Here is a 115,343-nt window from a genome sequence, read left to right on the forward strand (position 1 = left end):
ATGCTTACAACGGAGACGTCAATTCCTTTTTCTTTTAGCGCTTTTTGTGCTTCTACAGCAAGCTGTACTTCAGAACCTGTTGCTAGAAGTAACGCATCTGCTGTTTCTTTCTCAGCTGCACTTACAACGTATGCACCCTTCTTCACGCCTTCATAAGCGTTCTTGTCTGTGCCCGGAAGAGTCGGTAAATTTTGTCTTGTAAGGACAAGCGCTGTCGGCTCATCTTTAGACTCTAAAGCAAGTCTCCATGCTGCAGCAGTTTCATTTGCATCTGCCGGACGGATTAAGGAAAGGCCTGGCATTGCACGTAATGCTGCAAGATGTTCAACCGGCTCGTGAGTTGGTCCATCTTCTCCTACTGCAATCGAGTCATGGGTAAACACATATGTTACTGGTGTCTTCATGATTGATGCAAGACGGATGGATGGGCGCAGGTAATCACTGAACACAAAGAACGTTCCACCGTAGACTTTCAGACCGCCGTGAAGTGCCATACCGTTTAAGGCAGCACCCATTGCGTGTTCACGAACACCAAACCAGATGTTGCGTCCAGCATAATTTGCTTTCGTAAAGTCACCTTCATCGTCCATCATTGTTTTGTTTGAACCTGCTAAGTCTGCACTACCTCCGAAGAATGTAGGAACTGCTTTAGCAATAGCATTTAACACTTCACCAGAGGAAGCACGAGTTGCAAGGGAGCTTCCTTCTTCAAATACAGGAATAGCTTCTTCCCAATTAACTGGAAGTTCGCCGTTCATAGCTTGTTCCAACTGTGCTGCTTCTTCCGGATATTTTTCCTTATACGCAGCGAATTGGTCATTCCAAGCATCTTCAGCTTTCTTACCATCATCTTGGATCTTCTCTTTGAAATCAGCGTACACTTCTTCCGGTACGTTGAATTCTTCGTGAGCCCATTTGTAATACTCTTTCGTAAGTGTTACCTCATCTTTACCTAGTGGCGCTCCGTGGGATGCGGCAGAGTTTGATTTGTTCGGAGAGCCGTATCCGATAATCGTTTTCACTTCAATTAAAGTAGGCTGATCCGTGTTTGCTTGCGCTTCCTTAATTGCTGCTCGGAGCGCATCCACATCATTACCATCTTCAACACGGATTACTTGCCAGCCATATGCTTTGAAACGGCTTTCTGTATCCTCTGAGAAGGATCTGTCAAGTTCACCATCTAAAGAAATATCGTTTGAGTCATATAAAACAATTAATTTATCTAAGCCAAGGTGGCCAGCTAGAGAAGCCGCCTCATGCGAGATACCTTCCATCAAGTCACCGTCGCTTACAAGTGCGTACGTATAATGATCGACGATGGATGCATCTTCTTTATTAAATCTAGCAGCAAGATGTTCTTCTGCCATCGCCATACCAACGGACATCGCAATACCTTGTCCAAGTGGGCCAGTTGTTGCTTCTACACCATCTGTGTCGAGAACTTCCGGGTGACCTGGTGTACGGGAATTCCACTGACGAAAGTTTTTCAAGTCATCAATTGTAACATCATAGCCTGAAAGATGTAAAAGACTGTATAAAAGCATCGATCCGTGTCCAGCAGATAAAACGAAACGGTCACGGTTAAACCATTTTGAGTTTTTCGGATTATGATTCATAAAATCAGTCCATAGCGTGTAAGCCATAGGCGCAGCACCCATCGGCAAGCCGGGGTGACCGGAATTAGCTTTTTCAATCGCATCGATGGAAAGCGTGCGGATCGTGTTAATTGATAGTTGTTCAATATTAGACATAATTATCTCCTTTCAAAATTCCACTATAGTATGTATCTATTTACTATTCTATAATGAATGTGCAAACTTCACAAGCAAATTAAGTCGATTGCCTAAACAAATTAATGTTTTTCATTCCTTTTTTGCATATCTTTCACTTTGAGCGGGGTAACGTCATTACCTGCCGGATCAATAATTTTAACGGTTTTCAACTGATTTGTGAATGAACCGCGGATGTTTTGCAAATATTCTTCCCGGAGCTGTTTTTGCTCCGATTTCTCTTTTTCAGTTAGACCGGATGTTTTGGATTTCTTTGCAAGCTCGTTAATTCGTGCAAGTTTTTCTTTCGTTAACATCAATAAACCTCCTTTATCGTTTCCTTTAAGAGGGTATTTAAAGTATTATCTAGATTATAATACTACCCTACTGCGCAACATAATAACAGAATTTATATTGTATTTTTGTGATTTTCCCCTTCCTTTATAATGCATACAACAAAAAAAGACAAGTATTACAACTTGTCATTTGTGAGGTTATTTATTTTGAGGGTCGCTCTCTTGTTCGTACTCCTGATAACGACGATGAACCGTTGCTTTTGAGATAGTATAACCCAAGCCATTTAATGTACTTGTAATTTCCCCGAAAGTGAGTTTTTTCTCGCGAAGACGTACAATTTCCTCAAGTGGTACTTCCAATCTTTCTCTCCCTGGCGCTTTGCTGATGTTTTTTAAATTATTTCTTGGATTATATCCTTCTTTTACCGCTCGCTGCATGCCTCTTTTGATTTTTAAATTATGAATTTTCCTTTGGTATTCTTCGACGATACCGACAATCTGTAAAACCATAGAATCTGATTCTGATAGTTCCAGCTCCCCGTCATGAATTGCGGTGTAGATTAATATATGCAACTTTTGCAATTGATGAAACAAAGCAATTTTCGTATTCCCTCTTCCTAGTCTCGTTTCATCTTGAATTAATAGACATTCCGCTTTCTTATTTGAAAAATATTCAAGCATCTCGAAAATCCCATCTCTATTAATTTCATAACCGCTCACCTGCTCTTCAATACAAGTAACAACTTCTAATCCTTGCCGGACAGCTAGTTCATACAATTCTTCCTTCTGTCTAGCTAATGATGATTCCTGTTCTTTTTTCTCTGTGCTCACTCTGCAATAGATGACTGCTTTCACGATTCAATTTCCCCTTCTTAGTCGATTAGGCATTGGCAATGAGAGAGAAATACAAGAATACCAAAGTTAAGATGAAACCGATAGTAAAAAATATATCTTCTTTGGAAAACTTAGCAAATAGTCTATTTAGCATTACAGAATCCTCCTGTTTTTTCGAACCTTTGTTCTTAGAACATATTATCGCACGAACAAATGGTCCTGTCAATGTTTTTTTCGAACGAATGTTTGCATAAACTTTCCTCAAGTGATAAACTAGTAATAATAAATCCTATGTAAGAGGTGATAAATAGATGACAAAAGTTTCTAAAAGACAACAGATGATTTTAGATTTTATAAAAGACGAAGTTCATGCAAAAGGTTATCCACCATCCGTTCGGGAGATTGCTGTTGCAGTCGGTCTTGCATCCAGTTCGACCGTACATGGACATTTGGAAAGGTTAGAAGCGAAAGGGTTTATCCGTCGTGACCCGACTAAACCAAGAGCCATTGAAATATTAGATCAAGACGGTGAAGGTAATATCCCGAAAAATCAAGCCCGTTATGCTCCAGTAATCGGAAAAGTTACTGCTGGAATCCCGATTACCGCTGTTGAAAATATTGAAGAATATGTTCCAGTTCCTAGCTCCCATGCGAGTTCGGACGATAATTTATTTGTTCTAGTCATTGAAGGCGAAAGTATGATTGAAGCAGGGATTCTTGAAGGTGATATGGTGATTGTAAAACAGCAAAACATGGCTGATAATGGAGATATCGTTGTAGCAATGACAGATGATGACGAGGCAACCGTCAAACGTTTCTTTAAAGAAGAAAAAATGATTCGCTTGCAGCCGGAAAATGCTACGATGGAACCATTATTTTATGAAAAGGTTAGTATTTTAGGTAAAGTCATTGGATTGTACAGAGATATACATTAAAAAACATCTGATCTTCGCATTCAGTGCAAAGATCAGATGTTTTGTTTACTAGATTAGGAAACGATGTGCTAGTGCAAACGCTCTTCGGTGGAACGAGTAATCGCAGTCCCAAATATTGCGAAAAGAATCGCGTTTTAACCTGCAAGGGCGCTTGCGCCCTTGTTCATTGATTAATAGGATGTTAGGTACTGTTCGCGTTCCCATGGATGCACCGTATTATTAAACATGCGCCATTCAAATTCTTTTGCTTCTACATAATTTTCATAGAGATGTTCTCCCAACGCCTGAATGATGACAGAGTCCTTCTCCATCTCATCTAATGCTTCTTTCAATGTAGCTGGTAAATCTTTCACGCCACTTTCTATTCTTTCTTTTTTCGTCATTGCATAAATGTTTTGGTCAACTGCTTGAGGCGGTTGCTTTTTATGTTCAATTCCATCCAGTCCTGAAGCAAGTAGGACAGAGAGTGCCAAATATGGATTGGATGCCGGGTCAACACTGCGCACCTCAACTCTCGTACCCATCCCTCTTGAACTTGGTATTCGTAGTAATGGACTCCGATTCGAACTGGACCAAGCTACATAACAAGGTGCTTGGTAACCTGGCACGAGCCGTTTATATGAGTTTACAATTGGGTTTGTTACTGCGGTGAAGTTCGTCGCATGTTCCAAAAGTCCTGCGATAAATTGATATGCCACATCTGTTAATTGGCGTTCGCTCGCTTCATCAAAAAATTTATTTTCACCATCTTTAAACAGAGACATATTGACGTGCATTCCTGAGCCATCTACACCAAATAATGGTTTTGGCATAAATGTCGCATGGAGATTATGTCTTCTTGCGACCGTTTTAACGACGAGTTTAAATGTTTGGATATCGTCTGCATGGCGTACGGCTTCTGAATATTCAAAGTCGATTTCATGCTGCCCTGGTGCCCCTTCATGGTGCGATGCTTCAATTTTAAAACCCATTTCTTCCAGCTCCAGTACGATATCTCTTCTGCAGCTTTCCCCGAGATCCGTCGGTGCAAGGTCAAAATAACCTCCATGGTCATTCAATTCAAGAATTGGTTCACCTTTTTCATTTAGCTTGAATAAGAAAAATTCCGGTTCTGTACCAATATTAAATGTATCATAGCCTAGCTCTTCCATACGTTTCAAGTTTCTTTTTAAAATATAACGGGGACATCCAGAAAACGGTGTTCCATCAGCATTGTAAATATCACAAATGAAACGGGCGACTTTTCCTTTATCAGATGTCCACGGAAAAACAACAAAGGAATCTAAGTCCGGATATAAATACATGTCTGATTCTTCAATTCGCACAAAACCTTCAATTGAAGAACCATCAAACATCATCTTATTGTTTAACGCTTTATCCAATTGACTAAGTGGTATTTCCACATTTTTAATCGTTCCAAGAATATCGGTAAATTGCAGTCTTATAAAGCGGACATTTTCTTCCTTTATCTTTTCTTTGATCGCTTCCTTTGTAATTACGGTTCCCAACTAAATCTCCTCCAGCTATTAGTTTGGATGTTAAAGCCATCCAAATATTACTATACCCTATTCGACAAGGAGAAAACCTTTTTTCTCAAGTGCAGTGACGGCACGCGTTAAGGCAAGTTTAACATGGGAATAAGTAAGCCCTCCTTGAACGTAAGCCGTGTAAGGTGCACGGATTGGTCCATCTGCAGAAAGTTCGATACTCGAACCTTGAATAAATGTTCCGCCTGCCATAATGACTTTATCTTCATAGCCTGGCATTTCGCTAGGATAAGGTGTCACGTAAGCATTTACCGGAGAGTTCTCCTGGATTGCCTGACAAAATGCAATCATCTGATCTGCGGTATCAAATGTGACGGATTGAATTAGATCAGTACGTTTGCTTTGATACGCCGGGGTCGTCGTAAATCCAGCCAATTCCAAAAATCGCGACGTGAATATCGCTCCTTTTAAAGCTTCACCGACAACATGAGGTGCAAGGAAAAAACCTTGAAAGAGCTCTTGCAGCATGTTTAATGTTGCTCCACTTTCTTTTCCTAATCCGGGTGCTGTTAAACGGTTGGCACATTGTTCGACCAAATGTTCATCTCCTACGATATATCCCCCGGAACGAACAATGCCTCCTCCTGGATTTTTAATAAGGGATCCAGCCATCAAGTTTACCCCTACATGTGTCGGTTCCAGTTCTTCCACAAATTCACCGTAACAATTATCAACAAATACGATGACGTCTTCTTTTATTTCTTTTACAAAATCGACCATTTCTTTAATCTCTGCTACAGTAAAAGAAGGACGATCATCATAACCTTTGGAACGCTGGATACCAATTACTTTTGTATTTGTCTGGATTTTTTGACTGACAGCAGCAAAGTCAACAGACCCGTCTTCCCGTAAAGCGACTTCTCCATAATCGATTGCGTACTCTTTTAATGACCCAGGTGTATTCCCTCTTTTACCGACTACTTCCTCAAGCGTATCATACGGTTTTCCCGTAATATATAAAAGTTCATCTCCTGGCCGGAGCACGCCAAATAAGGCGGTCGAAATCGCATGTGTACCGGAAACAAGCTGAGGACGGACGAGCGCATCTTCTGTCCCGAACACATCACGATATACTGCCTCAAGTGCTTCTCTTCCCATATCATCATACCCATAGCCCGTTGTTGAATTAAAATGACTGTCACTCACCCGATTTTCAATAAAAGCATCAAGCACACGTTGCTGATTGTTTTCCACTATTGTATTTACTTGTTCTTTTAAAACTTTAATGTCTTGTTCTGTCTGATTGATTAAGTCCATAAGCATGTTCCTTCATTACTCCTTTAATCTGTTTATTAATGCATGATTCTCCCGGATGTACCCTTTAATATGGTAACGATTATCTGTTTCATCAAAGGATTTATCAGTAAGGATTGCTTCCTGCTCCAACTGAACCATCAACCTGCCTTCATTTGGCTCAAGCGCGATATGAAAAGGCAGCCACACTTTTTCAAGCATCTCTTCCATTTTTCTTAAAGTGGATTGCATATCCTCTTCCTCATAAGCTGAAACGATAGCGTATGGGCGTTCATGGGCAATAAAATCGTCCTCAAGCAAATCTTTCTTATTATAAATATATAGCATCGGCAGCTGGTCTGCATCCAACTCGCGTAGCAATTCCCCCACTGTTTCAATATGTTGCTCATAATCCACGTGCGATGCATCGATTACATGCAAAAGAAAGTCTGCTTCTGCAACTTCCTCCAACGTGGAACGGAATGCAGCAATGAGCGACGTAGGGAGATCCTGAAGGAAACCGACTGTGTCCGTTATTAATGCCTGGAAGCCGGATGGCAATACAATTTTACGTGTTAATGGATCAAGTGTTGCAAATAACTTATCTTCCTGAAGCGTATGACTATCCGTTAATTTATTGAATAAAGTTGATTTTCCGGCATTCGTATATCCAACAATTGCAATTTGAAAGATAGCATTATCCCTTCTGCGCTTCCGGTATTGTTCACGTTGCTTCACAACGAGCTTTAGGCGATTTTTAATATCACCGATTCTGCGCCGTATGTGCCGGCGATCTGTTTCTAATTGTGTTTCTCCAGGGCCTCTTGTCCCAATTCCACCACCAAGACGGGACAATTCAATGCCCTGTCCCCGTAATCTTGGTAATAAATATTCCAATTGAGCAAGCTCAACTTGCAGCTTCCCTTCCTTTGTCTGAGCTCGTTGTGCAAAGATGTCTAAAATCAGCTGGCTCCTATCAATGATCCGTACTCCTAAATAATTATTTAAATTTCTTAATTGGCCGCTTGACAATTCATCATTGGAGATGACAAGATCGATTTCCTTCGCTTCAACCTCAGCTTTAATCTCTCGCAATTTGCCTTCTCCAAGGTAGGTTGCCGGGTGGATATGGTTACGATTTTGCGTGAATATCCCCTCCACTTCCCCGCCCGCTGTATTACTTAATGAGATTAATTCATCCAACGAAGACTGGAAACGTTCCTGTAATTGTTCCGGTTTTCTTACTGCAATAACAATAATTTTTTCTGCCATACGTTACCTCTCTTTTACTCCTGCTCAAATTTAATATCTGAAGCGGTAATCTCCATTAGCCGTTCTGGCTGATAATTTTCCGTTTGAACGAGGCGGTATGCCTGTAACCGGATTGCCTGCTCCATCAAGTTCCGTACCGAACGGGCATTGGCAAAATGTCTGCCTTTTGCTGCTAATTGATGATATAAATAATCCCTTAGCTTCCGGTCCGCTTCTATTGTTAATTGATATTCCCTTATTCTAACCATTTGATGTGCTATTTCCATTAATTCATCCAATTTATAATCTGGAAAATCCAGGATAAATGGAAACCGCGATTCAAGTCCTGGATTCGTTGAGAGAAACCGTCCCATTTCATAAGGATATCCTGCAAGTATAAGAACAAAATCCTTATGACCATCTTCCATATGTTTTACAAGCGTGTCAATCGCTTCTTTACCAAAGTCCTTTTCCCCGCCACGTGCAAGGGAATAGGCTTCATCGATAAAAAGTATGCCACCCATCGCCTTTTCAATTAGCGCTCTTGTTTTTTGCGCTGTCTGTCCGATGTATTCTCCAACAAGGTCAGCTCGTTCCGCTTCGATAAAATGCCCTTTCGAAAGTATCCCGAGTTCAACATATAATTTAGCAAGTCTGCGGGCAAGTGTCGTCTTTCCCGTTCCTGGATTACCTTTGAATAACATATGCAGTACTTGCTCATTGGAAGAAAGCCCTGCTTCCTTTCTCTTTTCATTAATAAGTACCGTTGCATAAACTTGCTTAATGGTTTTTTTAATTTGTTTAATCCCGACAAACGAAGCAAAAGCTTCCTCTATTTCTTGGAACTGTTTATTAAAACCGACTGAGCGCTTTCTTTCAATCTGAGGTAGAGTATCCTGCAAAACAATATTGATCCGGCCATTCCGGCTCGCTCTCATTTCCGTTTCCATATACTCACTCCTTCGTCATCCCAGTATACGTAATGATACATAAAAGGTGACAAACGCCCAAAATTCAAAGGCGGAAGCGCCCTTACGGGGTAAGTACACAATCGTCTTCGCAACACCTGTACTAGCACATCCAGTAGTCGCAGCAACGTACAAACTGTGCCTCCCAGGAAGGGGCCTACTTAATCGAACCTCCTTTTTACCGGAAGGGAGATAAAGGAAACTCAGGCGACGATAGTGAGTTGATGTCGACTTTCACCACAAGGGTATAAGTGCGACTAAGCCTCTGGCTGAAGCCAATCGGCAAGTCTTCTTTATAGATCGGAGGATGGTGAAGTTTGATAGTTGCTGGGCGCAGAGCGGACGTGGCTAGTGCTAGGAACTATAGTTAGCCACAGCATTTTTTAAATTTTCCAAGCTATAAAGGAAGTCTCATTAGAAAACGGATGCCGGTAGCAGCATCCGTTGTGATTACTCATTTTCTAAATTAACATTTTTTACAGGCGCAAAAGTTGATATTGCGTGTTTAAAAATTAACTGCTGCTTTCCGTCGGTTTCCAGTAAAACCGTAAAATTATCAAATGCTTTGATAATCCCCCTTAATTGAAACCCATTTGTTAGAAAGACAGTAACCGAAGTGTGGTTCTTTCTCAATTGATTTAAATAATGTTCTTGAATGTTGACATTTTGTGCCATGGTACTTCCTCCCTTTTTCTATCTATATACTCTTAATTCTACTTCATTTTCAATATTCCTGCTATCTTTTGCAAAATCATTGTAAATTTTTCACTTTTTTGTTCTGGGGTGATGGGAAACCACTTCACCGGCAATTGATTTCTAAACCAGGTAAATTGCCTTTTCGCATAACGTCTTGAGTTTTGCTTCAGCTTCTCGATTGCTTTATGGAGATCTTCTTTCCCCTCTAAATAGGGGATGAATTCTTTATAGCCAATTGCCTTCATTGCTTGTGTGTCTTGATAACCTGCCCGGTAAAGCGTTGTAACTTCTTCCAGCAGGCCTTCTTCCATCATCATATCCACACGCTTATTAATTTGTTCATATAGTGCTGTTCTTTCCATTTCAAGACCGATAAACAACGTATTGTATTTCGGTTCTTTTTTCTGTTCTCTCTCCCAAGCTGTTTTCGTTTTCCCGGTAGTTTCATATATTTCGAGTGCACGAATTACACGGCGATGATTATTCGGATGAATCTTTTTTGCCTGCTCCGGGTCGACCTCTTCAAGACGGCGGTAAATTCTGCTGATTCCTTCTTCTTTTGCTTCTTGTTCCAACTCCTGGGTTCTATACTCATCCCGAGGGATGTCAGGGAAGTTATAATCGAATAACGCAGCTTGTATGTATAAACCGCTGCCGCCTACGAGGATTGGCAGGCGGTTCCTTGCGGTGATTTCTTCGATTGTTTTTTCCACATCTGCTTTATAGGAAGCTGCCGAATATTCTTCAGCTGGATTTTTCATATCAAGCAGATGGTGCGGAATGCCTTCCATTTCTTCTTTACGAATTTTAGCCGTACCGATATCCATCCCTTTATACACCTGCATCGAGTCACCACTTATAATCTCACCTTGCAAATGTTTAGCAAGGAAAATACTGAGTGATGTCTTCCCGACAGCAGTTGGACCAACAACCGCTATGACTGTTTTCTTCATCGTATTACCCCTAGATTGTTATTTTTCTTCTTGGTAGCTCCGGAGCATCCACAGCTCTTCCTCGAATATCGCCAATTGTTCAATCAGCAAATCATTCGTCGGCTCATCAGCAAATTCGGCTGTTAGTGCAAGGCCGATTTCTCTTATTTCATTTGCGACTTTTTCAAAATCATGAATGAGCTGGGCTATTATTTCCTCTTCTGTATCATCCGCATTCGCTTCTTCAAGCGTACCTTGCTTTAAGTACATACTCATTGTTGCCAGCGGCTGGCCACCGATCATCATGATTCGTTCTGCAACTTCATCAAACTGATTTGCTGAACGATTATAGAGCTCTTCAAAATGTTCATGGAGACGGAAGAAGTTCTTTCCTCTAATGTACCAATGGTAGCGATGGAGCTTCACATACAAAATAAAATGATTGGATAGCATTTGGTTCAAAAAATTAATTAACGATTGATTATCCAATGCTGTTCACCTCATGCATTTTTTCTTACTAGTTTACTCCAATCACGTGCTTGTTATACCTTTACATGCTTCTTTTGAACATTTTCTCAAGTTCATAGCTCGAAAAGTGAATAATAATTGGTCTTCCATGAGGACAAGTAAATGGATCTGTTGTCGTCCTTAAGTCTTCAATTAAACGGAACATATCATCTTTTGTTAAGTGATGATTTGCTTTTATGGATCGTTTACAAGCCATCATAATCGCAGCTTCTTCACGGATACGACCAATATTGATTTTTTCATCTTTCATAATTTGCTCAATGATATCACGTATGACATCTTCTTCAAACCCTTTCGGAAACCAGTTCGGGCAGGAACGAATAATATATGTTTTCTCGCCAAATGGTTCAAAATAAAGTCCAACCTTTTCCAAATCCTCTTTATAAGCTTCGATAAACAATGCTTCTTGATTCGAAAACTCAAAGGTTAACGGGATGAGCAGTTGCTGTGAATCATTAGCTGGTTGACCTAGTTTATCCCTGAAGAATTCATATTTGATTCGTTCCTGGGCAGCATGCTGGTCAATCATATAAAAACCTTCCTCATTCTGCCCGAGAATGTATGTACCGTGTAATTGGCCAATTGGGTAAATCAATGGAATCCGCATTTTTCTTGGCGCTTCCATTTCCTCTTTCTGTATCGGCTCGAAATAGTCTGATTCAGAAGGTTGTCGCCGCGGTAATGCTTCTTCCTGTTGCTCGACCGATTCCATAGGAAATGGTTCTATTTCTCTTGTTGTTTCCTTAATAATTGTTTCTTTCTGCACCGGCTGCTTATTATCTTCCTTAGGTGTTGAAAATATAAACTGCTCTTGAGTCAAATGCTGTTTTTCTTGTGGTTGTTTATATTCGATTTCCGGTATTAATGTCTCTTGTCTTAATGCAGTTCGTATCGTTTGTTTCACAGATTCATAAAGTTCTTTATCCTTGCTGAATCTGACTTCCAGTTTCGTCGGGTGAACGTTCACGTCAACTAAAATGGGATCCATATTTATTTTCAAGACAACAAGTGGGAACTTTCCAATTGTAAGCATCGTATGGTAGCCGTCGATAACCGCTTTTGCCAGTGGATAATTTTTAATATAGCGGCCATTAATGATGGTCGATATGAAATTACGGGATGCCCTTGTCACTTCCGGTCGGGCGATATACCCTGTGATTTCATAATCAAGAGACTCATGATGGACTGGAAGCATTTTCCGTGCTACTGACATGCCGTATACTTGAGCGATAACCTGTAATAAATCCCCGCTGCCGGAAGTTTTAAATAATGTTCTTCCATTATGGATCGCCTCGAAGCGAATTTCCGGATAAGATAATGCAAGCCGGTTTAGTAAATCCGTAATATGACCTAATTCCGTATGGAGACTTTTCATATATTTCAGCCGGGCCGGTGTATTATAAAATAATTGTTCGACTGTTATTTCAGTTCCTTTTCTTGCATCACTCTTATTCCGTTCGACGACCTCGCCGCCTTCAAGAGCTAAGATTGTTCCTGCTTCTTCTCCAGTTGATGTTTTTAAGGTTAGTTTGCTGACAGCGGCAATACTCGCAAGTGCTTCTCCTCGGAATCCAAGGGTCCGCACATGAAATAAGTCCATTTCATTATTGATTTTGCTTGTCGCGTGGGCAAGAAAAGCCCGTTCGCTATCAGCATCCGTCATTCCATCCCCATTATCCGTCACTTTAATACGGGTAATTCCAGCTTCATCCAGATCAATTTTTATAAACGTACTACCCGCGTCAATACTATTTTCCACCAACTCCTTTACAACAGATGCAGGACGTTCGACTACTTCACCTGCTGCAATTTTATTCGCCAGTTCGGTTGGCATCTGTTTTATTTTCATAGAAACATCCTTTCCAACATTAAGCCTTCCGTTATTTTATCACGTATTAACGGTTCGTAATCGCGGATTCCGTTCCACTAACAGTCAATGGGGGGAGGCAAGGAACCACCCACTGACTGAAGTTTCACTTTATCTTTTTTTGGAGGTGATACAATGCATTCATCGCTTCCATCGGTGTCATTTCAAATAAGTTTAGTTCTTCTAATTCATCAATTACTTGCTTATCTTTTTTGGAAAACTTACTTTCCTTTTCAGGTTCAGGCGATTTTTCTTCTATAAAAAAGGAAAGTTGGCCAGCTTCCATCTTCTCTGTTACCGGTTCGTAATGAGCACCCTTTTCCAATTCCGTAAGAATCGTTGTCGCCCGCTCAATCAATGCTTCTGGAAGTCCAGCAAGCTTGGCAACTTGAATTCCGTAACTCTGGTCTGCTGAACCTTCTCTAATCTGATGGAGAAATACAACATTTCCTTCATATTCTTCAGCTCGCACATGAATATTCTTTAACTGGGGAAGTGTCTCTTCCATCGCGGTCAGCTCATGATAATGCGTAGAAAATAATGTCTTCGCTTCAATATTATGATGAATGTACTCTACAATCGCTTGAGCAAGCGCCATTCCATCATATGTACTCGTCCCCCGCCCAATCTCATCGAGCAGGATTAAACTGCGATCGGTCGCTTTGGCGAGCGCATGATTTGCTTCAAGCATCTCCACCATAAATGTACTTTGCCCGGAAACAAGGTCATCAGCTGCGCCAATTCTTGTAAATATCTGATCAAAAATAATTAGATCGGCTTCATCGCACGGAACAAAACAACCGATTTGCGCCATGATAACCGTCAGTGCCAGCTGCCGCATATACGTACTCTTCCCGGACATGTTCGGACCGGTAATTAATAGAATACTATTTTCCTTATCCAAATGAACGTCATTCGGAACAAAGGTCCCTTCTGTCATCACTTGCTCTACTACTGGGTGACGGCCATTTTTAATCGATAACTCTTCTTTAACAAAGCGCGGTCTTGTATAGTTGTTTGCTTCACTAACCGCTGCAAAGGATTGTAGCACATCGATCTGACTAATATGCTCCGCAAGTTCCTGGAAAAGTGGGATATGACTTTTCATCTTATCCCGAATTTCAACAAATAAATTATGTTCCAGCTCAATACTTTTATCTTCTGCTTCAAGGATAATTGTTTCTTTTTCCTTTAATTCTGGTGTGATAAACCGTTCTGCATTCGCTAAAGTTTGCTTTCGCTCATACCGTCCTTTTGGTAAAAGATGCAGATTCGCTTTCGTAACTTCAATATAATAGCCAAATACTCGGTTATAGCCGATTTTTAGCGATCGGATATTAGTTTTTTCCTTTTCTTTTTGCTCTAATTCAGCAATCCATTGTTTGCCATTTCGTGATGCATCCCGGTACTCATCTAGTTGGGCATTATACCCATCTTTAATAATATCCCCTTCTGTAATCGATGCAGGCGGGTCATTTATAATACTTTGCTCAAGCAGAGCAACTATCTTCTCTGGATAGAAGAGTTCATCCGCTAATTCTTTCATCTCTTCATTTGGGAATTGATAGAGAATTTTTTTGATTTCAGGGATATTTTGTAAAGATCGTTTCAACTGAATAAAGTCGCGTGCATTCACATTTCCATAAGCAATTCTTGCGGCCAATCTTTCCATATCATAAACGGATTTTAAGGCTTCTCTTAGCATATCCCTTTCCATAAACCCATCGTAAAATGCTTCAACAATATTCAAGCGTCTTTCGATGAGTGTTTGTGTTAACAATGGCCGCTCCAACCACTTTTTCAATGTACGGGATCCCATCGCCGTGATCGTTTGGTCAAGCACCCATAACAAGCTGCCGTGTTTTCCTTTTTTGATAATCGTTTCTGTTAATTCAAGATTACGTTTGGAAAACATATCGAGAGATAAATAATTCTTTAACTCGATAACAGTAGCCTGTTGTAAATGGTCGAGCGAACGTTTCTGAGTCTGCTGAATATAGTTAAGCAACCGGCTAAAGGCAGTCATCAGACGTTCATCATTTAAGTTTTCTGCTAAATCACGATACTCTCCGTTGAATGTAATCTCATCCTGAAAAGATAAGGTAATCTGTAACTTTTCCTTTAACTGAGCTTGTAAATCCTCTTCCAAGGAAGATGATATAACAATTTCCTTAATTGGCTGATTATATAATTCATGTAGAACTGCTTCCCAGCCTGCTTCAATAAGCGTTACGCGGTTTTCACCAGTAGATAAGTCATTATAAACGACGACATAAGATCCATCATTGAAATGCGAAAGGCTACAGAGATAATTATTCTCTCCTTCTTCAAGCATTGATTGGGACATAACCGTTCCTGGAGTAATAATCTGAACGACTTCTCTTTTCACTACGCCTTTTGCTGTTTTCGGGTCTTCTACTTGTTCACAGATTGCTACTTTATAGCCTTTATCAATTAAATTTTTTATATAATTTTCTGCAGAATGATAAGGAACGCCGCACATCGGTATTCCTTCACTTTCACTTTGCGATCCTCTTTTGGTTAATGTTATTTCGAGTTCTCTTGCCGCTTTTATTGCATCATCATAAAATAATTCATAGAAATCACCTAAGCGGTAAAATAAAAATGAATCTTGGTGAGCGGCTTTTATTCTTAAATATTGTTCCATCATTGGTGTGTTCTTCGCCATCATTAATCCTCCAACATATCCGAAATCTTCTCCAGCCATTATAGCATAGATTAATAACTTCACTCTAACCCGCTGACTTTTATTTCTTATGAACGACTGATAGAAAACCATCGTACTTCTCCAGCTCCGCAGCCCCCCCATACACCTTCGCTTTACCCGGGCACCTGATGATCATCCAGCAGAACGGTTTTGATTTAATTCATTTTTAATGCTAGGTTATTATTTAATGATTTTGGAAGTATGCACTTTAGGTGTTTGCCATGCATAAAATGACTATGAAAAAAGAGGAGGTAAATACAGCTATGTCTTTTCTAAAAAAAGATTATAGAGAAATCATCACGAAGGCAGTTATCGGGAAAGGACGTAAGTTTACAAAGGAATCCCATACGGTTACTCCCCCTAATCGTCCCTCGAGTATTCTTGGGTGCTGGGTGATTAATCATTTATACCATGCAAAAATGAAATCTACGGACAGTGTAGAAATAAATGGCAGCTATGAGATAAATATCTGGTATTCCTTTAATGATAATACGAAGACACAGGTCGTTACAGAAAAGGTAACATATCGGGATATTGTGCCCTTATCCATTAAAGATGAAAATTGCCTAAATGATGATTTCGATGTCATTGCTAAAGTGTTGCAGCAGCCAAATTGCCTGGAATGTAAAATTGAGAAGAAAGGGAATAAAATTGTTGTTGAGGTGGAAAGAGAATTCATTGTGCAAGTAATCGGCGAAACGAAGCTACTTGTAAAAGTGGATCCGACTTGGGATGCGGAGAAGTTAGAAGATGAAGACGACGATGAAGTATGGGGTCATGATGTGACGGATGATGAATTAGAAGATGTCCAAACAGATTTCATGCATACTAAAGATTAAGCAATTTCCCAAGCGGAGAGATAAAAAAACCAAGCAATCTATTTATGCTTGGTTTTTTTAGCTATTCCGTTAATGTTGATCCCGTTTTCCCCTCTAGTACATTGCCGCCTGTTCCTTCAATAATGCGGTTTGTTACTTCCCGGGAAATCGTTGTAGATACAAGTTGTAAGACATCGTTTACTGTCACTTGAAGTTCCTTGAATTCTGATACGACCGGGATACCGTCCAACTCACTTTGTAAACGATCCAGTTGTTCCTCCACACGAGCTAATGCTTCTTTTTTATCGTAAGCCTGTAGATTCACAGCCTGTTTTTGTAAAGCTTTAATTTTTGTAATGAGTGTTTGGATTTTTGTACTTGCATTTATTTTAGCTTCCAGTTCTTTAAAACGGTCGATTTCTTCCGTATTTGCCAGCATTTCTGCTAGGTTTTTTGCCGCATCAAGTACTTCTTTCCTTGAATATTGTGCCATGTTACTTCACCTCAATTTTACTTTCTGCCATGATACCATCTAAAGACCAGGTTTTTGCTTCGGTAATTTCCACTTCCACAATCTGACCGATTGTTGACCTCGGTCCTTTGAAGTTCACAAGCTTATTTTTCTCTGTATATCCTGCGAGAATATCAGGATTTTTCTTACTTTCACCCTCAACGAGTACTTTTACTGTTTTTCCTTCATATTTCCTCATTGATTCTGCAGATTGTTTATTCACAAGTTCATTTAAACGATATAGACGTTGTTTTTTCACATCTTCTGGTACATCATCTTTTTTCCTTGCAGCTGGAGTTCCTTCGCGTGGAGAGTAGATAAACGTGTATGCAGCTTCAAAACCGACTTCTTCCATCAATGTCATTGTCTCTTCAAACTGTTCATCTGTTTCGTTCGGGAATCCAACAATGATGTCAGTCGTCAAGGTTACATTTGGAATCGCTTTTTTAATTTTGCGTACAAGCTCCAAATACGCTTCTCGTGTATATTTACGGTTCATTTTCTTCAGTATTTCTGAACTGCCGGATTGGACCGGTAAATGAATGTGATCGAGCAAGTTGCCGCCCTGGGCTAATACGTCGATTAGATGATCATCAAAATCTCTTGGATGAGATGTTGTGAACCGGACCCTCGGGATATCGATTTTATGAATGTCATTCATTAAATCGCCAAACGTATAATCCAAGTCATCGAAATCTTTACCGTAGGCGTTCACATTTTGACCGAGCAAGGTAACTTCTTTATACCCTTGGGCTACAAGATGCCTCACTTCCTGAATAATATCTTCAGGTCTTCTGCTGCGCTCTTTTCCTCTTGTCATCGGGACGATACAATACGTACAGAACTTATCACAGCCATACATGATGTTAACCCAGGCCTTGATTTTCCCTTTACGGGCTTTCGGAAGGTTTTCAATGATATCGCCTTCGGTAGACCAAACTTCGACGACCATTTCTTTTCCGAACATCGCTTCTTTAATCAAGTGGGGTAATCGGTGAATATTATGTGTTCCAAAGATGAGATCAATATGCTGATGTTTCTTTAAAATACGATCAACAACCGATTCTTCTTGAGACATACATCCACACACACCGATAATAAGGTCCGGATTTTCAAGTTTTAATGGTTTTAAGTGACCAATTTCCCCGAACACTTTATTTTCCGCATTTTCCCGGATGGCACATGTATTTAATAAGATGATATCTGCTTCATTTACATCTTCTGTTGCAGTATAACCCATTTCCATAAATATTCCAGCCATTACTTCTGTATCATGTTCATTCATTTGACAGCCATAGGTGCGAATTAAAAATTTACGACCCTCACCCGCCGTTTGCATATCCTCAGGAATGGAAAAATCATATTTAAATTGAACTTCTTCTTTCCTTCTCTTTCTAGCCTTTTTAATGTCAGGGGTCTGCGGGGTGTAATTGGTATGGAAATACTTTGTGATCATCTCTTCACTGGACGTTTGTTTAATCCGTTCGAAATTGTCTTCTGCATTAATTTGTGCCTGCTGCTTTCGCTCTTGTTCGTTCATCTCGACTCTCCTTTCAATGAGTACTTCTATGTATAAGTTTACAACATAATAAGTATAAGGGTTCTCCATAAATTTAACAATATATACTGCGAAACTGCAAATAAAAACCTTCCTTGATTAGAAGGAAGGCGTATGAGTTCTGTTTAATTACCTTGGTTCTACGATTAATTTAATTGCAGTTCTTTCTTCTTCATCAATTTTGATATCGGTGAATGCCGGTATACAGATGAGATCTACTCCGCTCGGCGCGACGAATCCTCTTGCAATGGCTACAGCTTTTATTGATTGATTCAATGCTCCTGCACCAATCGCCTGAATTTCTGCAGTTCCTCTTTCACGGAGCACATTTGCGAGGGCCCCTGCTACTGAATTTGGATTAGATTTTGATGAAACCTTCAATACTTCCATTAGTAGTACCTCCCTTACCTCAGTTTTATAGTTCTATTTCTACTATATTCCTTGAGTTGTAAGCTTATTCCCTAAACCTGCTATAAGAAGCCGGGAACAACAAACTCGTATTACCTCAGCACAAGGGATGTGATAATTGACAATCATTCAAAGAAGGGATGGTCATCATTTATTAAAATTCTTTCGATGTCTTCTGCTTTCCCTGTTTTTGGATTGATGGAAACCAATACTCCATTTAACTGTTTTCTACCCTTTTTTGTAATTTCAAAACGTACTGGCAAGGATGTTAGAAAACGTTTTAATACAGCTTCCCGTTCTACTCCAAGTATTCCATCATAAGGACCTGTCATGCCAACATCGGTAATATAAGCGGTACCTTCCGGAAAAATTCTTTCATCTGCTGTTTGTGTGTGTGTATGTGTTCCGACGACGGCACTAACCCTTCCGTCAACATACCAGGCAAACGCCTGCTTTTCACTCGTCGCCTCCCCGTGGAAGTCAACGAAAATAATGTTCGTCTGCTTTTTCGCTTCTTGAATCAGATTATCTATCGTTGTAAACGGGTCCTCAATTGCTGGTAAGAAGGTTCTGCCTTGCATGTTGATAATAGCTACCTTTACATCATTTACATTTAAATAAACGATCCCTTTACCTGGGTTATTTTCCGGAAAGTTTGCTGGGCGGATAAGGTATTTTGCATCATCAATAAAGTCAAAGATTTCTTTTTTATCCCATGTGTGGTTTCCCATTGTAATTGCTTGAGCGCCCCATTCGAGAAAATCTCGATAAATTGATTCTGTAATTCCTTTACCGGCTGCAGCATTTTCGCCGTTAAGAATCGTAATCGTTGGGCGGTATCTCTCTTTTAATCTTGGCAGATATTCCTTAACCATGTCCCGTCCTGGTGAACCAACAACGTCACCAATAAATAAAATTTTCATCTTCACATCATCCTTCTAATCTAATTCCTAATTTTTAAAAGTTTGTTCAGCGTTTCCATTTACTGTTCCAAAAGTAGCCAAGAGAAACTATCGATTGCTTTCATTCAGCATAAGTGTTCTGCACGTTCCTAATTTTAGAGCTCTAATCACCGTTCAGTTGCCCGGAAGACGGATGCTTTCCGTGGGCACGGCCTCAGCCTCCTCGGAAGAAGGGCACTTCCTGCGGGGTCTTCGAACTCGTGCTTTTCCCGCAGGAGTCACCGTCCTCCGGGCAACTGAACTGGTAAGCATTATTATTATGAATGGAAATCATCCCATCTTTCCAAAAAAAATAAGGTTCCAAATAAGGTTTTAACTCGGAGCAGTTCGATACCTCGAGACTCCTGTGGGAGGACAGGCCTAGGTGAGACCCCACAGGGCTTTAGCCCGAGGAGGCTCACCAGCCGCCCACGGAAAGCGAGAGGTATCGGGACTGCGGACTGCCAGAAGAAAGTTGTACTTACGCTGAATGAAAAGAATTATCAGCTCAATTTTCTAGGTAGATACTTTTCTTATTTTCAGGGCTGTGAAAGTTGAGTTATTATTTTACCCTGTTGGGATTTTTTAAAACGGCGGCAAAAAATAAAAGCAGTCGGATGACTGCTTTTATTTGGCATATTCAACTGCTCTTGTTTCCCTGATTACTGTTACTTTAATATGACCTGGGTAATTGAGCTCACTTTCAATACGATTACGAATTTCTCTCGCTACTCTTAATGATTCAAGATCATCAATTTCATCTGGTTTTACCATTATGCGAATCTCTCGACCAGCCTGAATGGCATAAGATTTCTCTACTCCCTCAAAGGATTCAGAAATTTCCTCCAGTTTTTCCAGACGTTTAATGTAGTTCTCAAGTGTCTCGCTTCTTGCACCTGGTCGTGCAGCGGATAAGGCATCGGCTGCTGCGACTAATACGGATATAATTGAAGTTGGTTCTTCATCACCGTGGTGAGAAGCAATCGCATTAATGACGACTTCGTGCTCTTTATATTTCATCGCAAGTTCTTTTCCAATTTCTACGTGACTACCTTCTACTTCATGGTCAATCGCTTTTCCGATATCATGAAGTAAACCAGCTCTTCTTGCTAATATTACATCTTCACCTAGTTCTGCAGCAAGCAAACCAGATAAGTAAGCAACTTCTGCCGAATGTTTTAATACATTTTGACCATAGCTTGTACGATATTTTAGACGACCAAGTATTTTTACAAGATCCGGGTGCAGTCCATGCACACCAACCTCAAATGTCGTTTCTTCACCGACTTCACGAATATATTCATCAACTTCACGTCTTGCTTTATCTACCATTTCTTCAATACGCGCCGGATGGATTCTTCCATCTTGGACAAGTTTTTCCAATGCGATACGAGCAATTTCCCGGCGTATTGGATCAAATCCAGATAGGATAACGGCTTCTGGCGTGTCATCGATAATAAGATCAATACCAGTCAACGTTTCTAATGTTCGTATATTTCGTCCTTCTCGACCAATGATGCGACCTTTCATCTCATCATTAGGAAGGGTGACGACAGATACAGTTGTCTCTGCAACATGGTCTGCAGCACAGCGTTGTAGTGCTAACGAGAGAATGCTTTTCGCTTTTTTATCAGCTTCTTCTTTCGCTTGATTCTCCGTTTCTTTAATCATGATAGCCGCTTCATGCTTCACTTCTTTTTCAATTCGTTCTAAAATAATTTGTTTTGCCTGGTCCGTTGTATAGCCTGAAATGCGTTCAAGCTCAGCTTGCTGCTCCTCTTTCATAGCTTGCACTTTGTTTTCCATTTCTTCAGTTTGCTGTTGTCTCTCTGTTAAAGCTTCTTCCCGCTTCTCCAGTGATAATTCACGGTTATCTAGAGAGACACTTTTTTGATCAAGAATATCTTCTTTTTGCGTCAAACGATTTTCTTGTTTCTGGAGTTCAGCACGGCGTTCACGCAGCTCATCCTCTGCTTGCTGACGAATTTTATGGTTCTCATCTCTTGCTTCAAGGAGTGCTTCCTTTTTAGCTGCCTCTGCGTTCCGGTGGGCCTCTTCGACTATTTGTTTTGCCAAGTCTTCCGCACTGGAAATCTTTGCTTCAGCAATCGACTTACGAATCAGATAACCAACAAACAGACCTATGATAAGGATGAATACTAGCAAAAGGGAGATGATCAAAGGGTGGTCCATATTTTTCACCTCCTATTGCTATAAAGTTGTTGTACAATTCATTATCTTCGTCATGTACTCATTATCAATACAAGGATTAATAATTACCGTATAATTGAATAAAATTATACAATGTTAATTTTAATTGTCAATTTACTTATTGTCAAGGAAACTTCAGAACTATTTCAGAAGTATTTCAAGTAAAAGTCATATTGTAAGAAAGCAAGTACAAGTTTCGCTTCCCATCGTCTCATATCTAGGATCAAAAGTTCAAATAAAAAAGCTGCCCTTCGATAAAAACCGAATAGACAGCTTCGTATTATAGATCGAGACTTTTTTGTTCATCGGATGACGAAGTATTCTCTGCATCTTCTTCCGATCCTTCAACTTCCTCAAGTTCATAATGACTGCGAATCTCATTATTCACTTCTTCAAAAATTGCAGGGTTCTCTTTCATAAATTGCTTTGCATTCTCTCTACCTTGTCCTAAGCGCTCTCCTTTATAAGAATACCAAGCACCGCTTTTTTGAACAATATCAAGATCTGCACCAACATCAATGATCTCGCCTTCTTTAGAGATTCCCTCACCATACATAATATCTACTTCGGCTTGTTTGAACGGAGGCGCTACTTTGTTTTTCACGACTTTTACCCTTGTCCGGTTACCGATCATTTCATTTCCCTGCTTCAATGTTTCTGCCCGGCGGACTTCTAAGCGCACGGAAGAATAGAACTTAAGTGCCCGTCCACCTGGAGTTGTTTCCGGGTTACCGAACATAACGCCAATTTTTTCGCGGACCTGGTTAATGAAGATGGCGGTAGCATTTGATTTATTGATTGCACCTGATAGTTTACGCAAAGCTTGGGACATTAACCTTGCCTGCAGTCCCATATGGGAGTCACCCATTTCCCCTTCAATTTCCGCTTTCGGAACAAGGGCGGCAACGGAGTCAACAACAATAATATCAACAGCGCCACTGCGTACAAGTGCTTCTGTAATTTCAAGTGCTTGTTCTCCGGTATCAGGCTGGGAGAGTAACAGTTCGTCTGTGTTTACTCCAAGTGCACGTGCGTATGTCGGGTCGAGCGCGTGCTCCGCATCGATAAACGCTGCTTGTCCACCTTGCTTCTGAGCTTCAGCGATTGCGTGGAGGGCAAATGTTGTTTTACCCGAAGATTCAGGGCCATAAATTTCTATTACCCTTCCTCTAGGATACCCGCCAATCCCAAGTGCCACATCCAAAGCTAATGAACCGCTTGGGATCGTTGCAATCTTTTGATTCTGTTCTTCTCCAAGTTTCATAATAGAACCTTTACCAAATTGTTTCTCTATCTGTCTTAAAGCCATATCTAATGCTTGTTTTCTCTCACTCAATGAAAATACCTCCTCAAATTATCTATCTCTATCATACGCTTTTTTTTCCTGTTTGACAAGCAAAAAACGAATAGATGTTCGATAATTATCACACCCGTTCGACCTGTCTTTTCTTAATTTTCAAGTAAATATGGAGGCTGGTTTTTCAAAACGTAGCATGATTTTAGTGCAATTTACACTTTTACATATTTAAAAATTAATTCAAGGCCTTTCATAACGGCACGATTTCGGATCCTGTTCCTGTCTCCTTGCAACTGGAATCCGAACGCTGTATCCTCTTCTCCAGCAACGGATATACCGATATATACTGTTCCAACTTGCTTTCCTTCCACTTCATTTGGACCAGCAATTCCCGTAAAGCTAATACCGACTGTAGATTGTAGTTTCTCTCTAACATTTCTTGCTAAGGATAATGCGCAAGCTTCACTTACAGTACCTTTTTCCGCTATTACTTGCTCCGAAACGCCCAACACTTCCATTTTTACTGCTGGACTATAGCAAACGACACCTCCCTGGACGACTTCACTTGCTCCTGGTACAGAAATGAGCCGATCCGTGAATTTGCCACCTGTGAGGCTTTCTGCGGCTGCAATCGTTAGCTGCTGCTTTTTAAATTGTTCAATAATAACTTGTTCGATCGTTTCGTCATTCTCAGCGACAAAGTAATCCCCTACTTTCAGAAGTACAGCTGATTTTGCTTCAGCAAGTAAAGTGTCCAGCCCTTCTTCTGAATCAGCTTTTGCTGTTAAACGGATAATAATCCCATCGTCAGTTGCAAGCGGGGCGATTGTTGGATTCGTTTGCTCGCGAATAACATCTTGTAATTCATGTTCCAGTGCCGACTCACCGATTCCGAGAAACTTTAAAATGGTCGAACGGATCATTTGTTCTTTACCCGTTAACTTATATAGATACGGTAAAATATCTTCCTTAAACATTGCTTTCATTTCGCGCGGGACTCCTGGGAGGAAAATCCATGTCCGCTCTTCATATTGGACAATCATTCCCGGTGCCATCCCTTGTTTGTTCAATAAAACGGTAGCTGTTTCAAACACCCGTGCTTGTCTCCGGTTATTCGGTGTCATTTGCCAACCTGACTGCTTAAACCAATCTTCAATTTTTTTCATGGATGGCTCATGTTCGACGATTGGAATATTACAGATTGCTTGGAAAGCCTCACGGGTCAAATCATCTTCTGTTGGTCCTAATCCGCCTGTAACAATAATAATATCTGAACGTTCATGAGCCTGTTTAAACGTATCCGCAACTCTGTTCAAATTGTCACCTACAACGACATGGTTATAAACATTAATACCGTATAAAGCTAACTGCTCGGATATCCATTGTGCGTTTGTATTCGCTATTTGCCCTAATAGCAACTCTGTTCCTACTGCAAGAATCTCTGCCTTATATTGTTTTTTCATTTCGAATCCCTCATTACATGCCAATTTTTGTAAAAGTAATCAACACCTGAAATCACAGTAAAGATTAAAGCTAAGTAAAGCAAGATTGTTCCCAATGGGAAATTCAAGTAAGAAAAAGGAAAATTATGAAGGAGCAGAATAATTATCGCAATCATTTGTGTTGCTGTCTTCAACTTACCCATACTCCCAGCAGCAAGGACAGTGCCTTCTCCTGCAGCTACTAAGCGCAGCCCGGTTACAGCGAACTCCCTGCTAATAATGATAATTACGATCCATCCGGCTGCAAGTTCCATCTCCACGAGCATAATAAGTGCAGCGGAAACGAGCAGTTTATCAGCTAATGGATCAAGAAACTTCCCAAGGTTTGTAATCAGATTATGTTTCCGGGCGTAATATCCATCGACCCAGTCGGTTACTGAGCCAATAATGAATATAAGTGCCGCAATGAAATGGTGGACTGGTAATGTCGTATTACCGATATTCCACTCTCCAAAGTCAAGCGGTAATGATAATAACAAAATGAAAATCGGGATGAGAAAAATACGAGATAGGGTGAGTTTATTTGGTAAATTCATCAGCTTTCCTCCTTTGCGCTAATACTTTCGTTTTATATTATTTCACTTTCACACCTAAAAAATCAACATAATCCAACCTTATCAAATATAAAAGAACCATAAATTGCTTTCATACAGCGTAAGTGATTTGCACGTTCTCATGGTTCGCTCTCTAATCGCCGTTCAGTTGCCCGGTGGACGGATGCGCATCCTTAGGCACTGCTAGAGCTCCTCGGGCTAAGCACTAAGGGGTCTCCAGGCTCGTGCTGTTCCCGCAGGAGTCACCGTCCACCGGGCAACTGAACTGGTGAAGATGATTATGATAAATAGAAATTATCCCATCATTACAGCAGTGTGAAGATTGCATTTATAGAATAATAAATAGTGTTCTAAATTAGGCTTTTCCTGGTAGCAATCCAGACACCTCGAGACTCCTGCGGGAGGTTAGGCCTGGCGAGACCCCTTAGTGCTCAGCGCGAGGAGGCTTGCCGGCCGCTCAGCAGGTGCGAGAGGTGTCTGGACTGCGGACCTCCAGTAGAAAGTTTCTAAGTTTGGCACACTTACGCTGTATGAAAGCATTAGTTGTTTTTTTATCACGCATTAGCGGTCTTAATCCTCCACTGATTGAGGCTGCACTTTATGAGCTGGAAAATGATAAAACCCTTCCGCATTCGGTAGGAAGGGTTAATGCTTACGATTACTTAATTAATATTGAACAATAAGCGTTGGTGGTCTCTTTCACTTGGATCGATCGGATATTCAAATGGCACGTCATTAACCGTTATATCCAAATTAGGCGTACTGCCGATGTTTAAATGAACTGTTTCTTCACCAGTGACATCTACTTCTATCGGTGAATTTTCAGGAGTAACAAAGCTTCCGTACAATGATTCTCCGTTCCCGGTCTCCACATCGAGCCAAACGTTTGTCTCGGATTCAAACTGGAGAATGAGCGCTTCTTCTGGATTTGTTATCGAAATTGTTGATTCAGGAGGAGAGCCGCTACCAACCTCTTCCACTTCGAAAGTTAGTTCTCCTGTTTCATCTTCAGGGGTCTCATCTTCCTCAGCAGTGTCGTTTGTTTTCTCTTCTTCATCTTTATTTTCCTCCTCAGATCCAGACGTGTCCTGATTATTATCATTAGAATTTTGGATAATCACTTCGCCCGAATCTTCAATCTCCTCCGGGTCATTAGGTGAATACGATTGATTGTAAAACCATATCCCTGCCCCGATAATACCTATAATGAGCAGAGCGACAATAATTTTAGGCAACACGGAAAAGAATGTGCCGGATCGTTCAGCTGCATTTTCTTTTGAGCGTTCAACCCGTGTATATTGGATTTCGCTCTCTGATTCAGATTTTGGAATTTCTTCCTTATGTTCCTTTAATAATTCATCGGAATCAAGACCGACTGCTGTTGCGTATTCTTTAATAAATGCTCGAGCATAAAATTTACCGGGAAGCAGATGGAAATTTCCTTCTTCAATTGCAACTAAATATCTTTTCTGTATCTTCGTCGTTTCCTGTAAACTTTCTAATGAAAAGCCTTTTGCGATTCTCGCTTCTTTCAGCCTAGCACCTACGTCCATAATTTACACCTTCCATCTTAGAAATCAAACATGTTAAAGCCGCCACCTGAACCAAATGTTGGATTTTCAATTGATTCATATGTGATTTCTTCTCCTTCGTGGCTTCTTAATTCAATTATATAATCAAAATCATCTAACGTATATTCCGTAGCCTGAACAAATATGTCAGGATGTTCCACAACTTTTACAGCCGGTAGCTGCATCACTTCCCGAATGAGCCGCCAATGCTCTTCATTTGCCCTCTTTTTCGAAACAACACCATCTATGATAAATATATTATCTTCATCATATTCTCCGGCAATCAGTTTATTCCGTACCGTCTGTTTTATCATCGTGCTCGAGACAAATAACCAGCGTTTATTCGAACTAACGCTTGCTGCAACAATCGATTCTGTTTTCCCGACCCGCGGCATTCCCCTGACGCCAATCAGCTTATGGTCATCCTGTTTAAATAGCTCCGCCATGAAGTCAACAAGAATACCGAGCTCTGTTCTTACAAAGCGCACTGTTTTCCGGTCATTATCCGTATGAATATATTTACCGTGGCGCACAGCCATCCGGTCTTTCAGTTTTGGTTTTCGGATTTTAAGAACTTTTATAATATCAACTGTTTCTAGAATCGATGCTAACCTTTTAATATTCTCATCCCGTTCAGAAAGCAATAATAAGCATCTTCTCGAATTCTCAAGACCATTAATCGTAATAATATTAATTGAAAGCATCCCTAATAAAGATGAAATGTCCCCTAATAAACCAGGACGATTGATTTGATTCTCGTATTCAAGATACCATTCTGTCCTTTCCATCTTCCGGTCTCCTTTACCAAACGAATAATGGCGTTCGAATAAATTGGTGAATAATCTATTTATACTATAAATGATTTTTTAACGAGTGAAAAGGGAAATAGCGAACAAATTGAAAAAGAAGCTATATAGATTAACTATACAGCTTCTTCAACGAATTATCCATTATTATTTCCCTGTTCTTCAACCAACCTTACCATGGAACTTGCGATTGCCTGCTGCTCCTCTTCAGAAGCAGCATTCCACAGCTCCTTTAAGATAGCTTCTTCCTTATTTTTTGCATCAACATTCGATGCGAGATAATCTCCTACTTCATGAGCGACGTTCGTAATGGTTTCATGATTCATACCACTAGATTTTGCCTGCTGTAGGCGATTAGCAAGAAATCCTTTCCATGAATCAAAATTATCGAGAATGGACATTGATTTAGCCTCCTTTTTATTGCCCCCTATACGCACCTATAGTATTCAACATCTCCTCATGATTTATGCATCGAAATAAAAAGTTGGCTAAATCATCCATCCTCCGGTTACAGGAAGAATGTGACTGTTTAAGAATGATGTCTGCCGGTCTAAAAGAAAGCTTACAGCCTCTGCGACTTCATGCGGAAAGCCTGCTCGTTTTAAAGGAATTGTTTCGTAAATCTCAGATCTTTCTGCTGTTAATAAAGAACCATTCATTTTCGTATCAATGAATCCCGGACTAACTGCATTTACCGTTACGTTACTTGCTCCTACCTCCTTGGCCAATGCTTTCACGAAACTGTTCTGCGCCCCTTTTACTGTAGAATAAAGCACTTCATTACTCGCTCCTACCTCCCCCCAGATAGAAGTGATAAAAATTAATCTGCCAAATTGGTTTCTAATCATGCTTGGAAGCAGCTGTTTCGTTATTTTAAGCGGTGCATGTACATGAAGTGTAAGCAATTCGGTAAAACTCTTTTCTTCCACATCCTGGAATAAGCCGAATTCTGTTTTCCCGCTTGCAAAAATAACACTATCGACCTGAAAAACAAGACTCGAAAGCAGCTTATTTATCCCTTCTTCCATTGACAGATCAGCTTGGATAATTTGTAAAACCTGCTCACTTGCAATTTCCTCCGCTAACTCGGTAATAACAGAATGATTAGAATGGAAGTGGAGGATTAGTTGGTCCCCCTTTTTCACGCGCTGTCTAGCAATCGCTATTCCAATATCACCACTTGCACCAATAATCAATACATTTTGTGCCATGTTAGGCTTGTTTGACCGTGCATACTGCAAGCTGGTCTTCGTTAATCCATTTTTTTAGAAATTCGTTAACATCAGCCGTAGTCAACGCTTCAATTTGCGGGATGACATCAAAGAAATTAATACCGTGACGGTGGTAATCAACGAAATTGTTGGCAATATACTCGAGCGAATTCATGGCGCGGAGTATTCGACCGATTTTCTTTTTCTTCATCCGGCGAAAAGCTTCATCCGTAATTTCTGCCTCATTTGTTGAGCGTAGTAAATCTTTCACTTTAGCAGCGAAGTCTTCTGGTCTTTCCGTGTTACCGCCAATCAATGTATACCCGAAGCTCGAATCTAAATTCGTTTCAAAGGAGAAACTTCCGTCAATTAATTCCTCTTTATACAACTCTTGGTAGAACTCGCCGCCCTTAGCAAAGTAATGGTCAAGAATCATCGTTGTAAGCAGTTCTTTTTTCAAAAACGCTTCTTTATCTAAATGACTGCTCGATTCTTTAATTCCAACTGTACATTTCGGAATCGAAACTGGCATATTGATTTCCAAGTATTTTTCCGCAACTTCTTTCGGTTCATCCGGAAATTCCCGTTTGATTTCTCCCATATCCGCAAAACTTTTTCCGGCCTGATTTTCTTCAATTAGCTGGGACAATGATTCTGCATTAATATTTCCAATGATGAATAATGTCATGTTCTCAGGATGGTAAAAGGTGTTATAACATGTGTATAAATCATCTTTTGTAATTTTCATGATGGAATCAACCGTTCCTGCAATATCAACATTTACCGGATGATTTTTAAACAATGCTTTGATTGTGCCCATGAAAGATTGCCAATCAGGCTGATCATCGTACATATTGATTTCTTGAGCGATAATCCCCTTTTCCTTTTCCACTGTTTGTTCGGTGAAATATGGGTCTTGAACAAAATTCAGCAATATCTCCACATTTTTCTCAATATGATTCGTTGCAGAGAATAAATAGGCGGTCTTCGTAAATGAAGTGAATGCATTAGCTGAAGCACCTAGCTTACCAAAGTCGGCAAATACATCTCCATCTTCTTTTTCAAATAATTTATGCTCAAGAAAATGGGCGACCCCATCCGGTACGGTCACTGCTTCCGATTCTCCAATCGGAACAAACTTCTGGTCGATGGAGCCGTAATTTGTAGTAAAAATTGCATACGCCTTCTCCATTTCCGGTCGTGGCATAAGAAAAACGGATAAACCGTTATCTAATCTTTTCGAGTAAATAACTTCATCAATATCTGTATATGTCTTCTTATTCATTTATTTCTCCTCCTTGTGCAGTGAGAAGGTATAACGTATCTTCCTCGATTCGCTCACCAACACGAATTACATCCTCTTTCGTGACTGCGGAAATCCGATCAACAACTTCTTCCAGTGATCGATTCATTCCTGCAAGCTGTTGCTGGTAAAACAATTCAACAAGTCCATGATTATGATCCATTGTTTCCCGCAGTGAATGGATAATCATATCTTTTGCTTCATTCATCTCTTGTTCAGAGAAATTACCTGCTTTCATTTCCGTCATTTGCTCGCGGATAATGTCTCGTGCTTGTTCATAATCTTCTGGAGCAATTCCACTAAAGACGAAAAGCAATCCCTTGTGACTCTCGACCTGGGAAGAGGCATAATAAGCTAAACTATTCTTCTCTCGAACATTCATGAATAATTTCGAGCTCGGAAAACCGCCAAATAAGCCATTAAAAACTTGTAAAGCAGGGTAATCATCGTCAGCATATACCGTGTTCGTACGGTAACCGATATGGAGCTTTGCTTGCTGAATCGGTTCTTGTTCTATTATTTCTTTCGGTTCATCTATTTGTTTTGATTCTTTACGGTCACTCGATTTAGTTGATGCCCTTTCTTCCTGTTTAAATGCAGAAGCAATTGATTTCTCCATCGATTCGATATCCATATCGCCCACGACATATATGTCGAGTTGATCCTTTTGGAGCATTTGAAGATAATAATCATATAAATTTTCGGCAGTAAGCGCATCAAGATCTTCTTCATAGCCATTCACATGAATGGAAAAAGCTTCATCTTTACACATTTCATCGATTAAACGACGATTGGCATAGCGAATCTTATCATCACGGATCGCTTGAATTCTTTGTTTCAATGTAGCCTTTTCTCTTTTAACAATTGCTTCAGAAAAATGATTATCCTCAACATATGGCTCATAAATCATTTCGGCGAGAAGTTGCAGCGCTTCTTCTGTTACAGCTTCTTTGTCGGGTAGATAGCGCTCATTTGCCACTTCAAGCCGGAAACTCACCACATGCTCCTCTCCCCGTTTCGCTCCGTCAACAAAGAGAACAGATCCATATAGTTCATCAAGTTTTAATTGGAGCGCGGTCCGGCCCGGGTAATTCTTGGTCGCTTCCCGCAGCACGTTTTGCAATAATGCTCTTTTCGTTATCGTCTCCCTTTTTAAGGGTGCCTTTAATTTGACGACAAAGGTTAATGTTTTAAATTTTTTCGTAGGTATAAAATGAATATTGTAGCCATTTTTGTTAACGGTCTGTTCTACAATCAAATTCATGAAACAGCCTCCTATGCTCAGTGTTTTACTCTTAATAAATATTCTACACATCTTTCAAACGTTCATCCATTAAAACATACTAAACTTTTACATAATCTGATTCTACGTTGCGCGAATTAAATTCTTTCCGACCTCCAGTAGAGCAATTTTCATAAGAAAAAAACTGACTTATGTGTTTACAAGTCAGTTTGTTGATTAGACGGATGGTGCTTCTTCTTCGGCTTCTGTTTTGGAGACGAGGACGGTTCGTGGTTTGCTGCCTTCGTATGGGCCGACGATTCCTCTTGCTTCCATTGCGTCGATTAGACGTGCCGCTCGCGTATAACCAATGCGGAAGCGTCGCTGGAGCATGGAAACACTTGCGCTTTGCAATTCAACGATAAGCTCCACTGCCTCTTCATATAGCTCATCATCCACTTCCTCCACCACTTCATTTGTATCTTCTGGAATCATCTCTTCCTGATAAGATGCTTTCTGTTGATCAATACAATGATCAACAACGCGCTCCACTTCGTCATCAGAGAGAAATGCGCCTTGAACACGGACTGGTTTAGACGAACCGACAGGCATAAATAGCATATCTCCGCGACCTAACAGCTTCTCTGCCCCACCGGAATCGAGAATCGTCCGGGAATCGGTTTGTGAGGAGACGCTAAATGCAATTCGAGATGGAATATTTGCTTTAATGACTCCGGTAATGACGTCAACAGAAGGACGCTGCGTTGCAATAATAAGGTGGATTCCTGCTGCACGAGCCATTTGAGCAAGCCTTGTAATTGCGTCTTCCACATCATTTGAGGCAACCATCATTAAGTCTGCTAGCTCATCGACAATAACAACAATATACGGCAGCTCTGCTTCCGCTTCCTCTTCCGAAACTGTTTGATTATATTTTCTTATATATTCGTTATACCCTTGAATATTTCTTGTCCCCGAATCAGAGAATAGATCATATCTCCGCTCCATTTCTGCGACAACTTTCTTTAAAGCACGGGATGCTTTCTTCGGATCCGTGACGACAGGTGCGAGTAAATGCGGTATCCCGTTATATACATTCAATTCGACTTTTTTGGGATCGATCATCATCATTTTTACTTCATGGGGCTTCGTACGCATCAGAAGTGTTGTAATGATTCCGTTCACGCAAACACTCTTTCCGCTTCCAGTCGCTCCAGCAATCAGTAAATGCGGCATTTTATTAAGTTCTGTCATGATTGCTTCTCCTGAAATATCCCTTCCAAGCCCGACTAACAGTTTGGAAGACTTATCCGCGAGTGTATCATCCATCACTTCACGTAAGGAAACCATCGCTATTTCTTTATTCGGGACCTCAATCCCTACTGCAGATTTACCTGGAATTGGTGCTTCAATCCGAATATCTTTAGCTGCGAGAGCTAAAGCAATATCGTCATGCAAACTAACAATCCTGCTTACTTTCACGCCAGCTTCCGGAGATATTTCATATTTGGTTACGGCTGGACCAACATTTACTTTGGTAACCTTCGCCTTTACACCGAAGCTTTGGAATGTTTTTTCCAGCTTCCTTACCGTTGCTTGCACTTGTGACTTTTCGTATTGTTGACTCGTTTTGACTGGTTCACTCAAAAGGTCAATAGAAGGAAGGAGATATTCAGGATTTTCACTTTCCGCCTGGGAAAGCTCTGGATCATATATGTCCTCTTCCTCTTCATCATTGTTATCTGCTGCAATCGTCGCAACTTTAGGCTTCTCTTCCCGGTAACTGATCTCAGTAAAATCATTAATAAGGGGTTCTTCCGGGGCAGGTGCTGTATCTTCCACTTGCGCTTCGGAGGCATAGACCGGTTCTTCCTTCTCCTTCCGATTTTCTTTGTAGGTACGCAGTCTTTCACTCATGTTCTTACCAAGCTTTTTCAAATAGGTGAAAAACTTAGCAACCAAGTCACCGATAGAAACTTCTGTAATGAATAATACTCCGATAATAATGGAGAAGACAGAGACAATGATTGCACCAGCATAGGAAAATAGATAATAAGTAAAAGCAAAAAGAATAGCTCCAATCATTCCTCCACCAGTACGGCTTGATGGTACTTGCCCGCTAATATATGATATAAAGTTATCCCAAGTTGCAACAAGAACAGAAACATTCTGCCCACCTTGTATAAGTGGCTCATAGGTCTGGACATGTGTTAGCAAAAGGACGCCGGCAAATAAAATATAAAAACCGGCCATTTTTCTCGTTAGATAATTTGGGTATTTTCGTTTAATTAATAATACAATACCTGTAACTAATAAAAACATGGACGCAACAAAATACCAGATCCCTAAGAAAAAATGAAAGAAATATTCTAACCAGCCTGGGATAGCTCCTTCACTAATGGCACTTGCACCACTTCCAAAAATAGCTAGAAAAATAAATAATAAACCTAACAATTCATATTTTAATAGATTTGATTTTTTTGTGGACTTCCTTTTTCGTTTTCTCTTCGCCATTTCTTCACCTCGCAATCGAAAATCGATTGATAAAACCCTCACCTGTTTATTGGCAAGGGTTTGTTCGTTTAACTCATCTAATTATAGCATACTTTCATTCGTTTTTTCCTATTTCTGCCGTTAATGCGGGATAATTTTAATAGGTGAATGAATTTCATAATTACCAAAGTCGGCTTTTCCATCACCATATGTAGTTGGGAACGAGCCAACTCAACTACATATGGTGATGCTGAAGCATTAAATACGTATTATGAAATTCATTAAGGTTAATGCAGATAGGAACCTGGTCGGTAATGATCATTCAAATAATCATTCGGGTTCGTTGATACTAATTGGGTTAACATATATTCTCCGTTAGGGAACTTGTCAACATAGAGCATTTTCCCACCGTGAGAAACATAAGCTCGTTCCGCTTGTTCCTCCTCTGGATTTGCAAATACTTCTTCCAATTGTAATGGGGTATAGAAAATCATTGTAATACCTCTCCTTCCTCATCCTTTTCTCCGATAAATTCATTTATTTTTTCTATTGCTTCTTTTATTCCGCCGACTTCATCAATCAATCCATGGGCCACGGCTTCATTGCCGACTACATTCGTACCGATATCCCTCGTCAAATTCCCTTTCGCAAACATAAACTCTTTAAATGTTTCTTCCTTTATTTTAGAATGGTTAATTACAAATTGGATCACCCGGTCTTGCATTTTATCCAAGTATTCAAATGTTTGGGGCACTCCAATAACAAGTCCGGTTAATCGCACAGGGTGGATTGTCATCGTCGCGGTTGGTACGATAAAGGAATAATCTGTCGCAACGGCAATTGGTACACCAATGGAATGGCCGCCACCAAGGACAACTGAAACAGTCGGCTTTGACAAGGATGCAATCATTTCAGATAATGCAAGTCCTGCTTCCACGTCGCCGCCTACCGTGTTTAGCAAAACAATAAGCCCTTCAATTTTTGGATTCTGTTCGATCGCTACAAGTTGCGGGAGCAGGTGTTCATATTTTGTCGTTTTATTCTGAGGCGGCAGCTGCATATGTCCCTCTACTTGACCGATGATTGTTAGGACATGGATATTTGATTCCCCGGTCTCGGCGACATTTGTTTGTCCTAGTGCTTGTATTTTTTCGACGATACTGTCTGCTGGATTTTTTTTCAATTCATCAGGATTTGAATCTTTATTCATAAACAAATAACCTCCACCAATTTCATCATTAGATATAGTATGTTCATTGGTGGAGAGTTCCATGTATTCAGGCACTCCAATTAAAAAAAGACGGGACAATCAATGATTGTCAGCCGTCCTTAAAGCAAGCTTGATACTTTTTCACTTAATCTGAAGGTTTCATGTAGAGCATTCACTGCTTGTTTTAATTTTTCTTCAGGAACCAACACCCAAATGGTCGTGTGGCTGTCTGCTGCTTGCAGAATTTGAATATCTTGCTCTACTAATGCGGAAACGATTTTCGACGCTACTCCCGGGATACCGGTCATTCCTGCTCCGACTGCAGCAATTTTTGCACAATGTTCGGCCATTGTTACATGGAGATCTAATTGCTTGAAGATTTGTTTTGCGTATGGAAGAGTTACGTTCGGCAAGGTGAATGCCAGTTGATTTGGAGAGATATTAATAAAATCAATAGAAATCCCAGCAGCAGCTAATGCCTTAAATATAGCCGTCATGGAATAATCTGGGTTTTCTTTGCGCTTAATTTTCACTTGTGCAATTCCGGCTTGATGGGCGATTCCAGTTATTAGTTTCTTTTTGTTCCTTGGTTGTTTACCGTCTTCTTGCATGTTTGAGATAATGGTTCCATGATTCCGTTTATAGGTGGAACGTACATGAAGTGGTAGTTTCGCTTGCATTGCGATTTCAACAGCTTGCGGATGAATGACTTTAGCTCCTTGGTACGCAAGATTACAGGTTTCCGAATACGTGCAATTCGTTAGTACTTGAGCAGAGGTGACAAGTTTTGGATCAGCGGTCATGACTCCGTCAACATCCGTAAAAATTTCTGCCCGAACTGCTTCCGTCGCTACAGCAAGAGCAGCAGCTGTCGTATCGCTTCCTCCCCTGCCAATCGTTGTTATGTCACCATTCTTTGTCTCACCTTGGAAGCCAGCTACTACAACACAATCGTAAGTATCAAAGGCATGTAGCAACCGTTTTGGATTCACATGTTGAATCCTTGCATTCATGTGATTTTCCGTCGTCATTATTCCCGCTTGTGCCCCTGTAAAAGCTGTCGCACGCACTCCTGCTCGCTTTAGTTCATTCGCTACAACAACTGCTGAAATAATTTCCCCGCAAGATAACAGGAGATCAAGTTCTCTATCTGCAGCGTTTGTTTCGGGGTAATTCACTAATTGCAGCAAGGAATCAGTTGCATAAGGTGCAGGAACTTTACCGAGGGCGGAAACGACAACTACCACCTTATAATTTTCTTCAATTGCTTCTTTCACATGATAAAGCACGTGTTTGCGGGAGCTTGGCGTTTGTAATGAAGTACCACCAAATTTCTGCACGAGAAGTTGCATTTCTTCACCTCTCTTTTAAATAAAACAGCTACCATTACTTCTATATTTGTTTAAAGAATGTAATTAGTAGCTGCTTTGTTTATCATTTTAACGTTTTATAGTTTATAACCAATCATTCTCTACTACAGATTGGGCAATTTGAACCGTGTTTAATGCTGCACCCTTCACTAAATTATCGGAAACAATCCATAAGTGGAAGCCATTTGCTTTATCCGGGTCTTTCCTTACACGGCCAACAAACACTTCATCTTTATCGGCAGATGATAATGGAGTCGGATAGACTTGTGCAGCCGGTTCATCTTGTAATACGATTCCTGGAGCTGTTTCAAGTACTTTCCAGAGATCTTCTACAGTCACATCATCTTTATCAATTTCAATATATACACTTTCCGCATGAGATGTGAAAACCGGTAACCGAACACAGGTTGCCGCGACTGATAACGCCTGATCATGAAGTATTTTCTTCGATTCATTAATCATCTTCCACTCTTCCTGTGTGTATCCTCCATCTGAAAATACATCAATCTGTGGCAGGGCGTTAAAAGCAATTGGATAATGCTTCTCTTCTCCACCTACAGGTAAGACGTTCGCTTCCATTTCCTTGCCATTAATATATTGCTCCGTTTGCTTATTTAGCTCATTAATCGCATTATCACCAGCACCAGAAACTGCTTGGTAAGTGGAGACAATTATTCTTGAAAGACCAAACGCATCTTTAATCGGATTTAATGCGGCAACCATTTGAATTGTTGAACAATTTGGGTTAGCGATAATCCCTTTATGATCTTTAATATCTTCTTTGTTTACTTCTGGAACGACTAGGGGTACACCTTCTGTCATACGGAAGGCACTTGTATTATCAATAACGACTGCACCGCGTTCTACTGCTTCATTTGCTAATGCTTTCGTTACAGATCCGCCTGCTGAGAAGAGGGCAATATCGACCCCTGCAAAACTTTCCGGTGTTGCTTCTTCAATCGTTTTCTCTTCCCCTTTGAATTCGACTGTTTTACCTGCAGAACGTTTTGAGGCTAATACCTTTAACTCGTTAATGGGAAATTCTTTTTCCTCTAAAATTTGTAATATTTTCTTTCCTACAGCCCCTGTTGCACCGACTACGGCTATATTGTAAGCATTTTTTTCTGCCATTTCTCGTTACTCCCTTCAATTGCTCTAAATATTTGTACTGTTAGCGTCATATTATAACATAAAATTCTAATTATAAGAAATGATAATTGGTTGAAACTGATTTTTAGTTAGTGCAAATTTAATTGTGTCATGAAGAGACGGCCAATCCGCAACGAGCGAATTGGGTTTATCAAACGGTGCATCCTGACCGAATGGAATAAAGAATATATTTTTCGTCGCGATTAAACGCATTAAGTTCATTCCGTTCAAACCGAGGGCATCATTCGTCGAAACGCCCAAAACAACAGGAGAATCATTACGAAGGGTTGCCTTTGCAGCCATTAAGACAGCATTATCTGTGACTGCATTTGCTAATTTACTCAAAGAATTCCCTGTTAACGGCGCTATAACCATACAATCCAACGGAATTTTCGGACCAAATGGTTCAGCTTCGACAATGGTTGAAACTACTGGCTTACCAGTAATTTCCTCTATTTCTTTAATTTTATCTACTGCTTTACCATGGACCGTATCCGTATTCTTCACCGCATTTGTAATAAATGGGTATACATCTGCCCCTTCCTTTACAAGACGGGTAAGCTCTTTAAATACGAAAACATGGGAATGATGGGAACCTGTAATACCGAAACCAATTTTCTTTCCAGAGAGTGACATGTTTATCTCCTTCCCTCTATAACTTGCGTAATGACATTCGCTAAAATCTTCCCAGATGTCTTCGGAGCAACAATGCCGGGGAGACTTTTTGCAAGAATGGCTTTAATCCCGCGTTTTTCAGCAAAATCAAAATCTGTTCCACCCGGATTAGAAGCGAGATCAATAATAACCGTGTGTGCCGGTAATTTCTCAATAGCTGTACGCTTAATAACAAGTGCAGGTATCGTATTAATCAATAAGTCACATTGATCAAGATGATCCGGCAGCTGTTCAATTGGTATCGCTTGAAGGTTCATCTCTGTAATCCGGGCCAGGTCACTTAAGCTTTTTGCAGCTACGCTTACGTTCGCCCCAAGACTAGAGAATTTATTAGCGATCGTATGACCGACACGACCAAATCCAGTTACAACGACATTGGATGAATGAATCGTATAATCCGTGTGCTCAATCGCCATCATGATTGCACCTTCAGCGGTAGGTATCGAGTTATAAATTGCAACGTCATCCCGGTTAAGAAGTGGTACAAGTTCAATTCCATTCATTTCAGTCTGTTCCTTTAAAAAATTATTTGCTATTCCAGTAAACATAATGGCTGATTTCTTTAAGTTTTTAAACCATTCTTTTGTTAGTTGCAGCGGCTGATCGGAAAAAACAGTTTCTATATTACCGGATTCGTCCGTACCGGTAATCGGCAATATTAAACCATCTAGATCAGCAGGCTGAATCTCTGATAAATCGCTTTGCTTTAACCCTGTAAAGCTTTGGTCTAATTTATCAAAACCAATTAGAACAATTGATATACCTGGTAATGCTTGCAGCTGGCGTATCAACTCCAGGTAGCGAGCATCGCCGCCAATTACAGCAATGAGTTGCTCCATTATTGCCACTAACCTCCAAACATCATTTTCTCTCTATAGAATATGATGATTGCGCCTTAGAGTGATTGCAGATGGGATAATAAATGAAAAAAGGCTGATATCTCAAGATATCAGCCTTTTCATTCCATAAAATCCTCGGATTCCACAACGATCATGTCTTCTCCGATTACTTTAATGTTTCGCCAGCGGATTAATGATTCGTCATCTTCCTTTTTTAAGCCGAACCATTTATAGGACGGGATAATAAATGCTTCAATTTGTCCTGTCTGTTCATTAATTTCCAAATCCGTCTGGCCGAGCACACCCAATTTAATCCCTTGCTTCACATCAATAATCTCTTTTCCACTAATATCCCTGAACCTCATGCTTATCCCTCCATAATCCAGCTTATGCAAGGCGATAGAAAGTCATGAAGGAAATGAAAGAAAAACCGGGCATCCTTTATTCATTGGATGAAATGATTGCTGTCGCTGGTTTTGATTTAAATATTTGATCAATGACATTACGAACGGAATGATGAGAAATCCAATCGATTTCTTTAATCATTTCATCTAATGAGCGATGTCTCTTCAATAACAATTCATTTCTTCCATTCCTGCTCATCCTGCTGCTTGTGCTTTCCAAACTCAGCACAAGATTTCCTTTTAATTGTTCTTTACTATTATGTAGCTCTTTATCTGTTATGCTTTGTTCAACAAGCTGCTCAATCGTGTCATCAATTGTTTGCTGGAGTTTAGCTAATTGATTATTGCCAGTACCAGCATAAATCGTGAGTAAACCGTCTTCTAGAAACGATGCATGATAGGAAAAAACAGAATAGGCAAGTCCTTGATTCTCGCGGACATCCTGGAAAAGTCGAGAACTCATGCTCCCACCGAGCACATTGTTTAATAAAATCAAGCTATATGTAGATGTATCATTAATCGGTAACCCTCGATAACCAAGGCATAGATGAGCCTGCTCTGTATCTTTTTTCTTTATGATCGATCCTCCAACGAAAAGAGGTGTTATTTCCTCAGCTTTTTTACTAGAGTGCGTGAACGTACCGAATTGTTCATCAATCTTTTTAACAAACGCCTCATCCGCGTTCCCAGCTATGGAAATAACAATGTTTTCCGGAGTGTACTGCTCATCCATATAGTCCTTTAGCATGGCCGGATGGAATGACTCCAATTGCTTCTCAGATCCTATAATAGGATATCCAAGCGGATGACTGCCAAAAGCTGCTTGAGCGAGGAAGTCATGTACAATATCGTCTGGTGTATCCTCATACATTTTTATCTCTTCATAAACTACTTTCTTCTCTCGCTCCATCTCTTCTTCATCGAAAGTCGAATTGAAAAACATATCCGCAAGAATTTCTAAAGCGAGTTCTTTATGGGTATCAAGAACTTTTGCATAAAAACAAGTGTACTCCTTAGAGGTGAAGGCATTGATCTGACCTCCAATGGAATCGAATGCTTCTGCTATGTCACGAGCTGTTCGTGTCTTTGTCCCCTTAAACAGCATATGTTCAATAAAATGGGATATGCCGTTGTTCTCAACCGTTTCATTTCGTGAACCTGTCAAAATCCAAATTCCGATTGTGACGGAACGAACAGCTGGGATTGTTTCAAGTACAATACGCAGTCCGTTTTTACTCTGGTGCTTCTGAATCAAGGTTGCTCCCCCCTAAAAATGTTCAAATTATCGTTCTGTACTTAAAAGGGTATCTAGTCTGCCTAATCGAAAATCCTTATTTTTAAGGAGCATGATTAATTCATCTAGCCCTTCTTCGATGACTGGTGTCGGGTGCATTAAAATAATTGCACCTGGATGAACTTTTTCATTTACGCGATTTATCATAACAGAAACAGATGGTTTCTTCCAATCTACAGTATCTGTCGTCCATAAAACCGTTTCCATTCCTTGTGCACTAGCAACTTCAATAACTTCATCTGTAAAACTTCCACTCGGTGGTGTGAAGTAATTTGGAGTTTCCCCTGTAATTGCGGTAAGGATCTCATTCGTCTGCTTGATTTGGGTTTCAATCTCTTGCGTGTTTAACCGTGCCATATCTGGATGATTATAGGCATGGTTCCCAATGAGATGTCCCTTTTCCATAATCATTTTAACGATTTCAGGATTTTCCCTCGCCCATTTCCCTTCAATGAAAAAGTTTGCTTTCACTTGATGTTCCTGTAACGTGTTTAGGATTGCTGGGATATGCTCATTACCCCAAGAAACATTAATCATAAATGATACCATTTGTTTTTCCGGATGTCCACGATAAATTGGCGCTGGTTCAAGATCACTTAAATTTACTTTAGGACGTACTTCGTCAAAGATAAGTAAATCTTCTTGAAAAACGCCAGCTTCCTTCATCTTCTCATAGGATTTTTCAACATTTATATCTCTGCCATTTCGTCCGGGTGTTTTTTTGTAGACGCGGTCGATATAAGCATTTTGTGGTGCCTCCTTATATTCTTCATTTGCTGCTTTTTGCTCGATTTCGGTATATAATTTATCATTTCCCGGATTCAGAACGGGTGCTGCCCCGTCCATAAATGGATTATGATTCAAACGAAATGCAGCAAATAGTATGAGTATGAATACTAGTACGTTCACATATTTTTTATACGCTCGCATGTCACCGCCCCCTACAATCAATGTATGCGGCGGTAGGACAAGGTATGTAGAAATGAGCAATTAAAAAAAGAAACTGAAATTATTCCTCAGCTTCTTTTTGTGATTGAAGTGATTCGATCTCTTTTGCAATCAAATCACTTATTTATTTGCTTTTTCTTCCCGTTCTTTTTCTTCTACCAAGACTGCTTTTCTTGACAGATTAATTCGGCCTTGTCTATCAATTTCTTTTACTTTGACAAGGATTTCATCTCCGATTGTAACGACGTCTTCTACTTTATTCGTACGCTCAATTTGCAATTCGGAAATATGAACAAGACCGTCTTTTCCTTTGAATAGTTCAACGAATGCACCAAACTTCTCAATACGTTTAACAGTACCAAGATACATTTGACCGACTTCTACTTCACGAACAATATCTTCAATTATCTTCTTCGCTTTTTCATTCATTTGCTGATCAGTTGAAGAGATATAGACACTGCCATCTTGTTCAATATCGATTTTCACGCCAGTTTCATCAATGATTTGGTTAATCTGTTTTCCACTTGGTCCAATGACATCACGGATTTTATCCGGATTAATGTCCATGGTCATGATTTTAGGTGCAAATGGCGATAATTCTGTTTTAGGCTCTGCAATTGTTGCAAGCATGGATTCAAGAATCTGCATCCGGCCTGTTTTTGCTTGTTCCATTGCTTCTTCTAAAATCTCACGGGAAAGTCCGTCAATTTTAATATCCATTTGAAGTGCAGTGATTCCATTTTCAGTACCAGCAACTTTAAAATCCATGTCACCTAGTGCATCTTCCATACCTTGGATATCTGTCAGGATTGTATAATCTTCTCCAGACTTAACAAGACCCATCGCAATCCCGGCAACCGGCGCTTTTATCGGAACACCTGCATCCATCAATGCTAAAGTACTCGCACAAATACTCGCTTGTGAACTTGAACCGTTTGATTCCAATACTTCAGAAACGAGACGGATCGTATACGGGAAATCATTTTCGGATGGAATCACTTTTTCAAGGGCGCGTTCACCTAAAGCACCGTGACCAATTTCCCTTCTTCCTGGACCGCGAATCGGACCTGTTTCCCCGACACTATACTGCGGGAAGTTATAGTGGTGCATGAAACGTTTTGATTCTTCTAAATCAAGCCCGTCCAAAATCTGAACGTCACCAAGGGCTCCTAATGTACAAATGCTTAAAGCTTGAGTTTGCCCACGTGTGAAGAGACCTGAACCATGGGTACGCGGTAAAAGATGGGTACGACTTGATAATGGTCTAACTTCATCCGGCTTTCTTCCGTCTGGGCGAATTTTTTCCTTCGTGATGAGCCGACGTACTTCCTCTTTCACCATGTTTTCAAGGATGTTCTTCACTTGTTTAAGGGTATCCGCTTCTGTTTCCTCATCATAAACAGCAAGCACTTCTTCTTTTACAGCTGCAATCGCATCTTCACGTTCATGCTTTTCCTTCACTTGAATAGCTGCAGTAAGCTTGTCTTTTGCTTCAAGTTCAATTTTTGCCGTAAGTTCCTCGTCAAGTTCAAATAAGCTCACTTCAGATTTTTCGATATTTACTTGAGATATGATTTCTTCCTGGAATGCAACTAATCGTTTAATTTCCTCATGGCCGAACATGATCGCTTCAAGCATCACTTCTTCCGGAACTTCCTCCGCCCCGGCTTCCACCATGTTGACTGCATCCTTCGTTCCTGCTACGGTAAGCTCGATATCACTTTTCTCTTGCTGTTCAATTGTTGGATTAATAATGAATTCTCCATCCACTCTTCCAACTTGAACACCTGCGATTGGCTCCTGGAACGGAATATTGGAAATGGATAGTGCAATGGAAGAGCCGATCATTGCAGCAATCTCCGAGGAACAATCTTGGTCCACACTCATGACGGTACTGATAACTTGTACTTCATTACGGTAGCCATCAGGGAAGAGTGGGCGAATTGGGCGGTCAATAAGACGTGAAGCTAGAATTGCCTTTTCACTTGGTCTTCCTTCCCGCTTAATGAATCCACCTGGAATTTTACCGACGGCGTATAACCGTTCCTCATAATTTACCGTCAATGGAAAGAATGGTAAATCTTTCGGTTCCTTTGAACCTGTGGCAACTGCCAGTACAGATGTATCACCGTAATGGATCATTGCTGCACCGCCAGCTTGTTTAGCAAGCTCACCTATTTCCACTGTAAACGTGGAGCCTGAAATCTCTGTCGAAAAAACTTGTTTTTCTTCTATCATCTAGTTTGGTACTCCTTTCAATACAACATCCTCATCATTAGTATAAACAATTCTCACTTAAAGCTTTCAAGTAGTTCTTTCTTCTAGAATATACGATAGCAGTAGGAGAATCAAACGGTACGTCTAATCAGGAGCGTAATATCAATTATATCTATAAATATAAAATGCTTAAAAGAAAAAGCAGGATTTCTCCTGCTTTTCTTTAAGCTTATCGACGTAAGCCGAGTTTTTGAATTAGATCGCGGTAACGTATAATATCTTTATTACGTAGATAGTTTAATAGGTTACGGCGTTTACCGACCATTTTAAACAGACCGCGGCGAGAATGATGGTCTTTCTTATGAGCGCGAAGGTGCTCATTCAGTAGGTTAATCTCTTCTGTAAGTACAGCAATTTGTACTTCAGGAGAGCCTGTGTCCGTATCATGGACTTTAAATTCATTAATAATCTCATTCTTACGTTCTTGTGAAATCGCCATTTGGTCCACCTCCTATAAAAATTGTATAGCCCCAATCCCCTAGCAATCGTCGGAGATACGATTTGCCAAGCGATGGTTTATCTACATTAGTATAGCTTGAGCTACAGATAAAATCAAGTTTTTAATCGATATTTCTTTATAAAGAAATACTTTCACCTTCATTCAGCGTAAGCGCAACTTTCTTCCGGGGGTCCGCAGTACCGATACCTCTCGCTTTCCGTGGGCGGCTGGTGAGCCTCCTCGGGCTGTCGCCCTGCGGGGTCTCACCTAGGCCTGTCCTCCCACAGGAGTCTCGAGGTATCGGGACTGCTCCCAGCAAAAACCTGACTTGGAACCCTGTTTATTATATCAGGAATAGAACGCTTATCATAACACGGGATAGATACCATTGATAATAACCCTCTCTACCAGTTCAGTTGCCCGGCGGACGGTGACTCCTACGGGAAAAGCACGTGTCCAGACCAGAGCAGGAAGCGGTTTTCTTCCGAGGAGGCTGAGGCCGTGCCCTTAGAATGCGCATCCGTCCGCCGGGCAACTGAACGGCGACCAGAACGCTAAACTTAATGAATGATCAAAACCCTTACGCTGAATGGGAGTAGTAAGTTTGGTGTTTAACGGAAATAATTGCGGATTGTTTCTTCGTCATCGGCAAGCTGGGCGATTAGCTCTTCTTTGCCGGCAAATTTCTTCTCATCCCGTATAAACTCATGCCACTCCAGCTGTAATTCTTCTCCGTATAAATCATTATTATAATCAAAAATGTTTACCTCAACAGATAAATTTCCTTTATCTTCTTTGAAAGTCGGGTTTGTTCCGACACTTGCCATTCCTTCATAAATTGCATTTTTATATCTTACTTTTACAGCATAGACACCGAGTTTAGGAAGGAGTGCATCTTCGTTAATCTTTAAATTTGCTGTCGGATATCCTAATTCCGGGCCTCCGCGCTGGGCACCATGAATAACGACACTTGTATATTTTAAGGGTCGTCCGAGCAACCGATTAATCGTTGCAACTTCGCCTTGTTTTAACAAATCTCTTATCCTCGTAGAGCTTACCTTTTCGTCATCCATCGTTACTTTATCGATTACAGTATAATCAAATCTGCCTCTGGAATAGTCCGAGATATTCGACATATTCCCAGCCCCTTTATGTCCAAAGCTATAATCAAAGCCTGCAACAAGATGCTTTATATGTAAGCCGATTATGAAATGATCAATGAAATCTTCAGGACTTAGCTTCGATAGTTCTTCATTAAATTTAATAATATATAGCCGATCAACATTCATTTGTTGAAGGATTTCCTGTTTTTCACGGAGAGGTGTAATATATTGCACATGCTCTGTTCCTTTCTTTAAGACAACAGAGGGATGGGGATGAAATGTTATGACAGCACTCTCCATGTTTTTTTCCTTTGCGACTTCGACAGCCTTCTCGATTAATCGCTGATGTCCTTTATGTATCCCATCAAAAAAACCAATCGCACATACAGTTTCGGGGATATCTGCTTCTGTAAGGGTATGCGGATAAGTTAATTCAAAAGTTCTCATATCTATTCACCTACTTTTTATCAAACTGAAATACACGAACAGGCTTTATTTCTCGCTCGTTCTTTTCATGAATCTGATAGATGGCCAGCAGCTCACCTTGATGCATCATTAAGAATGGATTCGTCTCCGGCAATTCGTCGGGTCTTGACAGTTTTTGACCATATTGCACTTTATGCTTTACTTGTTCAGACACTTCAAGAGCAGATAAATGATCGACGCCAGTGAGGAGAGGCTTTAGCCATGCAGCTCGTTCCAGATCATTAGACGCCTGTTCAATCTGATCGAAAGTGATTGCTTCTTGTTTTGTAAAGTTTCCAGTCCGGATCCGCTCAAGAAATGACATATGAGCAGGGTACCCCAACTGCTTTCCAATGTCGACACATAGCGTTCGGATATAAGTACCCTTCGAACAAGTAACTTGGAATCGGATTGTATGATCATTTTCATTTTGTGCTATGCGTTCAATAGAATGTACCTCGATATTACGTACTGGACGCACGACTTCTTCATTCGCTCTTGCATATTCATAAAGTTTCTTTCCATTTACTTTAACAGCTGAATACATTGGCGGGATTTGCTTCGTTACGCCTAAAAAAGACTGTAAGCAAGCATCTATTTCACCGATTTCAGGGAAAACATCGACATTCACTGCTTCAACAATTCCACCATAGCTATCTTCTGTTTCTGTTGTTTGACCGAGTTTTACTTCAGCGATATATGTTTTCTTTGTATCTGTTAAAAATGGCACGATTTTCGTAGCTTGACCAATACAAATAGGAAGTACCCCTTCCACTTCTGGATCAAGTGTCCCAGTATGTCCAACCTTTCTTGTCTTGTACAGTCTTCTAATTTTCATGACGCAATCATGAGAGGTCATCCCTCTTGGTTTCCATAATGGCAAAATTCCGTTCATATCATTCACTTCCGTTCCATACAGGTAAAAGAATCATGGAAAAATCTGACCCTGTCCACATAAGATAAGGAGTCAGATTTACCATTTATTTATTTAAATCTCGCAAAATAGATTCGATTCGATTCCCGTACTCATAAGCTTCGTCAAATTCAATAAGCAGCTCAGGTGTCTTTCTAAGACGGATTCGTTTTCCGATTTCTGAACGGATGAACCCTTTAGCCTTCGTCAATCCGAGTAGTGTATCTTGTTTTTCTTTCTCCGAGCCAAGTACAGAAATATAGATGGTAGCTTGCTGAAGGTCTCCTGTGACTTCCACATCTGTAACTGTTACAAAACCAATTCTCGGATCCTTCAGTTTCGTCGTTAAAATTTCACCTAATTCTTTTTTCATCTGTTCAGCAACCCGATTAGCACGTAATTCCGACATCTTCTCACCTCATTCATAAAATCACTAATCGTTTGAAGGAGGGTTAGCGTTCCTCAACCGTCGTAATGGTTCGCTCCAGTTCCGGATACTGATCAAGCACCCGCAATACCTGCTGGATTACTTTTTCTGCATGTACTGCGCTTTCTGATACTGTCACAACGCCAAACTTTGTCCGCTGCCAGAGATCTTGATATTCTAACTCGGCAACGGCAACATTAAAGTCTTTCGTCAATTTGGCAAATATCCTTTTCAATAAAGAGCGTTTCGCTTTAAGCGAATTCCCTTCGTAAAAGAAGCACTCTATTTCCGCATAGAGAATCATGTATGTTTGATTTCCTCCATAATAAATGCTTCGATAACGTCTCCTTCTTTTATATCATTAAAGTTCGAAATTGTAATTCCGCACTCGTAGTTTGTCGCTACTTCACGCACATCATCTTTAAATCGTTTCAATGCAGCAATTTCACCTTCAAATAGAACGACCCCGTCCCGGATTACTCTTACTCCTGAGTCTCTCGTAATCTTACCATCCGTTACATAGCTTCCAGCGATTGTTCCGATTCGGGAAACTTTAAACGTTTCGCGGACTTCCGCTTGTCCGATAACTTTCTCTTCGTATTCAGGATCGAGTAAACCTTTCATCGCTGCTTCGATTTCTTCAATTGCTTTATAGATGACACGATGCGTTCTTACATCGACTTTTTCTCTTTCCGCAGCATTTTTCGCATTTACATCAGGTCTTACGTTGAAGCCGATGACGATTGCGTTGGAAGCAGATGCGAGGATGATATCAGATTCCGTAATCGCACCTACACCGGTGTGGATGATTTTCACCTTAACGCCTTCAACTTCGATTTTTTGTAAAGAAGAAGAAAGTGCTTCAGCTGAACCTTGAACGTCTGCTTTAATAATAATATTTAAGTCTTTCATTTCACCTTGTTTAATTTGTTCGAATAAATCATCAAGGCTTACTTTGCTCTGTTGACCGCGATTTTCCACGATAAACTTCTGTTCCCGTGCTTCACCGACCTGTCTTGCCTTCTTCTCATCTTCAAAGACAAGGAATTGATCTCCAGCTTGCGGTACACCGCTAAGACCAGTAATCTCAACTGGTGTGGACGGTCCAACTTGTTCAATCCGTTCTCTCATATCATTCACCATCGCACGCACACGCCCGTATGTGTTTCCGACAACGAGGGAATCACCTACATGCAGTGTTCCATTTTGAACGAGCAAGGTCGCGACAGACCCTCTTCCTTTATCTAGTTGAGCGTCAATAACTGTACCAGATGCATTAGCGTTCGGATTCGCTTTTAATTCCTCAACTTCCGCGACAAGTAATACCATCTCAAGAAGATCATCAATACCTTCATGTTTGATCGCTGAGATATTAACGAAAATTGTATCTCCGCCCCAGTCTTCAGGAATCAGTTCATATTCCGTTAACTCTTGCATGACACGGTCGGGATTCGCTGATTCTTTATCCATTTTATTAACAGCCACAATAATCGGAACTTCAGCTGCTTTTGCATGGTTGATCGCTTCAACAGTCTGTGGCATTACACCATCGTCTGCAGCGACAACTAATATCGCAATATCCGTAACTTGAGCACCACGTGAACGCATGCTTGTGAAAGCGGCGTGCCCCGGTGTATCAAGAAATGTGATTTTTTTTCCATTTGATTCCACTTGATAAGCTCCAATATGCTGTGTGATTCCTCCAGCTTCTCCTGCTGTTACCTTTGTTTTTCGAATGGAGTCCAGTGTCGTTGTCTTCCCGTGGTCAACGTGCCCCATAATCGTCACAACTGCAGGACGTTCCTCTAAGTTCTCTTCTTTTTCTTCCACGCGATATTTCTCAAAATCTGTATCTTCTAACACAATTTCTTTTTCTACTTCAACATTGTACTCACCGCAGATTAATTCAATCGTATCATCATCAAGATCCTGGTTTTTCGTAGCCATAACCCCTAAAAACATGAGTCTCTTAATAATCTCAGATTCTTTTTTGTGTAGTTTTGCCGCAAGTTCACTAACCGTCAGCGTATTACCATACGTAATCTTGTCTGGTGTTAAATCTGGTGCGGGTTGTGCTGGCTTCCTTCTTTGCTGATCCCGTCTCTTATGATTACGACTTTTATTATGGTGAGTCTTTTGCTGTCCTCTTTTTCCTGTCATTTGTTGACTCCCTTTGTTGTTTTGTCTTTTATCAGAATACTTTTTATTATCTTCCTTTTTCTGGTTAGGTTTCGAATTCGTCGGTGTCTTCTGTCCTTCTTTATCGTTAGTCGATGGATTGAACTTTTTATCAAGTGATTTCACGGTGTTTTCCGATATCGTAGACATGTGATTCGTTACTTCCACATTCATTTCTTTTAAATAATTAATCACTTGTTTACTCGTTACTTGATTCTTTTTAGCATATTCATATACACGCATTTTAGTCATACGTTCACCCCCGAAATTAATTACCTTAGAAAACTTGGCATTCGTCAAGGTTTTACGGCGAATGCCTTAGTTGCACTTATGCAGTAAGAGAGGATTCACTTTCTTATCTGTCAAAATAGGAGCTGATTTTCTTAGCAAACCCTGCATCCAATATAGCAATTGCAACTCTTTGGGATTTCCCTATCGCATTCGATAATGTTTCCCTGTCGTCTTCCACAATAATATATGGAATCCGGTAGTACTTACATTTATCCGTAATGCGCTTTTTCGTCCGGTCCCCTGTATCACGGGCAAGTATTACGAGCTTCGCCTTCTCGCTGCGCACATCTCGTAAAATAGCATCTTCCCCGACGGAACATTTTCCGGCCCGAAAGGCGAGACCGAGTAAATTCAAATAATTGTTCATGATTCACTACTCACAAGCTTTCGTAATTCTTCATAGATTGTTGACTCAATCTCTGTATTTAATGTCCGGGCAAGAATGTTCGATTGTTCAGCTTTCTCGATTACTTCCAACGTTTTAGTTACGTATGCGCCCCTGCCGTTCTTTTTCCCTGTTGGGTCGACAAACACTTCCCCTTCTTTATTACGGACAATACGGATCAGTTCTTTTTTCGGTCGCATTTCACCGGTTACAACACATTTTCTTTCTGGTATTTTACGTTTTGTCGCCATTTCATTTCCTCCTATTCAAACAGATCGTCATCATTCATTGAATAAGATTCTTCTTCGGTTACTTCGCTATCAATTTCCATCAGGCCTTCATTTCTAGCCTCAGTTTCACTCTTGATATCGATTTTCCAACCGGTCAGCTTAGCAGCAAGCCTGGCATTCTGCCCACGTTTACCAATTGCTAGTGAGAGCTGGTAATCAGGGACAATAACCGTTGTTGCTTTTTCTTCTTCATTCACAAGCACGTCAATAACCTTGGAAGGACTGAGTGCATTCGATACGTAAACAACCGGGTCTTCTGCCCATTCAACGATATCAATCTTCTCACCCTTCAACTCATCGACAATTGCTTGGACACGCTGTCCTCTTGGACCGACACAAGAACCTACTGCATCAATCTCTTCGTTCTCCGCATATACGGAAATTTTTGACCGGTCGCCGGCTTCCCTTGCCACCGATTTGATTTCCACAATACCATCATAAATTTCAGGTACTTCCATTTCAAATAAACGCTTTAACAAGCCAGGATGAGACCTAGAAATATAGATCTGCGGCCCTTTGCTTGTATTTTCCACTTTCGTTACATATACTTTGAGACGGTCATGGATATCGTATTCTTCTGTCGGCATTTGTTCCGCTTCTGCAAGCTTTGCTTCAATCTTTCCTAAGTTTACGTAAATGAAGCGGGCATCTTTACGCTGGATGATCCCAGTCATGACGTCATCTTCCCGGTCGACATATTCGGAATAAATAACGCCCCGTTCTGCCTCTCTTACTCGCTGTGTCACTACTTGCTTAGCCGCTTGAGCCGCAATCCGACCAAAGTCTTTCGGTGTAACTTCCACTTCAATTACATCATCTAACTCATAATTCGGATCGATTTCTTTTGCTTCATCTAAAGATATTTCTTGTTGGCTGTCTTCTACTTCTTCTACAATTGCTTTTCTGGAAAAAACTTTCATACTGCCTTTTTCTTCATTAAGTTCAACTCGTACATTCGTTGCGGATTGAAAATTCTTTTTATAAGCCGATATTAATGCTGCTTCCAACGCTTCAATTAATATGTCTTTTTCAATGCCTTTTTCCTCTGCTAATAAATCAATCGCATCAAACAACTGACTGCTCACTTTTCATTGTCCCCCTTTTAAAACGTTACAGCTAATCTTGCTTTAGCTATCTTTTCATATGGAATTTCAACTTGTTTCTTTGCTGCTTTGACCTTATATTCAATGGTCAGATGATCATTTTCAAAGCTGGTTAATATACCTTCATATTCCTTCGCACCATCAATTGGTGCGTATAATGTTACATAAACATTTTTATTAACATTTGCTTTTAGATCTGCTTTTGTTTTTAGCGGTCTTTCTGCTCCAGGGGAAGAAACCTCAAGGAAATAGGCAGCTTTAATCGGGTCGGTTTCATCAAGCCTCTCACTCAGTTGCTCTGAAACAAGGCCGCATTCAGCGATATCGACACCACCCGGCTTATCAATATAAACACGCAAGAACCAATTTTTACCTTCCTTCACATATTCAATATCCACGAGTTCTAAACCATTTTCTTCTAAAATCGGATTCACTAATTGTTCTGTCGTTTCAATAACCGAAGTCATCCGTCATCCTCCTTCTACTACCATTTATTCCTTATTATGCACAAGTTTAATCTTTTTCATCTTAAAGTAGTAAAGTGGCAATATAAAACCCTAGCCTATTATGTAGGGGCTAGGGGCGAAGTTAGAGCATAAATTCTTAAGAAGAAGGAGTGGGCTTTAGACCCACTCCTTTAAATCGTTCAATCGACACTTTCCGAAAATTATTATATCATAGCTGGAATATGTTTGCAAATCACTGATATATTAAAAGAGAGAAAGTTGGTTCTTTTCTGCCATCCCCTCCAGACAGCCGTGTTGATCAAGATATTCAAGAACTGTCTTTGGAACTTTACTTCGTTCATGAAAATCTTCTTTCGATAAGAACTCTCCATCTTTTCTTGCTTCCACAATATTCAAAGCTGCGTTCGTACCTAGACCGTCGACTGCATTAAATGGTGGAATTAATGTATCTCCTTCCACAATAAATTCTGTTGCACTTGAACGGTATAAATCAACTTTTTGGAAAGAAAAGCCACGCTCACACATTTCAAGAGCAACCTCAAGAACGGTTAAGAGAGATTTCTCTTTCGGCGAAGCATCATTTCCTTTTGCTGTGATTCCGTCGATTTGTTGTCTGATTGCAGCTGAACCTTTAATCATGGAATCAAGGTCAAAGTCATTCGCACGGACAGTGAAATACGCTGCATAGAAAAGAATCGGGTGATGCACCTTGAAATATGCAATCCGTATTGCCATTAACACGTAAGCTGCTGCGTGGGCCTTAGGGAACATATACTTAATCTTTTTACAAGATTCAATGTACCAATCCGGCACGTTATGTTTCTTCATCTCTTCAATCCATTCGTCTTTCAATCCTCTTCCTTTACGGACGAATTCCATAATGGTAAAGGCAAGTGCTGGTTCGAGGCCTTTCTGCATCAGGTACACCATAATATCATCACGGCAACCAATTACATCAGACAATTCGCAAATTCCTTCATTAATTAAATCTTGAGCATTCCCTAACCATACATCCGTACCATGAGACAGCCCGGAAATAATTAATAACTCTGCAAACGTACTTGGTTTTGTATCTTCCAGCATCTGCCGGACAAAACGTGTTCCAAATTCCGGCACTCCAAGTGTTCCTGTTTTACAATTTATTTGTTCCGAAGTCACTCCGAGTGATTCCGTTCCAGAAAAGATTTTCATTACTTCCGCATCATCGGTAGGAATAGCTTGAGGGTCAATTCCACTCAAGTCTTGTAGCATCCGGATAACGGTTGGATCATCATGTCCGAGTATATCAAGTTTCAGCAGGTTCTCATCAATAGAATGGAAGTCAAAATGGGTCGTTCGCCACTCACTCTTCCGGTCATCTGCAGGAAATTGAATTGGTGTGAAGTCAAAGATTTCTTTATCCTCGGGAACAACAATTATTCCACCAGGGTGTTGACCAGTTGTCCGTTTTACTCCGGTACAGCCTTGAACAAGCCGATCGATTTCCGCCCGTTTAAATTTCAAATCCCGGTCATTTGCATAACCTTTAACATAACCATAAGCAGTTTTTTCTGCGACCGTTCCTATTGTTCCTGCTCGGTAAACATAATCGTCCCCAAATAGTTCTTTTGTATAATTATGAGCTCTTGGCTGATATGTACCAGAGAAGTTCAAATCAATATCCGGTACTTTATCTCCTTTAAACCCAAGGAACGTTTCAAATGGAATATCTTGACCATCTTTGGTTAAATCTGTTCCACATTCTGGACAAGCTTTATCAGGTAGGTCGAAACCACTTGCAACCGAACCATCTGTGATGAACTCGCTATAATTACAATCCAAGCAGACATAATGTGGCACAAGGGGGTTAACCTCTGTAATTTCCGTCATCGTAGCAACAAAAGACGAACCGACAGATCCCCTGGAACCTACAAGATAACCGTCGTCCAATGATTTTTTAACGAGTTTATGGGAAATCAGGTAAATAACAGAGAACCCGTTCCCAATTATACTATCCAACTCTTTTTCCAAACGAGCTGTAACAATTTCCGGTAGCGGATCACCATAAATTTCTTTCGCTTTTGTATAGCAAAGGTCCCGCATTTCTTGTTCTGCACCTTCGATCCTCGGTGTAAATAAGCCGTCTTTAATCGGAGAAATTGCTTCAATTCGATCAGCGAGCTCTTGTGTGTTTTTCACGACAACTTCATATGCTTTTTCTTCACCTAAAAACTTGAAGGCTTCAAGCATTTCTTCTGTCGTACGCATTGGTGTATCTGGTAATGTTTGGCGATTCAACGGATTCCCCGCTTGGGATGAGATCAATATTTGCCGGTATTGTTTATCATTTTCATCCAAATAATGGACGTTCCCAGTCGCTACTACGGGTTTATTCAGTCTTTCCCCTAATGCAATTAGCTTCTTCAGAATATCAAATATTTGCGCTTCGTTTTGTACTAGTTCTTTATCGATTAAATGGACATAGTTAGATGGTGGCTGTATTTCAATATAATCATAAAAGCTTGCTACTTTCTCCGCTTCATCCGCAGATGTTTGCATCATTTTTTCAAAAACTTCACCTTGATCACAAGCCGTCCCAATTATTAATCCTTCCCTGTTTTTCTCCAAGACGGAGCGGGGTATCCGCGGAACCCTGTAGAAATAATTAATATGGGCATAAGAAACAAGCTTGTACAAGTTCTTCAAACCAATTTCATTTTGGGCTAAAATCGTACAGTGAGATGGGCGGGAGCGCTGATAGGCATCACTTTCACCCATATGATCATTCAATTTCATATGATTCGTAATCTCTTGCTCTAGTAACTGCCGCACAAATTTCCACGTTAAATAACCTGTCGCTTCCGCATCATATATTGCTCGGTGATGCTGTGTCAATTCAATGTCCATATGTTTACACAATGTATTCAGACGGTGGTTTTTCAATTGTGGCAGTAAAAACCTTGCAAGTTCTAATGTGTCAATAACCGAATTTTTAACTTTTTCAATACCGATTCTTTCAAAACCCTGGTTAAGGAACCCAATGTCAAAGGATGCGTTATGGGCTACAAGAATATCGTCACCCATCCAATCGTAGAAGTCTTTTAAGACATCCCCTACTTCGGGTGCATTTCTTACCATGTCATCCGTAATCCCGGTTAAGTTAATCGTCGTTTCCGACAAGGCATGATGCGGATTAGCGAAAGATTCGAAGCGATCGACAATTTCGCCTTGTTGGATACGCACTCCTGCAAGTTCAATGATCGTATCATATACGGCGGAAAGCCCTGTCGTTTCCACGTCGAAAACGACATAACTTGCATCAGCGAGCTCAATGTCTGCTGAATTATAAGCAATCGGAACACCATCATCAACTAAATTCGCTTCTACTCCGTACAAAACTTTAATATCGTGCTTTTTACTAGCGTCATGTGCCTCCGGGAAACCTTGCACTCCGGCGTGATCTGTTATCGCGACAGCTTTATGTCCCCACTTTGCTGCTTGTGCGACGAGTGCACCAGGAGAGACGACCGCATCCATTTGACTCATCGTCGTATGTGCATGCAACTCGACCCGTTTTTCTTCTTCAGGTGCTGTATCCAAGCGCTCAGCTACTTCTACTTCTTGGATATCATTCGCCATCATTGCAAGCTCATTGGAATACATGTCTGTCTGGATACTTCCCCGTGCTTTAATCCATATCCCTTTTTTAGCAGATTTGAATTTCTCTGCATCTTCATCTCCGCGGGAAAACATTTTGATCTCTAATGAATCGGTGTAATCTGTTGCTTTTATGATGAGTAAACTACGTCCAGACCTTAGCTCTCTTATGTCCGATGAGAATACATAGCCTTGAACAGTGACCCTTCTTTCCTCTTCTTGGATAACTTCCATCGCTATCGGTTCGTCCGGAATCCGGTAACCGAGAAGTAATGGTTTATTATCATTTTCCACTTTAGCTTTATCACGTTTCGCCTTTTCTTTCACCGTGTTCATGACAATTCTCTGATCTTCAAGTACAGTCTGTTCTTTGAAGCGTTGGATGGCATCTGGGTTACTGTTCACTGTCATCTCTAACATGAATTGCATGGCACCAATAGCAGAAAAGTAGTTTTGCATCGGTTCAATTAATCTATTTTTCAAGGCTTGAGCCTCTGCTTCATTTCTTGCTGTTAACATAATTTTATTACCGTTAACTTTAGGAGTTTGTTGTTCAACTAGTTCTTTGTAAGCTGGAGATAGTGGCGGAACTTTTTGTAAGAAATCATTCCAATAACTAACTAAATTATCCTCAGCTATATCGGTGTCAGCTGCTTCAATCGTCAGCTCGACACTCGCTATTTCGCGAAAAGCATCGTTAAGTTTCATGCAAAAAACTTCATATACTTGATAAGGAAGGATAGAATCTACGTGTACATAAAAATGCCAGATTCGTGTTTTCTTATGAACAACTAATTTTTTTAAATAACTATTTGAAAAATGATTCGCCATATCCTGTGGAAGTTCGATCTGTTCGAGCAGGATATTCATTTTTTCTTGTTTGGATAAATCCATCATTTCTCCTCCCCTTGGTTATTAATTACACAACCATTTTAAAACCCTTAATCTTCATTATAAGACAAGGGTTTCGTAATTTGAACTATTTAAGATTAAACGATTTGAAAAGATACAATTCTATCCGGGGTCCGCGGTCCCGATACCTCTCGCTTTCCGTGGGGGCTGCGGAGCTGGGAAGAGTCGTTGGTTTACAGGAATAGTCGTTGGATGTCGTTCCAAGTTACTACGATCATGAGTAGCATGAGTAATGCGAATCCGACGAAATGGAAAAGTCCTTCTTTTTCAGGTGGAACTGGTTTGCCACGTAAGAGTTCAATTCCCACAAATAAGAGCCTGCCACCGTCAAGGGCTGGTAATGGAACAAGGTTGATGACACCTAAGTTTACACTGAGCATTGCTGTCCAGAGCAGGAAATTCCAGAATCCGGTTTGAACAATCTGGTCTGTTGCATCATATATCCCGACTGGCCCTGACAATAATTCGATGGATACTTGACCTGTAACTAACATCATTAGGTTAGTAAGAATGAGCTTTGTCGTTTCGTACGTTCGCTCAAAGCCATAGGTCAGTGTACCAAGAACTGATTTTTCATAAGCGGGAAAGACACCGATTTGTCCAATTTGAATCGGCTCTCCTTTTTCATCAACAGTTTCGATTTCATTGGGTGTAACCATAACTTGTTCTTTTTGACCCTCACGTACAAAGGTTAATTGCAGTTCACTAGCCGGGTTTTCCCGAACAATCGAAGTGAACTCCTCCCAAGTTGAAATTGGGGTATCATTAATCCGGGTTACTTCATCTCCCTCGACCATCCCAACTTCTGCAGCTGGAGAATCGTCAACGATTTCTCCCATCTTCGCTTCCTCAACCGGCGTTCCTTGAATGATACCTAAAATAATGAATATGACAATTGCCAGCACAAAGTTCATCATCGGACCTGCAAATAATTGCATTGCCCGCTGAGCAGGACTTTTCGAAGCAAATTGTCGATCATAGGGAGCGATTTGCGTCTCTCTCTCATCCATAATGAAAAACGCCTTTTCATCAACGTGGAACGTCAATTTCGTATCTTCATCATCCAATTCATAACCCTCAATAATTAAATCATGATCAAGATCGACGCGCTCCACTTCAATAATCCGTGCATTCGGATGCTTGTCTTTATTATTGACAATAATCTTATCTACTTTATTATCTTTATTAAAATCAAGACCAATATGATGTCCAGGTTTCAATTCAATTATTTCCGGGTCTTCACCTGCAACACGCACGTACCCGCCTGCTGGAATAAGACGAATGGTATACAGTGTTTCATTTCTTGTAAAAGAAAACACTTTTGGACCAAAACCGATTGCAAATTCTCTAGCTAACATGCCAGCGCGTTTTGCAAAGATTAAATGACCCCATTCATGAATAAAAACGAGCAGGCCGAACATAAATATAAAGGCGATAACTGTAGTCAAATGAAGCACCTCTTTCAATCTGAAATCTTTACTTACCTCAATCTATTTAGCTAAGTTTATTCTTTTTCCCCTATTTGTACAACAGAGAACACGATTGGCCGGCTGTTTAAATAAACTGGATGATATGCAAGAATGGTAAAACAAAAAGCAGACTGTCAAAACGGTCTAGAATACCGCCGTGACCAGGTAATATTTTACCGGAATCTTTTACTCCGTAATGGCGCTTAAATGCAGATTCCACTAAATCCCCTACTTGTCCTACCATCGAAGCAAAAATAGTTACAACAATAACGATTAGCATCGAGTGTGGGAATGGATGGACAAGGTGGAAAATTACCGCAACAACGCATGCAGTGATAATTCCTCCGATTGCGCCTTCCACTGTTTTATTTGGGCTAATATCCGGCCATAATTTGCGGTTTCCAAATGATTTCCCAACAAAATATGCTCCCGTATCCGTTGCCCATATGATGAAAAAGGCAAACAGAATATTGCTGAATCCGCTCGCGCCAAGTCTTGTTTCAATCAAGAAATAAAACCCAATTCCTACATACAATGCAGCGAGGATAACAAATCCAGCTGCATCAAATGTAAATTTATTCCTGACTAATACAGTATAAGCGAGTAAAAATAGAATAATTACAGTAAACACATCGGTTATTGAGAAAAATCCGTTGGAAAACAGAGTCGATTTATCCGGTAGTAACACAAGCCATATTCCAATCGTTCCTATTAACCCCGGAATGGAAACAAGAGGTATTTCTCTCATTCGCAACAATTCCATCAAACCGATTGTCGCAAGTAAGTAGATGAACAAGATAAACGGCAAGTCACCGATAATTACAAACGGAAGGAATACGATTAATCCTAGAATTGCTGTTATAATTCGTTGCTTCATATAATTTTCATCACCTTAAATACCTCCGTAACGTCGTTTCCTCTTTTGATAATCTTGTATCGCTTGATTAAATGTATTCTCGTCCATATCCGGCCAAAGAACATCCGTAAACCAAAATTCACTATATGCAAGCTGCCAAAGCAAGAAGTTGCTGAGCCGCTTCTCACCACTTGTACGGATGAGTAAGTCAGGGTCAGACAAACCATTTGTATAAAGGTATTTTGAAAACACTTCTTCGTTCAATGATTGAATGGAAACTTTATTTCCATCCACATCATGCATAATCTGTTTGATTGCATGCATAATTTCATATCTGCTACCATAGTTCAAAGCAAAATTAAGTAATAATCCATCGTTTTCTTTTGTTTTATTCATGGCGTATTGAACCGTTTTTTGAGTATGTGCTGGAAGTGCATCAAAATTGCCGATTGTTTCGATTCTAACATTGTTGGTCATTAACTCTGGAAGATAAATATGCAAGAACTCTTTTGGCAGTTTCATTAAAAAATCAATTTCCGATTTTGGACGATTCCAATTTTCCGTAGAAAAAGCGTACAAAGTCAATATCTTCACATTTGCTTGATTAGCAGCCCGAACCACTTTCATCACTGCTTTTACGCCTTCCTTATGTCCTGAAATTCTTGGTAAACGACGGCTTTCTGCCCAGCGTCCGTTTCCATCCATAATGATTGCTACATGGTTGGGTATATTCTCTGATAAGTTGATGAGCTTGTCATCAGTTTCTTTGTTTTTAATAAACGGTATTTTCATAGACATCTTAGGTCCTCCGAATTTCTGACTTCCTATTCCATCTGCAGAATATATCACTTTCATCTATATGCTTGCAGCATGTCCTTCATTACTCAACTTTCATACTCTAAAGCAACAAAACATCTCATAAAATAATAATAAAGATGTAAATCACTTTCATTCAGCGTAAGTGTGTGTCAAACTCCGAAACTTCTACTGGAGGTCCGCAGTCCAGACACCTCTCGCACCTGCTGAGCGGCCGGCAAGCTTCCTCGCTCAGCCCGTGCCCTAGGATGCGCATCCGTCCACCGGGCAACTGAACGGCGATTGGAAATCTATCCAAGAGAATGCGCAAATACTTAAGCTGAATGAAAGCAACAGGAAGTGCATTTGATTTTTAAATGCTAAAGTTGAGATCATTAGTTATAACCCATTCATTTGTCACTAAGTGTTACAAATTACATTATAACGATATTCCAGTAAAAATACAAAAGCCCCCTTATAGAAAGAGGGCTACATTGATTTTACACGTTTAAGCAGTAATAATAAAGTGTGAACTATATATTATACTTCCATAATTTCATTTTCTTTATCTTTTACAAGCTGTTCAATCTTGGTAATGAATTGGTCTGTTTCTTTTTGAACATCATCCTGGAATTTACGTAATTCATCTTCTGTAATCCCTGAATCCTTTTCCAAAGCTTTCAATTGATCATTAGCTTCACGGCGAATATTTCGCACCTGAACACGAGATTCTTCCGCAAATTTACCGACAACCTTCACAAGCTCTTTCCGTCGTTCTTCTGTTAATGCAGGAATGCTGATGCGGATTACATTTCCATCATTAGATGGAGAAAGTCCGAGATTTGCTTTCTGAATGCCTTTTTCAATGTCTCCTAAAGCTGTCTTGTCATAAGGTGTTACGACTAGTAAACGCGCTTCAGGCGCACCAACTGATGCAAGCTGATTAAGAGGTGTTGCTGCACCATAGTAATCGACAAAAACACTGTCTAACAGGTTAGGGTTTGCTCTTCCTGCTCGAACAGTAGCTAAGTTTCGCGTAAATGCTTGTACTGCAAGTTCCATTTTTTCTTTCATTTCATTTAACACAGAATTTGCCATCATTTATTTCCCCCTTATTGTTGTTCCAATTGTCTCGCCTTCAACAACGCGTTTAATATTACCTTCTTCCGTTATCGAAAAGACAATTAATGGAATGTTATTATCCATACAGAGTGATGAAGCCGTGGAATCCATTACTCCAAGACCTTCATTAATCATATCCAAATAAGATAAATTATCATATTTGACAGCATCTTTATTTACTAGCGGGTCATCCGAATAAACGCCATCAACATTATTTTTTGCCATTAAAATTACTTCTGCTTCAATTTCTGCGGCTCTTAATGCTGCAGTCGTATCGGTTGAAAAATAAGGGTTTCCTGTACCGGCGGCAAAAATGACAACACGCTTCTTCTCCAAGTGGCGAATTGCTTTTCTTCTTATGTACGGTTCAGCAACTTGGCGCATTTCAATGGATGTCTGAACTCTTGTTGGAATTCCAATCATTTCCAGTCCATCTTGTAATGCTAATGAATTCATAACGGTTGCCAGCATACCCATGTAGTCAGCCGATGCACGGTCCATACCCATTTCACTACCGACCTTACCTCTCCAGATGTTTCCTCCGCCAACAACGATTGCGACTTCTACTCCAAGGTCTGCAACCTCTTTTACTTGGCCTGCAATGGAGTGAATGACTTTTGGATCAATACCACTGCCTTGATCCCCACTCAATGCTTCTCCACTTAATTTTAATACAATTCTCTGGTACTTTGCTGTTGTCATAATAACCTCCATCACAATTATATTATTATGATATGTTTTTTCTTCATTTATTCATTTGTATGCAACCATGGTAAAATAGGGAACATTTACGTTCCCTATTTTACATTTAGCTTACTTTTTAATTTGGCTCATTACTTCTTCAGCAAAGTTTTCTTCACGTTTTTCCATTCCTTCGCCTACTTCATAGCGTACGAATGTCTTCACGCTTGCACCTTTGTCTGCTACAAATTTCTTCACTTTAACATCAGGATCTTTAACAAATGCTTGTTCAACAAGAACGATTTGTTCAAAGAATTTGCCAAGACGGCCTTCAACCATTTTTTCAACAATATTGGCTGGTTTACCTTCGTTAAGCGCTTGTTGTTTTAGAACTTCACGTTCGCGATTTACTTCGTCCTCTGCCACATCTTCACGATTTACATAGCGAGGGTTAATTGCTGCTGCGTGCATTGCCACGTCTTTGGCAACTTCTTCATCGGTTGTTCCTTCAAGAACAGTTACAACACCGATTGTTCCGCCCATATGCAAGTAAGAACCGAATGCATCGTTATCTGTTTTTTCGAAAATAGTGAAACGGCGTAAAGAGATTTTCTCACCGATTGTAGAAATTGCATTGTTAATAAGTGCTTCTAATTTCTCGCCTTCGACCGTTCCTTCTAGTGCAGCTTCAACCGTTTCTGGTTTGTTAGCTAGAAGTCCTTTACCAATTTTAACTAATAACTCTTTAAACTGATCGTTCTTTGATGCGAAGTCTGTTTCACAGTTTACTTCAAGTAAAACTGCAGTGTTGCCATCAATTTCAACGTGAGTAAGTCCTTCTGCAGCAATTCGGTCTGCTTTCTTAGCAGCGGAAGCCATCCCTTTTTCACGTAAGAAATCGATTGCTTTATCAATGTCACCATCTGTTGCTTCAAGTGCTTTCTTACAGTCCATCATACCTGCACCAGTTTTTTCACGTAATTCTTTAACCAATTTAGCTGTAATTGCCATTTGTAAAAATCCTCCTTTAAAGATTCCGTATTTCCTTCTTTAAAAAAAGGTGATAAAAGGTAATTATCCTCTTATCACCCTCACTTTTTTAGAAAATTATTCTTGAGTTGAGGCTTCTGCAGTTGCTTCAGCTTCAGCTTCTGTTTCAGCTTTATTTTCTTCAGCTGTTTCTTCAACTGGAGCTTCCACTTCTGCTGTTTCTTCACCTTGTTTCCCTTCTAAAATAGCATCAGCCATTTTTGAAGTCAATAATTTAACAGCACGGATTGCATCATCGTTAGCTGGGATTACATAGTCAATTTCATCCGGATCACAGTTTGTATCGACAATACCGATGATCGGAATATTCAATTTATGAGCTTCAGCAATTGCAATTCGTTCTTTACGTGGATCAATAACGAACATTGCATCTGGAAGCTTCTTCATATCTTTGATTCCACCTAGGAATTTAACAAGACGATCTCTTTCTTTTAGAAGCTCTCCTACTTCTTTCTTAGGAAGCACTTCAAATGTACCGTCTTCTTCCATTCTTTCAATTTCTTTCAAACGCTCGATACGTTTACGGATTGTTTGGAAGTTCGTTAGCGTTCCACCTAACCAGCGCTGGTTCACATAGAACATGCCGGAGCGGAGTGCTTCATCACGAACAGAGTCCTGTGCTTGTTTTTTTGTACCTACGAAAAGAAGTGTACCGCCATTTGCCGCCAATTCTCTTACGTAGTTATAAGCTTCTTCAACCTTTTTCACAGTCTTTTGCAGGTCGATGATGTAAATACCGTTACGTTCCGTGAAGATATATTTCTTCATTTTCGGGTTCCAACGGCGTGTCTGGTGACCGAAATGTACACCAGCTTCAAGTAATTGTTTCATTGAAATTGCTGCCATTTTAAATTCCTCCTATTGGTTAGTTTTCCTCCGCCCCGTTCCTTTCTGCTCATAGACCATTGGCAATCTGGCACCTCATAAGCAAATCCCGGGACGTGTGTTATTACTTGTCTTAATTCGACAAGAGTTTTACACCAAAGATTAATATACCATAACTAGATAGAGTAAGCAAGTTTTTTATTTATTGTATAAACGAGTAATCAACTCTGCTTCCGTTTTACCACAATCAAGGGTCTTAGCGATTTCTTCAATTGTAAGACCTTTTGCATAAAGTTGCATGACTCGGGATTCTAAAGATGCTTCCACTTTATAACCCGGTGCATCACCAATCAGATGATCTACATCTTCTTTCTCAACTGGCTGCGTTTCATTGGTAGGTACTTTTTCGTCGGCAGGCTCATCGATTGTGTTATCTTGGTCATCCTTCTTGACTTGTTTTTGATTCGTCATTAAAGTTTGCAATCGGTCGTTTTCCGCCTTGATTTCTTCTAAGGAACGTTCTAATGCTGCTGTGAGTTCATTAGAATTAGACATATTTTCCATTTGCTGAACTTTCTTTAGCAACTGAAAGATTGCTGCAAGTGTAATTAAATGTAAAATAAAACTGATCATTAATAATGAAACCATGACAGTACTCCTTATCCGCTATAATCGATTCGTTTACCGAGGTAAGGATGCTCCTTTATCTGCGTATGTTCTTGTAGTTCTTTTGCCTTTGTTTCTTCTTTTTCGACTTCACCGGATTCTTCCTTCTTCTTTAGCTTACTCGATTTCTCCGATTGCTGGACTTGTGTACGTTTTATTTTTTCTTTTTCCAGTTGGGATTGAAGTAATGCTCCTTGAAGTTGTTCTCCTTGTTTCTGCATCTGTTCTTGAACTTTTCCGGCATCCTGTGTTCGTGGTAGTGCTACTTGCATTTCAATCGATTTCAGCCCCATCCCTTTCACCGATCCTTTCCACATCTAGCCTGCTTACAGATACGAACTTATTGTTCCCCTAAAACAATTGCTGAAGCGCAATTTCATTGTGGAACAAGTTGAATTGTACATAATGATAATCGGTGTTCATCACCCGTTTATATTTCCCGAATGTAACCGTGACATTTTGATAAATGAAGTTTCTTACAACCAATTGAGTGTCGCGGAGATCTCCCATCTCTGCATTCATCTCGCCCAGCTCCTCTTGGATCTCATGAAGTTCATTTTTCACCATTTCCATGGAATGTTTCTGACGGAGTTTAGCGATTCGTACCTTAGCGTTATGATCACTTTGGGTTGCGAGTTTCTCTCCAAGCAATTTTAACTTTCTTAGCATCTCTTCCTGTTCTTTCTGTTTTTTCTTTAAAGCTTGTTCCTTGTCTGCCATTGCTTTATTAACTCCAAGTATAATTTCAGTTTTCGTATTGAGTTTCGTCCCGATATCCTTCACTTCAATTGTTTTCCCAGCTGATAGTGTTCCGCCAATAATATTCCCTTTTTGGGAGAAGACATGTCCGTGTACAACACATTCACTATGAAGAATAGAATTTTCCACATACAAATCATTGCCGGTGAAAATCTTCGCCTGATTAATGTAACCAAGTTGTATATTTCCCTGCGCTTTCAAGCATCCCTTCTCTTGTCCAGCAATCCCCTCTGAAATGTAAATTGATCCCCCGGCAATGAGTGTTGCAGCTTCGACCATTCCGAAAATCTTAATATCACCGTCAGCTTTAACAGTAAATCCAGTCGGAACATCCCCGTGGATAATAATCGATCCGACAAAGTTAAGGTTTCCAGTTTTCATCGTCAACGTCTCATTAACATGATATTCTGGGAAAACTTCTATTTTCCTTCCCGAATAGCTCAACTGCCCATTCTCCGTAGCATAATAACAATTGTCCGCTTCGTTGAACACAACATTTTTCCCGCGGAGGATAGCAATGGCTTTACCTTGTGGAGCTTTAACCACATTCCCCATCACGTTTTTACCGTCTGTCCCCTCTTCGGGATAAACAAGTTTAGCAAGTTTTTGACCTTTATTTACAGAAGGGATTGTCATCACTTCCCGGAAATTCCACTCCTCATCTTTTTTCATATCCTGTTTAAAATCGACTAAGAAAGCAAATTTACCATCCTTTCCCTTTTCCGGATGTAAGCCTTTTGCAATAACAATCGGATATTCAACGGTAGAAGGGTCCTCTGCTAATTGAGAAAGTGCTTGGTACTGGATACCGTAAACAACTTTGTTTTCGGTTAAATACTGCTTCCAAATTGTCATATCGATACGCATTTTTCCCTCTAAATCATGAAAATCATCAGTGCAATGTACTTCCGCAATCATATGGTTGGCTTTTAACCGTATCCGAAAATATTTATTTATTCTTTCCAAGCCAATTCCCCCAAAAACTGACAACCAAGTTATTCAACGATCTTTGTTAATACATTTCTTAATGTAAAAATCGCTTTTTTATGGATCTGTGAAATTCTAGATGTTGTCAGGTTTAATGTTTGTCCAATTTCAGTAAAGGTTAATTCTTGATGATAAAAAAGATCGATTACAAGCTGTTCCCTTTCATTTAGCCCCTTGATTCCATCCAATAAATCCTGCTTCAATTCTTCTTGATAAATTTCATCTTCAGGTGTTGCAGCGTTTTCATCTGGAATCGTATAACCAATTCCTTCATTAAATTCATCATTCGTTCTCGACTTTTCTTCAATTGAAAGCACATTCGCGAACAAGGAATCTTTTACAATGGATTCTACTTCGTCTTCTGACAGATCAAGCTGCTTGCCGATTTCTTTAGAGGTAGGTGTTCGTTGTAGTTGCTGCTCCAATTGTTCCGCTGTACGCTCAATTCTTTTCGTCTTCTCTCTTAACGAACGAGGCAGCCAATCTTCCTTACGAAGTCCGTCCATGATTGCTCCCTTAATTCGGAAGGAGGCATAGGTGTCAAATTTGAGATTTCGTTTCGATTCGAATTTCGTAACGGCATCATACAAGCCGAGGAGACCAAAACTTCTTATATCATCTTTACTCACATTGTTCGGCAAGTGACTGGAAATCCGCTCCGAATGATAATCTACAAGATACATATAATATGCAATGATTTCATTTAAAACGTCATGATGCTGTTGCGTATTCCACTGCTTCCAAAGCTGTTGTTCTTCCGATGACATTCCTGAATTCATGGTACTCCACTCCCTCCTTCTAAACATCCGTTCATGGTTCTCCTTACATGACGATTTCTTCTCTATTCACTTTTCTAATGTTTAATTCGCTTGTTGCAGGATTAAATTCAATCGTTCTTCCGATATTTCCTCCAACATCTTTAGCAATAACAGGGATTTTTAACTTTTCCAACTCTGTTAGCGTTGCTTCGATATTCCGCGGACCAATCCGTAATAAATCGGATCCGGAATCGAACTTGAACATTTCTGCCCCACCGGCTATTTTGGCCTTTAGCGCAGAATGTCTCGCCCCCATTTGCAATAACCTTTGGACTAAATATGGAATAGCAGTATCCGCATATTTATATGTATTGACCGTTTTTTGCCTCGTCACGGTTGAATCAGGTAATAAAATATGTGCCAGCCCAGCAATTTGTTTCATTTCATCATAAATGACAATCCCTACACAAGAGCCAAGTCCCAATGTTCGAATCCTATCTGGTGTACGAACCGTATTCAGATCGGCAATCCCAACTCTGACAACTGTTCCTACTTTATTCATTTTCTTGTATTCCTAACGCGCTGAATATAATTTGTAAAGACCCAGGGTTTGGCAACAGGAAAAAATTTCCCTCCAATACATCGCTTGTTCCCTGACTATTTACTTTTGAATCAATAACAATCGCATAGTCCGAAGCTTGAGAGATATCGATTAGGCCATATGTCAGAACTGCTGCTGCCATATCAATTCCCAAATGGGGAACGGAGGGCTGTAAATGTAAATGCGTAAAATCGGACAATGCCGAAATATAAGATCCGGTAACAATATTACCAACTTCCTCTAGTACTGAAAACTCCAGCGAATCTTTGCTTATATTCTCTTTGAATTCATATGTCGGGTTATTTGTCATCGTGCGGATCAGTAACTCAGCTTCTTCGACGGATAAAACAAAAAAGACGTTACTTGGTGCCTCACCATAGATGCGAAATAATATAGCGACAACTTTTTTCTCTGGTCCGCCAATCAATTCCATCATTTCATCAAAAGAAACAACATTAACAGAAGGGATGGCCATTTCGATTTTAAGGTTTAATAATTGGGATAATGCTGTAACAGCATTTCCAGCTCCAATATTTCCCACCTCTCGTAATACATCGAATTGGAAAGAAGATAAACTTTTATATTTCATAAGGCCTCTGTCCTTCTTCTTTCATCACTTGAACATGCTGCTCCGAAAGAAGAATTTTCTCGAGATCAAGCAAGATAAGCAATCTGTCTTCAACTTTGATCACACCGTCAATATAATTGGCCGCTACAGAGCCGACAACTTCCGGTTTCGGTTCCATTTTATCCATTTCCAGATCGATGACATCACTTGCTGTGTCAACAATTAAGCCGACTTCAAGTCCATTCTTATTCACAATAATGATACGATTCTCTTCCGACAGTTCCGTTTCAGGCATTCCGAAACGCAAGCGTAAATCAATAATCGGGATAATGACACCTCGTAAGTTAATAACACCTTTTACGAATTCCTCAGCGCGAGGAATACGTGTAATTGGATGAATTCTTTCAATCGCACCGATGTATTCAACTGGTAATGCATATTCCTCGTTGTGCAACTGAAAGACAATGACTTTTAAATGATTTCCTATAGAATGCTCCATGTTTCCATCTCCTTCTTTAACCCTGTTGCATACAGGTTTAAGGGTTTATGTTAATTTTCCGAGAAAATGTCCTATTTGATGTAATGGCAGTACCTGATCGACTAATCCCGTTTCATAAGCAGCTTTAGGCATTCCGTAAATGACGGTGCTTTCTATTGATTCAGCGATGACAAAAGCTCGCTTATCTACTTTTTTAATTTGACGGATACCGTCTGAACCATCACTTCCCATTCCAGTTAGGATAACTGCTGTTTTATTCACATTTTCAAGCATTGCAATCGAATGGAATAGGGAATCGACAGACGGACGATGATTATTCACTGGCGGGGATTTCGTAAGTTTTATCCTATATTCCGTCCCATGCTCTTCAACAACCATATGAAAGTCACCGGGAGCGATATAAATAGAGCGTGCTTGTAAACAATCGCCATCCATCGCTTCTTTCACATGAAGTTTTGTCAATTTATTTAAGCGTTCCGCAAGTGATTTTGTAAAATATGGCGGCATATGTTGTACAATCAGTATCGGTGTTTGAAAGTCTTCGGGTAAATCTGTGATGACCTGTTGCAGCGCTCTCGGACCGCCTGTAGATGTGCCTATTGCAATAAGGGAATTATCTTTAGCTGTTCGTCTTGTCGGCATGGAGGATTGAGGAAAGGTTCGGAATGCTTGTTCCTTAACCGGACGACGAGCTGAAATCATTGCATCCTTTGCAGCGATTACTTTAGAAATGATTTCTTTCTGGATCGTTTCGATGTTCAACGAAATCGCTCCAGAAGGTTTCATGATGAAGTCAACGGCTCCATTCTCTATCGCCTTCAACGTATGGTCCGTCCCTCTTCCTGATTTACTCGATAGCATAATGACAGGTAAAGGCATGGTAGTCATAATTTCCCTTAGTGCTGAGATTCCATCAAGAACTGGCATCGTAATATCCATTGTGACAACATCCGGCTGAAACCTTTTGATTTTTTCAATACCATCGCTTCCGTTTCTTGCTGTGCCAATTACTTTAATACGCTCATCACTTTCTAATATGTCTGTGATCATCTTCCGCATAAAAGCAGAATCGTCTACAACAAGTACACGAACTTTTTCCATTAAAGTTTACCTCTTAGCAGATTTTTTATTTTTTTAAGAAAAGCCGGCTTATCTGTTAATGTAATATCTGTTTCATTGTGCAGGTAGCTTTCCGTAATTTGTTTAATTGATCGAGCGGCCGGGGCTTTTTCATTAAAGATAGAATATGGAATTTGCCGGATAACTGCTTGAACGACATGCTTATCTTCGGGTATGAGACCTAATGGATATACTTCAATTTGAAGAAACTGTCTAATTACTTTCTGAAGTTGCTTGAGCGTAGTTGATTCGCCTTGTGATCTAGCCCGGTTTAAAATAAGATGGATTGGCATCGTTCCTCCATTACTCGTAATCTGCTTAATCATACTATAGGCATCCGTTATTGCAGTTGGTTCTCCTGTCGTAACTACCATACATTCGTCTGCAGCCAAAATAAAAAATAGACTCGTCTCTGTTATGCCGGCACCCATATCGAAAATAATATAATCATACATCTCTGTCAGCAGTTCAAACTGTTCATAAAAAAAATCCTTATCCGCCTGCTTCATTTCTAAAAATCGACTAAGGCCAGTCCCGCCTGCAATATAAGCCAAGCCTTCTGGACCCTTTTCAATCGTTTCAATGATTGATAACTGTTCATTGAATAAGTCTACAATTGTATTTTTAGGCTGTAGACCGAGTAGGATGTTTATATTACCCATACCCACATCGAGATCAAAGAGAACCACCTTTTTATTGCGACGTATCAACTCGAGTGAGAAGTTGAGTGAAATATTAGACTTGCCCACACCACCTTTACCACTAATGAAAGCAATCGTCCTCGCCCCACGCGTTGGATGTGGTGTCTTCATCTTCCTTCTTAGACTATTCGCTTGATCAGTCATCGGCTTTCCCCACAATCAGATCACTAATGAAAGTGGCATCAGGTTTTATTAAATCATCCGGAACATCCTGTCCGTTTGTTAAATAGGCGATCCCAATCCGATTATTTAAAGCAATAGATAGAATTGTCCCATATTGTGTTGTTTCGTCTATTTTCGTAAAAATCACTTCAGTAAGTGGTATGTCATGAAATTGGTCAAATACTTCCTGTACATCCTTTGATTTAGCAGTAAGCGCCAATACAAGATAAGTTGCAATGGGCGGTACATCGTCCATCATTTCTTTGAGTTGGTTAACATACGTTTTAGTACGGAAATTCCTTCCTGCTGTATCGACAAGAATAACGTCGTAATCGGTAAACCTTTCAATTGCCTGTTTATAATCTTCGACATGGTAAGCGACTTCCAGTGGTATATTTAGAATTCGAGCATAGGTTTTTAATTGTTCTACCGCAGCAATCCGATATGTATCTGTTGTAATGAATGCAACCTTCTTTTTCTCTTGAAGAATAAGCCCGGCCGCAATTTTAGCAATCGTTGTTGTCTTACCGACTCCAGTAGGACCGACAAATTGAACGATTTGCCGTTCACCCGTAATACCGCGGGAGGGCAATGTATTCAGCTCACTATGAATCACTCGTTTCATTGCCATTAAGATATCCGCTTCCGTTACTTCATTTTCTCCATCATCCAGCAGAGCGATTGTTTCTCGAATGATTTCTTCGGCGAGCCGATTCTCCACTTCTTGGTCAAGAAGCTGCTGAAGAGCAAGCTGATAAACTGCCGGAAGATCGTCAGCATTTTTTGACGCTTCCAGTTCCATCAACTTCTTTAAACTTTGAATTTCTTTAAGTATTGGATCTGTTGTTTGCTGACGAGCTTGAGGTTTATTCGTTTGTTTCGATGTAAATTCCTGATTGACCGCAAGCTTTGTATCACGTTCAAGTGGCTCTGGATCATGCGCTGCGATGACTTCAATTTTCTTCTTTTGAAAAAGACCAAGGAAACCTCTTTGTTTAATTTCTTTCGATCGAAGAATAACTGCTTCCGGGCCGAACTCTTTCCTCACTTCATGCATTGCCTCTGGCATTGTATTGGCTATATATTTTTTAATCTTCACGCAATATTCACCACCCCTACACTTTGTACTTGAACATCCGGCTCTAATTCGTTATAGGAAAGGACAACAACCTGCGGCAAGAAGCGATCAAGCAGTTGCTTTAAATACATTCTAATTGCAGGTGAGCATAAAACAATCGCAGTATCTTCTTGAAGCGTTAACTTCTCCACTTCCTGATGAATCGTTGTAATCACTTCTTGTTGTTTATCTGGGTCAAGTGATAAATAATTCCCATGTTCAGTATGCTGAATACTTTCTGCCAGCAGCTTCTCCACTTTCCCTGATACGGTAAGGACAGTAAGACTGCGGTCGGGATTCGTATACTGTGTTGTTAATTGAGGTGATAATGATTGTCTAACATATTCTGCCAGTAATTCTGTGTCATTCGTCATCTTAGAAAAGTCAGCCAGTGTTTCAAAAATCACCGGTAAATTACGAATGGATACATTTTCTCGCAGCAGTTTTGCCAATACTTTTTGAATATCTCCAATTGCAAGTGGCTCAGGACTAACTTCTTCGACAAGCAGGGGATTCGATTCCTTCAAGTGGTCGATAAGCTGTTTCGTTTCCTCTCTGCCAAGTAAGATATGTGCATGCTGTTTAATTACTTCTGTAATATGAGTAGAAACGACAGATGGCGGGTCAACGACTGTATAACCAGAAAGTTCCGCTTCATCTTTATATTCTTCAGTAATCCATTTCGCAGGTAAACCAAAGGCTGGTTCCAATGTATCAATTCCTTCAATTCCGTCATCATCCATATCCGGTGCCATTGCTAAGTAATGATCGAGCATCAATTCACCTTTTGCCACTTCATTACCTTTGATCTTCAAGCGATATTCATTCGGATTCAGCTGAATATTGTCTCTGATTCGTACAACCGGGATAACCATCCCAAGTTCAATTGCCAATTGCCGTCGAATCATAATTACTCTTTCCAGTAAATCCCCACCTTGATTCGCATCGGCAAGTGGGATCAGCGCATACCCGAACTCGAATTCAATCGGATCAAGATTAATTAAATTTACAACATTTTCCGGTGTATGCAATTTCGCACTCTCTGCTTCATCCAATTCTTCTTCATCCGGTTCATCCGGTATGTCGGGTCTTCGGTCCATCATATAGCCGGTGAAAAATAATAGACCTGCAAGGCCTGTCGTCAGGAAAAAATTGATAGGTGTTAAACCAAGCAGAAATACCGTTCCTGCGGCCACGTATAAAAGTTTAGGATATTGGGTGATTTGTTTTACAACATCTGTACTCAGATTCTCCCCATCACTTGCTCGAGTAACGACAATTCCAGTTGCCGTCGACATTAGAAGTGCTGGAATCTGAGTAACTAATCCATCACCTACTGTTAGACTAGTAAACAATCCAACCGATTCATTTAAGGATAATCCCATCTGAAGCATACCGATAATAATCCCAACTACGATATTGATAATAACAATGATGATCCCAGCAATCGCATCACCTTTTACAAATTTACTGGCACCGTCCATTGAACCGTGAAAATCTGCTTCCTTTTCGATTTTCTTTCGGCGTTCTTTTGATTCTTGTTCTGTAATTAGTCCTGCATTCAGGTCTGCATCGACACTCATTTGCTTACCTGGCATGGAATCCAGCGAGAATCTAGCTGCTACTTCTGCTACCCGTTCCGAACCCTTTGTAATGACTAAGAAGTTAATAATTACGAGAATAATAAAGACGACAAATCCAACAAGCGGGTTACCCCCAATAACGAACGATCCGAATGTTTCAACGACACCGCCCGCATCACCTTCAGAAAGGATTGCTCTTGTTGTCGAGACGTTTAAACCTAACCTAAATAATGTAACCAATAGAAGAAGGGTCGGGAAAACAGAGAACTGAAGTACTTCCGTTGTGTTCATCGCGACAAGAATTACGATTAAGGATATTATAATATTAACAAGAATAAGTACGCTTAAAATGCCACCCGGAAGCGGAATGACGAGCATCATAATAATTAATATAACTCCAATTAGTACAGATAAATCTCTTACCTTCATTCAGTGTCTCTCCTCAAGATCTCGCTTTATTATCCATTTGATACACATAGGCTAATATTTCCGCCACTGCCTGATAGAAATCTTCCGGTATTGCTTCCCCAATTTCAACGATGCTATAAAGCGACCTGGCTAGGGGCTTGTCTTCTACAGTTGCTATATCATGTTGCGTGGCAATTTCTCTAATCCTTCGTGCGGTATGGTCCACACCTTTAGCAACCACATAAGGTGCACTCGCCTTATCTTCATCATATTTTAAAGCAATTGCGAAATGGGTAGGGTTAGTGATCACAACATCTGCTTCCGGCACCTCTGCCATCATCCGTCTTGCGGCCATCATCCGCTGCTTTTCTTTAATTTTCGATTTGATCAGCGGGTCACCTTCCATATTTTTATACTCATCTTTGATATCCTGCTTCGACATCCGCATGTTCTTTTCAAAATCAAATCTTTGATAAAAATAATCGAGAATCGCTAAGAAAAGAAGTGCTGCCGTTGCTGAGAACCCCATTATAATTGCAACCCTTCCAAATAACGCAAGTGCACTCTCTGCATTTGTAAACAGAAGCATCAGCACTTCGTCTTTATATATCCAAATCACCGTGAAGGTAATTGCACCAATAAAGGTGATTTTTAAAAAGGATTTTAAAAGCTCGACTAATGCTCGAATGGAAAAGATTCGTTTCGCTCCTTGAATCGGGTCAATTCGCTTCAAATCAAACTTTAACGGTTCCGTTGAAAACAATAAACCTCTTGTTTGGATGAGGTTGGAAGCAAATCCTGCAATCACGGCAATCAACATAATTGGTGCAAGCATTTTTGCCGCTTCAAGTGCTGCCCCGTTCAGTACCGCGGCCACAGATTCTACCGTCACATCCCAATGGATGAAGTTTGTAAATGCCTGAATAAAGAACAGCAACATTGTTTCAAGAATAAATCCACCAAAAATGAACAAAGCAAGAAAGCAAAGAGCAAGTAATATAGCGGTATTAATATCTTGACTTTTTGCAACCCGCCCTTTTCTTCGTTCATCCTGGCGCTTTTTCGGGGTTGCTTTTTCGGTTTTTTCACCAGCAAAAAACTGCAAATCCATTATTAATCGCATGCTAAGCACCTCCGAAAATCCCCAATAATTGCCGCATCGTTTGAAGCATGGTACCAAACAAATTCTCTACTGCAGTCATAAAGAGGGAAAGGAAAATTAAGATTGCCATAAAACTAACGAAAATCTTAAGCGGCAAACCAACAACAAATACATTCAATTGCGGGACAGTACGTGCAATAATCCCAAGTGCAATATCGACAAGAAATAACGTACCGACAATGGGAATTGCCATTTGAAACGCAATAATAAACATGTAGTTAAATGTTTGAATGACGAATTCTGCAATCGATCCATCCTGAAATGGAATAAAGGCTTCGATCGGCATGAATTGATAACTTGTAAAGATTCCATCTATAATCAAATGATGCCCATCCACTGCAAGTAGAAACAAAAGAGCAATCATATAAAAGAATTGTCCGGTTAATGGACTTTGTGCCCCGGTTTGCGGATCGACGACATTGGCGATTGCAAAGCCCATCTGGAAATCAACAAACCCTCCAGCAACTTGCAATGCAGAAACAATGATGAATGCAATCAGCCCGATCAGTAATCCTACAAGCGCCTCTTTCATAATGAGAAAAATATATGTATGGTCCAGCACAAAAATGGATGAATCAATTGTCTGGAAAAGTATTAATGCTAAAAAGAAACTGAATCCGAGGCGGAAAGGCATCGGAATCGTCCGATAAGAAAATAATGGGATTACGATAAAAAATGATAGCAAACGAACAAAAACAAGTAATAAGATTGGCAGTTGGTTTAAATCAATTAATTCGAGCATTGCTTACCCTACAAATATGTTCAAATTTTGAAATATATCGGCACCAAATTCCATCATCGTCTGCAACATCCATGGTCCGAAGAAAACGAGTCCGATTAAGACTGCAACAATCTTTGGAATAAAAGCTAATGTTTGTTCTTGAATTTGTGTCGTTGCCTGGAAAATACTTACTAATAAGCCGACTGCAAGAGCTAAAATGAGCAGTGGACCTGCTACAAGTAAAATCGTATAGATACCGCGCTCAGCAAGGGCCAAAACAAATTCGCTCGTCATTATAGAACACCTTCCTCCAGTAGATTCACGCTAAAACCCGGTAAGTAATGAATGGGTAACCAAATACCAACCATCAACAAGAACAAATAAAAGAATTTTAAAAGGGAGTGAAATCATTACCGGCGGAAGCATCATCATCCCCATTGACATAAGAATACTTGCAACTGCCATATCAATTACGAGGAAAGGAATAAAGATCATGAACCCCATTTGAAAAGCGGTTTTAAGCTCACTGATTGCAAAGGCGGGGATCAACGTTGTTAACGGAATATCTTGCACTGTTTCAGGCGGTTCAGCTTCCGTATAATTTAAAAATAATGCTAGATCTTTTTGCCTCGTATGTTGTGCCATGAATTCTTTCATTGGGACACTAGCACTCTCATAAGCTTCATCCAAGGTAATCTCCTCGGCGAATAATGGTTCGAGCGCGTCATCGTACACTTCTTGGAAGGTAGGCGCCATAATAAAGAACGACAGGAATAATGCTAAACCAATTAACACCTGGTTGGGCGGCATTTGCTGTGTTGCAAGGGATGTACGAACAAATGAAAGCACGATGACAATTCTCGTAAAGCTTGTCATTAAAATTAAAATCCCAGGTGCAAGCGAAAAAATCGTCAGCAACAAAATCAAACGAACAGAAGTTGATATATTTGTAGGATCTGAACTGGAAAATATCTCTATAAATTCATTCATTTCTATCTTCCTTATGTTTATCAATAATAGATTTTCGGTTTCTTTGCAGACGATTTAATTCTTGGTTAAACAGTTGGTTAAATTGACTTTCTTTCTCTTCTTCTTTCCGATTCTTTTTCAAAATAGAAGAAAATATATTACTTGCATCCAGTTCCGTTTGTTCTTCTTTTGCTTTCATAATATTTTCCATTAATATCGGGTCTTCAATTTCTTCCAGCAGGGTGATATTTTCAGCGACACCAATTAGGTAAAGCTTGTCACCTAATCGAATCAGTTGCACTGTTTTATTCTGCCCAACTGATATACCTCCGACATTTTCCAGGTTTTTAATACGATTCCCGAATTTATTTCTTCTTTTTAAAAAGTAAAGAAAAACATAAATCAGTCCTACTACGAGCAATAACGCAAACACAAGTCGAACGATCTGAAAGAATAAGGATTCAGGTTCTTCTTGTTGCAGCAGTTCCGGATTACCCCCGTTATCTTCTTCTGTCAGTGATTCCTCACAGTGTTCCGGATTTTCCAGGCATTCATCAACATATCCTGGTGCTGCCAGTGAAACATTAACATTTCCAAATAAGATAAATAATACGACCGGAACGAAAATGACATACCTAACGATAGATTCCATACCCATACCGCGCTTAGCTCAATGCTTTTTGAATAGCTTCTAATACACGATCAGCCTGGAATGGTTTTACGATAAAGTCTTTTGCGCCTGCCTGAATCGCATCTATCACCATAGCCTGTTGTCCCATTGCTGAACACATAATGATAGTGGCGTCAGGGTTTATTTCTTTAATTTCCTTCAAAGCAGTAATCCCATCCATTTCTGGCATTGTAATGTCCATTGTGACAAGGTCAGGCTGCAATTCCTTATATTTTTCAACCGCTTCTCTACCGTCCTGAGCTTCTCCAGCAATTTCATAACCATTTTTCGTTAAAATATCCTTTATCATCATACGCATAAATGCTGCATCATCCACAATTAAAATTTTATTAGCCATTTCTTAATCCTCCTACGACAATTTATTTAAGTTTCATGATTCGGTCGGACTGACTGATAATATCCGTTACCCTTACACCGAAGTTTTCTTCAATAACGATGACTTCGCCTTTTGCAATCAATTTTCCATTAACTAATATATCAACCGGTTCTCCGGCAAGCTTATCTAATTCCAGAATCGAACCTTGTGATAAATCAAGAATATCTTTGATTGTTTTCTTCGTCTTCCCTAATTCCACGGTCACTTTGAGTGGTATATCGAGCAACATATCTAGATTATTCTGCTCATTTTGCGTGAGTGGTGCAGGCTGAAACGCTGAAAACGTAGCTTGTTCAATTGTTGCATGTTGTTGATCAAATGTATGTCCAAGATGCTGGGGTTCATTCGGCTGAACTTGACCTGCATTGGATTGCGCTTGTTCTCTTTGCATTCCCGGTACCTGGACGGATTCCCCGGCTCGTTCAGCCTCTGTAAACGTCTTTTCCGGCGGAGCTTCAAGTGTGCTCGTTGCAGCAGCTTCCTTGGCAGCCTGTGATGTTTCTTCTACATTCTCGACATCCCCTGATAGCAAATCATTCACCAGTTCTTTCGCAAAACCTAAAGGAATAAGCTGCATCATATTTGAATCGATCAAGTCACCAACAATAAGTCGGAAAAATATTTTTACATAAATATCTTCCTGAAAAATTTCTTTTGCTTCCGATTCAATTGATCCTTCAATGATTGCTGGCGGAGATATATCTACTTTTTTATTAAAAACAGAAGACATGCTTGTTGCCGCTGTTCCCATCATTTGGTTCATCGCCTCTTGAACAGCACTCATGTAAATTTCCGGAAGGGTTTCATCGGGATTTTTCCCGTCTCCTCCAAGCATAATGTCAGCAATAATAGCTGCATCTGTCGCTTTGATGACAAGGATATTTCTTCCAGTGAACCCTTTCGTATAATCGACTTGGATACTGACCGGCTGAAAAGTGAATTCTTTTGCGAGCTCTTCATTTTCGATAATACTTACAGAGGGAGTAGTGATTTCCACCTTCTGATTGAGTAATGTCGATAGCGTTGTAGCGGAACTTCCGAAAGAAATGTTCCCAATCTCACCAATTGTATCAATCTCCATTTCGGATAAGTAAGCTTGATTATCAGGTTCTTGTGCTTTGTTTTTTTCTTCACCAATACTAAGAAGTGCATCAATTTCATCCTGAGATAACATACCGTCATTCATGGGTGTTTACCCCCTTTTTAATTTCTTCAAGTACTTGAACCGCAGCCTTTCTCTTATGCTTACCAGCTTGAACAAAGAATTTCGGTTCCTCGTTCACCGTAAGCAACAATGGATTTTCTATCTGCTGGTCAAGTGCTATAACATCATTCAATTGCAATTTCAAAAACTCATTAATCGAAATGGTTGTTTCACCGAGAATTGCCTGAACATCCACTTCAGCAGTTTGCAAGTTACTGCTCAACTTCCGGTAAGCTTCTTCATCTGGTTCTGCTGCAGTATGATCCATCCAATAATGATCAGACAACTTTGGTATAATCGGCTCCAACAATGTATGCGGAATACATAAATTAATCATGCCTGTCGTTTCTCCGATTGCAGCCGACATTGACACGACAACAACCGTATCATTCGGTGCCACCATTTGGATGAATTGCGGATTTTCTTCAAACTCCTCCAGAACTGGTTCGACTTCAATTAAAGAAGACCATGCATCTTTCAAATTATAAGTCGCTTTTTCAAAAATTTGTTTCAGTAGTAAAATTTCAATTTCGGTTAAACTTTCCGTTTTGGAAACGGAAGTTCCTTTTCCGCCTAAGATTCGGTCAAGTAGCGCGTAAGCTACATTGGGATTGATTTCAATAACCAAGCTTCCTTTTAATGGCGCCATACTGTATATATTTAATACGGTCAGCGAGGAGATGGACCGTACAAACTCTTCGTATGGTACTTGATCGACCGAGGTTACTGCAATATGTACATAGGTTCGTAAGTGCGAAGAAAGAAAAGTTGTGAGCATTCGGGCATAGTTTTCATGGATTCTGGAAATACTGCGAATCTGGTCTTTTGAAAATCGTAATGCCCGTTTGAAATCATAGACTCGAATTCTTTTCTCTTCTTCTTCTTTTTTCAGTTCTTCTGCATCCATTTCTCCTGATGTAATTGCCGAAAGCAGTACATCAATCTCATTTTGCGACAGTATTTCTTCCATCTCATTCCACACCTCCTCTAGGGGGGAGCCTTTACTGAAGTATTTTATTGATTGTGTATACATCGGTAATCGTACCTTCTGTCATCACTTCATTTAAACTGTCTTTAAGCGTTGCTTCCAGATCGCCTAATCCCTCTTTAAATGCTTCCTCGTCCATCAATGCAAGTTCTTTAATCAGTATATTCACTAATTGGAAATCTCGTAAACTAATTTCTTCATGGGCTTCTTTTCCATCTGTTAAAATCCGGAATTGAATTCGGACAAAAGTTCCATCCTGCAGATCGGTGACGATTTCCTCTGTCTCATAAGAATACTTTACGACTTTATCAATTGATAACTCTTCTTCTGCGCCTTCCACATTCAATACGACAATCAAAACGGAAATTGCCCCGACTAAAAGAATTGCGAGAGAAGTGATCATAACCTTTACTAATCTACTCATTTTGGTCACCTACTTGTTTATAAACTTGCTGCAAGCCAATTTCCTTGTAAAACATTTTTGTTACGTGAAGTACTTCAGCTACTGTGTTTTGGACGATTACCTTTTTGCCATTAATTAGGGTAATTGTCGTATCTGGCAGCGCTTGGACTTGCTCAATCAAAATTGCATTCAGAGTGAACAGTTCACCATTTAATTTCTTTAATTCAATCATAAATTTGGCGGGAGTGACGAAGCGCATCGCCAGTCACCCCCTCCTCCTTATTATCGTTTTAGATTAACAAGCTCTTGAAGAATCTCATCGGATGTCGTAATAATTCTTGTGTTCGCTTGGAAACCACGCTGTGCGGAAATCATTTCTGTGAATTCTTCTGCCAAGTCAACGTTGGACATCTCAAGTGAGTTGCTGATGATTTGCGCACTGCTATCCGCTGATTGCGGTGCTACAATAACAGCTTCTCCAGAACTTCCTGTCGCTCTGTATAAGTTGCCCCCTTCTTTCTCTAGGCCAGATGGATTAGAGAACGTAGCGATTGCGATAACTTGAGGGTCTTGCTCTTCTCCATCCTCACCGCTAGCGATAATCTCCACAGTTCCGTTTGGTAAAATGTTAAAGCTTTGGTCTTCTGAAATGTGTATTCGTGATTCTTCAAGATTCCCATTAACAACGTCAGTAGTTGTATCCAATAGATAGTAGCCATCGGCATTGACAATATATCCTTCATCATCTAAGTAGAAGTTTCCCGCTCTTGTATAAAAAACTTCATCATTCGATTCAACGACAAAATATCCATCTCCCTGAATGGAAAGGTCCAGCGGATTATTTGTCGTTTGGCGGAACCCAGGTGTGTGGATATTATCAATTGTTCCTTGTTGTGAGCCTAGTCCAACCTGGGAAGCATTCTTACCGCCCCGAGTCTCTGTTGAACCTTGTGCGGCTGACGTTGTCTGACTCATCATTTCCTGAAATGTAACCCGGCCTTTTTTAAATCCCGGAGTACTGACGTTGGCGATGTTATTCCCGATGACATCTAGTTTCGTTTGAAAGTTTTTCATACCTGAAATACCTGAATACATTGAACGTAACATAATTTATTTCTCCTTTATTATCTATTATGTTTTAGTAAGCTATGTCAATCAGTCGATAGCTTTTAAGGCTTCCTGTGAGGTCCAGCCTATTCATCAATTAAAATTGTTCCATTAATATTCGTAAAAATCCGGTTTCCTGCTTCTTGCCGATTCAATGCAGTTACAACGGTATTATTCTTTGCACTGACTAATAGGGTCGCATCATTTAATACGACTAATGAATCGGTAATACCCTTTTGCCTCGCTTCTTGTACTTTTTCTCCAATGGTTTGCCAAAGCTCATCTGGTATATCGATGTTCCTTTCCTTGATTCGATCAGACGCATGCTTGCTCACTTTTAACTTCTGCTGTTCCGTTAAAATTTCATTAAAAGAAACATTCGGTGTCTTTTGCTTTGGCGGAATGGGTTTAGGAAAATGTAATGCTTGCTTCGGTATTTGGTGTATGCGGTGATCCATGACCATTCACATCCTCTTTATCTCTTTTTAATCATTTATTTCTTACTTCTATAACAGCATCTGCATAAATCTTATCGCCATTTTCAAGCTCAAGTATCGCCCAACCATCCTGTTGACTAATCGCAACCACTTGGCTCGTTTTTGTTTCATGTGCAATTTCTTCTTCCGAGTCCCCATTATCCAATTCATAGGAAACAAACTTCCCAATCATATGACTATATTCAATCACTGGTGAAACAAGTTGACTTTGGACAAGCATTTCGATGGAACTAGACATATTCATCATCTGTTCTAAAGATGAAAGTTGTGTCATTTGTGCCACCATTTCCTGGCTATTCATCGGCGCAGTTGGATCTTGTTCCTGGAGCTGTGCGATAAGAATTTTAATAAAACCTTCTTTATCAAGATCTGGCTTTGGCTCTCTCGTCTTTGGCTGATTAGATAAGTATAAGGATGGATCAATTTTATACATGTCTTCACCTACACTTTCTCATTTAAAATCAATTCGTCGAAAAGGCTGGCGAATGTTTCGTTATCATCCTTCTCTTGCTGATTACCAGATGATGATTGATCGTCTTGCTCTTGTTTCTCCGCCTGACCTTCTTCTTTATAAGCTGCTTGCGCCTGCTGTACGTTCGGATCGTTTCTTTCAATCACAACTTGATGCGGTGCAAACATATGCCTTAATTGCTGGCTGTTCGCTTCAAGCATCTCTTTTGCGGCCTTCGTTGTAACCATGATTTTTACAAGCATTTCTCCGTCAACTTGGGTAAAGCGTACGAGCATTTCGCCTAGGTTTGCCGGCTTTAAAGTGATCGCAAGCTGCCCTTTTAGTTGCTGGGAGGCTAGGCTTTTCGTATCAATGAATCGGTTGAACTGCTCCAGCAAGGCTTTTCCCGCTTGATTGTTATCCGAGTTCTGCGGCAGCTGGATAACCATTTGTTCTACTTGTGAAATCGGCATTTGCACGGTTTGGGCTTGAGGTGTTGCAATCGGCTGTTCTTGATGGACCGTCATATTCAGTGTATTGCTGAGCCAACGGACAATATCTGTATTCGTTACTTTTGATTCAAGTGCATAGACACTTTTTGTATGAAAGTTCATCTTTTGTTGATAGAGTTTTACGAGATCTTGCCACATTACCGGTGTTTGCTGATTGCCTCCCCTTATGACTAACGGCATTAATTCAGTGTGATTACCTGCTTTTCCACTCAATTGTTGCCAGGCCATTAAATACTCAAGAACTTTCGGAGCAGCTTTTACTGCGTCTTCTTGTGTTTTGACCTGCATGAGTTGCTGTTCAATTTTTGCGAACAACTCATTTACTTCGCTCTCCAGTTCTGGAAAATCTACTGGACGATTTACGGTAATGTTGTTTGGGAAGTTCTGTGGAAGTCCTTCTGCTATTTGTACCGAATCAAATTCAGGAATCTGTTCCATTTCACTTGTGAATAAATCGCGCAATTCTTCCTTCACTTGTTTAGGCAATGAATGAATCAAGGTCAGAATGGTTTCAACAAGATCAGTCTTTGGCATGATTTCAACCAAGCTATCTGCACGATCATTTTTCTCTTCAGTATGTCCTTTGACATTTTCAGGATAATAGTACGCTTCTCCGATTGGAAACTTCGTATTATTTTCTTGTAAGCTTTCAACAGGCTCCTCAGCCTCTTCCTGAACAAAAACATTGAACTTGTCCACTTCTTCGTTTTCTGTCTTCGCGAAAAGGGCGCGAATCAATGTACCTAAGCGATGCTGTTCATCTTCTGATAACTCTACCTTTGCAACAAGCTGATGTTCGTCCGCCATTTCTTTGTTTGGTGGCGTCACATGAAGCTCCATGTCAGCTCTTTCCTCAGCAGGCAGCGGTGCCTTCCAAGAAATATCATTGGTTTCTTGCAGTTCGGCAAGTAAAGATAATACATCTTCTTTATCAGTTGTTATCGGTAATGATTGTATCAAGTCATCCAAGCGATGCTGTTCCTCTTTCGAAAACATTATATCTTTATCAAATTGATGTTCGTCCGCAACTTCTTTTTTCGGAAGTGTTTCGCGAAGCTCCGTGTCAGCTCTTCTATCAGCAGTTAGCATGTCTTTCCAAGAAACATCATAGATTTCTTCCAACTCAACGAGCAAAGATAGCAAATCTTCTTTATCCGTCTTCACAAAGATAGAGCGCATCATTTCAAGTAATTCATCTTGCTCCGCAACAGGTTTTTCTTGTTTTGCCTTTGTAAATTCTGTCCTTTTCTCATCAAGCATTTCAGTGAAATCAGACCCATTTTTTAATTCAGCCGGCTCTGCAGGTGATGACTCCGTTTTAGTCGGATAATCCATAAAGGCAACCCATTTCCATAAAGTCATTTTGGCTTCTATTTTTTTCACCCCCTTTCAAAGATAAAATAAAACTTTATTCAGTTGGGGGTTTCCTTACCTCCCGCACCGAATGTTAGTTGAACAGAATCAGGGATTTACGGACTGTTTATCCCCCTAGCTTTACCTTTTGGGTTTCCCTCATCTTTAAAAGTGGGAAGGATTACAGACCATTAATGCGTGATAGAAGTGCATTAATCAAGCATTTCTTCAGCAAGTGTTGCGGCAAGCTCTGCTTCCATTGCTTGTAAAATATCGCCTCGCGCGTCATTCGGAAGCTCTCTTAAGATAAGCACAATCTGTTCCTCATCCATATTGCCGAGAATGGCTGCAGCACCTGCTGCTTTCATCTCTTCAAATGTTTTTGCCATATCCCTTAAAGATTCGTCTATCTCCTCTATTGTTTCATTCTCCGCGTCTTCGTCCGCAGATTCATCCGGTGCGTTTGTTGCTTCCTCACGAGCTGCATCTCGCTCCCTTTGATCCATTGTCATTTCTAAATCAGCTATCTGTGCTTCCAATTGTTCGACTTCGATTGTTTTTGTCTCCAGTTCTTCTGTTAAACGGGAAACTTCTTCATCCAATGCATCTTCTTCTGGGCTTGTTATAAAATTTGAGATAACTGGAAGCTCGCTCCCTTTCTCCTTTGTCCAATCGATTACACTGAATCCGGAAAAGTTTAAGATGACAACAATAATAGCAATAACAATGAGAAGAGGAATAATGACCGCAAACAACAGCCACAGGATTGGATTTATTTTCTTTTTTTCGTTATGAACGTTCCTGGCCATTTTATTCACCTATTTTGATTACTTAAGAATTGATTAATTGATATCTCATCCATAAACGCTTTTTCAAGCTTTGCTGTTCTTTCTACTTCTTGCTGTTTTCTTTTTTCGATAATGCTTTCGAATTTCTTAACTTCGATGTAAGCGGCGGTTAAACTTTGTTGTTTCTGCTCCATTTGTTTTCTTGCAAACTGAACTTCTCGTTGTAATTGAATGATTGCATCGTTCAATTTCTCAATATACGCAATTTGTTCCTTTATCCGCTCGAGCGGTGTCATGCTTTGGATAAATTCATCGTAGGATGCTTCCGCTATTTCTTTTTTCTTAAGGAGATTGTAGAGCTTTGTAGCTACTTTTTCGAAAGCTTCCTGTGAATTCAGAAATGCTTTCTGCGCAACTTTTTTCTCATTCTCTCGAACGTGCAAGACCTTTGTTAATGAGACTGTTTGTGACATCAGGACATTCCTCCGTTAATAATCTGACTCATCGTGTCAATCGCTTCCTCTAATGTTTTGTATTCATGGACATCTTGTTTTAAGAAACGTTGGATTACCGGATAATACGCGATGGCTCGATCAATTTCTTGATTGGATCCTTTTTTATAGGCACCAATATGGATGAGTTCACTATTTTCTTCATAAATTGCCATCAAGGAACGTATCTCTCCTGCGATTTCTTTATGCTCCTGGGTCGCAATTTGGTTCATGACTCGACTGATTGATTTCAATACATTTATTGCCGGATACTGTCCGCGTTCTGCTAATTTCCGGTCCATTACAAAGTGTCCATCCAAAATTCCCCGTACAGCATCCGCAATCGGTTCATTCATATCATCCCCATCAACGAGAACCGTATAGAAGGCGGTAATTGTTCCAAATGCATTCGTTCCTGTTCGCTCCAGCAACTTAGGTAAGATGGAAAAGACAGATGGAGTGTATCCTTTCGTTGTTGGCGGCTCACCGACAGCAAGGCCAATTTCTCGTTGGGCCATGGCAACACGAGTAACAGAATCCATTAACAAGTTTACCTGGAATCCGAGTTCACGAAAATATTCACTAATGGCGGTAGCAGTATAAGCACCTTTAATGCGCATAAGTGCTGGTTGGTCGGATGTTGCAACAACAACAATCGATTTAGCTAATCCTTCCGGCCCTAAATCTTTCTCGATAAATTCCCGCACTTCTCTTCCCCGCTCACCGATTAAAGCAATAACATTAATATCAGCGTTACTGTTTCTAGCAATCATTCCTAACAAAGTACTTTTCCCCACACCACTTCCTGCAAACAAGCCGACACGTTGACCTTTCCCCATTGTGAGCAGGGAATCAATCACTTTTACACCAACTTGATTCGCTTCATGAATTGGTGGTCTTTCGAGCGGGTTAGGTGGGGATTGCTCTGTCAAATAATTCGATAATCCTTTCGGTAATGGAGATCCGTCAAGCGGGTTACCTAATGAATCAACAACCGTACCTATTAACCCTCTACCCACTTTAATTGTCAAAGGCTTACCAGTCGCTTCTACTAAACAGCCCGGTCCAATCTCCGTCACTTCGCTGTAGGGCATAAGAATAATATTTTCGTTATTAAAACCTACTACTTCAGCTAGGATCGGTTCCCGTCTTTTTGTCGCAGAATGAATGTGACAAACCTCTCCAATATTCGCTTCAGGCCCAACTGATTCAATCATAATTCCAACGACACGAGAAACCATTCCATATCGTTTGTAAGGATCAGCTTTTTCAATTGCTTGGATGTAATCTGCTACTATCATGATTCATGCTCCATTACTAATTCTTTTAAGGCGTTGCGGATTGCTTCAAGTTGAGTGTCAACAGAAGCATCGATTTGCCCAAATGGATGTTCAATTAGACAACTACCTTCCTGTAACTCATCATTAATATATAGTGATAGCTTCGTATCTTTCTCCAACATACGTTTCAGTTCAGACTTTTGCATTAAAACCGTTTCGTAATTAGCTGGATGAAGATAGATAGATACAACAGACTGATCACTTATTTCTTTTAATGCTAATCTAACTATTTTCAAAAACTTTTCAGGCGCTTCATTTAGCTTTTCGCCGAGAATTTTTTCCGCTGTATGAATGGCTATGTCTATAATAACGTCTTCTGTTTGTTCTAAAGTCTTTTGATAATCCATTTTCACCAATTCGACGATACGATTAGCTTCAGCAATCTCAGCTGCATATACTTTCATACTCGCTTCTCTTCCTGTTTGAAAACCAGCTTCGTATCCAGCTTCCTGTGCCGATTCCATGAGTGCTGCTTTTTCTTCTTTCCAGTTCTCCCTTGCTCTATTAATCTCATCCTGTACATTAGCAAGCATTGCAGCCTTCTGTTGTTCTAATTGCTTTAGTTCTTCTTTTGCTTGCCCGACATTCACTAAAACACTCTCAACAGTTTCTTCTTGCTGTTTTTCTGGTGTTTGCTTTTTTATATATTCAATCGGTTTGATTTTAATTTCTCGCCTTGGAAGTTCATTTGAATTCATCATTCTAGACAATGATGTCGTCACCTCCACCTCTTGCGATTACAATTTCACCAATATCTTCTAATCTGCGGATCGTTGCAACTATTCTCATTTGTGCTTCTTCCACATCACGTAAGCGAACCGGCCCCATATATTCCATCTCTTCCTTGAAAGTCACAGCCATCCGTTCGGACATATTAGTAAAGAGGACATCTTTCACCTCTTCGCTAGCAACCTTTAACGCAAGACGAAGATCATCATTCTCTACTTCCCTGATGACACGCTGTATCGCCCGATTATCAAGTATGACAATATCTTCAAAAACAAACATCCGTTTCTTAATCTCATCAGCAAGCTCTGGATCTTGAGTTTCTAGTGTGTCAAGAATGGTTCGCTCCGTACTGCGGTCCACTCCGTTTAGCACCTCAACTACTGCCTGGATGCCGCCGGTTTGTGTATAATCTTCAGTTAAAGAAGCCGACAGATTACTTTCTAATACCCGTTCTACCTGACTAATTATCTCAGGTGAGGTGGAGTCCATTGTTGCAATTCTTCGCGCGACATCTGCCTGCACGTCTTGCGGCAATTCAGATAGGATCTGTCCGGATTGTTCTGGTTCTAGGTAAGATAGCACAAGTGCAATTGTTTGAGGGTGCTCATTTTGAATAAAATTAAGTACTTGCTGGGGATCTGCCTTTCTAGCAAAGTCAAAAGGCCTTACCTGTAAGGATGAGGTAAGGCGATTGATAATAGAAGCGGCCTCCTGCTTACCAAAAGCTTTTTCAAGAACCGTGTTTGCATAACCAATCCCACCCTGTGTAATATAATCCTGAGCGATTGCTATTTGATGAAATTGTTCTATAACTTCTTCTTTCATTTCCGAATCTACCCGTTTAACAGAAGATATCTCTAGGCTTAGCTTCTCGATTTCTTCTTCCGTTAAATGTTTATAAACTTGAGCGGAGACATCGGGACCTAACGAGATTAATAGAATTGCTGCTTTCTGTTTCCCGGTAAGTTTTTGTCTTGCCATGAATGTCTTCCTCCTAATCCTCGCCAATCCAGCTTCTTAATAACTTAGCAAAGTCTTCCGGTTTTTCCTCGGCTATCTTCTCTAACTGCTTCCTGCGAACAACAGATTCTGATTCATCTTGCTCAGGCAAATCAGGTACTTCTGATGTGAATTCTCTAATCGGCACTTCTTCTACCGACTCTGGTTCCGATTCTCTTCTTCTGTTCCGGATAAGTAACACAGCAAGTAATACAATGAGTAAAAATAGAACTCCAGCAACAACATAAACCCAAGTAGGAATGCCGGCACGTTCTACATCTTCGGCAACCGGATTACTCGTAAATTCTTGAAAAACGATAGAAAACTTTTCTTCAGGCTCTACTTCTCCGTAATCTGTATCGATCGAAGTGTTAAGAATAGAAGCAAGAATGGATGATATCCCTTCTTCGACCGTATTTTGTTCCTGTTGGGTTAGAAATTCAAGGTTTTCGTCATCCGCATCTCTCGCTTGGTCGACAGCAACCTGAATACCGAGGTCACGAATTTTATAAGGGCTCTCGACAATTTCTTTTCGAATTCGATTGAACTCATAATTGATTGCTTCCTTATCATATTCATGGTCCCCGCCTTCACCAGCTACAGCACCAGGATAGTTTGTCACATCATTGTCACCAGTTCCTCCTGTGCCACCATCTGCTGCATTTCCTGTGTAAGATTCCTGAATGGTCTCTACACTTACCGGAAGACCTTCCATGTTTTCGATATCGACTGGTTCAACTAATTCTTCTACACGATTTTCTTGGGTAAAGTCAATATCTGCGGTAACAGACACAATTACATTATCCGGACCGACCATTGCACCTAACATTTGCTGTAGTCTGCGCTGCACATCACGCTCTACTTCTTTTTTTACTGTTTGTTGATACGTATGGGTATTTTGAACGGCATATTGTGAATTGCTGTCCAGGTCAAAATACTCGAAGTACTGATTCATAATTCCGATATTTTCTTCTGCTAAATTAGGAACTGCATTGGCCACTAAATGATAAAGGGCACGTATTTGATGCTCTTCAAATTGATAGCCAGGCTGTGTTTCAAGCACGATTGCCGCGGTCGTTTCTCCTGTATCGTCACCGACAAAAACAGTCTGTTCCGGAAGATTAATCATCACTTCCGCACTTTGAATGCCGTCAATACTTGTGATTAAATTTGCAAGTTCTGTTTGCATCGCATCTAATTTCATCATATTAAACTCATTATCGGTAATTCCGAAAGATGAGTTCTCACTAAAGAAAGAGTAATCAATATTCCCGCTGCTCGGAAGTCCTTGACCTGCAAGTTCCACAAGTAAGGTATCGACCCGCTCTTCAGGTACGGTTATAGTCGTACCATTGTCCTTTAACTCGTAGGGTACCCCTCTTGTATCAAGTTCAGCTTTTATCTGACTCGTTTCCTGAATAGATAAATTTGAATATAATGGCACAAACTTTTCAGATGAGCTAAACAAATAAAAAAAGATGCCGATAATAACGATAAGGATGCTTGCGGCCAATCCAATGTATATCATTTGCCGTTTTGGACGTTTTTTCCAAAACGTTGTGAATGACTCTTTCCATTTCAATAACTGTTCCTTCATAAAATCCTCCACCAATTTGCATTGCTCATCGAATAGTTACAAGTTGTATTTGTCTTCGATACTCGTTCTAAATTATATTTGCATCCGCATTATTTCATTATAGGCATCAATTGCTTTTTGCTGTATTTGTACAGTGGTCTCAAGAGTGATACTTGCTTTTTGGGCAGTTATCATTACTTGATGTAAGTCTTGTGCTTCACCGGCAGCAAGTCTCTCCGTCATTTTGTCGGATTCAGTTTGTATTTCGTTTAAATTTTCGATTGCGACTTTGAATGTATTTGCAAAGTTTGCTTGGGCCTCTGCCGGAGTTGTCTTCGTGCTTGTTGATGTATCCGGTTGGACACCCATACTTGGGTTGAAGTGAATATTCATTTTATTTGCTCCTTACCTCTTTATTTCCCGATTTCGAGTGCCTTCATGAGAAGCCCTTTACTTGCATTCAAGGCAGTAATATTCGCTTCATAAGATCTTGTGGCGCTCATCAGATCCACCATTTCCTGCAATGGATCAACATTTGGCATGGCTACAAACCCGGCTTCATCGGCATCTGGGTGATTTGGGTTAAAAACCATTTTAAATGGGGATTCGTCCTCTGTAATTACGGAAGCACGCACACCATTTGCTCCATCTCCTTTACGCTCAGCAGCTCGTAAATGGGAACTAAAGCTCGCCCCTTCACTTTGGAGAGAAACCATTTTTCTTCGGTATGGTTCCCATTCATCATTTTCATTCACTCGTGCCCGAGTTGACTCGCTATTCGCGATGTTTGATGAGACGACATCCATCCGTAGGCGTTGCGCAGTTAATGCACTTCCGCTTGTATTGATGCTATGGAAAATCGACATTACTTAGTTCCCTCCTCTTAGAACAGTTTGCAGGCTGCCAAACTTACCGTTAATCCGATCGATCAAACCATTATAATAGATTTGATTTTTTGCAAGTTCCGTCATTTCTCTATCAATGTCCACATTATTTCCATTATGATTATACGTTGTGTTGTTATTTGCAACGACCTGATAATTCGTTCCTGTCTCTCCAGAAAACGGGATATGCCTTGGATCTGTTCGCTTCGCTTGAATTTGGTTGCTCATTGCATCAGTTAATACATGTTTAAAAACAACATCCTGTGACTTATAATTCGGGGTGTCTACATTTGCGATGTTGTTTGAAATCGTCCGGTTTCTAGCTGAAGCATAATCTAAAGACCGTTCCAAATTCGAAATGGTTCCGCCAAATAAATCCATTCAATTTTTCCTCCTATTTCCAAATTACAAAGTACGGTCATCTAATAAATTACTCCTACGAATATTGTAATTTAATTCCTATCTAAAGTCTATCTTTTTCATGTAAAACTAACACAATTCGACAAAATGGTTATAAATAACTAGTCAATTAGTATTGTTTTACGTTTTATAATGATTTGGTAATTAGAAAACTCAAGTAAAATCGCTTTATGTATACTTTTTCGCCGATATTATTCGACAACTAATTATAACACAGTTCTTTATGCTTGCGTCAAAGGTTTTATTAAACTTTCTTAAAGCTCCTATATCCTTATAATAATATTTGACAAAAAATAAACAAATGAAAAACATTTTCTTCATGTTTTCCATTTGTTTATTTATCTTAACATTAGCTTAACGCAGTCTTAACCTGAACTTATCTGGAGCGTAATTTTTCAAGCTCAACTAGGAATTTATCATTTAGAACTTTAATGTATGTTCCTTTCATACCTAGTGAACGAGATTCGATTACCCCCGCACTTTCAAGTTTACGAAGTGCATTTACAATGACAGAACGAGTAATACCTACACGGTCTGCAATTTTACTTGCAACGAGCAGCCCTTCATTACCATTCAACTCTTCAAAGATATGGTCAATAGCTTCTAATTCACTGTAAGAAAGGGAACTAATTGCCATCTGGACAACTGCTTTACTTCTTGCTTCCATTTCAATTTCTTCTGTTTTCTCTTGAAGAATTTCCATACCTACAACCGTTGCACCATATTCAGCTAGCAGTAAATCATCGTCATTAAACTCATTTTCCATACGCCCGAGAATTAATGTTCCAAGACGTTCTCCTCCGCCTAGGATTGGTACAATTGTTGTCAGTCCATCTTTAAAGAGCTCTTTGTTCTCTTCAGGGAACACGGTTTGTGGACTGTCGATGTCAAGGTTAGCTGTTGTTTCATAAATATTGTATAAACCTTGTGTATAATCTTCAGGGAAACGTCTTTCTTCAAGCATTTGCTTCATACGCTCGTTTTCAACTTCTTGGCTAACCGCTACTCCAAGAAGTTTCCCTCTTCTGCTAACGATATAAATGTTGCCACCGATTACGTCACGTAGTGTTGCTGACATTTCGTTGAAGTTCACCGATTTCCCTGCTGTTTTTTGTAACATAGCATTAATTTTTCTTGCTCGATCTAATAGTTTCATTAAAAATCCTCCATTTGCATTTTTATTTTATAAGATGAATTGGCTTAAATCCTTATTCTTAACAATATTACCTAATTTTTGATCAACATATGCCGATGTTATTTCAATTGTTTCCATCGTAATATCCGGAGCTTCAAACAATAAATCTTCCAGTAATTTTTCAAGAATGGTATGAAGTCTCCGAGCGCCGATATTATCGGTATCTTGGTTCACTTGATATGCTACTTCGGCGAGGCGTTCGATTGCATCCTCTTTAAATACAATCTGGATTTCTTCAGTTTCCAACAACGCCTCATATTGCTTCGTCAACGCATTGGATGGATCCGTCAGTATTTGTTTGAAATCTTCTACTGATAACTTTTCCAATTCCACTCGGATCGGGAACCTTCCTTGTAGTTCAGGTATTAAATCAGATGGCTTCGACATATGGAAAGCACCTGCAGCGATAAATAACATATAATCCGTTTTAACAGGTCCGTGTTTTGTAACAACAGTGGAACCCTCGACTATCGGTAAAATATCTCGCTGTACGCCCTCACGCGAAACGTTCGCCTGGTCACTTCCTCCACCAGCCACCTTATCGATTTCATCGACGAAGATTATCCCTGTCTGTTCCGCACGCCTTGTTGCTTCTTGAGCAACCTCTTCCATATCTACAAGCTTCTGTGCTTCTTGCTGAATGAGCACTTCCCTTGCTTCACGGACTGGCAGTTTACGTTTTTTCTTTTTTGATGGCATGAATTGGCCAAGAGCATCTTGCATGTTCATTCCCATTTGCTCCATACCCGAGCCTTGCAACATATCAAACATGGAAGGCGGTGTTTCCACAATCTCCACGGTGACGATTTTATCTTCTAATTCCCCGAGGGTAAGCATTCGTTCGACTCGCTCACGTTTGTTTCTTACTTCTTCATCTTTTGGAGCTTCCATTTCTTCATCATCGTTTGCTGACTGGTTTGCAAAAAGCATTTCAAAAGGATTTTTCATCTGGTTCTGTTTTTTAGCCTGTGGAACGAGTAAATTCACTAAACGTTTATTTGCTTCCTTCTCAGCTGCATCTTGCACCTTTAAAAGCTTCTCTTCTTTCACCATTCGGACAGACATTTCTACGAGATCACGAACCATCGATTCCACATCCCTGCCAACATAACCGACTTCTGTAAATTTCGTTGCTTCTACTTTAACAAAGGGTGCTTTGACCATTTTTGCAAGCCTGCGGGCAATTTCAGTTTTCCCTACACCAGTAGGCCCAATCATTAAAATGTTTTTCGGTACAATTTCTTCTTTAATCGTCTCATCCAGTTGCATCCGGCGGTAACGATTTCGGAGGGCTACAGCGACAGATCGCTTTGCACTCTTTTGTCCAATAACATACTTATCCAATTGTTCAACAATTTGTTTTGGAGTAAGCTCCATCCCCATACTTTGGAAATACCTCCTATTAATTGAGTACTTCTAAGGTAAGTTGGTCATTCGTATAGATATCAATTTCTCCAGCCACCTCAAGAGCAGTTCTTGCTATTTGTTCAGCAGACAAACTATTCGCATTTTTAACTAGCGCTCTTCCAGCACTTAGCGCATAGTTACCACCTGAACCGATAGCTAGAATCCCATCGTCAGGCTCAATTACTTCTCCTGTCCCTGATACAAGGTACATGCTTTCTTTATTCATCACAATCAACATGGCCTCCAACTTCCGGAGTACCCGGTCACTTCGCCATTCCTTAGCGAGTTCGACGGCTGCCCGGGTCAGATTGCCGTTATATGCATTCAAGTAACTCTCGAATTTTTCAAACAAGGTAAACGCATCAGCTACAGATCCTGCAAATCCAGCCAATACTTGCTCATTATATAATTTACGGACTTTTTTTGCCCGATGTTTCATAATTACCGCGTTTCCTAACGTAACTTGACCGTCCCCGCACATCGCACAACTTCCATTATGCTGAATGGCAAAAATCGTTGTAGCATGCATTTCATTTGACATCTTCTTCACCTCGCATCCGATTTGCTATTTATCATTTGCTCTTGGATGTGTCTTCATATACACTTCTCGCAATCGATCCTTCGTAACATGAGTATAGATTTGGGTAGAAGATAGATTTTCATGACCTAATAATTCTTGCACTGTACGCAGATCTGCTCCTTCATTCAATAGATGAGTTGCAAATGTGTGACGTAATTTATGCGGGTGAAGGTTGATTGTAAGTGCCGCTTTCTTCACCATTTTATCCAGGATAAGTCGAATCCCTCTCGTTGTAAGAGGTGCTCCCCTGGCATTTAAAAATAAGGCATCTGTATTGTTTTTCGCCTTTTCCAATAATGTAACGCGGCCCTCGTTCAAATAGGTCCGAAGAACAATCTCTGCAAATCTACCGAAAGGCACATACCTTTCCTTTCTTCCCTTACCTCTCACCAATATCGTCCCTATGGAAAAATCGATATCCCCAAGAAGTAAGCCTTGACATTCACTTACACGCATACCAGTTCCGTATAAAATTTCCAGTAATGCCTGGTCACGTTGACCTAACGGGTCTGTCATATCATTTACTTCAAACAGTTTTTCCAGTTCTTCCATATATAAAAATCCGGGAACAGCTTGCTCCTGCTTTGGTAAATGAATATGGATGAAAGGATTCGTATACGTGTCATCTTCCCTTTCCAAATACTTATAAAAGCTTCTAAGGGATGATATTTTTCGAGATACGGTTCTTCTTGTTAACTTTTGATTAAACAATTGGGTTAAATAAACACGAACGACTTGTGGGTCAACATCGTGAAGATTCGCTATCCCTTCTCCTTGTAAAAATTGAAAAAAGGCTTGCAGATCATCTTGGTAATATTCGATTGTATAAGGGGAAGCATTTTTTTCAATTTGAAGATATGCTACAAATCCTTGACATTTTTGTACAAAATCCTCCAATTCTTCACCCCATTAATTTCCTGAATAAATAATAACATAGCCTATCTTCGAAATCAATTTATTTACCAAAATAAAAACAAAATTCAGAATCGGTCTACATTACAGCATGTCAAAATAATTAGACTTATCTTTTCATTCCATTCCTTGAATTTACCCGCCATTAGATAATTATATGCCTATGATATTGTATAGTCAAACAAGAGTATTTTAATTTATTTTAAGAAATACAATTCGGTGAACATTTTGTGAATGCCCCATTAAATAAGTCTAAATTTTTACCGTTGTATAGTATCTCATATTTCACAAAATTAGTCTATTGAAATAAGATCTCATGTTCACAGTATGAAACAGTTCATGATCCTTCGGCGGAATCCATTAGGCTACTCTAAATGTTTGTTATGTTTTTTCACTAACACCCTCTCAATGAAACTGACTGCCTTCATTCACCGAAAGTATTTTGCGCATTCTCTAGACTGGATAGCTCAACGCAAGGAGGTTTGCCGGCCGCTCAGCAGGTGCGAGAGGTGTCTGGACTGCGAACCTCCAGAAGGAAGTTTCGGAGTTAGCCACACACTCACGCTGTAAGAAAGTGATTGGGTGATTAAATATGTCCAAGAATATATTTCCTGGGTGTAAATTATTTCCTTAATATCACTATTACCATTCTATTCCTAATGTATTCATAATTTAGCCAAAAAATAAAGCTGTTCATTGGAATGAACAGCTAGCTTTGTTCGACTTCTTTATAATCACAGTTTGTGCATTGTACTTGTATTGCTTTTTTCACTTTCTTTTCAACTAATAAAGATTCACATTTTGGACAAGGACGTGCGATTGGTTTGTCCCAAGATACGAAGTCACAGTCTGGAAAACGGTCACAACCATAGAAAACACGGCGTTTTTTCGATTTACGCTCGACGATATTCCCTTCTTTACATGTCGGACAATCTACTCCAATTTCTTTTAAAATCGGTTTCGTATTACGGCAATCCGGGAAGTTCGAACAAGCAATAAACGTTCCGTACCTTCCCATTTTATAGACCATTTCATGACCGCATTTCTCACAATCGATTCCGGCAGGTTCGTCTTTGATTTCGATTTTTTCCATTTCTTTCTCAGCAAAATCTAAACGTTTCTCGAAATCTTTGTAGAAGTTATCAATTACTTCTACCCATCCTGATTTGCCTTCTTCAACGGCATCTAAATCTTTTTCCATATCTGCCGTAAAGTCTACATCAATTATTTCGGGAAAATACTCTTCTACAGCTTCACTTACAATTGTTCCGAGTTCTGTTGGAATGAATCTTTTATTATCAATAGACACATAGCCTCTTCGTTGAATTGTATCGAGGGTAGGTGCATACGTGGATGGTCTACCTATTCCTAGTTCTTCCATTGCACGGACAAGGCGAGCCTCGGTAAATCTTGGAGGCGGCTGTGTGAAGTGTTGCTTTGGATTAATTTCCTTCGCTGCAATCTTCATTCCTTCTTCAAGATCTGGAAGAAGTTTATTCTCTACCTTTTTATTATCATCTGTACCTTCAATGTAAACTTTCATAAATCCTTCAAATTTGATTTGAGAACCAGTTGCCCTAAATTCAACATCATTATTGATTAAATGAGCGGTTACAGTATCCATTACTGCAGCTGACATCTGACTGGCAATAAATCTTTCCCAAATTAATTTATAAAGACGGTATTGATCATTAGAAAGAACTTCTTTTAATGAACGGGGGTCACGGAGTGCTGACGTTGGCCGAATTGCTTCGTGAGCGTCTTGTGCTCCTGTTTTATTTGCGGATCCTTTTTGCGAACCTATAAATTCCTTCCCGTACTTATCTTCAATATAGCCTTTAGCTTCTTCTTTCGCTGTATTAGAAATTCTTGTGGAATCAGTACGCATATATGTGATTAACCCAGTAATACCTCCAGATTTTCTTCCTAAGTCAATTCCTTCATAAAGCTGTTGGGCTACCATCATCGTCTTTCTTGCTCTGAAATTTAATTTTCTTGCTGCTTCTTGTTGTAAGGATGATGTAATAAACGGTTTAGCAGGATTCCTTTTTCTTTCTCGTTTGTTTACTTTTTGGACGAGGAAATGATCCTCTGTAAGCTTTTTCTGGATGCTTTGCACATCTGTTTCGCTTTTTAGTTCATGCTTCTTACCATCTATTCCGTAGAAATTACCTTCAAATGTTTCCTTATCTTTTTGAAATAACGCCTCAATCGTCCAATATTCCTCTGGTGTAAAATTAATAATTTCTTTTTCCCGATCAATAATCATCTTAAGTGCGACGGATTGAACTCTCCCCGCGCTTAATCCTTTTTTCACTTTCTTCCATAGTAATGGGCTGATATTGTAACCAACAAGTCGGTCGAGTATTCTTCTTGCTTGTTGAGCATCAACCAAATCATGATCAATGGAACGTGGGTGTTTAAAAGATTCTTTAATCGCATCTTTTGTAATTTCATTGAATACGACTCGGCAATCCGAATCTTCATCAACGTTTAATGCATGAGCAAGGTGCCACGCAATTGCTTCCCCTTCTCTGTCCGGGTCAGCTGCAAGATATATTTTCTTTGCTTTCTTCGCGGCTTTACGAAGTTCTTTTAATACTTCTCCTTTGCCACGGATTGTAATATATTTCGGCGTGTAATTATTTTCTACATCCACACCGGTTTGGCTTTTCGGCAAATCACGGACATGTCCCATTGAAGCTTTTACTGTATATTTTTTTCCTAAATATCGTTCGATTGTCTTCGCTTTTGCTGGCGATTCAACAATCACTAAGTAATCTGACATAACATTTCCTCCTAAGATGAGGTTTAAAAATGAAATCTTCACTTATACTAATGACTTACATCGCTTTTGTCAAACTTATTATCAAAAAATACTATTTCCACTTTTAAAAAACCAATGTTTTCATGGTGTTAAAATGACATTATAATAGAAGAAACTACATTCACTTTCCGATTCCGCAATACCCACACACCTTCGTTTTCCGTGTGTCCAACAGAAGACTTAAGCGTCAACGCACAGCTTTACAGTTGTCTAGTTGTTGTTGTGATAGCCATTCTTCTTGTATGTCACTGGCGTGCTGGGTTAGTTTAGCTCCTTCCTGGATAAGGAGGTGGCATCCTTTTGCTTGGGGGATGAGTGGTGAACCTGGCACAGCGAATACTTCCCTTCCTTGGTCAAGAGCCTGTTCAACCGTAATCATTGTTCCGCTCCTTTCCATTGCTTCTATCACTAAAATACCAAAGGATAGTCCGCTAATAATCCGATTTCGCTCCGGAAAATGATGTTTCGCGGGTCTAACAGATGGGGGATATTCACTAATGATTAGGCCAGTTCTTTTTATCTCCTTGAATAATGGAATATGTTCTCTCGGGTAAATATATTCAAAACCACCACCCAAAACGGCAATTGTTTTCTGTTGATGGGAAAGTGTAAGTTGGTGAGCATAACCATCTATCCCTTTTGCCATGCCACTTGTAATCACCCAATTATCTTCTAATAAGGGCTTGAGAATATGTTTCACTTTCGGTATTGCTTCGCGGGATGGTTTCCTGGAACCGATGACACTTAATATCTTTCTTTGTTCCAATAAAGACTCGTCCCCACTGGTATATAGTACAAGTGGCGCGTCATTTATTGTTCTTAACATAGAAGGATAGGTTTCGTCAATTATTGTAATAACCTCATATTGCTTCATCACATCGATAAAATGTTTTTTTAACTTGGGATCTTTTAAGCTGGAATGAAGCTTAACAGCTGTGTCGATACGAAGGGAAAAATGCAGGTTTAGTTCCGTTGGGGTCATTTCATAAATCGAGGCAAGAGTTGGATCTTTCCACAAAAAGCGGTAAATCATTTTCCTGCTTGCAATATTTGTCAGGTGAATATGGATTAAACGATAACGAATATCCTTCAGTTCCATCACTTCCTTACTTTATTAATAAAGAGGGCTAAAAGTGTACTTCCAGCCCTCTTTCATCTTAATTAAAGGGTTTTACATTTTTCAGCTAAGCCCTTTTCTTGCAATACTTTAATCATTGTTTCACCCATAACTGCTGGAGTATCAGCAACAGTAATACCACATTCTCTCATAACGCGTGTTTTCTCCGCAGCGGTTCCTTTTCCACCTGAAATGATCGCACCAGCATGTCCCATACGCTTCCCTGGTGGTGCAGTAGCACCGCCAATAAAGCCGACTACCGGTTTCGTCATATTATTTCTTACCCACTCTGCAGCTTCTTCTTCTGCAGTACCGCCGATTTCTCCAATCATGATGACTGCTTCCGTTTCCGGATCTTGATTAAAGGCATCAAGCACATCGATAAAGTCTGTACCATTAACAGGATCCCCACCAATTCCGACAGCAGATGTTTGGCCATAACCGGCCTGTGTCAATTGATGTACCGCTTCATACGTAAGTGTTCCAGACCTAGAAACTACTCCTATATGACCTTTCTTATGAATGTATCCCGGCATAATTCCAATCTTCGTCTCATCCGCTGTAATGACACCTGGACAGTTCGGGCCGATTAAACGAGTTTTCTTTCCTTCCATATAACGTTTCACTTTCACCATATCAAGTACTGGAATATGTTCTGTGATACAGATGACAAGATCAAGTTCCGCATCGGTTGCTTCGATAATTGCATCTGCTGCAAAAGGTGCCGGTACATAGATTACAGATGCGTTTGCACCCGTAGCCTCGACTGCTTCTTGAACAGTATCAAAGACAGGTACACCTTCTACTTCGGAACCACCTTTTTTCGGTGAAGTTCCTCCAACAATTTTTGTCCCATATTCAAGCATTTGTTTCGTATGGAATCTAGCAGTTCCACCGGTAATGCCCTGGACAATTACTTTTGTATCTTTATTAACAAATACACCCATTTAGTTTGTCCGCCCCTTCTCTATTTTCCAATTTTCATAGATTAATTTTGATTTATTTCACAAGAGAAACAATTCTTTCCGCACCATCTGCCATGGAGCTTGCAGGAGTAATATTTAAGCCAGATTCATTTAGAATCTTCTTACCTAAATCTACGTTTGTTCCTTCTAAACGGACTACTAAAGGAATTTGCAAGCCGACTTCCTTCGTAGCAGCCACAACTCCCTCCGCAATGACATCACACTTCATGATTCCACCAAAAATATTGACGAAAATACCTTTCACATTCTCATCAGATAGTATGATTTTAAATGCTTCGGTAACTTTTTCTGCCGTCGCACCACCGCCAACATCAAGGAAGTTAGCCGGTTCACCGCCATAATATTTAATAATGTCCATTGTAGACATCGCAAGACCTGCACCATTTACCATACAACCGATATTTCCATCAAGGGAAACATAGCTTAAATCATATTTACTTGCTTCAATTTCCTTTTCATCTTCTTCATCCAAATCACGAAGTTCTTGCACTTCCGGTTGACGGTAAAGTGCGTTTTCATCAAAATTCAACTTAGCATCAAGTGCCAGAACATCCCCGTCACCTGTTGTAACAAGTGGATTAATCTCTGCAATCGAGCAGTCTTTTGCCACAAATGCTTCGTATAGAGAAGTCATGAAGCCGACTGCTTTGTTTATCAGGTCATGTGGAATATTCATATTGAATGCCATACGGCGAGCTTGGAAGGGCATAAGGCCCACAACTGGATCAACTACTTCATAAAAAATCTTTTCTGGCGTTTCTTCTGCGACTTCTTCAATTTCCGTACCGCCTTCTTCAGAACCCATCATGACGACACGTGAACTTGCCCGGTCTAACACTATGCCAATATAGTATTCTTTCTGGATATCGCAGCCCTCTTCAATCAAGAGCCGCTTTACTTCCTTGCCTTCCGGACCAGTTTGCGCTGTAACTAGTACCTTCCCAAGGATTTCATCTGCATATGTACGGACTTCATCCATATTTTTTGCTACTTTAACCCCTCCGGCTTTACCACGTCCACCTGCGTGGATTTGCGCTTTTACTACATTGACGTCTGTTCCTAATTTTTCAGCTGCTTCAACTGCTTCATCAACAGTGTAAGCAACATAGCCTCTAGGAACTTTCACACCAAATTCACGTAGTAGTTCTTTGGCTTGATATTCATGAATGTTCATCTTTCTTCCTCCCAACATAATAAATGCAACTCTATTGTATTAAATTAAAACCGTTTTCACAAGAAAAAAGAGATGTTCGATTATAAATCTTGTACATATTTACGATTTATCAGCATATTTACGATCCGCTTCATAAATAAATGCGAATACTTCCGCGACTACTTGGTACAATTCTTCAGGAATTGCTTCATTCACATTCAATTCCGTCAATAGCTCTGCAAGACTTTCATCCTCGACAATCGGTACGTTATGTTCTTTGGCGAGTTTTATAATATCTTCTGCAACATAGCCTTTACCTGCAGCACTGACAATAGGAGCTTGATGCTTATCTAGATTATAGCTTAAAGAAGCTGCTTTTCTTCGTTTTTCATTCATATGAGAAAGTCAACCCCTTGTTTGTTATCTCGTAATTTTTCATCAGAAATAACTGATCGATTATCTTTTTTCTCAAGCTTTTTAAAAACGATTGAAGTTAAACGGTAATTTAAGTTTGTCAGATTTTCACTTAACTTATCTTTAAAAGTATTGGCGAGAATCGGGATTCCAGCTGTATTATTAAAAACAGTCAACGAAACTGCCCGTTGCTGAATATTTACATCAATGACCGTTTCTTTAAGGTTCTTTAGCTCCAAGTAAAAAAGAATACGACAATAATCCGGATTGACCTCGCCATCCTTATTTTTCTTTCCTTCAAATTCAATCACCAAATCCTTAACAAGTCCAAGTCGTTCAGCTGGTATCTGCAGCATCGCTTGGATAAATGACGGCGTCTCATTCACGCTCTGCAGTTGCAGACCTTGAATCAAATGCAGTAGCCTAGTCTGTTGCTTCACTTCGGTACTGTTCTCTCCAGACGCAAGCTGGAGGAGGAGGCCTTTTATTGTATCACTAAGATTCTCCGGTTCTTTCTCCGTAGCTAAACGGTTCTCATAATTTAACCCAAGCATGGCAAGAGACTGGCGCAATTGTTCTAAAAACATTTGCTTGGACGGGAAACTTTGAAAAGATTCAATGTCCGCTGCCTGCTTATTAGGAATTAATGTTGTAATAATTTGTCGTAAACGTTGTTCTGTATCTGTTCCGTTTCTTAAGGTGAGATCTGGTGCTTCAGATTGTAGTTGTGTTGAGTTTATGAGTTGTTGTATTACAGATGTCAATTGCTCTGACAGCGTAGTAGTCCTGACGGTAATCAAGGATTGTAGAACCATCTCGGTCATTGGCAATTTCTTCGCGAGCATTTCCACTAATGCACCTGCTGCTAAGGGTTTATTTTGTTCACCCTTTAAGAGCTGTAAAGCTTGCTTTAGTTCATTTTTATCAAAAGGAACCGAATAACGCGTGAGGAGCTGCAGCAATTGCAAATTATGCTTACTGGACTTCACACCCAGCCGCCTTAAAAGCTTCGACAAATCTACATTTTCATCTTTTTTCAGCTTTTCGCCGAGCACGCGCAGCTCAAGCGAATTAGCGGTGGAAGCAACCTGGAAATGGTAGCTTCCACCAAGTTCTAAACCTACTTGCAAGCTTGCGATAAAACGGTTTCCCCCAAGTTTTATTTCCGCCTTGTTTTCTGGGTAGAGCTTCACGACTTCCCCTTGAACAATCTGACCGGGACGAAGAGATTGCTGTCCAGTGCGGTTAAGCTTTAACGAATTTGTATTCAATAGTTGCGATAAATGCAATGGAAGACCTCCTTTTAACCGATATATTGGCGAATTGGTGCAAAGGATTTCCGGTGATAGGGAGATATGCCGTGCGACTGTAAACCTTCTAAGTGTTTTTTCGTCCCGTAACCCATATTTGAACTAAAGTCATACATCGGAAACTCTTGATGTATTTCTTTCATTAGGCGATCGCGTGTTACTTTAGCAAGAATACTTGCAGCTGCGATTGAAACGCTTCTTGCATCCCCTTTAACGATTGCCTCACTTGAAATTCCAAGCCGAGGCAGCGCGACAGCATCAATTAATACATGGTCTGGTTGCTGTTCTAAGCCTCGCACTGCTTCATACATAGCGAGCTTTGTCGCTTCCAGAATATTCACCTGATCGATTTTTTCGTTGGAGATAACTGCAATCTGGTAGCTAATCGCCTGTTCCTTAATAACCGTAAAAAAATAATCACGATCTTTTTCTGTAAGTTGTTTTGAGTCGTTTAAACCAAGAAGCATAAAATCTTGGGGTAAAATGACAGAAGCCGCAACGACCGGGCCGGCAAGCGGGCCTCTACCCGCTTCATCGACCCCTGCAATCAGTTTTCGGCCGCTTTTTCTCGCTTCATTTTCAAAATTGCACATTTCTTTGAAGGCAATTAATTGCTGTGCTTCCTTTTCTTGCATTCTTTCGTATTTACGAATGAGCGCTTGAACCCCTTTTCTATCATCTCGTTTCAATTGCTCGAAAATTCCCTCTGTAATTTCTTCATTTTCAAATAACTGTTTTATAACAGCAATTGATTTCTCTCTCATACGTACACCTTATTTCTCTCTATAATTATTCTGCTCCAAGTAAGTCAGCTGGTGCTTCCAAGGAAATTTTCCCTAACCTGCCACTACGGAGGTCCCGTAACACTATTTCAGATACCTTATCAAAGTCCACTTCTCCCCCACTTTCCAATGCGCCGCGTTTTTTACCGATTCGTTCAAATACTTCAAGCATATCATCAAGATCTGCTTCTATCTCATAACGGTCAAATAACAAATCAGGATATTTTCTTTGTAAAAATTCAATAACAAATACCGTAATATCCTGTAAGGAGATGACCTGATCTTTAATCGTACCGATCGAAGCAAGCCTATAGCCGACGATCTGGTCTTCAAATTTCGGCCATAAAATCCCAGGTGTATCCAATAGCTCAAAATCCTTCTTAATCTTTATCCAGAGCTGTTGTTTCGTAATACCAGGCCTATCACCTGTTTTAGCTGCTTTCCGGCTCGCAAGGCGGTTAATCAGCGTGGATTTGCCGACATTCGGAATACCTAATATCATGGCTCGATGCGGCCTTGGTTTCATACCTTTTGCCACAAGTTGGTCTATTTTCTTTTTTCCAAGCTGTTTTGCTAGTTGAACGACTTGTTTTATATCGTCTCTATTATTCGCATCTACTGCGACTGCTGGAATATTTCTCTCTTTATAATAAGTAAGCCATGCTGCTGTCATTTTAGGATCTGCAAGGTCCCGTTTCATAAGCACAATCATTTTATCCTTATTCTGCACAATCTGATGCAACATTGGATTTTCCGATGATAAAGGGGCTCTTGCATCAAGCAGCTCAATTACAAAGTCAACAAGCTTGAGATTTTGTTCCACTTCTCGTCTCGCCTTTGCCATATGGCCCGGAAACCATTGTACTTGCATTATTTTTCCCTACTCTCCTACAAAATGAATTCGTTCAAATGGCCAGTAAATCAAACTGGCTTTTCCTACAATTTGATCCGTTGAAATTAGTCCAATCATGCGACTGTCGGTGGAATTTCCACGATTATCTCCAAGCACTAAAACATGCCCTTCTGGTATGACATCATAGTTACCCGGTATTTCTTCCAAAGCGAAATCATTGCGGACAGAGTCGATGGTGTTCGCATCATTTTCATTCACCGGTAAAAAGTCCTGTTCGACAGGCTCCCCGTTAATATACAGTACATCATCATTCACTGCTACATGCTCTCCCGGAAGTCCTATCACTCTTTTAATAAAATCTTTCTGTGAGGATGCGTGAAATACAACGATATCAAACCGTTCCGGGTCATTGAAATAATAACTGAATTTATTTACGATCATCTGATCCCGGTCATGTAATGTTGGCAGCATCGATGGTCCATCTACAATTATCGGAGCGAATAAAAACATCCGCACAATAAAAGCGAGCCCAAGAGCAACCAATAAAGCTTTTGTCCATTCTATCCATTCATTCTTCTTCTTCTTTGCCATCTGTTCTCCTCCGACACTCACATTTCCTTATCCTTCATAAGTTTTAACAATAAGTATGTTCATTATAACATTGAACGAGTAAGTAAAACATCAAAAAAGGAGCCTGAACATCTGCTCAAGCTCCTTTCTTTCATTTGATTCATAGGAAACTAAAAATAAAAATCCTGTGGATAATCTTAACTAATGGCGTTAGCCACGTCCAGCTCCAGCGCCCAGCAACTAGCAAACTTCACACTCCTCCAATCGATAAGTCAACATCGGCTCTCTACGTTCGCCGTGTTTCCTTTATCTCCCTTCTGGAGTGCTCCAGTTTGTACGTTGCTAACCGGGCGCTTTCGCCTTTGTTCATTATGTCTGTAATTAGCGGCGTTCTTTAATACGTGCTGCTTTACCACGTAGATTACGTAGATAGTATAGCTTAGCACGACGTACACTACCTTTACGGGTTACTTCAATCTTGTCAACGCGTGGTGAATGTACTGGGAATGTACGCTCAACACCTACACCGTAAGAAATTTTTCTTACTGTGAATGTTTCGCTGATACCACCGTTTTGACGTTTGATAACGACACCTTCGAAAATCTGGATACGCTCACGTGTACCTTCAACAACTTTAACGTGAACTTTCACGGTATCTCCCGCACGGAATTCCGGGCGATCTGTACGAAGCTGATCTTTTGTAATTTCTGCAATTAATTCTTGCATTTGCTTCACTCCTTCCAAACCAATGTTCATCATTCTCTAAAGGAACAGCGGAACATCGTTTATACGTGCATAAACACAACAACTAATATAGCACAAATTCGTATAGTATTCAACACATTTCTAAAAACATTTGGATTCACCTGTGAATTTGTTCTATTGGAGGTCCGCAGTCCCGATACCCCTCGCTTTCGTGGGCGGCTGGTGAGCCTCCTCGGGCTGAGCACGAAGTAGTCTCACCTAGGCCTGTCCTCCCACAGGGCTCTCGAGGTATCGGGCTGCCCCCGCCGGAGATATTTTAGTCAGAATTTCTGATCATAATAGATGGGAAAAAACAAATAATATGATATTCAATGGAATGAATTTCATAATTACCAAAGTCGGCTATTCCATCACCATATGTAGTTGGGAACGAACCAACTCAACTACATATGGTGATGGTGAAGCATTAAATACGTATTATGAAATTCATTAAATGAGCTAAAAATTTCTCTCGGAATAGCCCCTATACACCGATGGCTCCTCCGGGATGTCTAGCCTGCTCTGGGTAGTAAGCTGTCTTGTTACTCTTTTGCTTTATTTTGGTTGAGTTCGTCTAGTATCTGCTTTTCTTCTTTTGTGAAGGGGTAGTTCTCCAAGAGATCCGGGCGCCGTTCGAGAGTGCGGTTCAGGGATTCGGTTTTACGCCATTTTGCAATTTTTGCATGATCTCCAGATAGTAAAACATCTGGCACCGGCATATTCCGAAACATTGCTGGTCTTGTGTAATGCGGGTGCTCCAGTAAGCCGGTTGAGAATGAATCTTCTGCTGCAGAGGATTCGTTTCCAAGCACATCAGGCAAAAGACGAACGACACTATCAACAATAACCATTGCTCCAAGTTCACCGCCAGTCAACACATAATCCCCGATTGAGATTTCATCTGTCGCTAGTCCTGTGCGAATCCTTTCATCATAGCCTTCATAATGACCACAAATAAAGACGAGATGCTCCTCTTCCGCTAGTTCTTCTGCCTTCTGTTGCGTATAACGCTCACCCTGAGGGCAGAGCAGCACAATTCGGGGATCCGTAGCTTTGTCTTCTAAACATGCATTTACGGCATCAAATACTGGTTGAGGAGTAAGTACCATGCCAGCTCCTCCGCCATAAGGATAGTCATCCACTTTTCGATGTTTGTTCATTGTATAGTCTCTAAAATTAACAAGATTATATGTGAATTTATTTTTTTCCTGGGCTTTTTTCAATATCGATGATTGAAAAACTCCTTCCATCATCTCAGGGAATAACGTCAAAATATCAATATGCATTAATCAAGCAGTCCTTCCATCGGTTCAATCATAATTCGCTTTTCTTCGACATCTACTCTTTTCACAACAGATTCGATATAAGGAATGTAGGCATCTTTTTTACCTGCTCGCTGTAGTACCCAGACATCATTTGCGCCTGGTGCGAGAATTTCTTTAATCGTACCAAGTTCTTCATCAGCAGCAGTATAGACCTTACACCCAATAATTTCATGGTAATAATATTCATTTTCCTCAAGTTCTGCCTGCTGTTCTTCATGGATTTGTAAGTAAAGTCCTTTATATTTTTCCACATCATTTATATTATCCATACCTTCAAACGTAAGCAGATCAAATCCTTTATGTATCCGGTGATGGGCAATAATGAGTGGTATCGCCGTTTCCTCATTCTCCTTTATATAAACTGTCTCTCCAGCTTGGAATCTCTCTGCAAAATCGGTAATTCTTTTTATTTTTACTTCGCCGCGAACACCATGCGTATTGATGATTCTACCGATATTAAACATTTTTTCTGTCATCTCTTCCACCTGCCTACTCTTCTATACGTACAACAATATTATCTTGAATAACAATTGCTTGCTTCTTCATCAAATCTTCCCAATTTGTTCCAATACTTACTTCAACAAGAGATTCAACTTCCCCTTCAACAATTTCACTACCCATATTTAAAACTTCAAGCTGCTCTTCTTTAAATTCAATAAGTTCAATTTTTTCTTTTCTTTTTTCCACTTCATGATGAAACTTCCGCTCAATTTCTTGCTTGTGAACTCCTTTTTTATTAAGCATCTTTCGTTTTTCAAAAAGTAACTGTTGACACTCTTGTTCAAGTCGCATTTTTTGATCAAATAACTGGGCCTTTAATTTCTCTTTACTCTTTTCTGTAATGATTTGTCTCACTTCAACTCTTTTAATAATTTTCACTGTTCTCCCTCACTTTCAGGCTTTTTACCATATAGATTATGGATATTTTTTAAAAAAAGAGGGTTATTCCTGATAAATTATACAGCTAAAATGTGCAAAAGGGAAAGAAGAACCAGTGGCTCCTTTCCCTTTTTTACATGATATCCAAATAAATCCGCTTATTCTCATCCGTTTTTGCTGCGTAAACAACGGTTCGAATCGCTTTTGCAATACGTCCATTCTTGCCAATCACTTTGCCAACATCATCTTCATGAACTTTAAGATGATAAACGATCTTCGTTTCCTCTTCCCTTTCTGTTACGCTGATATCCTCTGGATAATCAACGAGAGAAGTGACAATAGTTTCGATTAGGGCTTTCATGGTATCACACTACTTTGCTTGATTTTTTTGCTCGTGGAATTTTTGCATGATGCCTTCTGTTGAAAACAGATTGCGGACTGTATCACTTGGTTTAGCACCGTTACCTAACCATTTAAGTGCCTTTTCTTCATCAATTTTAACTTCAACCGGGTTTACTACCGGGTTATATGTTCCGATTTGTTCGATTTGACGTCCATCACGTGGTGAACGAGAATCTGCTACAACAATACGGTAAAATGGATTTCTTTTTGAACCCATACGTTTCAAACGAATTTTAACAGCCATTACTTGCACCTCCAATAATAGTTATTCACAATTTTAAATTCTAACAGAAAATATATAGTCTGTAAAGGGTTTTTACATGACAAACTATAATATTTTTTATTTCATTACATAAATGGCAGTTTAAAACCGCCTTTACCCTTTTTCCCTTTTTGCATATTCGTCATTTGTTTCATCATCTTCTTCATTTCTTCAAATTGTTTAAGCAAGCGATTGACTTGGGATACAGTAGTTCCTGATCCTTTGGCAATTCTTTTTTTTCTGCTTGCATTGATGATATTCGGTTCCTGACGCTCTTTTTTCGTCATCGATCTAGCAATCGCCTCAACCTGGGCGAGTTGCCCTTCATCGACTTGAGCATTTTTTAACCCTTTCATCTTGCCGGCTCCCGGGAGCATACCTAAGAGTTCGTCAAGTGGTCCCATTTGTTTTACCTGGTCCATCTGTTCAAGGAAATCATCAAAGGTGAAGGACATCGAACGCATTTTTTCTTCTAGCTCTTTCGCTTGTTGCTCATCGACATTTGTTTGAGCTTTCTCGATCAATGATAAAACATCACCCATTCCAAGAATCCTGGATGCCATACGTTCCGGGTGGAAGGGTTCGAGCTGATCTAGATTTTCTCCCATTCCAGCAAATTTAATCGGTTTATCCGTGACAGCTTTAATAGATAATGCAGCACCGCCTCGGGTATCCCCGTCGAGTTTCGTTAATACAACTCCGCTAATATCCAACTGATCGTTAAAGCTTTCAGCAACGTTCACCGCATCTTGACCAGTCATTGCATCAACGACGAGAAAGATTTCATCTGGTGTTGTAATATCTTTAATCTCTTGCAGTTCTGTCATTAATTCTGTGTCCACATGCAAGCGGCCTGCCGTATCGATAATGACATAATCATGATGCTCTTCTTTTGCTTTTTCAATTGCCTGTTTCGCGATATCAACAGGGTTTGCTTCCGTACCTAGGGAGAAAACAGGCATATCTAATTGACCGCCTAGTGTTTCTAATTGCTGAATCGCAGCTGGTCGATAAACGTCACATGCTACAAGCATCGGCTTGCGGTTATGTTTCTTCCGTAAGAGGTTTGCAAGCTTTCCTGTTGTTGTTGTTTTACCTGCACCTTGTAAACCTACCATCATGATAACGGTAGGCGGGCGGTCGGCTACAGTGATTCTAGTGTTTTCTCCACCCATTAATTCGGTGAGTTCGTCACGGACAATTTTAATGACTTGCTGTCCGGGTGTAAGACTTTCCATAACTTCCTGGCCAACTGCCCGTTCTTTGATACGATTGATTAGATCTTTAACAACTTTAAAGTTCACATCGGCCTCAAGGAGAGCGAGTCGGATTTCCCTAGACATCTCTTTAATATCCTGTTCCGAAATCTTACCCTTTCCTGTTATCTTTTTAATCGTACTTTGCAGACGTTCGGCTAAGCCTTCAAATGCCATAGAAGGTATCCTCCTAATCTAATTCTTTTAGTTTGTTCACTAACTGTTTTATCTCTTCACTGGATGCTTTTTGCTCCAACTCATTGATAATTTTCGTTCGGCTGCTGAACTTTTCATATAAGTTCAGCTTTTCTTCATAGGATTCAAGCATTGCTTCCGTTCGTTTAATATTGTCATAAACCGCCTGGCGGGATACGGAAAACACTTCCGAAATCTCGCTAAGCGAAAGATCTTCCAAATAATATAGCTTCATATACTTTTTTTGTTTCGAAGTTAAAAGATCTTGGTAAAAATCAAACAAATAATTAACGCGCATTGTTTTTTCCAGCAATGGCAACGCCCCTTGTTAAGTAAGTGTTCAAAAGGAGGATAAAAAAGACCGAGGTCGGTTAAGAACGCAACGTCCTGTTGCAAAACCCACACTAGCACATCCTATGTGTCGAAGTTCGAGGCGGCGTAGCTTTTAGCACCGGAATGTACGTAAACAGGTACACGAGGAGCGGAAAAGCAAGCCAACGAAGAAATTCGAAGTGTCTTTTTTACCGGACTTTTTAAACACCCTCTTGTTAAGTGAAATCTCTTTACAAGTAATCATAACGAATGGATTGCTTTACTGTCAAGATTCGTCCTCGTCTTCCACACCTTCTTCTTCCAGCATATCGGCAAATAAGCCATAAACGAATAAAGAAGCATCAAATTCTTGTAAATCACCTATCTGCTCTCCGAGACCGATATATTTGACTGGTATGTTCAATTCATTGCGGATAGCAAGCACGATACCACCCTTTGCTGTACCATCGAGCTTCGTTAAAACGATTCCCGAAACGTCTGTCGCCTGGGAGAAAGTCTTCGCCTGATTTAAGGCGTTCTGTCCGGTTGTTGCGTCAAGAACTAATAATACTTCATGTGGCGCCCCGGGGATTTCTCTTTCAATGACACGCTTAATTTTCTCCAATTCATTCATTAAATTGACCTTATTTTGCAATCTGCCTGCTGTGTCACAAAGAAGTACATCTGCGTTACGCGATTTGGCTGCACGGATGCCATCATAGATTACAGCCGCAGGGTCACTTCCAGCGCTCTGCTTAATCACTTCGACACCAGCACGCTCGCCCCACTCTTCCAGTTGCTCAATTGCTCCGGCCCGAAATGTATCACCTGCTGCCATCATAACTTTCTTACCTTCTTCTTTCAATTGTTGGGCAAGCTTGCCAATGGATGTTGTTTTTCCAACACCATTCACACCAACGACAAGGATAACGGTCATTTCATTTTCCTGGATATTCAAATTCTCAATATCCTCATTATCTTCTCCGTAATAAATCTCTACTAATTTTTCCGAAATAACATCTTTGACTTCTTCGGTATCTTTAATGTTTTGGCGTTTTACTTCCATCTTCAGTTCATCAACTAAATCCATTACCGTTGTGACACCAACATCAGCAGAAATCAGAACTTCCTCCAACTCTTCGAAAAAATCCTCATCCACTTTACGGTAACGCGCTAGCAAATCATTTATTCTTCCGGAAAAAACGCCCCGGGTTTTCTTCATACCCTCTTTATATTTTTCTTGAACTTGCTCTGCACCGTCATCTTGTTTAAAACGTTTTTTCAGTTTATCAAAAAAACTCATGGCCCTTTTTCCTCCTTATGATTCGACTAAATCAGCCGTCTCTTCCAGCCTCACAGAAACGAGACGGGATACGCCCGACTCTTGCATCGTCACACCATATAATACATCTGCTTCTTCCATTGTACCTTTCCGGTGTGTAATGACAATGAATTGTGTCTGTTTACTGTAAAGTTTTACGTATTTCGCAAAACGGGTGACATTTGCTTCATCCAATGCCGCTTCCACTTCATCAAGAATGCAGAACGGAACAGGACGCACTCTTAGAATAGCAAATAATAATGCGATTGCTGTCAACGCCCGCTCTCCGCCTGAGAGCAGACCTAATTGTTGTAGTTTCTTTCCAGGTGGTTGTGCAATAATTTCCACACCGGTTTCTAGCATTTGATTCGGATTAGTTAGCTTCAGTTCTGCTTTCCCGCCTCCGAAAAGTTCTTTGAAGACTACACCGAATTCTTCTTTTATCGCTTTAAAAGTGACTTCAAAACGCTCAATCATTTCTACATCAAGCTCTGCGATGACTTTGTAGAGCGTGTTTTTTGCATCAACAAGATCGGTCTGTTGTTCTGTCAAAAAGGTATATCTTTCATGAATTCGTTCATATTCATCAATTGAACCAAGATTTACCGTACCTAAGTTAACAATCTGCTGTTTCAATTGTTCTACTTCCTTTTTTGACTGTTGAATGTCTGTTGTTTTCTCGTATGTTTGCTTTGCTTTATCAAAGGTTATCGTATATTCCGTCTCCAAATGTGTTAACCGATTCTCAAGCTCTACATCTAACCGATTCATCTTCACTTCTTGTTGTTGAATATTTGCAAGCATAGATTGACTGCGTTTATTTTCTTCCCGCAGCTCATTCTCTTCATCATTAATTGTTTGCGTCCGGTTTGCTCGTTCACTGCGCAACTCCTGAATTGATGTTGTTAATGTTTCTTTTGTTACTTTTTCTTCGGTTATAGAGGCATTAATCGATTCCTCTGTTTCTTTATTCTCAAGAATAGAATCGAGTTCGATTAATTTCTCGATATTTCCTTTCAATCTAGTTGCTGTCAAATCGATTTGTTTTTTTAAGTTTTTCACTTTGTCCGATTGGTTACGATAGCGTTCTTCTTGCTTTGCAAGCAACAGTTTTTGTTCATGATATTTTTCTTTCAACAATTCCCTGTTTTCTTTCACAGCAGACTCTTCTTTTGTCAGCTGTTCAATTTGTGTTTCCGCTTCTGCTAGCTTCCTTTTTAAATCTGCCAACTGCTCTTTTAATTCTTTTTTACGCTGATTCAGATACTCGGTATCTTCCTGATATTGCTTTTCTTCCTGATCATAAAGAGACAAGCTGTCATTTAAGGATTTTAATTGTAATTCTGCTTTATGGGAAGATGATTGCAAGGCCTGTAACTGCTGTTGATCAGCTATCAGATTTTGTTCCTTTCTTTTCAGTTCCTGTTCTCTTTCCGCCATGATCCTCTTTTGTTCTTCCACTTTCTCAGCAAAAGAAGCCGCTCGAGGTTCATAGCTCGTCAATTTATCCCGCAACTCTTCCAGTTCTTTTTCCCTGGTGAATAGGGACTGGTTCTTCTTCTGAGACGCACCACCTGTCATCGCTCCACCTGGGGCGACAACATCACCTTCGAGTGTTACAATACGATATTTCCTGCCAGTTAGCCCAGCAATTTCATTCGCATCTTTCAATGTTTCTGTAATAATGACATGACCCATCAAATGATTAACGGCACGCTGGTAATTCGGTGTTGTCTTTACTAATTCAGCAGCAGTACCGACATAACCCGGGTGGTCATTCATTCGCTCAACAAGTTGTCTTGGGATATATCTCTCTTGGATTGTTGTAAGTGGCAGAAATGTTGCTCTCCCATTATTCGTCTTTTTCAACCATGTAATTGCTGTTCGGGCGACTTGCTCATCTGGAACGACAATATGTTGTGCCTGTCCGCCAAGAACAGTTTCAATTGCAAGGATGTAAGACTTCGGAACTTCGATCAGCTCAATAACCGCTCCTTCAATTTGCTTTAGCTCACCTTTTTTCCTTGCTTTCAGTATCGCTTTTACACCGTGAAAGAACCCTTGGAAATCTTCCTTCATTTCTTCGAGCATTTCTTTTTTAGATTTTAACTTATCAATGTACTGGAAGCCTTGATACAGTTTGGTCTGCATGTCTTGAAATTGTCTACGGTTTGCTTCTACTTCAATTTTCAGTTGCTTAATCTTCTTTTCGCTTGCCTCGTAAATTTCTAGTTGCTCCAGTCGTTCTCTTTCCACTTTATCTCTTACTTGTTCAAGTTTCTCCCTTTCTTCGAGAGATGCTTTGAACCTTTCAGCTTGTCGTTGATTTTTATTATTGTATTGTTCGGATTGTCTTTCAATTGACTGCAGCTCATTTCGACTTGCTGCCTGTTCATTCAAGAGCTCGATATATTCGGATTTCAATTCTTCAATTTGTTCGGCAATCGTTTCTTCTGTACGGCTTAATGTAGTTTCCAGCTCTTTAATGGATTCTTTTATTGCTTCTATTTCTACTAGAAACGATTTCCGTTTCTCTTCTTCTTTTTTTAGTTCTTCCTCGGTCTTTTTCAGCTCGGATTCGGTCTGTTCCCGGTCATCCAGCAGCTTCTGTCTATTTTCCCCATGATGCTTGCTTCGTTCGGAGAGTAGTTGTTTTTTTCCTTCCAATTTTTCCAGTTGTTCTGTCGATAGAAGCAATTTCCCTTGCAGTTCTTCAATCTGTTCATCTAACTGCAAGTTCTTTTTTTTCTGTTCTTCAATCCATGCTTCTTTTTCTTGGTTCTCCGCTCTCAGGATAATATGTTTTTCATTTTCTGACTCGATTACTTGCTTCATTGTTTTCCACTGCTCATGCAGCGTTTCAATTTCAGCAATCAATAGGGAAATTTCTTTTTCTTTCAATCGATCTTTTAATGTCAAATACTGACTTGCAGTATTTTTTTGTTCTTCGAGCGGTCCTAGCTGGGACTCGATTTCATGCAGAATATCTTCTACTCTATTTAAGTTCTCCTGCGTTTCCGCCAGTTTATATTCTGATTTCTTTTTACGTTGTTTATATTTTAAAACACCTGCAGCCTCTTCAAAAATCGTTCTTCTCTCTTCCGCTTTCGAGCTAAGGATTTCTTCTACTTTCCCTTGACTGATGATGGAGAAAGCTTCTCTTCCTAAGCCGGAATCCATAAATAGATCAATAATATCTTTTAAACGGCAGGATTGTTTATTAATATAGAATTCACTTTCACCTGAGCGATAAACCCTTCTTGTTACACTAACCTCTTCATAATCGAGGGGCAAGGCTTTATCTTTGTTATCCAATACGAGGGTCACTTCCGCAACATTTAACGCTTTACGGGTATCACTTCCTTGAAATATGATATCTTCCATTTTCG

General features: G+C 40.1%; 114 protein-coding genes (2 of these 114 cut by a window edge). 2 read left to right on the plus strand and 112 right to left on the minus strand.

Annotated features, from left to right (window positions below):
• The 3 genes from tkt to LZD48_RS04215 form a co-directional block, all read right to left on the minus strand.
• Positions 1-1,751, minus strand: partial view of a transketolase gene (gene tkt / locus LZD48_RS04205; protein WP_255770526.1) — the 5' portion only. 250 nt of this gene lie to the left of the window's left edge; only the first 1,751 of its 2,001 coding nucleotides appear in the window; its start codon is at positions 1,749-1,751; its stop codon lies beyond the left edge, outside the window.
• Between the two features lie 101 nt (positions 1,752-1,852).
• Positions 1,853-2,086, minus strand: a complete 234-nt coding sequence (locus tag LZD48_RS04210) for a DUF896 domain-containing protein (RefSeq protein ID WP_235761488.1) — start codon at positions 2,084-2,086, stop codon at positions 1,853-1,855.
• A 177-nt stretch (positions 2,087-2,263) separates the two neighbouring features.
• Positions 2,264-2,920 (minus strand): YneB family resolvase-like protein, encoded by a 657-nt coding sequence (locus LZD48_RS04215; RefSeq protein ID WP_235761489.1) that lies wholly within the window; start codon positions 2,918-2,920, stop codon positions 2,264-2,266.
• A gap of 290 nt (positions 2,921-3,210) precedes the next feature.
• On the opposite strand from LZD48_RS04215, the gene lexA reads away from it, so the two are divergent.
• Positions 3,211-3,834 carry a transcriptional repressor LexA gene (gene lexA, locus LZD48_RS04220; RefSeq protein ID WP_235761490.1) on the plus strand — a complete coding sequence of 208 codons (624 nt, stop codon included), beginning with the start codon at positions 3,211-3,213 and terminating at the stop codon, positions 3,832-3,834.
• A 170-nt stretch (positions 3,835-4,004) separates the two neighbouring features.
• On the opposite strand, the gene glnA is transcribed toward lexA, so the two are convergent.
• The 9 genes from glnA to mutS all read right to left on the minus strand — a co-directional run bounded on the left by glnA (position 4,005) and on the right by mutS (position 15,545).
• A complete protein-coding gene (gene glnA, locus LZD48_RS04225; RefSeq protein WP_235761491.1) occupies positions 4,005-5,342 on the minus strand; it encodes a type I glutamate--ammonia ligase in 1,338 nt (445 codons plus the stop codon).
• 57 nt (positions 5,343-5,399) lie between these two features.
• Positions 5,400-6,644, minus strand: coding sequence for a methionine gamma-lyase family protein (locus tag LZD48_RS04230; protein WP_235761492.1), 1,245 nt, complete (start codon positions 6,642-6,644; stop codon positions 5,400-5,402).
• A gap of 9 nt (positions 6,645-6,653) precedes the next feature.
• On the minus strand, positions 6,654-7,886 hold the full coding sequence (gene hflX, locus LZD48_RS04235) for a GTPase HflX (protein ID WP_235761493.1): 1,233 nt from the start codon (positions 7,884-7,886) through the stop codon (positions 6,654-6,656).
• A gap of 14 nt (positions 7,887-7,900) precedes the next feature.
• Complete coding sequence (locus tag LZD48_RS04240) at positions 7,901-8,815, minus strand: AAA family ATPase (RefSeq protein ID WP_235761494.1); 915 nt, start codon at positions 8,813-8,815, stop codon at positions 7,901-7,903.
• A gap of 468 nt (positions 8,816-9,283) precedes the next feature.
• Positions 9,284-9,508, minus strand: a complete 225-nt coding sequence (gene hfq / locus LZD48_RS04245; RefSeq protein ID WP_235761495.1) for an RNA chaperone Hfq — start codon at positions 9,506-9,508, stop codon at positions 9,284-9,286.
• A gap of 38 nt (positions 9,509-9,546) precedes the next feature.
• Positions 9,547-10,482 carry a tRNA (adenosine(37)-N6)-dimethylallyltransferase MiaA gene (gene miaA / locus LZD48_RS04250; RefSeq protein WP_235761496.1) on the minus strand — a complete coding sequence of 312 codons (936 nt, stop codon included), beginning with the start codon at positions 10,480-10,482 and terminating at the stop codon, positions 9,547-9,549.
• 18 nt (positions 10,483-10,500) lie between these two features.
• Entirely contained in the window at positions 10,501-10,950 is a 450-nt protein-coding gene (locus tag LZD48_RS04255; RefSeq protein WP_235761497.1) for a Dps family protein, read from the minus strand.
• Between the two features lie 61 nt (positions 10,951-11,011).
• On the minus strand, positions 11,012-12,838 hold the full coding sequence (mutL, locus tag LZD48_RS04260; RefSeq protein ID WP_235761498.1) for a DNA mismatch repair endonuclease MutL: 1,827 nt from the start codon (positions 12,836-12,838) through the stop codon (positions 11,012-11,014).
• 124 nt (positions 12,839-12,962) lie between these two features.
• A complete protein-coding gene (mutS, locus tag LZD48_RS04265) occupies positions 12,963-15,545 on the minus strand; it encodes a DNA mismatch repair protein MutS (RefSeq protein WP_235761698.1) in 2,583 nt (860 codons plus the stop codon).
• A gap of 302 nt (positions 15,546-15,847) precedes the next feature.
• On the opposite strand from mutS, the gene cotE reads away from it, so the two are divergent.
• Positions 15,848-16,423: an outer spore coat protein CotE gene (gene cotE, locus LZD48_RS04270; protein ID WP_235761499.1), complete on the plus strand. Its 576-nt coding sequence runs from the start codon at positions 15,848-15,850 to the stop codon at positions 16,421-16,423.
• A gap of 61 nt (positions 16,424-16,484) precedes the next feature.
• Here cotE and LZD48_RS04275 read toward each other — a convergent pair whose 3' ends face one another.
• The 100 genes from LZD48_RS04275 to smc all read right to left on the minus strand — a co-directional run.
• On the minus strand, positions 16,485-16,895 hold the full coding sequence (locus LZD48_RS04275; RefSeq protein WP_235761500.1) for a YlbF/YmcA family competence regulator: 411 nt from the start codon (positions 16,893-16,895) through the stop codon (positions 16,485-16,487).
• Between the two features lies 1 nt (position 16,896).
• The gene (gene miaB, locus LZD48_RS04280) at positions 16,897-18,453 is read right to left on the minus strand and encodes a tRNA (N6-isopentenyl adenosine(37)-C2)-methylthiotransferase MiaB (RefSeq protein WP_235761501.1); all 1,557 of its coding nucleotides are present in this window, start codon (positions 18,451-18,453) and stop codon (positions 16,897-16,899) included.
• A 147-nt stretch (positions 18,454-18,600) separates the two neighbouring features.
• Positions 18,601-18,861 (minus strand): stage V sporulation protein S, encoded by a 261-nt coding sequence (locus tag LZD48_RS04285; RefSeq protein ID WP_156856452.1) that lies wholly within the window; start codon positions 18,859-18,861, stop codon positions 18,601-18,603.
• Positions 18,862-19,004: 143 nt separating this feature from the next.
• A complete protein-coding gene (locus LZD48_RS04290; RefSeq protein WP_235761502.1) occupies positions 19,005-19,802 on the minus strand; it encodes a TIGR00282 family metallophosphoesterase in 798 nt (265 codons plus the stop codon).
• A gap of 645 nt (positions 19,803-20,447) precedes the next feature.
• Complete coding sequence (gene rny, locus LZD48_RS04295) at positions 20,448-22,013, minus strand: ribonuclease Y (RefSeq protein ID WP_235761503.1); 1,566 nt, start codon at positions 22,011-22,013, stop codon at positions 20,448-20,450.
• Positions 22,014-22,311: 298 nt separating this feature from the next.
• Positions 22,312-23,367, minus strand: coding sequence for a recombinase RecA (recA, locus tag LZD48_RS04300; RefSeq protein ID WP_255770536.1), 1,056 nt, complete (start codon positions 23,365-23,367; stop codon positions 22,312-22,314).
• 173 nt (positions 23,368-23,540) lie between these two features.
• Positions 23,541-24,791 carry a competence/damage-inducible protein A gene (locus LZD48_RS04305; protein WP_235761504.1) on the minus strand — a complete coding sequence of 417 codons (1,251 nt, stop codon included), beginning with the start codon at positions 24,789-24,791 and terminating at the stop codon, positions 23,541-23,543.
• Positions 24,788-25,366, minus strand: a complete 579-nt coding sequence (gene pgsA / locus LZD48_RS04310) for a CDP-diacylglycerol--glycerol-3-phosphate 3-phosphatidyltransferase (protein WP_235761505.1) — start codon at positions 25,364-25,366, stop codon at positions 24,788-24,790. Before pgsA ends, LZD48_RS04305 begins: the two co-directional genes overlap by 4 nt.
• 680 nt (positions 25,367-26,046) lie before the next feature.
• Entirely contained in the window at positions 26,047-26,937 is an 891-nt protein-coding gene (locus LZD48_RS04315) for a helix-turn-helix domain-containing protein (RefSeq protein WP_235761506.1), read from the minus strand.
• Positions 26,938-26,954: 17 nt separating this feature from the next.
• Positions 26,955-27,743 (minus strand): DUF3388 domain-containing protein, encoded by a 789-nt coding sequence (locus tag LZD48_RS04320; RefSeq protein ID WP_235761507.1) that lies wholly within the window; start codon positions 27,741-27,743, stop codon positions 26,955-26,957.
• A gap of 155 nt (positions 27,744-27,898) precedes the next feature.
• The gene (locus LZD48_RS04325; protein WP_235761508.1) at positions 27,899-28,162 is read right to left on the minus strand and encodes a DUF3243 domain-containing protein; all 264 of its coding nucleotides are present in this window, start codon (positions 28,160-28,162) and stop codon (positions 27,899-27,901) included.
• An 87-nt stretch (positions 28,163-28,249) separates the two neighbouring features.
• On the minus strand, positions 28,250-28,972 hold the full coding sequence (gene ymfI, locus LZD48_RS04330; protein ID WP_235761509.1) for an elongation factor P 5-aminopentanone reductase: 723 nt from the start codon (positions 28,970-28,972) through the stop codon (positions 28,250-28,252).
• A gap of 1 nt (position 28,973) precedes the next feature.
• Complete coding sequence (yfmH, locus tag LZD48_RS04335; RefSeq protein ID WP_235761510.1) at positions 28,974-30,257, minus strand: EF-P 5-aminopentanol modification-associated protein YfmH; 1,284 nt, start codon at positions 30,255-30,257, stop codon at positions 28,974-28,976.
• Positions 30,250-31,539: an EF-P 5-aminopentanol modification-associated protein YfmF gene (gene yfmF / locus LZD48_RS04340; RefSeq protein WP_235761511.1), complete on the minus strand. Its 1,290-nt coding sequence runs from the start codon at positions 31,537-31,539 to the stop codon at positions 30,250-30,252. The genes yfmH and yfmF overlap by 8 nt, the downstream gene beginning before the upstream one ends.
• Positions 31,540-31,734: 195 nt before the next feature.
• Complete coding sequence (locus LZD48_RS04345) at positions 31,735-34,011, minus strand: DNA translocase FtsK (protein ID WP_235761512.1); 2,277 nt, start codon at positions 34,009-34,011, stop codon at positions 31,735-31,737.
• A gap of 266 nt (positions 34,012-34,277) precedes the next feature.
• A complete protein-coding gene (locus tag LZD48_RS04350; RefSeq protein WP_235761513.1) occupies positions 34,278-34,484 on the minus strand; it encodes a YlzJ-like family protein in 207 nt (68 codons plus the stop codon).
• Positions 34,481-35,200, minus strand: a complete 720-nt coding sequence (locus LZD48_RS04355; protein WP_235761514.1) for a ClpP family protease — start codon at positions 35,198-35,200, stop codon at positions 34,481-34,483. The genes LZD48_RS04350 and LZD48_RS04355 overlap by 4 nt, the downstream gene beginning before the upstream one ends.
• A gap of 119 nt (positions 35,201-35,319) precedes the next feature.
• Positions 35,320-36,552 (minus strand): aspartate kinase, encoded by a 1,233-nt coding sequence (gene dapG, locus LZD48_RS04360; protein WP_235761515.1) that lies wholly within the window; start codon positions 36,550-36,552, stop codon positions 35,320-35,322.
• 102 nt (positions 36,553-36,654) lie between these two features.
• On the minus strand, positions 36,655-37,701 hold the full coding sequence (locus tag LZD48_RS04365) for an aspartate-semialdehyde dehydrogenase (RefSeq protein WP_235761516.1): 1,047 nt from the start codon (positions 37,699-37,701) through the stop codon (positions 36,655-36,657).
• A 66-nt stretch (positions 37,702-37,767) separates the two neighbouring features.
• On the minus strand, positions 37,768-38,355 hold the full coding sequence (gene dpaB, locus LZD48_RS04370) for a dipicolinate synthase subunit B (protein WP_235761517.1): 588 nt from the start codon (positions 38,353-38,355) through the stop codon (positions 37,768-37,770).
• A gap of 2 nt (positions 38,356-38,357) precedes the next feature.
• On the minus strand, positions 38,358-39,233 hold the full coding sequence (gene dpaA, locus LZD48_RS04375) for a dipicolinic acid synthetase subunit A (protein ID WP_235761518.1): 876 nt from the start codon (positions 39,231-39,233) through the stop codon (positions 38,358-38,360).
• Between the two features lie 119 nt (positions 39,234-39,352).
• Entirely contained in the window at positions 39,353-39,598 is a 246-nt protein-coding gene (locus LZD48_RS04380; protein ID WP_235761519.1) for a YlmC/YmxH family sporulation protein, read from the minus strand.
• Positions 39,599-39,674: 76 nt separating this feature from the next.
• On the minus strand, positions 39,675-40,892 hold the full coding sequence (locus tag LZD48_RS04385) for a M16 family metallopeptidase (RefSeq protein WP_235761520.1): 1,218 nt from the start codon (positions 40,890-40,892) through the stop codon (positions 39,675-39,677).
• A 27-nt stretch (positions 40,893-40,919) separates the two neighbouring features.
• Positions 40,920-41,861, minus strand: a complete 942-nt coding sequence (locus tag LZD48_RS04390; protein ID WP_235761521.1) for a polysaccharide deacetylase family protein — start codon at positions 41,859-41,861, stop codon at positions 40,920-40,922.
• 138 nt (positions 41,862-41,999) lie between these two features.
• Positions 42,000-44,117 (minus strand): polyribonucleotide nucleotidyltransferase, encoded by a 2,118-nt coding sequence (gene pnp / locus LZD48_RS04395; protein WP_235761522.1) that lies wholly within the window; start codon positions 44,115-44,117, stop codon positions 42,000-42,002.
• A 208-nt stretch (positions 44,118-44,325) separates the two neighbouring features.
• On the minus strand, positions 44,326-44,595 hold the full coding sequence (rpsO, locus tag LZD48_RS04400; RefSeq protein WP_235761523.1) for a 30S ribosomal protein S15: 270 nt from the start codon (positions 44,593-44,595) through the stop codon (positions 44,326-44,328).
• 611 nt (positions 44,596-45,206) lie between these two features.
• Positions 45,207-46,145, minus strand: a complete 939-nt coding sequence (locus LZD48_RS04405) for a bifunctional riboflavin kinase/FAD synthetase (RefSeq protein WP_235761524.1) — start codon at positions 46,143-46,145, stop codon at positions 45,207-45,209.
• Positions 46,146-46,155: 10 nt separating this feature from the next.
• Positions 46,156-47,058: a tRNA pseudouridine(55) synthase TruB gene (truB, locus tag LZD48_RS04410; protein ID WP_235761525.1), complete on the minus strand. Its 903-nt coding sequence runs from the start codon at positions 47,056-47,058 to the stop codon at positions 46,156-46,158.
• 85 nt (positions 47,059-47,143) lie between these two features.
• A complete protein-coding gene (gene rbfA / locus LZD48_RS04415) occupies positions 47,144-47,485 on the minus strand; it encodes a 30S ribosome-binding factor RbfA (protein ID WP_235761526.1) in 342 nt (113 codons plus the stop codon).
• 43 nt (positions 47,486-47,528) lie between these two features.
• Positions 47,529-47,807 (minus strand): DUF503 domain-containing protein, encoded by a 279-nt coding sequence (locus LZD48_RS04420; protein ID WP_235761527.1) that lies wholly within the window; start codon positions 47,805-47,807, stop codon positions 47,529-47,531.
• Positions 47,804-49,933: a translation initiation factor IF-2 gene (gene infB / locus LZD48_RS04425; RefSeq protein ID WP_235761528.1), complete on the minus strand. Its 2,130-nt coding sequence runs from the start codon at positions 49,931-49,933 to the stop codon at positions 47,804-47,806. The genes LZD48_RS04420 and infB overlap by 4 nt, the downstream gene beginning before the upstream one ends.
• A gap of 103 nt (positions 49,934-50,036) precedes the next feature.
• Positions 50,037-50,339, minus strand: a complete 303-nt coding sequence (locus LZD48_RS04430) for a L7Ae/L30e/S12e/Gadd45 family ribosomal protein (protein ID WP_235761529.1) — start codon at positions 50,337-50,339, stop codon at positions 50,037-50,039.
• Positions 50,336-50,608: an RNase P modulator RnpM gene (gene rnpM, locus LZD48_RS04435; RefSeq protein WP_235761530.1), complete on the minus strand. Its 273-nt coding sequence runs from the start codon at positions 50,606-50,608 to the stop codon at positions 50,336-50,338. Before rnpM ends, LZD48_RS04430 begins: the two co-directional genes overlap by 4 nt.
• Positions 50,609-50,619: 11 nt before the next feature.
• Positions 50,620-51,732 carry a transcription termination factor NusA gene (gene nusA / locus LZD48_RS04440; protein ID WP_235761531.1) on the minus strand — a complete coding sequence of 371 codons (1,113 nt, stop codon included), beginning with the start codon at positions 51,730-51,732 and terminating at the stop codon, positions 50,620-50,622.
• Between the two features lie 17 nt (positions 51,733-51,749).
• Positions 51,750-52,217, minus strand: coding sequence for a ribosome maturation factor RimP (rimP, locus tag LZD48_RS04445; RefSeq protein ID WP_235761532.1), 468 nt, complete (start codon positions 52,215-52,217; stop codon positions 51,750-51,752).
• 243 nt (positions 52,218-52,460) lie between these two features.
• Positions 52,461-56,747 (minus strand): PolC-type DNA polymerase III, encoded by a 4,287-nt coding sequence (locus LZD48_RS04450; protein WP_235761533.1) that lies wholly within the window; start codon positions 56,745-56,747, stop codon positions 52,461-52,463.
• Positions 56,748-56,938: 191 nt separating this feature from the next.
• A complete protein-coding gene (rseP, locus tag LZD48_RS04455) occupies positions 56,939-58,213 on the minus strand; it encodes an RIP metalloprotease RseP (protein ID WP_235761534.1) in 1,275 nt (424 codons plus the stop codon).
• A gap of 106 nt (positions 58,214-58,319) precedes the next feature.
• Positions 58,320-59,111, minus strand: a complete 792-nt coding sequence (locus LZD48_RS04460; RefSeq protein WP_235761535.1) for a phosphatidate cytidylyltransferase — start codon at positions 59,109-59,111, stop codon at positions 58,320-58,322.
• A gap of 15 nt (positions 59,112-59,126) precedes the next feature.
• Complete coding sequence (gene uppS / locus LZD48_RS04465) at positions 59,127-59,888, minus strand: undecaprenyl pyrophosphate synthase (RefSeq protein ID WP_235761536.1); 762 nt, start codon at positions 59,886-59,888, stop codon at positions 59,127-59,129.
• A 537-nt stretch (positions 59,889-60,425) separates the two neighbouring features.
• Positions 60,426-60,983, minus strand: coding sequence for a ribosome recycling factor (gene frr, locus LZD48_RS04470; RefSeq protein WP_235761700.1), 558 nt, complete (start codon positions 60,981-60,983; stop codon positions 60,426-60,428).
• A gap of 3 nt (positions 60,984-60,986) precedes the next feature.
• Positions 60,987-61,709 carry a UMP kinase gene (pyrH, locus tag LZD48_RS04475; RefSeq protein WP_235761537.1) on the minus strand — a complete coding sequence of 241 codons (723 nt, stop codon included), beginning with the start codon at positions 61,707-61,709 and terminating at the stop codon, positions 60,987-60,989.
• 111 nt (positions 61,710-61,820) lie between these two features.
• On the minus strand, positions 61,821-62,699 hold the full coding sequence (gene tsf / locus LZD48_RS04480) for a translation elongation factor Ts (protein WP_235761538.1): 879 nt from the start codon (positions 62,697-62,699) through the stop codon (positions 61,821-61,823).
• Positions 62,700-62,795: 96 nt separating this feature from the next.
• A complete protein-coding gene (rpsB, locus tag LZD48_RS04485) occupies positions 62,796-63,584 on the minus strand; it encodes a 30S ribosomal protein S2 (protein WP_235761539.1) in 789 nt (262 codons plus the stop codon).
• Positions 63,585-63,761: 177 nt separating this feature from the next.
• Positions 63,762-64,211 carry a DUF2802 domain-containing protein gene (locus LZD48_RS04490; RefSeq protein ID WP_235761540.1) on the minus strand — a complete coding sequence of 150 codons (450 nt, stop codon included), beginning with the start codon at positions 64,209-64,211 and terminating at the stop codon, positions 63,762-63,764.
• 11 nt (positions 64,212-64,222) lie between these two features.
• On the minus strand, positions 64,223-64,546 hold the full coding sequence (locus LZD48_RS04495; RefSeq protein WP_235761541.1) for a hypothetical protein: 324 nt from the start codon (positions 64,544-64,546) through the stop codon (positions 64,223-64,225).
• 34 nt (positions 64,547-64,580) lie between these two features.
• Entirely contained in the window at positions 64,581-65,954 is a 1,374-nt protein-coding gene (locus LZD48_RS04500; protein WP_235761542.1) for a flagellar assembly protein A, read from the minus strand.
• A gap of 29 nt (positions 65,955-65,983) precedes the next feature.
• Positions 65,984-66,754, minus strand: coding sequence for a FliA/WhiG family RNA polymerase sigma factor (locus LZD48_RS04505; protein ID WP_235761543.1), 771 nt, complete (start codon positions 66,752-66,754; stop codon positions 65,984-65,986).
• 43 nt (positions 66,755-66,797) lie between these two features.
• Positions 66,798-67,295, minus strand: coding sequence for a chemotaxis protein CheD (locus LZD48_RS04510; protein WP_235761544.1), 498 nt, complete (start codon positions 67,293-67,295; stop codon positions 66,798-66,800).
• The gene (locus LZD48_RS04515) at positions 67,288-67,923 is read right to left on the minus strand and encodes a chemotaxis protein CheC (protein WP_235761545.1); all 636 of its coding nucleotides are present in this window, start codon (positions 67,921-67,923) and stop codon (positions 67,288-67,290) included. The genes LZD48_RS04510 and LZD48_RS04515 overlap by 8 nt, the downstream gene beginning before the upstream one ends.
• Positions 67,913-68,401, minus strand: a complete 489-nt coding sequence (locus tag LZD48_RS04520) for a chemotaxis protein CheW (protein WP_235761546.1) — start codon at positions 68,399-68,401, stop codon at positions 67,913-67,915. The genes LZD48_RS04515 and LZD48_RS04520 overlap by 11 nt, the downstream gene beginning before the upstream one ends.
• Positions 68,402-68,446: 45 nt before the next feature.
• Positions 68,447-69,502: a protein-glutamate methylesterase/protein-glutamine glutaminase gene (locus LZD48_RS04525; protein ID WP_235761547.1), complete on the minus strand. Its 1,056-nt coding sequence runs from the start codon at positions 69,500-69,502 to the stop codon at positions 68,447-68,449.
• Complete coding sequence (locus LZD48_RS04530; RefSeq protein ID WP_235761548.1) at positions 69,502-70,365, minus strand: MinD/ParA family protein; 864 nt, start codon at positions 70,363-70,365, stop codon at positions 69,502-69,504. Before LZD48_RS04530 ends, LZD48_RS04525 begins: the two co-directional genes overlap by 1 nt.
• Complete coding sequence (gene flhF / locus LZD48_RS04535; protein ID WP_235761549.1) at positions 70,358-71,482, minus strand: flagellar biosynthesis GTPase FlhF; 1,125 nt, start codon at positions 71,480-71,482, stop codon at positions 70,358-70,360. Before flhF ends, LZD48_RS04530 begins: the two co-directional genes overlap by 8 nt.
• Positions 71,479-73,512, minus strand: coding sequence for a flagellar biosynthesis protein FlhA (gene flhA, locus LZD48_RS04540; protein WP_235761550.1), 2,034 nt, complete (start codon positions 73,510-73,512; stop codon positions 71,479-71,481). The genes flhF and flhA overlap by 4 nt, the downstream gene beginning before the upstream one ends.
• 13 nt (positions 73,513-73,525) lie before the next feature.
• Complete coding sequence (flhB, locus tag LZD48_RS04545) at positions 73,526-74,614, minus strand: flagellar biosynthesis protein FlhB (RefSeq protein WP_235761551.1); 1,089 nt, start codon at positions 74,612-74,614, stop codon at positions 73,526-73,528.
• Between the two features lies 1 nt (position 74,615).
• Entirely contained in the window at positions 74,616-75,395 is a 780-nt protein-coding gene (fliR, locus tag LZD48_RS04550; RefSeq protein ID WP_235761552.1) for a flagellar biosynthetic protein FliR, read from the minus strand.
• Positions 75,396-75,398: 3 nt separating this feature from the next.
• On the minus strand, positions 75,399-75,668 hold the full coding sequence (fliQ, locus tag LZD48_RS04555; RefSeq protein WP_235761553.1) for a flagellar biosynthesis protein FliQ: 270 nt from the start codon (positions 75,666-75,668) through the stop codon (positions 75,399-75,401).
• Between the two features lie 30 nt (positions 75,669-75,698).
• Positions 75,699-76,364: a flagellar type III secretion system pore protein FliP gene (gene fliP / locus LZD48_RS04560; RefSeq protein ID WP_235761554.1), complete on the minus strand. Its 666-nt coding sequence runs from the start codon at positions 76,362-76,364 to the stop codon at positions 75,699-75,701.
• Positions 76,357-76,995 (minus strand): flagellar biosynthetic protein FliO, encoded by a 639-nt coding sequence (locus LZD48_RS04565; protein ID WP_235761555.1) that lies wholly within the window; start codon positions 76,993-76,995, stop codon positions 76,357-76,359. Before LZD48_RS04565 ends, fliP begins: the two co-directional genes overlap by 8 nt.
• A gap of 13 nt (positions 76,996-77,008) precedes the next feature.
• The gene (locus LZD48_RS04570; RefSeq protein WP_235761556.1) at positions 77,009-77,371 is read right to left on the minus strand and encodes a response regulator; all 363 of its coding nucleotides are present in this window, start codon (positions 77,369-77,371) and stop codon (positions 77,009-77,011) included.
• Positions 77,372-77,393: 22 nt separating this feature from the next.
• Complete coding sequence (fliY, locus tag LZD48_RS04575; RefSeq protein ID WP_235761557.1) at positions 77,394-78,596, minus strand: flagellar motor switch phosphatase FliY; 1,203 nt, start codon at positions 78,594-78,596, stop codon at positions 77,394-77,396.
• On the minus strand, positions 78,589-79,584 hold the full coding sequence (gene fliM, locus LZD48_RS04580) for a flagellar motor switch protein FliM (protein WP_235761558.1): 996 nt from the start codon (positions 79,582-79,584) through the stop codon (positions 78,589-78,591). The genes fliY and fliM overlap by 8 nt, the downstream gene beginning before the upstream one ends.
• A gap of 31 nt (positions 79,585-79,615) precedes the next feature.
• The gene (locus tag LZD48_RS04585; RefSeq protein ID WP_235761559.1) at positions 79,616-80,026 is read right to left on the minus strand and encodes a flagellar basal body-associated FliL family protein; all 411 of its coding nucleotides are present in this window, start codon (positions 80,024-80,026) and stop codon (positions 79,616-79,618) included.
• On the minus strand, positions 80,019-80,264 hold the full coding sequence (locus LZD48_RS04590; RefSeq protein WP_310739774.1) for a flagellar FlbD family protein: 246 nt from the start codon (positions 80,262-80,264) through the stop codon (positions 80,019-80,021). The genes LZD48_RS04585 and LZD48_RS04590 overlap by 8 nt, the downstream gene beginning before the upstream one ends.
• Positions 80,265-80,287: 23 nt before the next feature.
• The gene (gene flgG / locus LZD48_RS04595; protein WP_235761560.1) at positions 80,288-81,112 is read right to left on the minus strand and encodes a flagellar basal body rod protein FlgG; all 825 of its coding nucleotides are present in this window, start codon (positions 81,110-81,112) and stop codon (positions 80,288-80,290) included.
• 86 nt (positions 81,113-81,198) lie between these two features.
• Entirely contained in the window at positions 81,199-81,570 is a 372-nt protein-coding gene (locus tag LZD48_RS04600; protein ID WP_235761561.1) for a TIGR02530 family flagellar biosynthesis protein, read from the minus strand.
• 31 nt (positions 81,571-81,601) lie between these two features.
• Positions 81,602-82,042 (minus strand): flagellar hook capping FlgD N-terminal domain-containing protein, encoded by a 441-nt coding sequence (locus LZD48_RS04605; protein ID WP_235761562.1) that lies wholly within the window; start codon positions 82,040-82,042, stop codon positions 81,602-81,604.
• 8 nt (positions 82,043-82,050) lie between these two features.
• A complete protein-coding gene (locus LZD48_RS18855; protein WP_235761563.1) occupies positions 82,051-83,955 on the minus strand; it encodes a flagellar hook-length control protein FliK in 1,905 nt (634 codons plus the stop codon).
• Between the two features lie 182 nt (positions 83,956-84,137).
• A complete protein-coding gene (locus LZD48_RS04615) occupies positions 84,138-84,734 on the minus strand; it encodes a MotE family protein (RefSeq protein WP_235761564.1) in 597 nt (198 codons plus the stop codon).
• A gap of 5 nt (positions 84,735-84,739) precedes the next feature.
• Positions 84,740-85,186: a flagellar export protein FliJ gene (fliJ, locus tag LZD48_RS04620; protein WP_235761565.1), complete on the minus strand. Its 447-nt coding sequence runs from the start codon at positions 85,184-85,186 to the stop codon at positions 84,740-84,742.
• The gene (gene fliI / locus LZD48_RS04625; RefSeq protein ID WP_235761566.1) at positions 85,186-86,505 is read right to left on the minus strand and encodes a flagellar protein export ATPase FliI; all 1,320 of its coding nucleotides are present in this window, start codon (positions 86,503-86,505) and stop codon (positions 85,186-85,188) included. Before fliI ends, fliJ begins: the two co-directional genes overlap by 1 nt.
• Positions 86,502-87,245: a flagellar assembly protein FliH gene (gene fliH, locus LZD48_RS04630; protein ID WP_235761702.1), complete on the minus strand. Its 744-nt coding sequence runs from the start codon at positions 87,243-87,245 to the stop codon at positions 86,502-86,504. Before fliH ends, fliI begins: the two co-directional genes overlap by 4 nt.
• A 1-nt stretch (position 87,246) precedes the next feature.
• A complete protein-coding gene (fliG, locus tag LZD48_RS04635) occupies positions 87,247-88,254 on the minus strand; it encodes a flagellar motor switch protein FliG (RefSeq protein WP_235761567.1) in 1,008 nt (335 codons plus the stop codon).
• A 13-nt stretch (positions 88,255-88,267) separates the two neighbouring features.
• The gene (gene fliF, locus LZD48_RS04640; RefSeq protein ID WP_235761568.1) at positions 88,268-89,869 is read right to left on the minus strand and encodes a flagellar basal-body MS-ring/collar protein FliF; all 1,602 of its coding nucleotides are present in this window, start codon (positions 89,867-89,869) and stop codon (positions 88,268-88,270) included.
• A 72-nt stretch (positions 89,870-89,941) separates the two neighbouring features.
• Positions 89,942-90,241: a flagellar hook-basal body complex protein FliE gene (gene fliE / locus LZD48_RS04645; RefSeq protein WP_235761569.1), complete on the minus strand. Its 300-nt coding sequence runs from the start codon at positions 90,239-90,241 to the stop codon at positions 89,942-89,944.
• A 20-nt stretch (positions 90,242-90,261) separates the two neighbouring features.
• Positions 90,262-90,714, minus strand: coding sequence for a flagellar basal body rod protein FlgC (gene flgC / locus LZD48_RS04650; protein WP_235761570.1), 453 nt, complete (start codon positions 90,712-90,714; stop codon positions 90,262-90,264).
• A gap of 3 nt (positions 90,715-90,717) precedes the next feature.
• Entirely contained in the window at positions 90,718-91,113 is a 396-nt protein-coding gene (flgB, locus tag LZD48_RS04655) for a flagellar basal body rod protein FlgB (RefSeq protein WP_235761571.1), read from the minus strand.
• A 415-nt stretch (positions 91,114-91,528) separates the two neighbouring features.
• The gene (gene codY, locus LZD48_RS04660; protein WP_235761572.1) at positions 91,529-92,308 is read right to left on the minus strand and encodes a GTP-sensing pleiotropic transcriptional regulator CodY; all 780 of its coding nucleotides are present in this window, start codon (positions 92,306-92,308) and stop codon (positions 91,529-91,531) included.
• Between the two features lie 27 nt (positions 92,309-92,335).
• Positions 92,336-93,730 carry an ATP-dependent protease ATPase subunit HslU gene (gene hslU, locus LZD48_RS04665; RefSeq protein ID WP_438822744.1) on the minus strand — a complete coding sequence of 465 codons (1,395 nt, stop codon included), beginning with the start codon at positions 93,728-93,730 and terminating at the stop codon, positions 92,336-92,338.
• 19 nt (positions 93,731-93,749) lie between these two features.
• Positions 93,750-94,295 carry an ATP-dependent protease subunit HslV gene (gene hslV / locus LZD48_RS04670; protein ID WP_235761573.1) on the minus strand — a complete coding sequence of 182 codons (546 nt, stop codon included), beginning with the start codon at positions 94,293-94,295 and terminating at the stop codon, positions 93,750-93,752.
• Positions 94,296-94,319: 24 nt separating this feature from the next.
• Complete coding sequence (gene xerC, locus LZD48_RS04675) at positions 94,320-95,231, minus strand: tyrosine recombinase XerC (RefSeq protein ID WP_235761574.1); 912 nt, start codon at positions 95,229-95,231, stop codon at positions 94,320-94,322.
• Between the two features lie 724 nt (positions 95,232-95,955).
• Complete coding sequence (gene topA / locus LZD48_RS04680) at positions 95,956-98,034, minus strand: type I DNA topoisomerase (RefSeq protein ID WP_235761575.1); 2,079 nt, start codon at positions 98,032-98,034, stop codon at positions 95,956-95,958.
• A 226-nt stretch (positions 98,035-98,260) separates the two neighbouring features.
• Positions 98,261-99,172, minus strand: a complete 912-nt coding sequence (gene dprA / locus LZD48_RS04685) for a DNA-processing protein DprA (protein ID WP_235761576.1) — start codon at positions 99,170-99,172, stop codon at positions 98,261-98,263.
• Positions 99,173-99,234: 62 nt separating this feature from the next.
• Positions 99,235-100,137 (minus strand): succinate--CoA ligase subunit alpha, encoded by a 903-nt coding sequence (gene sucD, locus LZD48_RS04690; protein ID WP_235761577.1) that lies wholly within the window; start codon positions 100,135-100,137, stop codon positions 99,235-99,237.
• A gap of 52 nt (positions 100,138-100,189) precedes the next feature.
• Positions 100,190-101,350: an ADP-forming succinate--CoA ligase subunit beta gene (gene sucC, locus LZD48_RS04695; RefSeq protein ID WP_235761578.1), complete on the minus strand. Its 1,161-nt coding sequence runs from the start codon at positions 101,348-101,350 to the stop codon at positions 100,190-100,192.
• Positions 101,351-101,449: 99 nt separating this feature from the next.
• Positions 101,450-101,725 (minus strand): EscU/YscU/HrcU family type III secretion system export apparatus switch protein, encoded by a 276-nt coding sequence (locus tag LZD48_RS04700; protein WP_235761579.1) that lies wholly within the window; start codon positions 101,723-101,725, stop codon positions 101,450-101,452.
• Positions 101,722-103,032: a TP0910 N-terminal domain-containing protein gene (locus LZD48_RS04705; protein WP_235761580.1), complete on the minus strand. Its 1,311-nt coding sequence runs from the start codon at positions 103,030-103,032 to the stop codon at positions 101,722-101,724. The genes LZD48_RS04700 and LZD48_RS04705 overlap by 4 nt, the downstream gene beginning before the upstream one ends.
• Positions 103,033-103,046: 14 nt before the next feature.
• Positions 103,047-103,817: a ribonuclease HII gene (gene rnhB / locus LZD48_RS04710; protein WP_235761581.1), complete on the minus strand. Its 771-nt coding sequence runs from the start codon at positions 103,815-103,817 to the stop codon at positions 103,047-103,049.
• Between the two features lie 25 nt (positions 103,818-103,842).
• Positions 103,843-104,706, minus strand: a complete 864-nt coding sequence (gene ylqF, locus LZD48_RS04715) for a ribosome biogenesis GTPase YlqF (RefSeq protein ID WP_235761582.1) — start codon at positions 104,704-104,706, stop codon at positions 103,843-103,845.
• Positions 104,707-104,715: 9 nt separating this feature from the next.
• Positions 104,716-105,279, minus strand: a complete 564-nt coding sequence (gene lepB / locus LZD48_RS04720) for a signal peptidase I (RefSeq protein WP_235761583.1) — start codon at positions 105,277-105,279, stop codon at positions 104,716-104,718.
• A 360-nt stretch (positions 105,280-105,639) separates the two neighbouring features.
• The gene (gene rplS, locus LZD48_RS04725; RefSeq protein ID WP_235761584.1) at positions 105,640-105,984 is read right to left on the minus strand and encodes a 50S ribosomal protein L19; all 345 of its coding nucleotides are present in this window, start codon (positions 105,982-105,984) and stop codon (positions 105,640-105,642) included.
• A 560-nt stretch (positions 105,985-106,544) separates the two neighbouring features.
• On the minus strand, positions 106,545-107,288 hold the full coding sequence (gene trmD, locus LZD48_RS04730; RefSeq protein ID WP_235761585.1) for a tRNA (guanosine(37)-N1)-methyltransferase TrmD: 744 nt from the start codon (positions 107,286-107,288) through the stop codon (positions 106,545-106,547).
• Entirely contained in the window at positions 107,288-107,803 is a 516-nt protein-coding gene (gene rimM, locus LZD48_RS04735) for a ribosome maturation factor RimM (protein WP_235761586.1), read from the minus strand. The genes trmD and rimM overlap by 1 nt, the downstream gene beginning before the upstream one ends.
• A 13-nt stretch (positions 107,804-107,816) precedes the next feature.
• On the minus strand, positions 107,817-108,206 hold the full coding sequence (locus LZD48_RS04740; protein WP_235761587.1) for a YlqD family protein: 390 nt from the start codon (positions 108,204-108,206) through the stop codon (positions 107,817-107,819).
• A 133-nt stretch (positions 108,207-108,339) separates the two neighbouring features.
• Complete coding sequence (locus tag LZD48_RS04745) at positions 108,340-108,567, minus strand: KH domain-containing protein (RefSeq protein WP_235761588.1); 228 nt, start codon at positions 108,565-108,567, stop codon at positions 108,340-108,342.
• A gap of 9 nt (positions 108,568-108,576) precedes the next feature.
• Complete coding sequence (rpsP, locus tag LZD48_RS04750) at positions 108,577-108,852, minus strand: 30S ribosomal protein S16 (RefSeq protein WP_235761589.1); 276 nt, start codon at positions 108,850-108,852, stop codon at positions 108,577-108,579.
• A 104-nt stretch (positions 108,853-108,956) separates the two neighbouring features.
• On the minus strand, positions 108,957-110,303 hold the full coding sequence (gene ffh / locus LZD48_RS04755) for a signal recognition particle protein (RefSeq protein WP_235761590.1): 1,347 nt from the start codon (positions 110,301-110,303) through the stop codon (positions 108,957-108,959).
• 13 nt (positions 110,304-110,316) lie between these two features.
• Positions 110,317-110,634, minus strand: a complete 318-nt coding sequence (locus tag LZD48_RS04760; RefSeq protein ID WP_235761591.1) for a putative DNA-binding protein — start codon at positions 110,632-110,634, stop codon at positions 110,317-110,319.
• Positions 110,635-110,919: 285 nt separating this feature from the next.
• Positions 110,920-111,936, minus strand: coding sequence for a signal recognition particle-docking protein FtsY (gene ftsY / locus LZD48_RS04765; RefSeq protein ID WP_235761592.1), 1,017 nt, complete (start codon positions 111,934-111,936; stop codon positions 110,920-110,922).
• Positions 111,937-111,951: 15 nt separating this feature from the next.
• Positions 111,952-115,343 carry the 3' portion of a chromosome segregation protein SMC gene (gene smc / locus LZD48_RS04770; RefSeq protein ID WP_235761593.1) on the minus strand. 175 nt of this gene lie beyond the right edge of the window, so only the last 3,392 of its 3,567 coding nucleotides appear in the window; its start codon lies beyond the right edge, outside the window; the stop codon is at positions 111,952-111,954.

This window comes from Oceanobacillus alkalisoli (assembly GCF_021556485.1).
GTDB classification, from domain to species: Bacteria; Bacillota; Bacilli; order Bacillales; family Amphibacillaceae; genus Oceanobacillus; species Oceanobacillus alkalisoli.

Bases quoted from the DNA above. Each gene is read 5' to 3' on its own strand.
- LZD48_RS04210 (WP_235761488.1), bottom strand. From the start codon at position 2,086: ATGTTAACGAAAGAAAAACTTGCACGAATTAACGAGCTTGCAAAGAAA.
- lexA (WP_235761490.1), top strand. From the start codon at position 3,211: ATGACAAAAGTTTCTAAAAGACAACAGATGATTTTAGATTTTATAAAA.
- LZD48_RS04230 (WP_235761492.1), bottom strand. From the start codon at position 6,644: ATGCTTATGGACTTAATCAATCAGACAGAACAAGACATTAAAGTTTTA.
- hflX (WP_235761493.1), bottom strand. From the start codon at position 7,886: ATGGCAGAAAAAATTATTGTTATTGCAGTAAGAAAACCGGAACAATTA.
- LZD48_RS04240 (WP_235761494.1), bottom strand. From the start codon at position 8,815: ATGGAAACGGAAATGAGAGCGAGCCGGAATGGCCGGATCAATATTGTT.
- hfq (WP_235761495.1), bottom strand. From the start codon at position 9,508: ATGGCACAAAATGTCAACATTCAAGAACATTATTTAAATCAATTGAGA.
- miaA (WP_235761496.1), bottom strand. From the start codon at position 10,482: ATGAAGAAAACAGTCATAGCGGTTGTTGGTCCAACTGCTGTCGGGAAG.
- mutL (WP_235761498.1), bottom strand. From the start codon at position 12,838: ATGAAAATAAAACAGATGCCAACCGAACTGGCGAATAAAATTGCAGCA.
- mutS (WP_235761698.1), bottom strand. From the start codon at position 15,545: ATGGCGAAGAACACACCAATGATGGAACAATATTTAAGAATAAAAGCC.
- cotE (WP_235761499.1), top strand. From the start codon at position 15,848: ATGTCTTTTCTAAAAAAAGATTATAGAGAAATCATCACGAAGGCAGTT.
- LZD48_RS04275 (WP_235761500.1), bottom strand. From the start codon at position 16,895: ATGGCACAATATTCAAGGAAAGAAGTACTTGATGCGGCAAAAAACCTA.
- miaB (WP_235761501.1), bottom strand. From the start codon at position 18,453: ATGAACGAACAAGAGCGAAAGCAGCAGGCACAAATTAATGCAGAAGAC.
- LZD48_RS04285 (WP_156856452.1), bottom strand. From the start codon at position 18,861: ATGGAAGTATTGAAGGTTTCATCAAAATCTAATCCAAATTCAGTAGCA.
- LZD48_RS04290 (WP_235761502.1), bottom strand. From the start codon at position 19,802: ATGAAAATTTTATTTATTGGTGACGTTGTTGGTTCACCAGGACGGGAC.
- rny (WP_235761503.1), bottom strand. From the start codon at position 22,013: ATGGACCACCCTTTGATCATCTCCCTTTTGCTAGTATTCATCCTTATC.
- LZD48_RS04305 (WP_235761504.1), bottom strand. From the start codon at position 24,791: ATGAAAAAACAATATAAGGCAGAGATTCTTGCAGTAGGAACAGAGTTG.
- pgsA (WP_235761505.1), bottom strand. From the start codon at position 25,366: ATGAATTTACCAAATAAACTCACCCTATCTCGTATTTTTCTCATCCCG.
- LZD48_RS04315 (WP_235761506.1), bottom strand. From the start codon at position 26,937: ATGGACGTAGGTGCTAGGCTGAAAGAAGCGAGAATCGCAAAAGGCTTT.
- LZD48_RS04320 (WP_235761507.1), bottom strand. From the start codon at position 27,743: ATGGAAAGGACAGAATGGTATCTTGAATACGAGAATCAAATCAATCGT.
- LZD48_RS04325 (WP_235761508.1), bottom strand. From the start codon at position 28,162: ATGTCCATTCTCGATAATTTTGATTCATGGAAAGGATTTCTTGCTAAT.
- ymfI (WP_235761509.1), bottom strand. From the start codon at position 28,972: ATGGCACAAAATGTATTGATTATTGGTGCAAGTGGTGATATTGGAATA.
- yfmH (WP_235761510.1), bottom strand. From the start codon at position 30,257: ATGAATAAGAAGACATATACAGATATTGATGAAGTTATTTACTCGAAA.
- yfmF (WP_235761511.1), bottom strand. From the start codon at position 31,539: ATGAATTTGATTGTAGAACAGACCGTTAACAAAAATGGCTACAATATT.
- LZD48_RS04345 (WP_235761512.1), bottom strand. From the start codon at position 34,011: ATGGCGAAGAGAAAACGAAAAAGGAAGTCCACAAAAAAATCAAATCTA.
- LZD48_RS04350 (WP_235761513.1), bottom strand. From the start codon at position 34,484: ATGATTTTCTATACCCCATTACAATTGGAAGAAGTATTTGCAAATCCA.
- LZD48_RS04355 (WP_235761514.1), bottom strand. From the start codon at position 35,200: ATGAATAAAGATTCAAATCCTGATGAATTGAAAAAAAATCCAGCAGAC.
- dapG (WP_235761515.1), bottom strand. From the start codon at position 36,552: ATGCAACTTCTCGTGCAGAAATTTGGTGGTACTTCATTACAAACGCCA.
- LZD48_RS04365 (WP_235761516.1), bottom strand. From the start codon at position 37,701: ATGGCAGAAAAAAATGCTTACAATATAGCCGTAGTCGGTGCAACAGGG.
- dpaB (WP_235761517.1), bottom strand. From the start codon at position 38,355: ATGTCACTCTCTGGAAAGAAAATTGGTTTCGGTATTACAGGTTCCCAT.
- dpaA (WP_235761518.1), bottom strand. From the start codon at position 39,233: ATGGAGCAACTCATTGCTGTAATTGGCGGCGATGCTCGCTACCTGGAG.
- LZD48_RS04380 (WP_235761519.1), bottom strand. From the start codon at position 39,598: ATGAGGTTCAGGGATATTAGTGGAAAAGAGATTATTGATGTGAAGCAA.
- LZD48_RS04390 (WP_235761521.1), bottom strand. From the start codon at position 41,861: ATGCGAGCGTATAAAAAATATGTGAACGTACTAGTATTCATACTCATA.
- pnp (WP_235761522.1), bottom strand. From the start codon at position 44,117: ATGATAGAAGAAAAACAAGTTTTTTCGACAGAGATTTCAGGCTCCACG.
- rpsO (WP_235761523.1), bottom strand. From the start codon at position 44,595: ATGGCGATTTCACAAGAACGTAAGAATGAGATTATTAATGAATTTAAA.
- LZD48_RS04405 (WP_235761524.1), bottom strand. From the start codon at position 46,145: ATGAGAACTTTTGAATTAACTTATCCGCATACCCTTACAGAAGCAGAT.
- truB (WP_235761525.1), bottom strand. From the start codon at position 47,058: ATGAACGGAATTTTGCCATTATGGAAACCAAGAGGGATGACCTCTCAT.
- rbfA (WP_235761526.1), bottom strand. From the start codon at position 47,485: ATGTCGGAATTACGTGCTAATCGGGTTGCTGAACAGATGAAAAAAGAA.
- LZD48_RS04420 (WP_235761527.1), bottom strand. From the start codon at position 47,807: ATGATTCTCTATGCGGAAATAGAGTGCTTCTTTTACGAAGGGAATTCG.
- infB (WP_235761528.1), bottom strand. From the start codon at position 49,933: ATGACTAAAATGCGTGTATATGAATATGCTAAAAAGAATCAAGTAACG.
- LZD48_RS04430 (WP_235761529.1), bottom strand. From the start codon at position 50,339: ATGAACAATTATTTGAATTTACTCGGTCTCGCCTTTCGGGCCGGAAAA.
- rnpM (WP_235761530.1), bottom strand. From the start codon at position 50,608: ATGGCGACAAAACGTAAAATACCAGAAAGAAAATGTGTTGTAACCGGT.
- rimP (WP_235761532.1), bottom strand. From the start codon at position 52,217: ATGACTTCGGTTATTGAAACGACAGAACAATTAGTGAATCCGATTTTA.
- LZD48_RS04450 (WP_235761533.1), bottom strand. From the start codon at position 56,747: ATGGATTTATCCAAACAAGAAAAAATGAATATCCTGCTCGAACAGATC.
- LZD48_RS04460 (WP_235761535.1), bottom strand. From the start codon at position 59,111: ATGAAGCAACGAATTATAACAGCAATTCTAGGATTAATCGTATTCCTT.
- uppS (WP_235761536.1), bottom strand. From the start codon at position 59,888: ATGTCTATGAAAATACCGTTTATTAAAAACAAAGAAACTGATGACAAG.
- frr (WP_235761700.1), bottom strand. From the start codon at position 60,983: ATGGCAAATTCTGTGTTAAATGAAATGAAAGAAAAAATGGAACTTGCA.
- pyrH (WP_235761537.1), bottom strand. From the start codon at position 61,709: ATGACAACAGCAAAGTACCAGAGAATTGTATTAAAATTAAGTGGAGAA.
- tsf (WP_235761538.1), bottom strand. From the start codon at position 62,699: ATGGCAATTACAGCTAAATTGGTTAAAGAATTACGTGAAAAAACTGGT.
- rpsB (WP_235761539.1), bottom strand. From the start codon at position 63,584: ATGGCAGCAATTTCAATGAAACAATTACTTGAAGCTGGTGTACATTTC.
- LZD48_RS04490 (WP_235761540.1), bottom strand. From the start codon at position 64,211: ATGGTTTCATTATTAATGATCAGTTTTATTTTACATTTAATTACACTT.
- LZD48_RS04495 (WP_235761541.1), bottom strand. From the start codon at position 64,546: ATGTGGAAAGGATCGGTGAAAGGGATGGGGCTGAAATCGATTGAAATG.
- LZD48_RS04505 (WP_235761543.1), bottom strand. From the start codon at position 66,754: ATGAATTCAGGAATGTCATCGGAAGAACAACAGCTTTGGAAGCAGTGG.
- LZD48_RS04510 (WP_235761544.1), bottom strand. From the start codon at position 67,295: ATGAATAAAGTAGGAACAGTTGTCAGAGTTGGGATTGCCGATCTGAAT.
- LZD48_RS04515 (WP_235761545.1), bottom strand. From the start codon at position 67,923: ATGAAATATAAAAGTTTATCTTCTTTCCAATTCGATGTATTACGAGAG.
- LZD48_RS04520 (WP_235761546.1), bottom strand. From the start codon at position 68,401: ATGGAGCATTCTATAGGAAATCATTTAAAAGTCATTGTCTTTCAGTTG.
- LZD48_RS04525 (WP_235761547.1), bottom strand. From the start codon at position 69,502: ATGGAAAAAGTTCGTGTACTTGTTGTAGACGATTCTGCTTTTATGCGG.
- LZD48_RS04530 (WP_235761548.1), bottom strand. From the start codon at position 70,365: ATGACTGATCAAGCGAATAGTCTAAGAAGGAAGATGAAGACACCACAT.
- flhA (WP_235761550.1), bottom strand. From the start codon at position 73,512: ATGAAGGTAAGAGATTTATCTGTACTAATTGGAGTTATATTAATTATT.
- flhB (WP_235761551.1), bottom strand. From the start codon at position 74,614: ATGCGATTAATAATGGATTTGCAGTTTTTTGCTGGTGAAAAAACCGAA.
- fliR (WP_235761552.1), bottom strand. From the start codon at position 75,395: ATGCTCGAATTAATTGATTTAAACCAACTGCCAATCTTATTACTTGTT.
- fliQ (WP_235761553.1), bottom strand. From the start codon at position 75,668: ATGACGAGCGAATTTGTTTTGGCCCTTGCTGAGCGCGGTATCTATACG.
- fliP (WP_235761554.1), bottom strand. From the start codon at position 76,364: ATGAATGAATTTATAGAGATATTTTCCAGTTCAGATCCTACAAATATA.
- LZD48_RS04565 (WP_235761555.1), bottom strand. From the start codon at position 76,995: ATGGAATCTATCGTTAGGTATGTCATTTTCGTTCCGGTCGTATTATTT.
- LZD48_RS04570 (WP_235761556.1), bottom strand. From the start codon at position 77,371: ATGGCTAATAAAATTTTAATTGTGGATGATGCAGCATTTATGCGTATG.
- fliY (WP_235761557.1), bottom strand. From the start codon at position 78,596: ATGAATGACGGTATGTTATCTCAGGATGAAATTGATGCACTTCTTAGT.
- fliM (WP_235761558.1), bottom strand. From the start codon at position 79,584: ATGGAAGAAATACTGTCGCAAAATGAGATTGATGTACTGCTTTCGGCA.
- LZD48_RS04585 (WP_235761559.1), bottom strand. From the start codon at position 80,026: ATGAGTAGATTAGTAAAGGTTATGATCACTTCTCTCGCAATTCTTTTA.
- LZD48_RS04590 (WP_310739774.1), bottom strand. From the start codon at position 80,264: ATGCGCTTCGTCACTCCCGCCAAATTTATGATTGAATTAAAGAAATTA.
- flgG (WP_235761560.1), bottom strand. From the start codon at position 81,112: ATGTTACGTTCAATGTATTCAGGTATTTCAGGTATGAAAAACTTTCAA.
- LZD48_RS04600 (WP_235761561.1), bottom strand. From the start codon at position 81,570: ATGGATCACCGCATACACCAAATACCGAAGCAAGCATTACATTTTCCT.
- LZD48_RS04605 (WP_235761562.1), bottom strand. From the start codon at position 82,042: ATGTATAAAATTGATCCATCCTTATACTTATCTAATCAGCCAAAGACG.
- LZD48_RS04615 (WP_235761564.1), bottom strand. From the start codon at position 84,734: ATGGCCAGGAACGTTCATAACGAAAAAAAGAAAATAAATCCAATCCTG.
- fliJ (WP_235761565.1), bottom strand. From the start codon at position 85,186: ATGTCACAAACAGTCTCATTAACAAAGGTCTTGCACGTTCGAGAGAAT.
- fliI (WP_235761566.1), bottom strand. From the start codon at position 86,505: ATGATAGTAGCAGATTACATCCAAGCAATTGAAAAAGCTGATCCTTAC.
- fliH (WP_235761702.1), bottom strand. From the start codon at position 87,245: ATGATGAATTCAAATGAACTTCCAAGGCGAGAAATTAAAATCAAACCG.
- fliG (WP_235761567.1), bottom strand. From the start codon at position 88,254: ATGGCAAGACAAAAACTTACCGGGAAACAGAAAGCAGCAATTCTATTA.
- fliF (WP_235761568.1), bottom strand. From the start codon at position 89,869: ATGAAGGAACAGTTATTGAAATGGAAAGAGTCATTCACAACGTTTTGG.
- fliE (WP_235761569.1), bottom strand. From the start codon at position 90,241: ATGAATATTCACTTCAACCCAAGTATGGGTGTCCAACCGGATACATCA.
- flgC (WP_235761570.1), bottom strand. From the start codon at position 90,714: ATGTCGATTTTCCATAGCATCAATACAAGCGGAAGTGCATTAACTGCG.
- flgB (WP_235761571.1), bottom strand. From the start codon at position 91,113: ATGGATTTATTTGGCGGAACCATTTCGAATTTGGAACGGTCTTTAGAT.
- codY (WP_235761572.1), bottom strand. From the start codon at position 92,308: ATGAAACTATTAGATCGAGCAAGAAAAATTAATGCTATGTTACAAAAA.
- hslU (WP_438822744.1), bottom strand. From the start codon at position 93,730: ATGGGGATGGAGCTTACTCCAAAACAAATTGTTGAACAATTGGATAAG.
- hslV (WP_235761573.1), bottom strand. From the start codon at position 94,295: ATGTCAAATGAAATGCATGCTACAACGATTTTTGCCATTCAGCATAAT.
- topA (WP_235761575.1), bottom strand. From the start codon at position 98,034: ATGTCAGATTACTTAGTGATTGTTGAATCGCCAGCAAAAGCGAAGACA.
- dprA (WP_235761576.1), bottom strand. From the start codon at position 99,172: ATGGAACTGAAGGATATTCGTTATCGTTTAATCCATATTCACCTGACA.
- sucD (WP_235761577.1), bottom strand. From the start codon at position 100,137: ATGGGTGTATTTGTTAATAAAGATACAAAAGTAATTGTCCAGGGCATT.
- sucC (WP_235761578.1), bottom strand. From the start codon at position 101,350: ATGAACATTCATGAATATCAAGCCAAAGAACTACTACGTGAATTTGGT.
- LZD48_RS04700 (WP_235761579.1), bottom strand. From the start codon at position 101,725: ATGAATGAAAAACGAAGAAAAGCAGCTTCTTTAAGCTATAATCTAGAT.
- rnhB (WP_235761581.1), bottom strand. From the start codon at position 103,817: ATGAGAGAGAAATCAATTGCTGTTATAAAACAGTTATTTGAAAATGAA.
- ylqF (WP_235761582.1), bottom strand. From the start codon at position 104,706: ATGCAAGTACAATGGTTTCCGGGCCATATGGCAAAGGCGAGACGAGAA.
- lepB (WP_235761583.1), bottom strand. From the start codon at position 105,279: ATGGCAAAGAAGAAGAAGAATGAATGGATAGAATGGACAAAAGCTTTA.
- rplS (WP_235761584.1), bottom strand. From the start codon at position 105,984: ATGCAAGAATTAATTGCAGAAATTACAAAAGATCAGCTTCGTACAGAT.
- trmD (WP_235761585.1), bottom strand. From the start codon at position 107,288: ATGCATATTGATATTTTGACGTTATTCCCTGAGATGATGGAAGGAGTT.
- rimM (WP_235761586.1), bottom strand. From the start codon at position 107,803: ATGACAGAAAAAATGTTTAATATCGGTAGAATCATCAATACGCATGGT.
- LZD48_RS04745 (WP_235761588.1), bottom strand. From the start codon at position 108,567: ATGAAAGCCCTAATCGAAACTATTGTCACTTCTCTCGTTGATTATCCA.
- rpsP (WP_235761589.1), bottom strand. From the start codon at position 108,852: ATGGCTGTTAAAATTCGTTTGAAACGTATGGGTTCAAAAAGAAATCCA.
- ffh (WP_235761590.1), bottom strand. From the start codon at position 110,303: ATGGCATTTGAAGGCTTAGCCGAACGTCTGCAAAGTACGATTAAAAAG.
- ftsY (WP_235761592.1), bottom strand. From the start codon at position 111,936: ATGAGTTTTTTTGATAAACTGAAAAAACGTTTTAAACAAGATGACGGT.